At 71.6% G+C, this 110,229-nt stretch carries 108 protein-coding genes, 1 tRNA gene and 1 pseudogene (1 of these 110 only partly in view); 47 read left to right on the top strand and 63 right to left on the bottom strand.

The window, feature by feature from the left end; genetic code table 11:
- The 8 genes from ACZ6CL_RS11845 to ACZ6CL_RS11810 form a co-directional block, all read right to left on the bottom strand.
- A protein-coding gene (locus ACZ6CL_RS11845) for a pyroglutamyl-peptidase I (RefSeq protein ID WP_468934428.1) crosses the window boundary here: on the bottom strand, positions 1 to 778 show its 5' portion. The gene continues 467 nt to the left of window position 1, outside the view; the window shows 778 of its 1,245 coding nt (coding positions 1-778); the start codon lies at positions 776 to 778; its stop codon lies off the left edge, out of view.
- Positions 779 to 859: 81 nt separating this feature from the next.
- Positions 860 to 2,077, bottom strand: coding sequence for an aldose epimerase family protein (locus ACZ6CL_RS11840; RefSeq protein WP_468934426.1), 1,218 nt, complete (start codon positions 2,075 to 2,077; stop codon positions 860 to 862).
- A 30-nt stretch (positions 2,078 to 2,107) separates the two neighbouring features.
- The gene (gene mmsB / locus ACZ6CL_RS11835) at positions 2,108 to 3,340 is read right to left on the bottom strand and encodes a multiple monosaccharide ABC transporter permease (protein ID WP_468934424.1); all 1,233 of its coding nucleotides are present in this window, start codon (positions 3,338 to 3,340) and stop codon (positions 2,108 to 2,110) included.
- Positions 3,337 to 4,899, bottom strand: coding sequence for a multiple monosaccharide ABC transporter ATP-binding protein (mmsA, locus tag ACZ6CL_RS11830; RefSeq protein ID WP_468934421.1), 1,563 nt, complete (start codon positions 4,897 to 4,899; stop codon positions 3,337 to 3,339). The genes mmsB and mmsA overlap by 4 nt, the downstream gene beginning before the upstream one ends.
- Positions 4,900 to 4,913: 14 nt before the next feature.
- Positions 4,914 to 6,023, bottom strand: coding sequence for a multiple monosaccharide ABC transporter substrate-binding protein (chvE, locus tag ACZ6CL_RS11825; protein ID WP_468934418.1), 1,110 nt, complete (start codon positions 6,021 to 6,023; stop codon positions 4,914 to 4,916).
- A gap of 32 nt (positions 6,024 to 6,055) precedes the next feature.
- Complete coding sequence (locus tag ACZ6CL_RS11820; protein ID WP_468934416.1) at positions 6,056 to 7,078, bottom strand: hypothetical protein; 1,023 nt, start codon at positions 7,076 to 7,078, stop codon at positions 6,056 to 6,058.
- Between the two features lie 102 nt (positions 7,079 to 7,180).
- Positions 7,181 to 8,197, bottom strand: coding sequence for a zinc-dependent alcohol dehydrogenase (locus tag ACZ6CL_RS11815; protein WP_468935219.1), 1,017 nt, complete (start codon positions 8,195 to 8,197; stop codon positions 7,181 to 7,183).
- Between the two features lie 14 nt (positions 8,198 to 8,211).
- The gene (locus ACZ6CL_RS11810) at positions 8,212 to 9,375 is read right to left on the bottom strand and encodes a mandelate racemase/muconate lactonizing enzyme family protein (protein ID WP_450872236.1); all 1,164 of its coding nucleotides are present in this window, start codon (positions 9,373 to 9,375) and stop codon (positions 8,212 to 8,214) included.
- Between the two features lie 277 nt (positions 9,376 to 9,652).
- Here ACZ6CL_RS11810 and ACZ6CL_RS11805 point away from each other — a divergent pair, with 277 nt between their 5' ends.
- The 5 genes from ACZ6CL_RS11805 to ACZ6CL_RS11785 all read left to right on the top strand — a co-directional run bounded on the left by ACZ6CL_RS11805 (position 9,653) and on the right by ACZ6CL_RS11785 (position 16,011).
- The gene (locus tag ACZ6CL_RS11805; RefSeq protein WP_468934412.1) at positions 9,653 to 9,958 is read left to right on the top strand and encodes a hypothetical protein; all 306 of its coding nucleotides are present in this window, start codon (positions 9,653 to 9,655) and stop codon (positions 9,956 to 9,958) included.
- 609 nt (positions 9,959 to 10,567) lie between these two features.
- Positions 10,568 to 11,317: a DUF5819 family protein gene (locus tag ACZ6CL_RS11800; RefSeq protein WP_468934410.1), complete on the top strand. Its 750-nt coding sequence runs from the start codon at positions 10,568 to 10,570 to the stop codon at positions 11,315 to 11,317.
- 1 nt (position 11,318) lies between these two features.
- Complete coding sequence (locus ACZ6CL_RS11795; protein ID WP_468934407.1) at positions 11,319 to 12,503, top strand: HTTM domain-containing protein; 1,185 nt, start codon at positions 11,319 to 11,321, stop codon at positions 12,501 to 12,503.
- Positions 12,504 to 12,621: 118 nt separating this feature from the next.
- On the top strand, positions 12,622 to 13,161 hold the full coding sequence (locus tag ACZ6CL_RS11790) for a DUF6299 family protein (protein WP_468934404.1): 540 nt from the start codon (positions 12,622 to 12,624) through the stop codon (positions 13,159 to 13,161).
- A 99-nt stretch (positions 13,162 to 13,260) separates the two neighbouring features.
- A complete protein-coding gene (locus tag ACZ6CL_RS11785; protein WP_468934401.1) occupies positions 13,261 to 16,011 on the top strand; it encodes a type 1 periplasmic-binding domain-containing protein in 2,751 nt (916 codons plus the stop codon).
- Between the two features lie 4 nt (positions 16,012 to 16,015).
- Here ACZ6CL_RS11785 and ACZ6CL_RS11780 read toward each other — a convergent pair whose 3' ends face one another.
- Positions 16,016 to 16,624, bottom strand: coding sequence for a TetR/AcrR family transcriptional regulator (locus ACZ6CL_RS11780; RefSeq protein ID WP_468934400.1), 609 nt, complete (start codon positions 16,622 to 16,624; stop codon positions 16,016 to 16,018).
- Positions 16,625 to 16,699: 75 nt separating this feature from the next.
- Here ACZ6CL_RS11780 and ACZ6CL_RS11775 point away from each other — a divergent pair, with 75 nt between their 5' ends.
- Entirely contained in the window at positions 16,700 to 19,246 is a 2,547-nt protein-coding gene (locus ACZ6CL_RS11775) for a glycoside hydrolase family 3 C-terminal domain-containing protein (protein ID WP_468934395.1), read from the top strand.
- 6 nt (positions 19,247 to 19,252) lie between these two features.
- Here ACZ6CL_RS11775 and ACZ6CL_RS11770 read toward each other — a convergent pair whose 3' ends face one another.
- Complete coding sequence (locus ACZ6CL_RS11770) at positions 19,253 to 20,146, bottom strand: SGNH/GDSL hydrolase family protein (RefSeq protein ID WP_468934391.1); 894 nt, start codon at positions 20,144 to 20,146, stop codon at positions 19,253 to 19,255.
- Between the two features lie 325 nt (positions 20,147 to 20,471).
- On the opposite strand from ACZ6CL_RS11770, the gene ACZ6CL_RS11765 reads away from it, so the two are divergent.
- The gene (locus ACZ6CL_RS11765; RefSeq protein WP_385445426.1) at positions 20,472 to 20,966 is read left to right on the top strand and encodes a DUF3145 domain-containing protein; all 495 of its coding nucleotides are present in this window, start codon (positions 20,472 to 20,474) and stop codon (positions 20,964 to 20,966) included.
- A gap of 49 nt (positions 20,967 to 21,015) precedes the next feature.
- The gene (locus tag ACZ6CL_RS11760) at positions 21,016 to 21,912 is read left to right on the top strand and encodes an NAD(P)-dependent oxidoreductase (RefSeq protein ID WP_468934387.1); all 897 of its coding nucleotides are present in this window, start codon (positions 21,016 to 21,018) and stop codon (positions 21,910 to 21,912) included.
- 103 nt (positions 21,913 to 22,015) lie between these two features.
- On the opposite strand, the gene fabF is transcribed toward ACZ6CL_RS11760, so the two are convergent.
- From fabF to ACZ6CL_RS11735, 5 genes are all read right to left on the bottom strand, one after another.
- Entirely contained in the window at positions 22,016 to 23,281 is a 1,266-nt protein-coding gene (gene fabF, locus ACZ6CL_RS11755) for a beta-ketoacyl-ACP synthase II (RefSeq protein ID WP_468934385.1), read from the bottom strand.
- Between the two features lie 70 nt (positions 23,282 to 23,351).
- Positions 23,352 to 23,600, bottom strand: coding sequence for an acyl carrier protein (locus ACZ6CL_RS11750; protein ID WP_009718247.1), 249 nt, complete (start codon positions 23,598 to 23,600; stop codon positions 23,352 to 23,354).
- 83 nt (positions 23,601 to 23,683) lie between these two features.
- Positions 23,684 to 24,694 carry a beta-ketoacyl-ACP synthase 3 gene (locus ACZ6CL_RS11745; RefSeq protein ID WP_468934383.1) on the bottom strand — a complete coding sequence of 337 codons (1,011 nt, stop codon included), beginning with the start codon at positions 24,692 to 24,694 and terminating at the stop codon, positions 23,684 to 23,686.
- A gap of 21 nt (positions 24,695 to 24,715) precedes the next feature.
- Positions 24,716 to 25,675 (bottom strand): ACP S-malonyltransferase, encoded by a 960-nt coding sequence (locus ACZ6CL_RS11740; protein WP_468934381.1) that lies wholly within the window; start codon positions 25,673 to 25,675, stop codon positions 24,716 to 24,718.
- A gap of 89 nt (positions 25,676 to 25,764) precedes the next feature.
- Positions 25,765 to 26,949: a PucR family transcriptional regulator gene (locus tag ACZ6CL_RS11735; protein ID WP_468934378.1), complete on the bottom strand. Its 1,185-nt coding sequence runs from the start codon at positions 26,947 to 26,949 to the stop codon at positions 25,765 to 25,767.
- A gap of 111 nt (positions 26,950 to 27,060) precedes the next feature.
- Here ACZ6CL_RS11735 and ACZ6CL_RS11730 point away from each other — a divergent pair, with 111 nt between their 5' ends.
- Entirely contained in the window at positions 27,061 to 27,726 is a 666-nt protein-coding gene (locus ACZ6CL_RS11730) for a pirin family protein (protein WP_468935216.1), read from the top strand.
- 22 nt (positions 27,727 to 27,748) lie between these two features.
- On the opposite strand, the gene ACZ6CL_RS11725 is transcribed toward ACZ6CL_RS11730, so the two are convergent.
- From ACZ6CL_RS11725 to ACZ6CL_RS11710, 4 genes are all read right to left on the bottom strand, one after another.
- Positions 27,749 to 28,513, bottom strand: coding sequence for an SDR family oxidoreductase (locus ACZ6CL_RS11725; RefSeq protein WP_468935213.1), 765 nt, complete (start codon positions 28,511 to 28,513; stop codon positions 27,749 to 27,751).
- 5 nt (positions 28,514 to 28,518) lie between these two features.
- Positions 28,519 to 29,541, bottom strand: a complete 1,023-nt coding sequence (locus ACZ6CL_RS11720) for a zinc-dependent alcohol dehydrogenase (RefSeq protein WP_468934376.1) — start codon at positions 29,539 to 29,541, stop codon at positions 28,519 to 28,521.
- Between the two features lie 104 nt (positions 29,542 to 29,645).
- Entirely contained in the window at positions 29,646 to 30,962 is a 1,317-nt protein-coding gene (locus ACZ6CL_RS11715; RefSeq protein ID WP_468934373.1) for an L-fuconate dehydratase, read from the bottom strand.
- Between the two features lie 53 nt (positions 30,963 to 31,015).
- Positions 31,016 to 32,347: an MFS transporter gene (locus tag ACZ6CL_RS11710; RefSeq protein ID WP_468934370.1), complete on the bottom strand. Its 1,332-nt coding sequence runs from the start codon at positions 32,345 to 32,347 to the stop codon at positions 31,016 to 31,018.
- Between the two features lie 191 nt (positions 32,348 to 32,538).
- On the opposite strand from ACZ6CL_RS11710, the gene ACZ6CL_RS11705 reads away from it, so the two are divergent.
- Positions 32,539 to 33,288, top strand: coding sequence for a GntR family transcriptional regulator (locus ACZ6CL_RS11705; protein ID WP_468934367.1), 750 nt, complete (start codon positions 32,539 to 32,541; stop codon positions 33,286 to 33,288).
- Between the two features lie 34 nt (positions 33,289 to 33,322).
- On the opposite strand, the gene ACZ6CL_RS11700 is transcribed toward ACZ6CL_RS11705, so the two are convergent.
- Positions 33,323 to 34,135, bottom strand: a complete 813-nt coding sequence (locus ACZ6CL_RS11700; protein WP_468934364.1) for a serine hydrolase domain-containing protein — start codon at positions 34,133 to 34,135, stop codon at positions 33,323 to 33,325.
- A 127-nt stretch (positions 34,136 to 34,262) separates the two neighbouring features.
- On the opposite strand from ACZ6CL_RS11700, the gene ACZ6CL_RS11695 reads away from it, so the two are divergent.
- Positions 34,263 to 34,754 (top strand): MerR family transcriptional regulator, encoded by a 492-nt coding sequence (locus tag ACZ6CL_RS11695; protein ID WP_468934361.1) that lies wholly within the window; start codon positions 34,263 to 34,265, stop codon positions 34,752 to 34,754.
- 48 nt (positions 34,755 to 34,802) lie between these two features.
- On the opposite strand, the gene ACZ6CL_RS11690 is transcribed toward ACZ6CL_RS11695, so the two are convergent.
- The 8 genes from ACZ6CL_RS11690 to ACZ6CL_RS11655 all read right to left on the bottom strand — a co-directional run bounded on the left by ACZ6CL_RS11690 (position 34,803) and on the right by ACZ6CL_RS11655 (position 43,438).
- Positions 34,803 to 35,996 carry an alpha/beta hydrolase gene (locus tag ACZ6CL_RS11690; protein WP_468934359.1) on the bottom strand — a complete coding sequence of 398 codons (1,194 nt, stop codon included), beginning with the start codon at positions 35,994 to 35,996 and terminating at the stop codon, positions 34,803 to 34,805.
- A 157-nt stretch (positions 35,997 to 36,153) separates the two neighbouring features.
- Positions 36,154 to 36,774, bottom strand: coding sequence for a hypothetical protein (locus ACZ6CL_RS11685; RefSeq protein WP_468934357.1), 621 nt, complete (start codon positions 36,772 to 36,774; stop codon positions 36,154 to 36,156).
- Between the two features lie 43 nt (positions 36,775 to 36,817).
- Positions 36,818 to 38,038 (bottom strand): SUKH-4 family immunity protein, encoded by a 1,221-nt coding sequence (locus ACZ6CL_RS11680; RefSeq protein ID WP_468934354.1) that lies wholly within the window; start codon positions 38,036 to 38,038, stop codon positions 36,818 to 36,820.
- Positions 38,039 to 38,103: 65 nt separating this feature from the next.
- Entirely contained in the window at positions 38,104 to 38,784 is a 681-nt protein-coding gene (locus ACZ6CL_RS11675) for a response regulator (RefSeq protein ID WP_468934352.1), read from the bottom strand.
- Positions 38,781 to 40,127: a sensor histidine kinase gene (locus tag ACZ6CL_RS11670; RefSeq protein WP_468934351.1), complete on the bottom strand. Its 1,347-nt coding sequence runs from the start codon at positions 40,125 to 40,127 to the stop codon at positions 38,781 to 38,783. The genes ACZ6CL_RS11675 and ACZ6CL_RS11670 overlap by 4 nt, the downstream gene beginning before the upstream one ends.
- Before the next feature lie 103 nt (positions 40,128 to 40,230).
- On the bottom strand, positions 40,231 to 41,307 hold the full coding sequence (locus ACZ6CL_RS11665) for a DUF4429 domain-containing protein (RefSeq protein ID WP_468934348.1): 1,077 nt from the start codon (positions 41,305 to 41,307) through the stop codon (positions 40,231 to 40,233).
- A gap of 141 nt (positions 41,308 to 41,448) precedes the next feature.
- Positions 41,449 to 42,654, bottom strand: coding sequence for an alpha/beta hydrolase (locus ACZ6CL_RS11660; RefSeq protein WP_468934345.1), 1,206 nt, complete (start codon positions 42,652 to 42,654; stop codon positions 41,449 to 41,451).
- Positions 42,655 to 42,778: 124 nt separating this feature from the next.
- Positions 42,779 to 43,438 (bottom strand): TetR family transcriptional regulator, encoded by a 660-nt coding sequence (locus ACZ6CL_RS11655; RefSeq protein ID WP_468934343.1) that lies wholly within the window; start codon positions 43,436 to 43,438, stop codon positions 42,779 to 42,781.
- A 117-nt stretch (positions 43,439 to 43,555) separates the two neighbouring features.
- Here ACZ6CL_RS11655 and ACZ6CL_RS11650 point away from each other — a divergent pair, with 117 nt between their 5' ends.
- Positions 43,556 to 45,157, top strand: coding sequence for an MFS transporter (locus ACZ6CL_RS11650; RefSeq protein WP_468934340.1), 1,602 nt, complete (start codon positions 43,556 to 43,558; stop codon positions 45,155 to 45,157).
- A gap of 125 nt (positions 45,158 to 45,282) precedes the next feature.
- Complete coding sequence (locus tag ACZ6CL_RS11645; RefSeq protein ID WP_468934338.1) at positions 45,283 to 45,648, top strand: peptidase inhibitor family I36 protein; 366 nt, start codon at positions 45,283 to 45,285, stop codon at positions 45,646 to 45,648.
- A gap of 627 nt (positions 45,649 to 46,275) precedes the next feature.
- Here the strand turns inward: ACZ6CL_RS11645 and aceE are convergent.
- Positions 46,276 to 49,005: a pyruvate dehydrogenase (acetyl-transferring), homodimeric type gene (gene aceE / locus ACZ6CL_RS11640; protein WP_468934336.1), complete on the bottom strand. Its 2,730-nt coding sequence runs from the start codon at positions 49,003 to 49,005 to the stop codon at positions 46,276 to 46,278.
- A 493-nt stretch (positions 49,006 to 49,498) separates the two neighbouring features.
- Between aceE and ACZ6CL_RS11635 the strand changes: the two genes are divergently transcribed.
- The 6 genes from ACZ6CL_RS11635 (at position 49,499) to ACZ6CL_RS11610 (ending at position 54,051) form a co-directional block, all read left to right on the top strand.
- Positions 49,499 to 49,939: a DUF3052 domain-containing protein gene (locus ACZ6CL_RS11635; protein WP_468934334.1), complete on the top strand. Its 441-nt coding sequence runs from the start codon at positions 49,499 to 49,501 to the stop codon at positions 49,937 to 49,939.
- Positions 49,940 to 50,047: 108 nt separating this feature from the next.
- Positions 50,048 to 50,506 carry a peroxiredoxin gene (locus ACZ6CL_RS11630; protein ID WP_468934331.1) on the top strand — a complete coding sequence of 153 codons (459 nt, stop codon included), beginning with the start codon at positions 50,048 to 50,050 and terminating at the stop codon, positions 50,504 to 50,506.
- A gap of 145 nt (positions 50,507 to 50,651) precedes the next feature.
- Positions 50,652 to 51,227, top strand: a complete 576-nt coding sequence (locus ACZ6CL_RS11625; RefSeq protein ID WP_468934328.1) for a TerD family protein — start codon at positions 50,652 to 50,654, stop codon at positions 51,225 to 51,227.
- Positions 51,228 to 51,385: 158 nt separating this feature from the next.
- Positions 51,386 to 51,961, top strand: coding sequence for a TerD family protein (locus tag ACZ6CL_RS11620; protein WP_468934326.1), 576 nt, complete (start codon positions 51,386 to 51,388; stop codon positions 51,959 to 51,961).
- Positions 51,962 to 52,012: 51 nt separating this feature from the next.
- On the top strand, positions 52,013 to 53,179 hold the full coding sequence (locus tag ACZ6CL_RS11615; RefSeq protein ID WP_468934323.1) for a DUF475 domain-containing protein: 1,167 nt from the start codon (positions 52,013 to 52,015) through the stop codon (positions 53,177 to 53,179).
- Positions 53,180 to 53,325: 146 nt separating this feature from the next.
- Positions 53,326 to 54,051, top strand: coding sequence for a TerD family protein (locus tag ACZ6CL_RS11610; RefSeq protein WP_468934321.1), 726 nt, complete (start codon positions 53,326 to 53,328; stop codon positions 54,049 to 54,051).
- Between the two features lie 24 nt (positions 54,052 to 54,075).
- On the opposite strand, the gene ACZ6CL_RS11605 is transcribed toward ACZ6CL_RS11610, so the two are convergent.
- The gene (locus ACZ6CL_RS11605) at positions 54,076 to 55,128 is read right to left on the bottom strand and encodes a TerD family protein (RefSeq protein WP_468934318.1); all 1,053 of its coding nucleotides are present in this window, start codon (positions 55,126 to 55,128) and stop codon (positions 54,076 to 54,078) included.
- 222 nt (positions 55,129 to 55,350) lie between these two features.
- On the opposite strand from ACZ6CL_RS11605, the gene ACZ6CL_RS11600 reads away from it, so the two are divergent.
- Genes ACZ6CL_RS11600 through ACZ6CL_RS11590 form a run of 3 tightly spaced genes read left to right on the top strand, consistent with a single transcriptional unit; the run spans position 55,351 to position 60,312 of the window.
- Positions 55,351 to 56,538: an HpcH/HpaI aldolase/citrate lyase family protein gene (locus tag ACZ6CL_RS11600; RefSeq protein ID WP_468934316.1), complete on the top strand. Its 1,188-nt coding sequence runs from the start codon at positions 55,351 to 55,353 to the stop codon at positions 56,536 to 56,538.
- Entirely contained in the window at positions 56,535 to 59,417 is a 2,883-nt protein-coding gene (locus tag ACZ6CL_RS11595; protein ID WP_468934314.1) for a phosphoribosyltransferase domain-containing protein, read from the top strand. The genes ACZ6CL_RS11600 and ACZ6CL_RS11595 overlap by 4 nt, the downstream gene beginning before the upstream one ends.
- Before the next feature lie 34 nt (positions 59,418 to 59,451).
- Positions 59,452 to 60,312, top strand: a complete 861-nt coding sequence (locus ACZ6CL_RS11590; RefSeq protein WP_468934311.1) for an HAD family hydrolase — start codon at positions 59,452 to 59,454, stop codon at positions 60,310 to 60,312.
- Here ACZ6CL_RS11590 and ACZ6CL_RS11585 read toward each other — a convergent pair.
- Positions 60,281 to 60,913 carry a DedA family protein gene (locus ACZ6CL_RS11585; RefSeq protein ID WP_468934310.1) on the bottom strand — a complete coding sequence of 211 codons (633 nt, stop codon included), beginning with the start codon at positions 60,911 to 60,913 and terminating at the stop codon, positions 60,281 to 60,283. The two genes, ACZ6CL_RS11590 and ACZ6CL_RS11585, sit on opposite strands and share 32 nt — an antisense overlap.
- A 134-nt stretch (positions 60,914 to 61,047) precedes the next feature.
- Between ACZ6CL_RS11585 and ACZ6CL_RS11580 the strand changes: the two genes are divergently transcribed.
- The 3 genes from ACZ6CL_RS11580 to ACZ6CL_RS11570 are packed head-to-tail and all read left to right on the top strand — an operon-like array spanning position 61,048 to position 63,560.
- Complete coding sequence (locus ACZ6CL_RS11580) at positions 61,048 to 62,295, top strand: sensor histidine kinase (RefSeq protein WP_468934307.1); 1,248 nt, start codon at positions 61,048 to 61,050, stop codon at positions 62,293 to 62,295.
- A complete protein-coding gene (locus tag ACZ6CL_RS11575) occupies positions 62,199 to 62,858 on the top strand; it encodes a response regulator (protein WP_468934304.1) in 660 nt (219 codons plus the stop codon). Before ACZ6CL_RS11580 ends, ACZ6CL_RS11575 begins: the two co-directional genes overlap by 97 nt.
- 42 nt (positions 62,859 to 62,900) lie before the next feature.
- Positions 62,901 to 63,560 (top strand): O-methyltransferase, encoded by a 660-nt coding sequence (locus ACZ6CL_RS11570; RefSeq protein ID WP_468934301.1) that lies wholly within the window; start codon positions 62,901 to 62,903, stop codon positions 63,558 to 63,560.
- Between the two features lie 246 nt (positions 63,561 to 63,806).
- On the opposite strand, the pseudogene ACZ6CL_RS11565 reads toward ACZ6CL_RS11570, so the two are convergent.
- The 3 genes and pseudogenes from ACZ6CL_RS11565 to ACZ6CL_RS11555 form a co-directional block, all read right to left on the bottom strand.
- Positions 63,807 to 64,374, bottom strand: a pseudogene (locus tag ACZ6CL_RS11565) (DUF4383 domain-containing protein); the annotation flags it as partial.
- Between the two features lie 88 nt (positions 64,375 to 64,462).
- The gene (locus ACZ6CL_RS11560; RefSeq protein WP_468934299.1) at positions 64,463 to 64,684 is read right to left on the bottom strand and encodes an FmdB family zinc ribbon protein; all 222 of its coding nucleotides are present in this window, start codon (positions 64,682 to 64,684) and stop codon (positions 64,463 to 64,465) included.
- A 53-nt stretch (positions 64,685 to 64,737) separates the two neighbouring features.
- Complete coding sequence (locus ACZ6CL_RS11555; protein ID WP_468934297.1) at positions 64,738 to 65,994, bottom strand: hypothetical protein; 1,257 nt, start codon at positions 65,992 to 65,994, stop codon at positions 64,738 to 64,740.
- Between the two features lie 190 nt (positions 65,995 to 66,184).
- Here ACZ6CL_RS11555 and ACZ6CL_RS11550 point away from each other — a divergent pair.
- From ACZ6CL_RS11550 to ACZ6CL_RS11535, 4 genes are all read left to right on the top strand, one after another.
- A tRNA-Val gene (locus tag ACZ6CL_RS11550) sits at positions 66,185 to 66,256 on the top strand.
- Between the two features lie 240 nt (positions 66,257 to 66,496).
- Positions 66,497 to 66,985, top strand: coding sequence for a hypothetical protein (locus tag ACZ6CL_RS11545; protein ID WP_468934294.1), 489 nt, complete (start codon positions 66,497 to 66,499; stop codon positions 66,983 to 66,985).
- Positions 66,986 to 67,008: 23 nt separating this feature from the next.
- Complete coding sequence (locus ACZ6CL_RS11540; protein ID WP_468934291.1) at positions 67,009 to 67,134, top strand: hypothetical protein; 126 nt, start codon at positions 67,009 to 67,011, stop codon at positions 67,132 to 67,134.
- Positions 67,135 to 67,236: 102 nt separating this feature from the next.
- A complete protein-coding gene (locus tag ACZ6CL_RS11535; RefSeq protein ID WP_468934288.1) occupies positions 67,237 to 67,470 on the top strand; it encodes a cold-shock protein in 234 nt (77 codons plus the stop codon).
- A gap of 36 nt (positions 67,471 to 67,506) precedes the next feature.
- On the opposite strand, the gene ACZ6CL_RS11530 is transcribed toward ACZ6CL_RS11535, so the two are convergent.
- Entirely contained in the window at positions 67,507 to 67,827 is a 321-nt protein-coding gene (locus ACZ6CL_RS11530) for an SdpI family protein (RefSeq protein WP_468934286.1), read from the bottom strand.
- Between the two features lie 118 nt (positions 67,828 to 67,945).
- Positions 67,946 to 68,665: an MBL fold metallo-hydrolase gene (locus ACZ6CL_RS11525; RefSeq protein WP_468934284.1), complete on the bottom strand. Its 720-nt coding sequence runs from the start codon at positions 68,663 to 68,665 to the stop codon at positions 67,946 to 67,948.
- Between the two features lie 118 nt (positions 68,666 to 68,783).
- Here ACZ6CL_RS11525 and ACZ6CL_RS11520 point away from each other — a divergent pair, with 118 nt between their 5' ends.
- Positions 68,784 to 69,149, top strand: coding sequence for an MmcQ/YjbR family DNA-binding protein (locus ACZ6CL_RS11520; RefSeq protein WP_468934281.1), 366 nt, complete (start codon positions 68,784 to 68,786; stop codon positions 69,147 to 69,149).
- Between the two features lie 6 nt (positions 69,150 to 69,155).
- Here ACZ6CL_RS11520 and ACZ6CL_RS11515 read toward each other — a convergent pair whose 3' ends face one another.
- A complete protein-coding gene (locus ACZ6CL_RS11515) occupies positions 69,156 to 69,629 on the bottom strand; it encodes a hypothetical protein (protein ID WP_468934279.1) in 474 nt (157 codons plus the stop codon).
- A 130-nt stretch (positions 69,630 to 69,759) separates the two neighbouring features.
- On the opposite strand from ACZ6CL_RS11515, the gene ACZ6CL_RS11510 reads away from it, so the two are divergent.
- From ACZ6CL_RS11510 to ACZ6CL_RS11500, 3 genes are all read left to right on the top strand, one after another.
- On the top strand, positions 69,760 to 70,689 hold the full coding sequence (locus ACZ6CL_RS11510; protein WP_468934276.1) for an aminoglycoside phosphotransferase: 930 nt from the start codon (positions 69,760 to 69,762) through the stop codon (positions 70,687 to 70,689).
- Between the two features lie 210 nt (positions 70,690 to 70,899).
- Complete coding sequence (locus tag ACZ6CL_RS11505) at positions 70,900 to 71,412, top strand: DinB family protein (protein WP_468935210.1); 513 nt, start codon at positions 70,900 to 70,902, stop codon at positions 71,410 to 71,412.
- Between the two features lie 38 nt (positions 71,413 to 71,450).
- Entirely contained in the window at positions 71,451 to 71,789 is a 339-nt protein-coding gene (locus ACZ6CL_RS11500; protein ID WP_468934273.1) for a hypothetical protein, read from the top strand.
- Here ACZ6CL_RS11500 and ACZ6CL_RS11495 read toward each other — a convergent pair.
- Positions 71,756 to 72,346, bottom strand: a complete 591-nt coding sequence (locus ACZ6CL_RS11495) for a histidine phosphatase family protein (protein WP_468934270.1) — start codon at positions 72,344 to 72,346, stop codon at positions 71,756 to 71,758. The two genes, ACZ6CL_RS11500 and ACZ6CL_RS11495, sit on opposite strands and share 34 nt — an antisense overlap.
- Before the next feature lie 51 nt (positions 72,347 to 72,397).
- A complete protein-coding gene (locus ACZ6CL_RS11490) occupies positions 72,398 to 73,402 on the bottom strand; it encodes an MASE1 domain-containing protein (protein WP_468934267.1) in 1,005 nt (334 codons plus the stop codon).
- Positions 73,403 to 73,620: 218 nt separating this feature from the next.
- On the opposite strand from ACZ6CL_RS11490, the gene ACZ6CL_RS11485 reads away from it, so the two are divergent.
- Entirely contained in the window at positions 73,621 to 74,403 is a 783-nt protein-coding gene (locus ACZ6CL_RS11485; protein ID WP_468934265.1) for an alpha/beta fold hydrolase, read from the top strand.
- Here ACZ6CL_RS11485 and ACZ6CL_RS11480 read toward each other — a convergent pair.
- The 6 genes from ACZ6CL_RS11480 to ACZ6CL_RS11455 all read right to left on the bottom strand — a co-directional run bounded on the left by ACZ6CL_RS11480 (position 74,384) and on the right by ACZ6CL_RS11455 (position 81,239).
- Positions 74,384 to 75,064, bottom strand: coding sequence for a lytic transglycosylase domain-containing protein (locus ACZ6CL_RS11480; RefSeq protein WP_468934263.1), 681 nt, complete (start codon positions 75,062 to 75,064; stop codon positions 74,384 to 74,386). The genes ACZ6CL_RS11485 and ACZ6CL_RS11480 overlap by 20 nt on opposite strands.
- A gap of 128 nt (positions 75,065 to 75,192) precedes the next feature.
- Positions 75,193 to 75,864, bottom strand: a complete 672-nt coding sequence (locus ACZ6CL_RS11475) for a DedA family protein (RefSeq protein ID WP_468934260.1) — start codon at positions 75,862 to 75,864, stop codon at positions 75,193 to 75,195.
- A gap of 212 nt (positions 75,865 to 76,076) precedes the next feature.
- Positions 76,077 to 76,556, bottom strand: coding sequence for a DoxX family protein (locus ACZ6CL_RS11470; RefSeq protein WP_468934258.1), 480 nt, complete (start codon positions 76,554 to 76,556; stop codon positions 76,077 to 76,079).
- A 142-nt stretch (positions 76,557 to 76,698) separates the two neighbouring features.
- Positions 76,699 to 78,675 carry an FAD/NAD(P)-binding protein gene (locus ACZ6CL_RS11465; RefSeq protein WP_468934255.1) on the bottom strand — a complete coding sequence of 659 codons (1,977 nt, stop codon included), beginning with the start codon at positions 78,673 to 78,675 and terminating at the stop codon, positions 76,699 to 76,701.
- A gap of 88 nt (positions 78,676 to 78,763) precedes the next feature.
- Positions 78,764 to 80,488, bottom strand: a complete 1,725-nt coding sequence (locus ACZ6CL_RS11460) for an alkaline phosphatase D family protein (protein ID WP_468934252.1) — start codon at positions 80,486 to 80,488, stop codon at positions 78,764 to 78,766.
- A gap of 91 nt (positions 80,489 to 80,579) precedes the next feature.
- Positions 80,580 to 81,239 carry an HNH endonuclease family protein gene (locus ACZ6CL_RS11455; protein ID WP_468934250.1) on the bottom strand — a complete coding sequence of 220 codons (660 nt, stop codon included), beginning with the start codon at positions 81,237 to 81,239 and terminating at the stop codon, positions 80,580 to 80,582.
- Between the two features lie 495 nt (positions 81,240 to 81,734).
- Here ACZ6CL_RS11455 and ACZ6CL_RS11450 point away from each other — a divergent pair, with 495 nt between their 5' ends.
- Positions 81,735 to 82,316 carry a TMEM165/GDT1 family protein gene (locus tag ACZ6CL_RS11450; RefSeq protein ID WP_468934247.1) on the top strand — a complete coding sequence of 194 codons (582 nt, stop codon included), beginning with the start codon at positions 81,735 to 81,737 and terminating at the stop codon, positions 82,314 to 82,316.
- Positions 82,317 to 82,377: 61 nt separating this feature from the next.
- Here the strand turns inward: ACZ6CL_RS11450 and ACZ6CL_RS11445 are convergent, their stop codons facing one another.
- Together ACZ6CL_RS11445 and ACZ6CL_RS11440 are read right to left on the bottom strand one after the other, a co-directional pair.
- The gene (locus ACZ6CL_RS11445) at positions 82,378 to 83,031 is read right to left on the bottom strand and encodes an HAD-IA family hydrolase (protein WP_468934244.1); all 654 of its coding nucleotides are present in this window, start codon (positions 83,029 to 83,031) and stop codon (positions 82,378 to 82,380) included.
- Positions 83,032 to 83,205: 174 nt separating this feature from the next.
- Positions 83,206 to 84,615: a peptidoglycan-binding domain-containing protein gene (locus ACZ6CL_RS11440; RefSeq protein WP_468934241.1), complete on the bottom strand. Its 1,410-nt coding sequence runs from the start codon at positions 84,613 to 84,615 to the stop codon at positions 83,206 to 83,208.
- A gap of 186 nt (positions 84,616 to 84,801) precedes the next feature.
- On the opposite strand from ACZ6CL_RS11440, the gene ACZ6CL_RS11435 reads away from it, so the two are divergent.
- Positions 84,802 to 86,853 carry a DHA2 family efflux MFS transporter permease subunit gene (locus ACZ6CL_RS11435; RefSeq protein ID WP_468934238.1) on the top strand — a complete coding sequence of 684 codons (2,052 nt, stop codon included), beginning with the start codon at positions 84,802 to 84,804 and terminating at the stop codon, positions 86,851 to 86,853.
- 15 nt (positions 86,854 to 86,868) lie between these two features.
- Here ACZ6CL_RS11435 and ACZ6CL_RS11430 read toward each other — a convergent pair whose 3' ends face one another.
- Positions 86,869 to 87,405 carry a GNAT family N-acetyltransferase gene (locus ACZ6CL_RS11430; protein ID WP_468934236.1) on the bottom strand — a complete coding sequence of 179 codons (537 nt, stop codon included), beginning with the start codon at positions 87,403 to 87,405 and terminating at the stop codon, positions 86,869 to 86,871.
- A gap of 132 nt (positions 87,406 to 87,537) precedes the next feature.
- Here ACZ6CL_RS11430 and ACZ6CL_RS11425 point away from each other — a divergent pair, with 132 nt between their 5' ends.
- From ACZ6CL_RS11425 to ACZ6CL_RS11410, 4 genes are all read left to right on the top strand, one after another.
- On the top strand, positions 87,538 to 88,200 hold the full coding sequence (locus ACZ6CL_RS11425) for a hypothetical protein (protein ID WP_468934233.1): 663 nt from the start codon (positions 87,538 to 87,540) through the stop codon (positions 88,198 to 88,200).
- On the top strand, positions 88,197 to 88,832 hold the full coding sequence (locus ACZ6CL_RS11420) for a hypothetical protein (RefSeq protein WP_468934230.1): 636 nt from the start codon (positions 88,197 to 88,199) through the stop codon (positions 88,830 to 88,832). The genes ACZ6CL_RS11425 and ACZ6CL_RS11420 overlap by 4 nt, the downstream gene beginning before the upstream one ends.
- A gap of 172 nt (positions 88,833 to 89,004) precedes the next feature.
- On the top strand, positions 89,005 to 89,544 hold the full coding sequence (locus ACZ6CL_RS11415) for a GNAT family N-acetyltransferase (RefSeq protein WP_468934227.1): 540 nt from the start codon (positions 89,005 to 89,007) through the stop codon (positions 89,542 to 89,544).
- Positions 89,545 to 89,665: 121 nt separating this feature from the next.
- A complete protein-coding gene (locus ACZ6CL_RS11410) occupies positions 89,666 to 89,995 on the top strand; it encodes an LppU/SCO3897 family protein (RefSeq protein WP_468934224.1) in 330 nt (109 codons plus the stop codon).
- Positions 89,996 to 90,024: 29 nt separating this feature from the next.
- Here the strand turns inward: ACZ6CL_RS11410 and ACZ6CL_RS11405 are convergent, their stop codons facing one another.
- From ACZ6CL_RS11405 to ACZ6CL_RS11395, 3 genes are all read right to left on the bottom strand, one after another.
- Positions 90,025 to 90,738 (bottom strand): DUF1775 domain-containing protein, encoded by a 714-nt coding sequence (locus ACZ6CL_RS11405; RefSeq protein WP_468934221.1) that lies wholly within the window; start codon positions 90,736 to 90,738, stop codon positions 90,025 to 90,027.
- Positions 90,739 to 90,814: 76 nt separating this feature from the next.
- Positions 90,815 to 91,423: a sigma-70 family RNA polymerase sigma factor gene (locus tag ACZ6CL_RS11400; RefSeq protein WP_468934220.1), complete on the bottom strand. Its 609-nt coding sequence runs from the start codon at positions 91,421 to 91,423 to the stop codon at positions 90,815 to 90,817.
- Positions 91,424 to 91,482: 59 nt separating this feature from the next.
- The gene (locus ACZ6CL_RS11395) at positions 91,483 to 92,139 is read right to left on the bottom strand and encodes a hypothetical protein (protein ID WP_468934217.1); all 657 of its coding nucleotides are present in this window, start codon (positions 92,137 to 92,139) and stop codon (positions 91,483 to 91,485) included.
- A 167-nt stretch (positions 92,140 to 92,306) separates the two neighbouring features.
- Here ACZ6CL_RS11395 and ACZ6CL_RS11390 point away from each other — a divergent pair, with 167 nt between their 5' ends.
- A complete protein-coding gene (locus tag ACZ6CL_RS11390) occupies positions 92,307 to 93,737 on the top strand; it encodes a PepSY-associated TM helix domain-containing protein (RefSeq protein ID WP_468934214.1) in 1,431 nt (476 codons plus the stop codon).
- Between the two features lie 19 nt (positions 93,738 to 93,756).
- Here ACZ6CL_RS11390 and ACZ6CL_RS11385 read toward each other — a convergent pair whose 3' ends face one another.
- From ACZ6CL_RS11385 to ACZ6CL_RS11375, 3 genes are read right to left on the bottom strand one after another with little or no spacing between them, the layout of a single operon-like run.
- Positions 93,757 to 94,170 (bottom strand): hypothetical protein, encoded by a 414-nt coding sequence (locus tag ACZ6CL_RS11385; protein WP_468934211.1) that lies wholly within the window; start codon positions 94,168 to 94,170, stop codon positions 93,757 to 93,759.
- A 34-nt stretch (positions 94,171 to 94,204) separates the two neighbouring features.
- Positions 94,205 to 94,744, bottom strand: coding sequence for a hypothetical protein (locus tag ACZ6CL_RS11380; RefSeq protein WP_468934208.1), 540 nt, complete (start codon positions 94,742 to 94,744; stop codon positions 94,205 to 94,207).
- Entirely contained in the window at positions 94,741 to 95,526 is a 786-nt protein-coding gene (locus ACZ6CL_RS11375) for a TIGR04255 family protein (RefSeq protein ID WP_468935208.1), read from the bottom strand. Before ACZ6CL_RS11375 ends, ACZ6CL_RS11380 begins: the two co-directional genes overlap by 4 nt.
- A 342-nt stretch (positions 95,527 to 95,868) precedes the next feature.
- On the opposite strand from ACZ6CL_RS11375, the gene ACZ6CL_RS11370 reads away from it, so the two are divergent.
- Positions 95,869 to 97,176 (top strand): ammonium transporter, encoded by a 1,308-nt coding sequence (locus tag ACZ6CL_RS11370; RefSeq protein WP_468934206.1) that lies wholly within the window; start codon positions 95,869 to 95,871, stop codon positions 97,174 to 97,176.
- Positions 97,173 to 97,511, top strand: coding sequence for a P-II family nitrogen regulator (locus ACZ6CL_RS11365; protein WP_468934203.1), 339 nt, complete (start codon positions 97,173 to 97,175; stop codon positions 97,509 to 97,511). The genes ACZ6CL_RS11370 and ACZ6CL_RS11365 overlap by 4 nt, the downstream gene beginning before the upstream one ends.
- Before the next feature lie 34 nt (positions 97,512 to 97,545).
- Here ACZ6CL_RS11365 and ACZ6CL_RS11360 read toward each other — a convergent pair whose 3' ends face one another.
- The 8 genes from ACZ6CL_RS11360 to ACZ6CL_RS11325 all read right to left on the bottom strand — a co-directional run bounded on the left by ACZ6CL_RS11360 (position 97,546) and on the right by ACZ6CL_RS11325 (position 103,569).
- A complete protein-coding gene (locus ACZ6CL_RS11360) occupies positions 97,546 to 98,739 on the bottom strand; it encodes an NAD(P)/FAD-dependent oxidoreductase (protein WP_468934200.1) in 1,194 nt (397 codons plus the stop codon).
- Positions 98,736 to 98,936 (bottom strand): ferredoxin, encoded by a 201-nt coding sequence (locus ACZ6CL_RS11355; protein ID WP_468934197.1) that lies wholly within the window; start codon positions 98,934 to 98,936, stop codon positions 98,736 to 98,738. The genes ACZ6CL_RS11360 and ACZ6CL_RS11355 overlap by 4 nt, the downstream gene beginning before the upstream one ends.
- Positions 98,937 to 98,959: 23 nt before the next feature.
- Positions 98,960 to 100,234 (bottom strand): cytochrome P450, encoded by a 1,275-nt coding sequence (locus ACZ6CL_RS11350; protein ID WP_468934194.1) that lies wholly within the window; start codon positions 100,232 to 100,234, stop codon positions 98,960 to 98,962.
- Positions 100,235 to 100,334: 100 nt separating this feature from the next.
- Positions 100,335 to 101,060: a sensor histidine kinase gene (locus tag ACZ6CL_RS11345; protein ID WP_468934192.1), complete on the bottom strand. Its 726-nt coding sequence runs from the start codon at positions 101,058 to 101,060 to the stop codon at positions 100,335 to 100,337.
- Positions 101,061 to 101,068: 8 nt separating this feature from the next.
- Positions 101,069 to 101,809, bottom strand: a complete 741-nt coding sequence (locus ACZ6CL_RS11340; RefSeq protein WP_468934190.1) for a response regulator transcription factor — start codon at positions 101,807 to 101,809, stop codon at positions 101,069 to 101,071.
- Positions 101,810 to 101,906: 97 nt separating this feature from the next.
- Entirely contained in the window at positions 101,907 to 102,644 is a 738-nt protein-coding gene (locus tag ACZ6CL_RS11335; protein WP_468934188.1) for an NIPSNAP family protein, read from the bottom strand.
- 38 nt (positions 102,645 to 102,682) lie between these two features.
- On the bottom strand, positions 102,683 to 103,129 hold the full coding sequence (locus ACZ6CL_RS11330) for an Rrf2 family transcriptional regulator (RefSeq protein ID WP_468934186.1): 447 nt from the start codon (positions 103,127 to 103,129) through the stop codon (positions 102,683 to 102,685).
- A gap of 113 nt (positions 103,130 to 103,242) precedes the next feature.
- Entirely contained in the window at positions 103,243 to 103,569 is a 327-nt protein-coding gene (locus tag ACZ6CL_RS11325; protein WP_468934184.1) for an antibiotic biosynthesis monooxygenase family protein, read from the bottom strand.
- A gap of 342 nt (positions 103,570 to 103,911) precedes the next feature.
- Here ACZ6CL_RS11325 and ACZ6CL_RS11320 point away from each other — a divergent pair, with 342 nt between their 5' ends.
- Entirely contained in the window at positions 103,912 to 105,975 is a 2,064-nt protein-coding gene (locus ACZ6CL_RS11320) for a bifunctional glycosyltransferase 87/phosphatase PAP2 family protein (protein ID WP_468935205.1), read from the top strand.
- Positions 105,976 to 106,061: 86 nt separating this feature from the next.
- The gene (locus ACZ6CL_RS11315; protein WP_468934181.1) at positions 106,062 to 106,733 is read left to right on the top strand and encodes a superoxide dismutase family protein; all 672 of its coding nucleotides are present in this window, start codon (positions 106,062 to 106,064) and stop codon (positions 106,731 to 106,733) included.
- A gap of 16 nt (positions 106,734 to 106,749) precedes the next feature.
- Here ACZ6CL_RS11315 and ACZ6CL_RS11310 read toward each other — a convergent pair whose 3' ends face one another.
- Positions 106,750 to 107,982, bottom strand: coding sequence for a cytochrome P450 (locus tag ACZ6CL_RS11310; protein ID WP_468934179.1), 1,233 nt, complete (start codon positions 107,980 to 107,982; stop codon positions 106,750 to 106,752).
- A gap of 238 nt (positions 107,983 to 108,220) precedes the next feature.
- On the opposite strand from ACZ6CL_RS11310, the gene ACZ6CL_RS11305 reads away from it, so the two are divergent.
- Entirely contained in the window at positions 108,221 to 109,390 is a 1,170-nt protein-coding gene (locus ACZ6CL_RS11305; protein ID WP_468934177.1) for a steroid 3-ketoacyl-CoA thiolase, read from the top strand.
- Between the two features lie 113 nt (positions 109,391 to 109,503).
- A complete protein-coding gene (locus ACZ6CL_RS11300; RefSeq protein WP_468934174.1) occupies positions 109,504 to 110,085 on the top strand; it encodes a hypothetical protein in 582 nt (193 codons plus the stop codon).
- Positions 110,086 to 110,229 lie beyond the last annotated feature (144 nt).

Below are 110,229 nucleotides of genomic sequence, written 5' to 3'. Positions count from 1 at the left end.
GATAGCCCCCGCGCCACGCGCCGTTGGTGCGCTCGACGTCGAAGCGGCCCACCCGGCCCTGGCTCACGGTCATGAAGGCGTCGGCCTGGCGCGGACCGGGGCGGAAGACGGGGAGGAGGGTGCGCTCGACCGTGCCGTCCGCGAAGTCCGCCCAGCGGACGGGGAAGACGGCGGTCTCGACGCGCGCCGGGCCCTCGGGCGTACGGAGCGTCACCCCGTCCAGCGCGAGCGCCGCCGCGCCGGACGGGTTGGACCGGCGTATGTCGGCGTCCAGCTGGAACGGGTCGAAGCCGGTGACGACGACGCGCTTGATGTGCTTGCCGGGCGGGAGGTCGAGAGAGTCCTGCCCGCGGGAGTTCCGCTCCAGGGCGGTCAGGAGGGTCGCCCGGCGGGCCTCGCCCAGCGGGAAGTCCGGCTTCCACTCGCCCAGCGCCCGCGTCATCCCCAGCCGGGCCCAGTACAGCGGCCGGTCGTCGTCGCGGCTCAGGTCACCGCCCGCGGGCCCCCGCCCCTGCACCCGGTCCACCGCGCGCTGCCACAGCCGCCCGCCGTCCCGGCGCACGACGCGCTCGGCTTCGGCCACGGACCGTACGCGCGCCAGATCCCGCGCGAAGCCCGGCGCCACGTCGTCGAAGCCGCTGCGGCGCAGGATCTCCTGGGCGGCGGCCTGGTCGAGCCGCTGTTCCTCCACGGTGGGCGTCCGTTCCTGGGCGGTCGCCGGGGTGGTGAGGGCCAGGGGGAGGGCGGCGAGGGCGAGCAGGGTACGGAGCGGTCTCATACGGGGGCCTCTCGGGAGGGGCGGGGAAACGACGAACCTCCCGCCCGCGCGAACGCGGAGCGGGAGGGGGAGTGCCGGGACTCAGCGGGTCGAGAAGGAGTGCACCGTCGTGGAGCGGTAGGTGGCGCCGGGGCGCAGCACCGTGGAGGGGAAGGACGGCTGGTTGGGGGAGTCCGGGAAGTGCTGGGTCTCCAGGCAGAAGCCGTCGCCCTGGCGGTAGACCTGGCCGGACGTACCGGCGAAGGTGCCGGTCAGGAAGTTACCCGTGTAGAACTGCACGCCCGGCTCGGTCGTCGCGATCTTCATCACCCGGCCCGACTCCGGCTCGGTCACCGTCACGATGTGCTCGGGACGGCGCGTCAGGCCCTTGTCGAGCGCGAAGTTGTGGTCGATCCCCTGCCCGTACAGCACCTGCTGGTGCGCGTCTCGGATGTCCCGGCCGATCTCCTTGGCGCGGCGGAAGTCGAACGGGGTCCCGGCGACCTTGGCCAGTTCGCCGGTCGGGATGAGGGTCTTGTCGACCGGGGTGTAGCGGGAGGCCGCGATCTGGAGGCGGTGGTCGTAGATGGACCCCGAGCCCTCCCCGGCCAGGTTGTAGTAGGTGTGGTTGGTGAGGTTGACGACGGTGGCCTTGTCCGTGGTGGCCTCGTAGTCGACGCGGAAGTCGCCCGCCGCGGTCAGGGTGTAGTCGACGCGCACGGTGAGCGTGCCCGGGTAGCCCATCTCGCCGTCGGGGCTGACCCGGCGTAGGGTGAGGCCGACGTCGGCACCCTTCCGGAACGGCTCGACGGACCAGACGCGCTTGTCGAAGCCCTTGTCACCGCCGTGGAGGCTGTTGGGGCCGTCGTTGACGGGCAGCTGGTACGCCTTCCCGTCGAGGGTGAACGTACCGCGGGCGATGCGGTTGCCGTAGCGGCCGATGAGGGCGCCGAAGTACGGGCTGCTGGCGACGTACGCGTCCAGGTCGGAGAAGCCCAGCGAGACGTTGGCCCGGCGGCCGTGCCGGTCGGGGATCTCCAGGGACTGGACGACACCGCCGTACGACAGCACGGAGAGCCGGGTGCGGCCGTTCTCGATCGTCCAGCGGTCGACCTTCGTGCCGTCGGCCAGCGTGCCGAAGTGTTCCTTCACCGCGTGTCCCTCGCCCTTCCCGGATGCGCCGGTGGCGCCGGACGCGCCGGACGCGGACGCGCCGGTGGCGCTGCCCGTCGCGTACGCGGGGCCCGCGGCCGCCACTCCGGCGGCGGCCGCCGCGGCCGTGATCACCGTGCGTCTGCTCGTGTTTCTTTGGTGCGTCATGTGCGGCTCCACAAAAGGTAGTTGGATGGACTACGAACCGACCCGGCGCTTGTTCCACACGTCGAAGCCGACCGCCGCCAGCAGCACCAGTCCCTTGATCACCTGCTGGTAGTCGGTGCCGATGCCCACCAGCGACATGCCGTTGTTGAGCACACCGAGCACCAGGCCACCGATGATCGCGCCCAGTACCGTGCCGACACCGCCGCTGGCCGACGCGCCGCCGATGAACGCCGCGGCGATGGCCTCCAGTTCGAAGTTGAGGCCCGCGCTGGGAGTGGCCGAGCCGAGCCGGGCGGCGAAGACCATTCCGGCGAGCGCGGACAGCAGGCCCATGTTGACGAAGACCAGGAAGGTGACGCGCTTGTCCCGGACACCCGAGAGCTTGGCCGCCGGCTGGTTGCCGCCGAGCGCGTACACATGCCGCCCGATGACGGTGTTGCGCATCACGAAGCTGAAGATCACGAAGAGCACGGCCAGGATCAGCAGCCCGTACGGCGCGCCGTGCCAGCTGGACAGCGTCATGGTGAACGCCATCACGGCGGCCACGATCGCCGCGCACTTGACGAAGAACAGCCCGAGCGGGACCACCTCCAGCTCGTAGGCCGCGCGCTGCTGCCGACCGCGCCACTCCTGCCAGACGACGGCCGCGCACACGATGAGGCCGAGCACCATCGTGGGGTTGTGGTACTGCGTGTACGGGCCCATCTCCGGGATGAAGCCGGTGCTCAGCTTCTCGAAGCTGTCCGGGAACGGCGACAGGGACTGCCCGTCGAGCAGGATCTGGGTGCCGCCGCGGAAGGCCAGCATTCCGGCGAGGGTGACGATGAAGGACGGAATCCCGATGTACGCGATCCAGAAGCCCTGCCAGGCCCCGGCCAGCGCGCCGATCAGCAGACAGAGGACGACCGCGACGCCCCAGGGCATATCGTTCTTGATCATCATAGCGCCGGCAGCCGCGCCGATGAAGGCGACGAGCGAGCCGACCGACAGGTCGATGTGCCCCGCGATGATCACCATCATCATGCCGATGGCGAGAATGAGGATGTAGCCGTTCTGCTGCACCAGGCTGGTGACGTTCCCCGGACGCAGCAGGATGTTGTCCGACCAGATCTGGAAGATGACGATGATCAGGGCGAGCGCGACCAGCATCCCGTACTGCCGCATATTGGTCCGCATGCCCTGCAGCAGCAGCGTCCCGAGGCTCTTGGAGCCTTCGGCCGGCGGTGGCGCCGGGCTCTCGGTCTTCTGGGTGGCCGTGCTCATCCTTCGTCTCCTCTGTCCCTTGTCATATGGCGCATCAGAACTTCCTGGGTCGCCTCGGCCCGGGGAACCTCCCCGGTCAGCCGTCCGGCCGCCATCGTGTAGATCCGGTCGCACATCCCCAGCAGCTCGCCCAGCTCGGAGGAGATGAAGACGACGGCCTTGCCCTGCGCCGCCAGGTCGTTGATGACCGTGTAGATCTCGTACTTGGCCCCGACGTCGATCCCACGGGTGGGCTCGTCGAGGATGAGCACCTCGGGGCCAGCGAAGATCCACTTACTGAGGACGACCTTCTGCTGGTTGCCGCCGCTGAGCCGGCCGACCCGCTCGAAGACCGTCGGTGCCTTGATGTTCATGGTCTTGCGGAACCGCTCGGCGACCCGCGACTCCTCGTGCTCGTTGACCACGCCGCGGCGGGCCACCTTCGGGAGCGAGGAGAGCGACACGTTGCGGCTGATGGTGTCCCCGAGGTTGAGCCCGTACGTCTTGCGGTCCTCGGTGACGTACGCGATGCCGTGGTCGATGGCCTCCGGCACGGTACGGGTACGGACCTCCTGGCCGTCGCGGAGGACCCGGCCGCCCGCGTAGCGCCCGTACGTCCGCCCGAAGACGCTCATCGCCAGCTCCGTGCGGCCCGCGCCCATCAGCCCGGCGATGCCCACGATCTCGCCGCGCCGGACGTTCAGCGACACCCCGTCCACGACCTTGCGCTGCTGGTCGATGGGGTGGTGCACGGTCCAGTCCTCGATGGCCAGGGCCACCTCGGCGGCATCCTCGCCCTCGTACGGGGTGCGCTCGGGGAACCGGCTGTCGAGGTCGCGGCCGACCATGCCGCGGATGATGCGGTCCTCGGAGACCTCCGGCTCGGACTCCGGGGTCTCCCGGACCGACATCGTCTCGATGGACTGGCCGTCGCGCAGGATGGTGACGGAGTCGGCCACCCGGCGGATCTCGTTCAGCTTGTGCGAGATGATGATCGAGGAGATGCCCTGCGCCTTGAACTCCAGCAGCAGATCGAGGAGTTTGCCGCTGTCCTCGTCGTTGAGCGCCGCGGTCGGCTCGTCCAGGATCAGCAGCTTCACCTCCTTGGCGAGCGCCTTGGCGATCTCCACGAGCTGCTGCTTGCCCACGCCGATGTCGGTGACCCGGGTCTGCGGCGAATCCGTCAGACCGACCCGCTTGAGCAGCGCGTTGGCGTGCTTGAGGGTTTCGTTCCAGCTGATCAGGCCACGGGTGGCGTGTTCATTGCCGAGGAAGATGTTCTCGGCGATGGACAGATACGGGATCAGCGCGAGTTCCTGGTGGATGATGACGATGCCGCGCTGCTCGCTCGCGCGGATGTCCTTGAAGGAGCAGGCCTCGCCGTCGAAGAGGATCTCGCCGTCGTAGGAACCGTGCGGATGGACTCCGCTGACCACCTTCATCAGGGTGGACTTGCCCGCGCCGTTCTCCCCGCACAGGGCGTGGATCTCGCCCTGGCGCACACGGAGGTTGACGTCGGAGAGCGCCTTGACACCGGGGAACGTCTTGGTGATGGAGCGCAGTTCGAGAATGGTGCTCATAGCCCGGACCCGCCCTACTTCAGCTGCGACGCGGTGTAGTAACCCTGGTCGACCAGCACCTGGGTGTTGGACTTGTCGACGCTGACCGGGTTGAGCAGATAGGTCGGCACGACCTTCTCGCCGTTGTCGTACGACTTGGTGTCGTTGATCGGGGGCTTGCCGCCGGTCAGCTCCGCCTTGGCTATCTGCACGGTGGCCTTCGCCAGCTTGCGGAGGTCCTTGTAGATGGTCTGCGTCTGCTGGCCCCGGACGATGGACTTCACGGAGGCCAGCTCCGCGTCCTGCCCGGTCACCACCGGGAACGGCTTGGCCTTCGTCCCGTAGCTGGCGCTCTTGAGCGCCGAGAGGATGCCGATGGACATGCCGTCGTACGGCGAGAGCACGGCGTCGACGTCGTCGTTGCCGTACGCCTTGTTGAGCAGGTCCTCCATGCGGTCCTGGGCGGCGCTTCCGCTCCACTTCTCGGTGTAGAGCTGGTTGAGACTGGTCTGCTTGGAGCGGACGACCAGCTCGCCCTTGTCCATGTACGGCTTGAGCACGCTCATGGCGCCCTTGTAGAAGTACCCGGTGTTGTTGTCGTCCGACGACCCGGCGAACAGCTCTATGTTGAACGGGCCCTTGCGGCCCTTGGCCAGCCCCAGCTTGTCGACGATGTACTGGCCCTGGAGCCTGCCGACCTTCTCGTTGTCGAAGGTCGCGTAGTAGTCGACGTTCTTCGTGCCCAGGAGCAGCCGGTCGTAGGAGATCACCGGAATGTTGGCCTCATGGGCCTGCTTCAGGACGTCGTTGAGCGCCCCGCCGTTGATCGGCGCGATCACCAGCAGCCGGTGGCCCTTGGTGATCATGTTTTCGAGCTGGGCCACCTGGGTGCGGACGTCGTCCTCGCCGAACTGAAGGTCCGTCTTGTAGCCCGCCGCCTTGAACTGCTTGGCCACGTTGCGGCCGTCGGTGATCCACCGCTCGGAGGACTTGGTCGGCATCGCGATGCCGATCGTCCCTCCCTTTTCCTTGCTCTTGTACCGACTGCCACCGACCGCCTCCTGGCCACAGGCCGTGGCGGTCAGCGAGAGCGCGAGGAGGCCGGCGGCTATCGCCGCGGCTCGTGCGCCTCTTACCGTACGCATGGTGATGGGGTCCTTCCCTGGGGCGTCATTGCTCAGGACTTCTGGGGTGCCGTGCCGGCGTCCGCGGTGGTGATCTCCGCGTCGGTGACGGGGAACCGCCGCAGCGGCCCCGGCAGCCGGGAGCCCAGCGGCGACAGCCCGCCCTCCGCACCCAGCCGGGCGAGCAGATCGAGCACGAGCCGGCCGCGGCGCACCCGCTCGCGCGCGCTGTTCAGCGCCACGTCCCGCAGTTGCGCGCCGTAGGGGTAGATCCCCGGAGACTTGCTGAGCCCGAACTTCAGATAGATGGGGGCGCCGCGGCGGATCAACTCGGCCGCGTCGTAGAGCCGTACGTAACCACCGAGGTCGTCCGGGGCCTCGATGTAGAAGTCCATCGGGGCGCGGGAGATCCGGCGGATCTCGGTGAGGTGTTCCAGCGTCAGATCGGAGGGGATGTTGATCGAGTCGGCGCCCAGCCGCTCGTACACCGCGAACGAGGCCGGATTGACCGGGCCCACCAGCGCGGACAGCTTGAAGGTGGTGTCCGCGGGCAGCTCCCCGCGCTCGCGGAGCTGGTGCAGCAGCCACAGCACGCCCTCGTCGGCGACCAGCAGGCACTTCACCCCGAGCGAGGCGGCCCGCAGGGCGTCCTCCACGCATCCGGCGACCGCGTCGTGGCCGCGGGCCCGCAGACCGCCGCCGCCGGAGTCGGAGCGGGTGGCGCCGCCGATGTCCCAGGTGCCGCGCGGCCCGGTGAACAGGCACAGCTCGGCATTGTGCTCCGCGCAGGACTCCACCATCTCGGTGATCTCGGCGTCGGTGAGCATCCAGACGCCGCTGCCCTGGCTGATCCGGTGGATCGGTACGTCGAGCCGCCCGGCCTCCTTGAACACGGTGGCCAGCGCCTCCGGGCCCTCGACGGACGGGATCTCGGTGCGCCAGGTGCCGCCGTCGGGGAAGGAGTGCGCGGAGGCGTCGGCGGGGTCGGGCTCGGGCGCCGCGTGGCCGAGCGCGGTGAGGGCGGCGTCGGCGGGACGGCGGGGGCCGGAGGGGCGGGCTGAGGCGGCGGTGGTCACGGTGCTCCTTGTATCGCCGTAAGGACTAGGTGAAGCCCTCGTCTTTGAGGACCGTTCAGGTTTTCGGGGAGCGAGGGTGCTCCCCGGGGGATACCGGAAGGGCTACGCGGGCCGCAGCAGGACCTTGCCCACTTTCGGATCACCGCTTCCCACCAGCTCGATGGCGGTGGCGAAGTCACTGAGCGGCAGTTCGTGGGTCACCAGCGGCAGCAGCGTCAGCAGCCCCGCGTCGAAGACCCGCACCGCGTGCGCCCACGCGTCCGGCGCGGCCCCGAACACGGTCTGTACCTCGATCTGCCGTACGACCAGGTCGGTCGGGTCGAGCCCGTCTGCCGTGTCCGCCGCCGGGATCCCGGTGAGCACCAGCCGTCCGCCGCGCCGCAGCAGCGCGGCGGAGGTGCGGGCGGCGGGGGCGGACCCGGCGGTCTCGATGACGATGTCGAAGCCGCCCCGGACGCCGTCGAGGCGGTCGTTCGTGATGAAGGACGTGGCCCCGAACGACAGCGACAGCTGCTCCCGGTCCGGCCGGGTGCCGACCACCAGCAGCTCGGCGGGGGAGACGGCGGCCAGGAACTGCACGGCGATCATGCCGAGCGTCCCGGTGCCCACCACCGCGACCCGCTGGCCGGGCCGCGCGTTCGCCTTGAGCGCGGCGGCGGCGATGCACGCGGCGGGCTCCAGCAGCGCGGCCGCGGTCAGATCGGCGTCGTCGGACAGCGGGTGCAGCAGCCGGGCGGGCAGGGTCAGGGTGGTGGCCATCGCGCCGGGCTGGGTGAAGCCGGTCTCCTCGTACCCCGCCGTGCACAGCGTGGTCTCCCCGGCGTGACAGCGGTCGCACACCTGGCAGTTGCGGAATCCCTCGCCGACGACCTTGCGGCCGGTCAGCGCTTCGGGGACGCCCGCGCCGACCGCCTCGACCGTCCCGGACCACTCATGGCCGGGGGTGACGGGATACCGGACGTACCCCTCGGGCCGGTTGCCCTCGTAGACCTCCCGGTCGCTGCCGCAGATCCCGGCCGCGTGGACCCGCACCCTGGCCTCGCCGGGCCCGGGCTCCGCCACGGTGCGGGTGTCCAACCGGTGGCTGCCGGGCCGTTCGAGGACGAGCGCCTCTTCCATGCGGCTCACGGCGCTCATTCGCCACGTCCCCCGGAGGGATCCCGCTTTTCCCAGCCCTCGGCCCACAGGTCGAACCGGGCCTGCTGCTGCGGGAATTCGGCTGCCGCGTCGGTGTCCAGCTCGACGCCGAGGCCCGGCTCGTGCGACAGCTCGAAGTAGCCGTCCACCACCTGCGGCGCGCCCTTGACTACCTTCTTGATCTCGGCGTCGGCGAAGTCGTTGAAGTGCTCCAGGATCTTGAAGTTCGGGGTGCACCCGGCGACCTGGAGCGACGCGGCGGTCAGCACCGAGCCGCCGACGTTGTGCGGCGCGATCAGCACGTAGTGGGTCTCGGCGGTCGCGGCCAGCTTGCGGGTCTCGCCGATGCCGCCGAGGTGGCCGACGTCCGGCTGGATGATGTCGACGGCCTGCGACTCGAACAGCTCGCGGAACTCGATCCGGTCGTGGATGCGCTCACCCGTCGCGATCGGCAGGTTCGTCTTCTCCGCGACCTTCGCCAGCGCCTTCAGGTTCTCCGGCGGCACCGGCTCCTCCAGCCACGACGGACGGAACCGCTCCAGCTCGCCAGCGATCCGCACGGCGGTCGACGGGCTGAACCGCCCGTGCATCTCGACCAGCAGCTCCGCGTTCGGCCCGATCGCGTCCCGCACGGCCTCGACCAGCGAGATCGAGTGCAGCGTCTCGGCGTGGTCCAGCTCGAAGTGGCCGGTGCCGAACGGGTCCAGCTTCAGCGCCTGGTAGCCGCGCTCGACCACGGTGGTGGCCGCCTTGTGGAACGCCTCGGGGGTGCGCTCGACCGTGTACCAGCCGTTCGCGTACGCCTTGACCTTGTCGGTCACCTTGCCGCCGAGCAGCTGCCAGACCGGCACACCGAGCGCCTTGCCCTTGATGTCCCAGCAGGCCATCTCGACGCAGGCGATCCCGGACATCACGATCTCGCCCGCGCGGCCGTAGTCGCCGTACTTCATCCGGCGGACCAGGTCCTCCACCGCGAACGGGTCCGACCCGGCGATGTGGTTCTTCTCGGCCTCGTGGAGATAGCCGAGGAGCGCATCGGTGCGGCCGAGCATGCGGGTCTCGCCGACGCCGGTGATGCCCTCATCGGTGTGGACCTGCACATAGGTGAGATTGCGCCAGGGGGTGCCGACGACATGCGTGCTGATTCCGGTGATGCGCAAGGCTATGACCCTTCGCGATGTTCGATATTTCGTCACACGTTCGAAATCTTGGCGTGACGGTAATCACCGGGTGTCAGAGGTGTCAATGGCCCTGCGTCGAATGGTTATCGAAACGACGGCCGGACGGCGTCAACAGCGCGGACGGCGCCGGTCACCCCCAGACCTCCCCATCTCGGGCCATTCGGTGGACGCGGTCGTGTCGGTGCGGCGGCCGCGTTCCGCCGCCCGGCAGGCTGCGCCGCTGACGGTGAAGGATTCCTTCGAGCGAGGCGGTCAGATGAAGAGAGTACTGCGAACGGTCGTGATGGGCGCGTGCGTTGCCGCAGCCGTGGCCTTCGGAGGCATTCACCAGGACGGGGCCGACGGCGCCGAGCATGCGACCCGGGCTCAGCCGGGCCCGCCGCTGGCCGACCTGTTCCGCGCCGGGTTCGGGGGCGGATCGAGGCAGAACAACGACTGCGACTCCGCGTTCGCGGCGTTCGGATCCGCCACGGTCGGCAGCGGCGGCAGCGGCGGCGCGCCCGCGATGCCCTTCGACAGGGGCGCCGGGGCGGGCCAGCAGTGCCGCAACTCCCGCGGATAGCGGCATCAGCGCCCGGTGCGTACGCGCGTAGGGCCTCGGGCCATTTGGCGGACGCGGTCGTGTCGGTGCGACGGCCGCGTTCCGCCGAGCGGCAGGCTGCGCCGCTACGGCGAAGGATTCTTCGAGAGAGGCGGTCAGATGAAGAGAGTGCTGCGAACGGTCGTCCTGAGCGCGTGCGTTGCCGCTGCCATCGCTTTCGGCGGCACCCACCAGGAAGGCGGCGCCCACTCCACCCGGGCGCAGCAGGGCCCGGACCTCGGCGAGCTGTTCCGCGCCACCATCCGGGGCGGCTCGACCCAGGACAGCGACTGCGATAGCCGATTCGGCGGCCTGGCGACCGGGGGCACCAGTGGCAGTAGCGGAGCGAGTAGCAGCGGCAGCAGCGGGAGTAGCGGCAGTCCTGGGAGTAGCGGGAGCAGCGGGAGCAGTGGCAGTAGCGGGAGTAGCGGCAGCCCTGGGAGTAGTGGCAGCAGCGGTGTCGGCGGCATGTCCCTCGTCGCGTTCAGCAGCGCGGCCTCTCCCTCGCTCGCGCGTGGCGGTGTCGGGTCGAACTGCCTCAACATCCGCGGATAGCGCCATCAGCATCCGGGCGTGGTGAGCAGGAGCATCATGGAACAGTCCACCAAGGCCATTGTCGGGCTCCCCGGGGGCGACGACGCCGGGCGGCATGGGACCGCCAGGGTGTGTGCGCCCCGGGCGCCCGTGCTGGAGGGGCAGGGCGGGGCCGGGCAGGCCCGGCCCGGCCCCGCACTCGCCCTGCTGTCGGTGACCGCCCTCGTGCTGCTCGGCGCGGCGCTCTGGCATCTGGCCCTGGTGTTCCTGAGTATCGCGCCGCCGAGTCCGGTGCAGCGGACGTACGCAAGCGTCATCGATGGGCACGTCTATCCCGAATTCGGCCAGGACTGGAAGCTGTTCGCGCCCCAGCCGCTCCAGGCGAACGTCCGCGTCGAGGCCCGGGTGCGGACCACGGAGGGTTCCGGGCCGCGCCGTACGGGACGGTGGACGAGCCTCACGGCCCAGGACGTCGCGGCCATCCGGCACAGCCCGCTGCCGAGCCACGCGGATCAGAACCTGCTCCGCCGCGCCTGGGACTTCTACCGGGACACCCACAACCGGCGGGAGGCGCCGACCGACGCGCGGGGCGTGCTCTCCACCGAATACCTGAAGCGGATCGCCCTGCTCCGCCTCACGCACGGCGCGCCCGGCCCGCACGGCGAACGAATCACCGCAGTGCAACTGCGCAGCCAGGCCGTTCCCGTATCGCCCCCGCACTGGAGCGGCCGCGCGCCCGTGCGGAACACCTCCCACCGCACCCTGCCCTGGTGGCCGGTGACGGACGACGACCACAGGGGACTGTGACGTGAACCGACTGGCCCTACTGGACCGTCTGTCCCGGCTGATCACCTTCGCCGCCCGCACCCATGCCACGTACCAGGCCGCCCTGTTCCGCATCGGACTCGGCGGGATCGCCGCCGCCTTCCTGCTCCGGGAATGGCCGCACCGGCGGCTGCTGTGGGGCGACCGCAGCCCCTGGTCGGCGGAGATGGCGGCCCAGGTCATCGAGGAGGACCACCGGTTCAGCGTGCTGCTGTGGTCCGGCGGCCACTGGTGGTTCGAACTCGTCTACCACGGCGCGATCGTGGCGTCCGTCCTGCTGATGCTGGGCTGGCGCACCCGGGCGACCTCCGTGGTGTTCCTGGTGGCCGTGCTCTCGATCGAGAGCCGGAACATCTATCTGGGCGACGCCGGGGACAACGCGATGCGGGTGATGGCGCTGTACCTGGCGTTCACCCGCTGTGGAGCGGTCTGGTCGCTCGACGCGCGCCGCCGGGCCCGGGCCCAGCGGCAGCGGAAGCCGGTGTACGACCGGGCCGGGCCGGCGATGTGGCAGGCGCTCGGGGTGCTGCTCCTGTGGGTGTCCGACGGCTTCCCGCACACCGCGTGGGCGGCGGTCCTGTGGGCGTTCTGGGCGGCCCACGGCGTGGGGTACGCGGCGCACCGGTGGTCCTGGGGGCACCAGGCGCGCGAACTGCTCGACGCGGTCACGGCGATGCTGCACAACTGCGCGATGCTGGTGATCGCGGTCCAGGTCTGCTTCATCTACGGGACGGCGGGCTGGTACAAGGTCCAGGGCGCTCTGTGGCAGGAGGGCAGCGGGCTGTACTACGCCCTCCACCTCGACTACTTCATGCCGTGGCCCGCCCTCGGCGAGCTGATCGCCCACAGCATGCTCGCGGTCTATCTGCTGAGCTACGGGACGGTCATCACGCAGGTGGCGTTCCCCTTCCTGCTCGGCTACCGGCGGCTCAAGAACGGCCTGCTGGCGGCGATGATGCTGGAGCATCTGGCGATCGCCGCCGTCCTGGGCATCCCCTTCCTGTCCGCCATGATGATCGTCTCGGACGCGGTCTTCCTGCCCACCTCCTTCCTCCTCCCGCTGGGCGCGCACTGCGCCCGCTGGACCCGGCGGCTGACCGGGGCGGCGGTCAACCCGGCGTCGCGGGAGCACCCACCCAGCCGTATCGGACACGCCGCACGGGGGTGAGGTTCCCGCAGGCCGCGGGGCGGGCCCGATAGCTGTACGGGGACTTCGTCCCCCACCGGGATTCCGCAGAGGGATTCCGCGACAGGGATTCCGCCCCGCTCACGGAGGTACGCACCCCATGCGCAACCGTCGCCGCTTCCTCGGTGCCGTCACCGGTTTGATCATCGCCGCGCCCGTCACCCCCGCCGCCCACGCGGCCCCGGCCCCCGCCCCCTCGCCCGCCCCGGCCCCCGCCGGGCCGTCCGCCGGGGCCGGGCTGCCCGGTATGCCGCAGATGGGGCGGCAGAGCCTGCCGCTGCCGTGGGGCGACAACGTCACCGTGAGCCGCGTCGGATACGTGAGCAGCAGCGGCACCGTCGCCCTGTCGGGGACGTACCGCTGTCTGCGGGACGGCGCGGTCATCCCGCGCGCCGACATCCTCGTCACGCTCACCCAGGGCCAGGTGCGGTACGGGCTCGGGGGCGGCGCGGCGCTCTGCGACGGCCTGACGCACTCCTGGTCGGTGCAGGAAGCTCCGGGGGTGAACTTCGTACCGGGCCCGGCGCTCGTGGAGAGCAGCCTGCTGAGGTTCGAGGTGGGCCACCAGCAGCTCGTACCGCTTCCGCGGACCGCGGCGGTGGGGGAGCGTGCGATCACGCTGGAGGCGCGCGAGATGTGAGACCTGCCCCCGCCGCCGCGCTTGAGCCCGTCCCCCACGGGGGATATCCCTTGTTTCCACCGCCTTTGTGAGGGCGGGTAGGAGAGGGGGACGGGGACGATGGCGACGGGGGATCCACAGGACCGCATCCCGGCGTATCCGGGTGTCGAGCGCTTCGTCGAGGCGTTCGACAAGCTGGTCATCCAGCTGCGGCGCAGCCGCAGCAGGGTGCCGGTGGTGCTGCTGACGGAGGAGGGTGCCGGGCGGGCCGGGCGGAGGATCGTGGGAGGGCTGCGGTCGCGGCTGCGCGGCCGCAGCCAGGTGCTGGCACCCCACGCGTACCTCCCGGCGCTCCCGCCCGGCGCCGATCCGCCGCCGCTGGAGCTGTTCGAGCAGATCGCGCTGCAGCTCGCCGAGTCCATGCCGGTGGACACCGGGCAGCTGCGGCTGCCGGGCTTCCGGCTGCTGCACTCGGTGGTCACGGCCCCGGCCATCGACGGGCCCGTCGAATACCGCCACCGCGATCTGCGCAACCACTGCTACGACGAGCACCGCCGCTGGTCGCGCACGGCCAACACGCTGTGGCGGATCGGCGGCCGGGACCACGCGAGCGGCGGCTCGGTCGTGGAGCTGCTGTGGAACTTCGTGGCCGGGCCGCTCTGCCAGACCCTGCCGCGCTGGCTGTTCGGCGTCCGGTCCAGCCGCCGGATGCTCGGCCGCGGCCGCCACCGCCGCTGGTACGCGGAGTGGGCCCGGCTGCAGCGCGGCACCCCGCCCACCGACTTCTTCCGCTCCGCGCTCGACCACGTCCCCGGCGGCGAGGGCAGCGACCCGGAGCGGCTGGACCGGGTGCTGATGCACGCGCTGCTCGCGGACCTGGACGGGGCGGTGCGCCGCCGCCGCTTCAACCCGTGGCGGATGCGCCGCACCACCCGGTTCGTGCTGCTCTTCGAGGAGGCCGGGGCGCTGGACTCGCGGGTGCAGCGCTTCTTACGCGAACTGCGCTCCGCCGTCGAGGACTTGCGCTGTACGTCGGTGATCGCGATCGCGGCCGGGGTGCGCTCGCTGGCCTCCCGCATCCCGGACATCGAGGCGGCCGACCTGGCCCACGCGGGCGCCGAACTGGAGCTGGTCGAGCGGCAGGGCATGCGCGCGGGTCAGCCCACCGGGATCGTCGTGCCGGTGAGCGAGGGGCCGGAGGACGACGAGCGGGCGTCGTACTGGCTCGGCCGCCGCCCCACCCTGGTCGCGGCCGCCCGCCGCTGGGGCCCGCGCACCGAGATCGCGGGGGTGGCGCTGATCGCGCTGATCACGCTGGGGATGGTGGCGGGCGGCCTCTACCGGCCGTTCTGGGGCGAGGGTGACGACAGCTGTACGGGCCAGACCTTCCTGGGCAAGGACGGCCAGTGCGTCGGGGTGACCACGGGCCAGCAGACGTTCGCCCAGGGCACCAACGAGCGGCAGGTCAGCGAGGTGCTGGCGCAGATAGACCGGCAGAACGGCGCGGTCGACACGGCGACGCGCCGCCGCGAGGAGGGCTCGCCGCGCCATCGCACCGTGGTCTACATCGGCCCGTTCAGCGGCGGCGCGGGCGCGGATGACCCGGTGCGCGGCGGCACCCTGCCCGAGCTGCGCGGGATCGCGCTCGCCCAGGCCCATGTCAACGCCCTGGCGCTGTCGTCGGACGACCGGGTTCCGGTGCGGGTGCTGGTGGCCAACGCGGGCCATCTCTTCGAGGACGCCCCGGCCGTCGCCGACTCCATCGTCCAGCTGGCCCGGCGCGATCCGTCGATCGTCGGCGCCGTCGGCCTCGGCCAGAGCCGCGGCTCCACGTACGCCGCGATCCGCAAGCTGGACGCGGCCGGAATCCCCATGATCGGCACCTCCGGCACGGCCGACTCCCTGCTCTCCCAGGGCCCGCACTACTACCAGCTCGCGCCCGTCGACTCCCGCGCGGCCCGGGTCATGGCGGCCTTCGCGCGGGAGGCGGCGATGGTGACCCGGCCCGGCCGCGCCCCGGTGAAGGCACGCCGGGTGATGATGGTCGCCGATCCGAAGGATCCGTACAGCTCCGGTCTCGCCCGTTCGTTCCGCGCCGCATACCGGTCGGGCCCGGTCGAGACGCTGCTGCTGGGGACGGGCGGAAGCGCCACCGGACCGGCCGGGCGGTCGTACGACACGATGGAGGACTTCGCGGAGCGGGTGTGCCGGGTGGCGGGCGGCGGAGAGCCCACGGGCGTCGTGTGGACGGCCCGCGGCAGCCAGTTCGTGACCTTCCTGTCCGAGTACAGCAGGATGGCCGACGACTGCCCGACCGTCAGCGTGCTCGGCGGCGACGATGTCACCAACGCGCTGCTGCTGGGCCAGAATCCATGGGCGATCTTCCAGGGGCTGAACCTGTACTACGTCTCGCACGGCGAGCCCTCCCGGGTCGGCGGCGAGAGCGCCCAGGCGTATCTGCGGGCGTACGACGCGCAGTACGGCCGCGAACGCGGGGTGCTGGCCCGGGCGATGCGGCTCGACGGGCACTCCCCGCTGGCCTGGGACGCGCTGTGCTATCTGTCCCAGGCCATCGACGAGGCCTGGGTGGGCAGCGGGAAGCGGGACGGGCGGCTGGACCGGGCGCTGGTGCAGGCCGTGCTCTACCAGGGCCTGGGCAGCGGCGGATTCAACGGGGCGACCGGCCGGATCGACGCCCACGGGGTGGCCGGCGGCGGGCGGCTGACCGCCGACAAGCTGGTGGCCGTCCTGCACGGCGCGCCCGAGGGCGCGTCGCGGACCGCGCTGCTGTGCGGGGCGGTCACCGCGGCCGACATCCGCGAGAAGTGGGGGCCCGGGGAGCGGTACACCTGCCCGGCCACCGCCGACTGAGCGCCTATCCGGTGGCGTCGTCGTCTCCCGGGGTCAGCAGGGAGACGAAGACGCGGAAGAGGCCGGGCATGTCCACCGCGTCCGGATCGTGCAGCCACTGGAACTGCAGCCCGTCCAGCACCGCGACCAGCAGCGGCGCGGCGCTCTCGGGGGTGAGCCCGCCGGGCAGTCGGTCGCCGAACTCGCCGCGCAGGGTGTCCGCCATGTCGGCGCGCACCCGCTCGTAGCGGTGGGTGAACCAGTCGCGCGCGGGGTGGTCCTCGGTGACGCTCTCGCCCAGCAGTGCGGAGAAGGTCTGCACGATGCCGGGGCGCATCGCGTTGTACTCCACCAGGGAGGCGAGCAGTTCCAGCGGCCAGGTGCCGCCGCCGTCCCGCCGCGCGGCGCCGGTGTCCCACTGGTCGCGCTCCGCCAGCACGGCGATGAGCAGGGCGTCCTTGGTGGGGAAGTAGTGCAGCAGCCCCTGCTGGGTGAGCCCGGCGCGCTCGGCGACCGCGCTCAGGGTGGTGCCCCGGTAGCCGCGCTCGGCGATGACTTCGAGGGCGCGGCGGACGATCTCCGCGCGCCGCTCCTGGCCGCGCCGGGTCGGCGAATCGTCATCCAGCTTGTTCATGGAAGTACCGTAAGGCAGGTTTGATAACGAAACAGTAACGACACCTACCGGATTACAGGGAACCGGGGCCACGATATGGGCGACTCAAGGAGGCCGACCGTGGCAGACGCGATCAGTGCGGGTGTGAGCAGTGCCGTCGAGAAGGCCCTCGGCGCGCTCGATCTGGATACCAAGGCCCGGCTGCTGTCCGGGCAGGACATGTGGTCCCTGCCCGCCGTCCCCGCCATCGGCCTGCGCTCGCTGGTGATGTCGGACGGCCCGATCGGCGTACGAGGCGTGCGCTGGACCGCCGACGACCCCTCCATCGCCCTGCCCAGCCCCACCGCCCTCGCCGCCACCTGGGACCCGGCGCTGGCCCGCCGCGCGGGGCGGCTGCTGGCCCAGGAGGCGCGGCGCAAGGGGGTGCACGTCCTGCTCGCCCCGACCGTGAACCTCCACCGCTCCCCGCTGGGCGGCCGCCACTTCGAGGCGTACAGCGAGGACCCGTATCTCACCGGCGCGATCGGCACCGGCTACGTACGCGGCGTCCAGGACGGCGGGGTGGGCACCACCGTCAAGCACTTCGTGGCCAACGACGCGGAGACCGAGCGCTTCAGCGTCGACAACCAGGTGGGCGCGCGGGCGCTGCGCGAGCTGTATCTCGCGCCCTTCGAAACCATCGTCAAGGACGCCCGCCCCTGGGGCGTCATGGCCGCCTACAACGGGGTCAACGGCGCCACGATGACCGAGCACCGCGCCCTGCAGCGGGGCGTGCTGCGCGGCGAGTGGGGGTTCGACGGCTTCATCGTCTCCGACTGGATGGCCGCCCGTGACACCGCCGGAGGCATGGCGGGCGGGCTCGACGTCGCCATGCCCGGCCCGCGGACCGTCTACGGCGAGGCGCTGGCCGCCGCCGTCCGCGACGGCCGGGTGGCCGAGGCGGACGTCGACGACGCGGTGCGGCGGGTGCTGACCCTGGCCGCCCGGGTCGGCGCGCTGGACGGCGCGGAGCCCGCCGTCGCCCCCGCCGACCGCCCCGGGCCGATCGACGGCGACGCGCTCGCCCGCGAGATCGCCCGGCGCTCCTTCGTGCTGCTGCGCAACGACGCGGGGGTGCTGCCGCTCACCCCGGGCGGCCCCTCCGGCATCCGGCGCCTCGCGCTCATCGGCGCCGCCGCGCGGGACGCCCGGGTGCTCGGCGGCGGCTCGGCGCTGGTCTTCCCCGAGCATGTGGTCTCCCCGCTGGACGGGCTGCGCGCCGCGCTGCCCGCCGATGTCCCGCTCAGCTACGCCGTGGGCGCCGACCCCACCGACGAACTCGCCCCCGCCGGGCAGGGCTTCGCGCTGCGCGCCGTCGTCCGGGCCGCCGACGGACGGGTGCTGGGCGAGTCCCGGCTGCCCAGCGGTCAGGTGCAGTGGCTCGGCGACTTCCCCGACGGCGTCGACTACGACGAACTGCACACCGTCGAGGTCACCGGCACCTTCACCCCGCGCGAGAGCGGAGCGCACTCCTTCGGCACCCGGGGTCTGGGCGGCTTCCGGCTGGTCGTCGGCGATGAGGCGCTCTTCGACGGGCACCAGGCCATGGGGGAGGAGGACGACCCGTTCGAGGCCTTCTTCGGCGCGCCCGTGCCGCGCGGACAGGCCGAGCTGACCGCGGGCGTCCCGGTCGAGGTCAGCCTCACCAGCACGGTCGTCAAGTCGGACGAGGCGAACTGGCCGGCCGTCTGCTTCAGCCTGGTGCACCGCGCCCCGGAGCGCGATCCCGGGGAGCTGATCGAGGAGGCCGTCGCCGCGGCCGCCGCCGCCGACACGGCCGTGGTCGTGGTCGCCACGACGGAGAGCGTCGAGAGCGAGGGCTTCGACCGTACGGACCTGCGGCTGCCGGGCCGCCAGGACGAGCTGGTGCGCCGCGTCGCCGCCACCGGCACCCCGACCGTCGTGGTCGTCAACACGGGCTCACCCGTGGAGATGCCGTGGCGTGAGGAGGTCGCCGCGGTCCTCCTCGGCTGGTTCCCGGGCCAGGAGGCGGGCGCCGCCCTCGCGGACGTCCTCCTCGGCGCCGAGGAGCCGGGCGGCCGCCTCCCGACGACCTGGCCGGAGCGGCTGGCGGACGCGCCGGTGCGCCAGGTGACGCCCAGCGATGGTCAACTCAGCTACGACGAGGGCGTCTTCATCGGCTACCGAGCGTGGGAGCGGCAGGAGGGGGCCGCTCCGGCGTACTGGTTCGGGCACGGCCTCGGGTACACCGACTGGGCGTACGAGGCGGTGGACTTCACTCCCGCGGGCGACCCCGGGGCTTCCCCGGGCACCCACACGGGCGATCTGGGCACCATCACGGTCCGGGTACGGAACGTGGGCTCCCGGCCGGGCCGGGAAGTCGTCCAGCTCTATCTGGCCCCGCCGCCGGGCGACTCAGCGGCCGCCGGGGAGGACCGTCCCGTCCGGTGTCTGGCGGGCTTCGCTGCCGCGGAGGCCGCTCCGGGGGAGGCGGTGGAGGTGGCGATCCCGGTGCGGCGCCGCGCGGCGGAGATCTGGGACGAGGCGGCGGACGCCTGGCGTCTGATCCCGGGCCCGTACACGGCGGAGGCGGGCCGCAGCGTGGCCGACCTCCGCCTCACGGCACCGGTGACGGTGACCTGAGGGCCGTCAGGGGCTGGTGATGCGGCGGTAGGCCATCGCGGCCAGCCGCTGCTGACCCGCCTTGCTGGGGTGGAACCAGTCCCACTTGCTCAACTCGCGCTCCGTGAAGCGGTACTTGTGCACCGCGTCGTCGTACCGGCACAGCGGGTCCTTCCCGCACACGTCCTTCAGCGCCTGGTTGTAGTCGTCCACCCGCTCGTCCACCTGCTGGCGCCGCTCCGTCGAGGCCGCGTCCATCGCGTCGGAGTCCTTCAGCATCGACGGGCAGATGCCCAGCTTCCAGATCTGCCGCCCCAGCACGTTCTTCCGCCCCTCCGACCACAGCCGCTTCAGATCCGGCACGCTCGCGACGTACACCTGCGTCTTCGGTACCTCGCGGCGCAGCCGGGTGAGGGCCGAGGCGAAGGTGGAGCGGAACTCGTCGGTGGGCGTCATGGCGGTGACCGAGTTCCGGCAGGCGTCGTTGGCGCCGATCATCACGGTCACCAGCTGCGGCTTGCGCGCGGCGGCCGCCTCCAGCTGACCGGGCAGATCGGCCATGACCGCGCCGGTCTTGGCGTAGTTCCAGCTGCGCGCGCCCGAGCGCAGCCGCTGGGCGAGGCTGTTCACATCGGTGCCGGTGGACCAGGAGACCCGGGGGCAGTCGGCGAGCACCGAGCAGGCGTCGAAGCCCCGGGTGACGGAGTCGCCCAGGGAGGCGATGGAGCTGGGGCGGGTGTTCCACGCCGGGCCCTCGGCGGCACGGCTCTTGCCGCCCCGGCTCGGCCCGTTCCGGGAGGGGTCGTCGGAGCTGCCGAAACAGCCCGCCGTGCTCAGGACGGCGGCCGTCGTGAGCAGGACGGCACCGGTACGCATCGACGCGGTGATCCGCTGCTTCCGGCGTGGTGCGCTGACCCGCATGCTGTTCCCCCTCCGACGGTTGGGTGATACCTATCCGGGACCGACGGTACGTCACTCTTGTGGCCGCCCCGCGCGGTACGTTTTTCTTGTGGCAGTTGAGCGCCAGTCCAGCGCATGAAAGCGCGTTGCGATACCGTCACATTACGCTGCGTCACATCCTGTCCCTTTTCTAGAGAATTCTGCCCGATAAATTTCACCGCAGGTAACCTCGGGACTGGTGCGAGGGTGATCATTAGGGCAGAATGACATGTGCTGTCCCGGGCGTGACCGGTACGGGCACGAGGCCGCTGGGGAAGGCGTACCTCGAACCGCACAGGAGGCCCCGGTGACGACACGTGGAGTTCTGTATGTGCACTCCGCTCCGCGCGCGCTGTGCCCGCACGTCGAATGGGCCATCGCGGGCGTACTCGGTGTGCGCGTCACCCTCGACTGGATCAAACAGCCCGCCGCCAACGGCGCCTGGCGCGCCGAGTTCTCCTGGCAGGGCGAGGTCGGTACGGCCTCGAAGCTGGCCTCCGCGCTGCGCGGCTGGCATCTGCTGCGCTTCGAGGTGACCGCCGAGCCCTGCGCCACCGCCGAGGGCGAGCGCTACAGCTCCACCCCCGAACTGGGCATCTTCCACGCCGTCACCGGTATGCACGGCGACATCCTGATCCCCGAGGACCGGCTGCGTGCCGCGCTGGCCCGCTCCGCCCGGGGCGAGGGCGATCTGCACGCGGAGATCGCCAAGTTGCTCGGCAAGCCGTGGGATGACGAGCTGGAGCCGTTCCGCTACGCGGGTGAGGGCGCCCCGGTCCGCTGGCTGCACCAGGTCGTCTGACCCCTGAGGTCTTGGCCTTGAGCGCGCTCGAACGCCTAGCGTGAACGAGATGACCGAACAACTCCCCGCCGCAGCCTCCGTCGCGCTCCTCGGCACCGGAATCATGGGCTCCGGGATGGCCCGCAACCTCGCCCGCGCCGGGCTCGACGTCCGCGCGTGGAACCGCACCCGCGCCAAGGCCGAACCCCTCACCGCCGACGGCGTACGCGTCACCGACACCCCGGCGCAGGCCGTGGACGGCGCCGATGTCGTCCTGACGATCCTGCACGACGGCCCGGCCGCCCTGGAGACGATGCGCCAGGCCGCCCCGGCGCTGCGCCCCGGCACGGTGTGGGCCCAGGCCACCACCGCGGGCCTCGACGGGCTCGACACGCTCGCCGCGTTCGCCCGCGAGCAGGACCTCGTCCTCCTCGACTCACCCGTCCTGGGCACCAGGCAGCCCGCCGAGAACGGTCAGCTGCTGGTCCTCGCCGCAGGACCGTCCGCCGCCCGCACCGCCGTGGCGCCGGTCTTCGACGCGATCGGCAGCCGTACGGTGTGGGTCGGCGAGGCCGGGGAGGAGGGCGCGGCCACCCGGCTCAAGCTCGTGCTCAACAGCTGGGTGCTCACCGTCACCCACGGCACGGCCGAGGTGCTCGCCCTCGCCAAGGGGCTCGGTGTGGACCCGCAGGGCTTCTTCGACGCCATCGCGGGCGGACCGCTGGACAACGGCTATCTGCACGCCAAGGCGGGCCAGTTGCTGAGCGGCGACCTCGAACCCAGCTTCGCGGCCAGGACCGCCGAGAAGGACGCCCGGCTGATCGTCGAGGCGGGACAGCGGTCCGGGGTGCGGCTGGACGTGGCGGCCGCGGGCGCGGAGCGGTTCCGGCGCGCCGTCGAGCAGGGCCACGGCGACGAGGACATGATCGCCTCGTACTTCGCCAGCTTCGGCGGCGACGAGGGCTGACACGCTCCGACACGTCATCTGGCACGTCGTCCGGAACATCTGAAGGGCGCGCTCCCGGCCGGAGCCGGGAGCGCGCCCTTCAGCGTGTGTCGCCTCAGACGGTTCAGACCGTACGGAAGGCCAGCACCACGTTGTGGCCGCCGAAGCCGAACGAGTCGTTCAGCGCCACGACCGGGCCAGCGCCCGGCAGCGCCCGCGGCTCGCCGCGCACGACGTCCGCGTCCGCCTCCGGGTCCAGCTCGTCGATGTTGATCGTCGGCGGGGCGATCCGGTGGTACAGCGCGAGCACGCTGGCCACCGTCTCCACACCGCCGGTGCCGCCCAGCAGATGCCCCGTCATGGACTTGGTGGCGGAGATCGCCATGTGGTCCACATCGTCGCCGAAGACCTTGCGCAGCGCCTTGATCTCGGCCACGTCGCCCTGCGGCGTCGAGGTCGCGTGCGCGTTGATGTGCGCGATCTCGGCGGGCTTCAGGTCGGTGTTCTCCAGCAGGTTCTGCAGCGCGTGCGCGATGCCGTTGCCGGACGGCTCCGGCTGGGTGATGTGGTGGGAGTCGGCCGAGATGCCCTGGCCGACGGCCTCCGCGTACACCCGGGCGCCGCGCGCGGCGGCGTGCTCCGCCGACTCCAGGACGATGACGCCCGAGCCCTCGCCCATCACGAAGCCGTTGCGGTTGACGTCGAAGGGACGCGAGGCACCCTGCGGATCGTCGTTGTTCTTCGACATCGCCATCATGTTGCCGAAGGCGACGATGGGCAGCGGGTGGATGGACGCCTCGGTGCCGCCCGCGACGACCACATCGGCGCGGCCGCTGCGGATCATCTCGATGGCGTAGCCGATGGCCTCCGCGCCGGAGGCGCACGCGCTGACCGGGGTGTGGACACCGGCCCGGGCGCCGACCTCCAGGCCGACGTTGGCCGCCGGACCGTTGGGCATCAGCATCGGCACGGTGTGCGGGGAGACCTTGCGGACCCCCTTCTCGCGCAGCACGTCGTACTGGTCGAGCAGGGTCGTCACGCCGCCGATACCGGAGGCCACGACCGCGCCCAGCCGGTCCGGGTCGACCGACGGGTCCTCGCCGGCCTTGCCGGTGAAGCCCGCGTCGGCCCACGCCTCACGGGCGGCGATCAGCGCGAACTGCGCCGAGCGGTCGAGTTTGCGCGCCTGCGGTCGTGGCAGGACGGTGGCCGGGTCCACCGCGATGCTCGCGGCGATCCGGACCGGCAGCTCGGCTGCCCAGTCCTGCTCCAGGTGGCTGATGCCGGAACGACCGGCGATCAGTGCTTCCCAGGTCGATGAGGCGTCGCCACCCAGCGGCGTCGTGGCACCAACACCGGTGACGACCACGGTGCGATTGGTCGAGTTCACAGGAATTCTTCACTCCTACGTAGGAGGTGCTGGACCTCTGCCACCGCTCGGGTGGCGACAGGCGATCGGCTCAGCCCTGGTGCTTCAGGATGTAGTCGACGGCGTCGCCGACGGTCTTCAGGTTCTTGACGTCGTCGTCCGGGATCTTCACGTCGAAGCGCTCTTCGGCGGCGACGACGACCTCGACCATGGACAGCGAGTCGACGTCCAGGTCGTCGGTGAAGGACTTGTCCAGCGCGACGTCCTCGGCCGGGATACCGGCGATCTCGTTGACGATCTCGGCGAGACCTTCGAGGATCTGCTCCTGCGTGGCGGCCATTGCGGCGCTCCTTCTTCGGTGTGTTGCGGTTGGGTGCGCAGCGCCCGACTCGTCCGGGGCTGCGTGGTTCTGGGCTAGAGAGCCTATGGGAGGGTAACGACCGTCGCTGCGTAGACGAGACCCGCCCCGAAGCCGATGACGAGCGCGGTGTCGCCGCTCTTCGCCTGCCCCGTCGCCAACAGCCGCTCCATGGCGAGCGGAATGGAGGCGGCGGAGGTGTTGCCGGTGGTCTCCACATCACGGGCGACCGTGACGTGCTCCGGCAGCTTGAGGGTTTTGACCATCGAGTCGATGATCCGCATGTTGGCCTGGTGGGGGATGAACGCGTCCAGGTCGTCCGCGCTGACCCCCGCCTCGTCCAGGGCCTGCTGGGCGACCTTCGCCATCTCGAACACCGCCCAGCGGAAGACCGCCTGGCCCTCCTGGCGCAGCGCCGGGAAGCGCACCTCGTCGGTGGGGCGGTCGCGGTAGACGTCCCAGGGCAGCGTCTGGGCGATGGTGTCGGACTTGTCACCCTCCGAGCCCCAGACGGTCGGGCCGATCGCGGGCTCCTTGGACGGGCCGACGACCACGGCGCCCGCGCCGTCGCCGAACAGGAAGGCCGTCGCCCGGTCCTCCAGGTCTGTCAGGTCCGAGAGCCGCTCGACGCCGATGACCAGCACGTACTCCGCCGTGCCATCGGTGACCATGCCCTTGGCGAGGGTGAGCCCGTAGCCGAAGCCCGCGCAGCCCGCGGAGATGTCGAACGCGGCGGGCTTGCCGGTGCCCAGCAGATGGGCGATCTCGGTGGCGACCGCCGGGGTCTGCTTGAAGTGCGAGACGGTCGAGACGACCACGCCGCCGATCTGCTCGGGCGTCAGCCCGGCGTCGGCGATGGCCTTCCCGCCCGCCTCGACGGACATCTGGGCGACCGACTCGTCCGGACCGGCCCAGTGGCGGGTCGCGATGCCGGAGCGGGTACGGATCCACTCGTCCGAGGAGTCGATGTGCTTGAGGATCTCCTCGTTCGGCACCACCCGGGTGGGGCGGTAGCCACCGACGCCGAGAATGCGCGCGTACTGGGCGCCCTTGCTGGGCCTGATCTTCGCGGTCATGCTCTCGGAACTCCTATTCGGCTATACGGCCGGGGTGTCGGCGGCGGGTACGGCGTGCTCGGCGATCAGCGCGCGCGCCGCCTCGAGATCGTCCGGAGTCTTGAGCGCCAGCGTCGCCACGCCCGGCAGGGCCCGCTTGGCGATACCGGTGAGCGTCCCGCCCGGAGCGACCTCGATCATCGCGGTGACGCCCAGCTTCTGGAACGTCTCCATGCACAGGTCCCAGCGGACCGGGTTGGACACCTGGGCGACCATGCGCTGGATCACCTCGGCGCCGGACGCCACGACCGCACCGTCCCGGTTGGAGACGTACGCGGTGCCCGGGTCGGCGATCGGCACGCCCGCGACCAGGTTCTCCAGCGTGGCCACCGCCGGGGCCATGTGGTCGGTGTGGAACGCGCCGGCCACCTTCAGGGGTACGACGCGGCGCACACCCTCCGGCTTGTCCTCGGCCAGCGCCGCCAGCTGCTCGGCGGTGCCCGCGGCGACGATCTGCCCGGCCCCGTTGACGTTGGCCGGGGTGAGCCCGAGCTTGTCGAGGTGCGCGACGACGGTCTCCTGTTCACCGCCCAGTATGGCGGCCATGCCGGTCTCGGCGCGGCCCGCTGCCTCGGCCATGGCCAGACCGCGGCGGCGCACCAGGACCATGGCCGCCTCGTCGGTCAGCACACCGGTGGCCGCGGCGGCGGTGATCTCGCCCACGCTGTGGCCCGCGGCGGCGCCGACCACGTCCTGGACGCGGTGCGGGCCGTCGGCGAACAGCGCCTGGGCGGAGACGAGTCCGGCGGCCACCAGCAGCGGCTGGGCCACCGCGGTGTCGCGGATCGCCTCCTCATCGGCCTCGGTCCCGTAGTGGACCAGGTCAAGGCCGGAGACGGCCGACCACCAGCCCAGACGTTCGGTGACGCCGGGGAGGTCGAGCCAGGGAGTCAGGAAGCCGGGCTTTTGGGCGCCCTGGCCGGGAGCGACGAGTACGAGCACTCTCACACTCTCTCTTGTGGGTGGTCCCGCCCGCCCGTGGGGACAAGGACGAAGAACGGTCAAGGGAATTGTTGGAGTCCCACAAAGGACTAGGGAATGTTGTCCCCATTGGCAAGTCGGCCGAGGATCAGGGCTATCCGGAGGGTGAAGGCCGACCGGACGTCACTGGGTGACCATCCGGTGACGTCGGTCACACGTCGTAGCCGGTAGCGCACGGTGTTGGGGTGAACAAAAAGCATCCGGGCGGCGCCTTCCAGGCTGCTCGCCTGCTCCAGGTACACACTCAGCGTTTCCAGGAGAGCGGAACCGGCTTCCTCCAGCGGTCTGTAGATCTCCTCCACCAACTGGGCACGGGCGGCCGGGTCCCCGGCCATCGCGCGCTCCGGAAGCAGATCGTCCGCCAGAACCGGACGCGGGGCGTCCGGCCAGGCCGTGCACGCCTTCAGCCCGGCCGCGGCGCACGCCGCCGAGCGGGTGGCGGCCAGCAGGTCCGACACCACGGGACCGGCCACCACCGGGCCGCTGGCGAACGGCCCGATCAGCGCCTTCGCCGCCTGCAGCGGGTTGTCCGAGCCGCCCGCCACCACCACCAGCCGGTTGCCGAGCACCCCGGTGAGCACCTGCAGCTTGGCGTGGCGGGAGGCCCGCCGGATCGCCTCCACGGTCAGCTCGCTGTCCCCGTCGGGCGCCGTGCCCAGCACCACGCAGACGTGCTCGGGCGAGTTCCAGCCGAGCGCCGCGGCGCGGGACAGCGCGCCCTCGTCGGCCTCGCCGGACAGCACCGCGTTCACCACCAGCGACTCCAGCCGGGCGTCCCAGGCGCCGCGCGCCTCGGCCGCCTGCGCGTACACCTGGGCGGTGGCGAAGGCGATCTCCCGCGCGTACACCAGCAGCGCCTCGCGCAGCACCGCCTCGTCGCCGGGAGCCGCCACCTCGTCGATGGCCGACTCCATGACCTCGATGGTCGTACGGACCATCTCCACCGTCTGCCGCAGCGTGATCGCCCGGGTCAGCTCGCGCGGCGCCGTACCGAACACATCGGTGCTGATCGCCTGCGGCGCCTCCGGGTGCCGGAACCACTCCGTGAAGGCCGCGATGCCCGCCTGCGCCACCAGCCCGATCCACGAGCGGTTCTCCGGTGGCATCGCCCTGTACCACGGCAGCTGCTCGTCCATGCGCGTGATGGCGGCGGCGGCGAGCTTTCCGGACGACTTCTCCAGACGTCGCAGGGTGGCACTGTGCGGATGCGGGGTATTCGCGGCGGGTTCAGGCACGAGGACAAGACTGCCTTATCGGATGACGAACGCTGGGGGCGGGAGGCTACGCGCAGGTAGGGACGGGGCGGGGACGGACCGGACCGGGGGCGCACTACCGTGGACCGGATGATGTGGGTACAGCGGTCCGGTGCACGGTATCGGGGCGGGGACGGAGCGGGCGTCGAGACGCGCCACGCCTTTTCCTTCTCTGGACACTATGACCCGGACAACGTGCGGTTCGGGCTCCTCGTCGCCTGCAACGAGGAGCGTCTCGCCCCCGGCGCGGGCTTCGCCGAACACCCCCACCGCGATCTGGAGATCGTGACCTGGGTCGTCGAGGGCGAACTCACCCACGAGGACTCCACCGGCCACCGCACCGTGATCCGCCCCGGCGACGTCCAGCGGCTCAGCGCGGGTGGCGGTGTGCGCCACTCCGAGCGCAACGAGTCCGGGGCGCCGCTCACCTTCGTCCAGATGTGGCTGGCCTCGGGCGCGGCCGGCGCCGAGCCCGAGTACGAGGTCGTCCGCGGCATCGCCGACGGCACCCCGTACGCCCTGGCCCGCGCCGAGGCGGTGCTCCACGTGCGCCGCCTCGCCGACGGCGAACGCACCGCGCTCCCGGACGCGCCATGGGTGTACGCCCACGTGGTGCGCGGTGAGGTGCGCGTGGGTGACGAGACGCTCGCGCCGGGCGACGCGGCCCGCGCCACGGACGCGGAGGGCCTGGAGGCGCGGGCGGTCGGCGCGGCGGAGCTGCTGGTGTGGGAGATGCGCGCGGAGCCGGTGTACGGCTAGCTTCACCGGCTCCGAACGCGGGTCAGCGGCCCAGCCAGCCCCCGTCGACCGGCAGCACGGTGCCCGAGACGTAGTCCGACGCGGCACTGGCGAGGAACACCGTCGCCCCGGCGATGTCCTCGGGCCGCCCCCACCGACCGGCCGGGATCCGCTCCAGGATCGCGCGGGACCGCTCACTGTCGTCGCGGAGCGCCTGGGTGTTGTCGGTGGCGATGTAGCCCGGGGCGATGGCGTTGACGCCGATCCCCCGCGCCGCCCATTCGTTGGCCAGCGCCTTGGTCAGCCCGGCCACGCCGGACTTCGCCGCCGCGTAGCCGGGGACGGTGATGCCGCCCTGGAAGCTCAGCAGGGACGCCGTGAAAATGACCTTCCCCCGGACGCCCTTCGCCATCATGGCCCGCCCCACCTCGCGCGTCAGCACGAACTGGGCGCTCAGGTCGACCTCGATGACGTGGTCCCACAGCTCGTCCGGGTGGTCGGCGGCCGGGGCCCGCCGGATCGTCCCCGCGTTGTTCACCAGGATGTCCACGGGCCGCTCCAAGGCGGCGAGTTCCGCGCCGAGCGCGCGTACCGCCGTACGGTCGGCGAAGTCGACCCGGCGTGCGGTGAACGTCCGCCCGTGGGAACGGACGGCCGCCTCCACCGCGCTGCCCTCGGGTTCGAGCGTGGCGCTCACCCCGATGACGTCCGCCCCCGCCGCGGCAAGGGCCTCCGCCATCGCCTTGCCGATGCCGCGCTTGGCACCGGTGACCACGGCGAGCTTGCCGGTCAGGTCGAAGGGGTTCACCGCCATCACGCCCCCTCCTGGCAGTCGACGAGGACCTTCATGGCCTTGCCCGCGGACAGCTGCTCGAACGCGTCCGCCACGCGCGTCAGGGGCACTGTGCCGGTGATGAGCCGGTCGGCCGGTACGACGCCGTCGGCCAGCATCGTCACGGCCGTCTCGAAGTCCTGCCGCTCGTAGACGCGCGCGCCCAGCACGGTCAGCTCGCGCCAGAAGATCTGTTTCAGGTCCACCGGACGCGGCTGGGGGTGGATCGCGACGATGACCAGGCGGCCGCGCACCCGCGCCAGCGCGGTGGCGCCCAGCACGGCGGGCGCGGCCCCGGAGACCTCGAACACGACGTCCGCGCCCGCCCCCGCGGTCCACTCCGCGACCCGGGCGGGAAGGTCGTCGGTGCCGGGGTCGAGCACGTCGAACCCGAGACCGGCGACCATGGCCCGGCGCTCGGCGTCCACCTCCGCCACGACCACCTCGGCCCCGGCGTGCCGCGCCGCGACCGCGATCAGGACGCCGATGGGGCCGCCCCCGACGACCACGGCTTTCTCGCCCGGCCGGAGGTCCGCCCGCCGCACGTCGTGCACCGACACGGCCACGGGCTCCACGAGCGCCGCCCGGTCGAGGGGGAGGGAGGCGGGCAGCCGGACCAGCACCTCCTGGGGGACGTTCCACCGGCTCTGCAGCGACCCCGGCGAGTCGATGCCGATGAAGTCCAGGTTCTGGCAGATGTGCTGGTGGCCGGCGGCACAGGCCGGGCACGCGCCGCACCAGGCGAGCGGCATGACGGTGACCGGGTCGCCGACCGCCCAGCCCGTCACGCCCTCGCCGACGGCGGCGATCCGCCCGGACATCTCGTGGCCGATCACGGCCGGGAGGGTGACCCGGGCGTCCATGGCGCCGTGCAGGAGGTGCAGGTCCGTGCCGCAGATCCCGGTGTAGGCCACGTCCAGCTGGACCTGGCCCGCCGGGGGCGGGGCCACCGGGACCTCGGCGACGGTGATGGTGTGATTGCCGACGTACCGTGCTGCGTGCATCCGTTACGAGCCCTTCGGTTGAGTCGTGTTCGCGCCGTGTTCGCGCCGTGTTCGCGCCGTGTTCGCGCCGTGTTCGCGTCGCGTCGTGGCGATGGCCGTGCGCGTCAGGTGAGGGGGGTGTGGGGGCGTCCGGCCCAGTACGAGCCTTCGGGGAAGGCGTACTCGGCCAGCGAGGCGTCGTACATGCGGGCGCTGTAGCCGGGCTCCCGGGGCAGGACGTACGCGCCGTCGCGGACGACGCAGGGGTCGGTGAAGTGCTCGTGGAGGTGGTCGACGAACTCCGTGACACGGCCGTCGAGGCTCCCCGAGACGGCCACGAAGTCGAACACCGAAAGGTGCTGGACGAGTTCGCACAGTCCCACTCCACCCGCGTGCGGGCACACCGGAACGCCGAACTTCGCCGCCATGAACAGCACGGCCAGCACCTCGTTGACACTGCCGAGGCGGCAAGCGTCCAGCTGGCAGTAGTCGATCGCCTCGGCCTGGAAGAGCTGCTTGAACAGCACCCGGTTCATGCCGTGCTCCCCGGTGGCCACCCCGATCGGCGCCACCGCCTCGCGCACCCGGGCGTGCCCGAGGATGTCGTCGGGGCTGGTGGGCTCCTCGATCCACAGCGGCTTGAACTCGGCGAGCGCGCCGACCCAGTCGATGGCCTCCGGGACGTCCCAGACCTGGTTGGCGTCGATCATCAGATGGGCGTTGTCGCCGATGACCTCGCGTGCGATGGCACACCGCCGCATGTCGTCTTCCAGATTTCCGCCGACCTTCAGCTTCACGTGGCGGTATCCCGCGTCGACGGCCTCCTGGCACAGCGTCCGCAGTTTGTCGTCGGAGTAGCCGAGCCATCCGGCGGAGGTGGTGTACGAGGGGTATCCCGTCCTCTCCAACTGCGCGATGCGCTCCTCGCGCGTACCGGCCTTGCGGGTGAGGAGGCCGATCGCCTCCTCGCGGGGCAGGACGTCGGACAGGTAGCGCATGTCGGCGGCGTCGACGAGCGCCTCGGGTGTCATCGTCGCCAGCAGCTTCCACAGCGGAAGCCCGGCCCGGCGGGCGGCGAGGTCCCAGACCGCGTTCATGACCGCCGCGAGGGCGAGGTGGACGACGCCCTTCTCGGGGCCGAGCCACCGCAGCTGTGAATCGGACTGCAGCTCGCGGTAGATGCCGCCGAGGTCGGAGGTGATGTCCTCGACGCCGCGCCCGAGAAGCGGACGGGCGCGCTGCTCGGCGGCGGCCACGCACAGGTCGTTGCCCCGGCCGATGGTGAACGTGAACCCGTAGCCCTTGAGTTCCGGGTCGTCGGTGTGCAGGACGACGTACGTCGCCGAGTAGTCGCCGTCCTTGTTCATCGCGTCGGATCCGTCGGCCGTCACCGAGGTGGGGAAGCGGACGTCGAGGACGTCCACGCTGGTGATCGTGGTCATCGTGCTCCCTGATCAGGTGGAGGGTGGGTAATTGATTGCGCGGATTACGGGGATTACGGGGCCTTCACCCGCAAGGGCTGGACCCTGCCGAGCAGGACGAGGTAGTTGAGGGCCCCGAGCAGCGCCAGACACCCGATCACCATGAGCGGGGCGACGAAGGAGCCGGTGTGGTCCACCAGCACCCCGACGAGGATGGGGGTCAGGATCCCGGCGAAGTTGGAGGCGAAGTTCTGGATGCCGCCGAGCATCCCCACGTGCCGGGAGCTGGGCGCGATGTCGGCCGGGAGGGACCAGATGCCGGTGCCCGCGATCGTCAGGCTGGAGTACGCGACGGACAGCAGCGCCAGGGCCATCCACGCCTCGGGTACGACGGCGGCGACCATGATGACCGACCCGCCGACCAGGCCCCCGACGATCGTCACCTTGCGGACCCGGTTGACGGTGTGGCCGCGCCGGACCGCCCGGTCGGCGGCGAGACCGCCGAGCCAGCCGAACACGACGGCGCAGATGCCCGGTACGGCGCCGAAGAAGCCCAGCTCCAACAGGTCGAAGTCCCGCTCGGTGACCAGATAGCTGGGGAAGAAGGTGATGAAGAAATAGATCACGCTGTTCAGGCAGAAGAAGCCGAACATCATGCTGAGCACGGCGCGGTACCGGAACAGTGACCGCCACGACAGGGCGGCCGCCGCCTCGTCGTCGTTCGCCGCCGCGCGGGCACCGCCGGACTCGATGTAGTCCGCCTCCGCCTCCGTGCAGGACGGGTGGTCCCGTGGAGCGCGGTACACCTTCCACCACACCAGGGCCCAGAGCAGACCGAGACAGCCGATCACGATGAACACCGTGTGCCACGAGGTGACGGCCACGATCAGCGTCACGATCGGCAGCGCGATCACGGCGCCGACGCGCGAGCCGGAGTCCCAGACGCTGGTGGCGAACGCCCGCTCCCGTACCGGGAACCACGTGGCGACGACCTTCGCGGCCGTGCTCGGCGCGGGGCTCTCCCCGACGCCCAGCAGGAACCGGACCGTGATGAGGCTCCAGAAGCCCCTGGCCAGCGCGGTCGCCATGGTGAAGACCGACCAGCAGATGGCCGCGATCGTGAAGGAGCGCCGGGGGCCGACCTTGTCGACGTACCAGCCCGCCGCGAGCTGGAAGAAGTCGTAGGCCCAGAAGAACGCGGCGAAGACGAAGCCCTGCTGGGTGCTGGACATGTGGAAGTCCTCGCCCATGAACGGCAGCGCGACGCTCAGGCTGGAGCGGTCGAGGTAGTTGATCGTCAGTCCGGCGAACGCGAGCCAGATGATGAGCCAGCGCGTGCGGCCGACGGCTCTGGGCGGGGTCGCGGCCGCCGACCGGGCGGCGGGTTGGACGCGAGGGGAAGTCATAGGACCGGCCTCCGACATCGACGCTGATGTATATAGGGTCCGACGGATCTCTATAGACTTAGGGTCGATGCTATACGGAGTCAAGGGTTCCGTTGGGTCGAGATGCGTGCGGTGACCGGCTCCGACGGGGGTGCGACGCAGGGTTACGATCACGAAGCAGACGTTTCCCCGCCCTGACTGACGAGGTGTGCGTGCCACCGAAGACACCGGCCAAGCCGTCGACGACCGAGGTGTACGCCCGGCTGCGCTCCTTGATCATCGGGGGCGAGATCCCGCCCGACACCAAGATCAATATCGTGGCTCTCGCGCGTGACCTGGGCGTCTCGCAGACGCCGGTGCGCGAGGCCCTCCAGCGTCTGGAGGGCGACAACCTGATCACTTACCAGCCGGGGCGCGGCTACAGCACGACGCCGCTGCTGGACCTGCCCGGTCTGCGCGCGCTGTTCGAGTTCCGCCTGCTGGTCGAGCCGTGGGCGGCGCGGGCGGCGGCGGTGGACCGGCTGACCAACCCGGGAGCCGCGCTCGGCCGGCGGCTGGACGACTTCGAGGGCGTGCTGGCCGGGCGGGAGAAGAAGGATTCCGATCCGGACGTCAGGGACGTCCGTCAGGAGCTGGTGGCGCACGACGCCGCGTTCCACGCGGCCGTCATCACGGCGTCGGGCAACTCAGTGGTGGAGCAGGCGTACGAGCAGACCCACTGCCATCTGCACACCTTCCGCCTCTATCCCGAGGAGATCGACACGGCCAACACCGTGGTCGAGCACCGGCGGATCAGCGCGGCGATCAGCCGGTGCGAGCCGGATGCGGCCGAGGAGGCCATGGCCGATCACATCAGAAGCTCGTTCGAGAGGTTCGCGAGGGCCTTCGGCGACCCACGGGCGCCCCATGCGGCGACTCCTCCGGCGCCGCCCCAGGTGCCGCCGCGGCGCTTCCTGGCCTGAACCGCGGAGGGGGCGGAAGGGCGGAACGGCGCTGCTACCGCAGCTCGGCCAGCACCGCGTCGGTCAGTGGGGGCCAGGCCTCGATCGCCCAGGGGCCGAACGCCCGGTCCGTCAGGGCGACGCACGCCGCCCCGGCCTCCGGGTCCACCCACAGGAACGTCCCGGACTGGCCGAAATGTCCGAAGGTGCGGGGGGAGGACGAAGCTCCCGTCCAGTGGGGTGACTTCCCGTCGCGTATCTCGAAGCCGAGGCCCCAGTCGTTCGGCTTCTGGTGCCCGTACCCCGGCAGCACCCCGGTCAGCCCCGGGTGCACCACGGCCGTCGCCTCCGCCACCGTCCCGGCCGCCAGCAGCCGCGGCGCCTGCAGCTCGGCGGCGAAGCGTACGAGGTCCTCGACGGTCGAGACGGCGTCCTTGGCGGGCGAGCCGGCCAGCTCGGTCGCGGTCATGCCCAGCGGTTCCAGGACCGCCTGGCGCAGATACTCACCGAAGGGGATGTCCGTGGCCTTGGCGATGTGATCGCCGAGGACCTCGAACCCGGCGTTGGAGTACAGCCGCCGGTCGCCGGGCGCGGCGACCGTCCGGTGCTCGTCGAACGCGAGCCCGGAGGTGTGGGCGAGCAGATGGCGCACCGTGGCGCCCTCGGGCCCGGCCGCCTCGTCCAGCTCGACCGCGCCCTCCTCGACCGCGACCAGCGCCGCGTACGCGGCGAGCGGCTTGGTCACCGAGGCCAGCGGGAATCTGTGGCCGACCGGGCCATAGGATCCGGCCACGGTGCCGTCCGCGCGTACGACGGCCGCAGCCGCCGTCGGGACCGGCCAGTTCTCGATCATCCGCAGGCTCTCCATGGGGACCGAGCCTATCGTCGACCAAGATTCCACCAAATCTGCGCTTGCTTGGAGTGCACTCCAGGTCCATAGCGTTGAGGTGGTCGAGGGGCTTTGCGCATCGACGACGGCGAGAGGGTGCAACGGCATGACCGTGATGGAGCAGGAGCAGCAGGAGCGGGAGCAGGACCTGGAGCGGGCTCCCGCGTTGGCGAGGCCGCGGGCGTGCGTGGGCCGCCGCCCGCATCCCCGGCCTACCGGCCAGGACCGGTACACGATCAGCGAGGTCGCCGAGCACACCGGGCTCACGGCGCACACCCTGCGCTGGTACGAGCGGATCGGGCTGATGCCGCACGTGGACCGCACCAACACCGGCCAGCGCCGCTTCACCAACCGCGACCTGGACTGGCTCGACCTCGTCACCAAGCTGCGGCTGACCGGAATGCCGGTGGCGGACATGGTCCGCTACGCCGAGCTGGTACGGGCGGGCGCGCACACCTACGCCGAACGCGAGGACCTGCTGACCGCGCACCGCGCGAACGTCCGGGAACGGATCGCCGAGCTGGAGTGCACGCTCGACGTCCTCGACTTCAAGATCAACATCTACGCCTCCGGCCGGGGGCTGCCGGAGGGAACGTAGCCCGGTAGCGGTCAGCAGGCGTCGGCGGCCCGCACCGCGTACGCGACGTCATACGAGGTCATGAAGGCAGTCCTCCTCCCGTCCGTCGGCGTCACCGCACCGCACCGCACCGAAGTCCCCGAGGACGATCCGCGCGAAGTTGCGCAACGAGTCCGTGCCCGGCGCGAAGTAGCCGGTGTGGCCGTCGGCCTGGTCGGCGGACACGACGCGGGCGCCGAAGGCGGAGGCGGTGGGGTCCTCGCCGTGGCCCAGCCCCATGAAGTCGTAACCGGTCACCCGCCGTATCCAGTCGGAGCCGTCCCGCGCGGCCCACACCCGCGCCTCCGTGCCCAGCTCCTCGGCGTCGTCCACGCCCATGCCGGGGCTGCCGAACACCACCAGGTCGGAGACCCGGGTACGGTCCATCGCGGACGCGGCCGAGCCGCACACGACCGAACCGTAGCTGTGGCAGAACACGGCGGGCGGCGCGTCGGCGGTCCCCGCCGTCGTCACCGACAGCCCCGCCAGGAAGCGGTCCAGCCGCGGCGCCCCCGCCTTCGCCAGCCGGTCGGTCGCCGCGTCCGGCCCGAGCCCGACCGGCGTGGTGTACCCCACCCACGCCACCACGGCGGTACGGGTCCCCGGCGCGTCCTGGGCCAGCCGTGCCCGCAGCGACGTCGCCATCCCGGCGGGGGTGCCGTACCGGTCGTGCGTACGGTCGAAGTTGGCCAGGTCGATGTCCGACCCCGGTACGACGACCGCCGTCCGCCGCGCCGTCGCCAGGTCCCCGTACACCTCGGCGACCTGTCCGCGCCCGCGCGGATCGAAGGCCAGGATCTGCCGCCCGGGCGCGAGCAGCGCGTCGTACCGCTCGGCCAGCGGGCTGTCCGGATCCGCCCGCCGCTCCGCGTCCCGCGCGGCCCGGATGGCCCGCGCGTTGGCCGCGTAACGCAAGCCGGGCGGCGCCCCGTCGAGGTTGCCCACGACCTCGGGGTGCCGGATGACCAGCGCCTGCCGCTGGGCGTGGCCGAGCCCGTCGAAGAACCGGGCGATACGGGCGGGCGACACGCTGCCCGGGTCCGGCAGCTCGCGCCCGCCCCACGAGTGATCGGCGAGCCACCGCTCGGTCCCCGGCGGCGGCCCCGTGATGGCCTGTTCCTCGTGCGCCACGGTCCACCCGGCCGTTCCCGCCATGACGGTGATGGTGAGCGCTGCCGTGATCAGGCGTCGGGCGTAGTGCCTGGGGCGTGACGTCTGGGACATGGCCGTGGTTTCCCTCTTCCGGTGGGTGGCGGAGGGAAAGGTAGGGAGCGGACATGTGGCGGGGCGTCAACCCCCGGTGCCACGTCGGATGTCATACCGGGGTAGGGGGTGCCCGAGGTGCCGCAGCGGCCCCGCGACAGTCCCGCGGGCTCGTCCCTCAGAACCAGATGCGGGACGTCAGCAGCCCCATCCCGGCCCCGGCCGCGTCCCGCAACACCTGCGGCGGCCCGTCGAGCAGCTCTTCGGCGTCCTGGTCGTCCAGCCAGTCTTCGATCCGGGCCAGCACCTGGGAGCGCTCCGCCCCGGTCATGGCGAACGCCTCGTTGACCGTGGGCAGCAGACGGCGTACCTCGGCGGACGTGAGCACCGCGTCGCCCGCCCAGCCCGGCAGCGCCGCCGCGCGGGCGGGGCCGAGGCCGTGGAAGAGGGCCGCCACCGGGTTGTCCTTGCGGGCGGCCGTGATGCAGCCACCGACGTCGATGTCGAAGTGCTCCCACCACTCCATCACGCGCAGCTCACAGGTCGAGTCGAGGGCATTGAAGGCGGAATCGTTGACCATGTCGAACAGGTGCTGAGCCTCCTCCGTGCGGAAGCCGTCGGACCCCCACAACGGCACCGCGCCACCACCCCGCGCGGCATCCCGCTCCCAGCGCTCCCAGGCCGCCACCGAGGACGGGCGGGCCGCCGTGGCCTCGATGACCGGCCCCGCCCGGCGCACCAGCTCCGCGATGTCCTCCGCGCCGAGCGCGCCCACTGCCCAGAAACTGGACTGTCCCATGATCGGTCCCCCAGACCTCGATGACGACTTCGTGCCCGTACCCCTAGAGGACGCCGCCCGCCTCGTCGTGGAAGACCTCCGGCCAGTAGCGGTAGTCGTCGGGGTCTGCCGGGGGGACGCAGGCGACCGGGTCGACCGAGGCGAGTACGGACACCATGGTGGCGGCGAGTTGATGGTAGAAATCGCCGAACTTGCCGGTCAGGTCGTGCGCTTCCTCGAGCTTCTCCTCGCGGCTGTGCATCCATATCGTGAACGCCAGGGTCGAGATGTCGGCGTTCACCGGAATGACGGTGTCGGCGTCGTACTCCATGTAGTGGACCTCGCCGGTGCGGCCGTCGAGGACGACGTCGAAGTCGTGTATCAGGCCGCCGAGGACGAGCAGGTGGTCGGAGTCGGCGGGGAGCCGCTCCGTGCCGTCGTACAGGTGCTGGAGGCGGGGGTCGTTCTGGCTGCGCTCGCGGTCCACGGTCAGGGTGTCCAGCAGGGTGTCCGGTTCCTCCAGCAGGAACATCCCGCCCTGCTTCGGCAGTCCGACCTCGGCCAGGAACCGGCGGGTCGGGGCGTGTCGCAAGGCGGCGGGCAGGTCCGCGGGGGCGAGCCGGACGGTGGAGCCGAACTCCTCCTCCAGCAGCTCCTTCGGCAGATCGAGCCGCAGGCCCCGGCCGGGTCCGGCGATCAGGGGCATCGGGCGGAACAGCGCGGCGATGTGCCAGAAGGCGGGGACCGGGTGCTCCCACTCCGCCGGGGCGCCCGCGGTTCCCCAGCCGTCGTCGCCCCAGTCCTGGTCGGTGACGACGGTCATCAGGCGTGCCGTCGCCTCCTCGACCGCCTCGGCGCCCGTGCGCTCCGCCAGGTCGGCGAACCGGCCCTGACGCGAGGTGAGTTCGTCCACCGCGGAGAGGATGCCGACGAGGGCCTCCAGGGACGGAGCGAGGGGAATCACCTCGGCGAAGCGCGCACGGGACATATGCAGGGTGAAGACCCGGCCCGTGGTGCCGTCGAGGACGACGTCGTGCGCGTCCTCATCGCTGAGCACGTGACCGACGGCCACCAGGCGCGCGACGTACGGATCGAGGTCGGCGGGGTCGTCGCCCTCTTCGACCAGATGAGGCACCGTCACCGCGGTCCCGTCCGCGAGCCGTGGGAAGCACACCAGCTCATGGGAGCCGGGCACTCCGGCGGTGGTCAGCCATCGTCGTGTCGGCTCATGGGCGATGGCCGAGGGGAGCGCGTGCTCCGGAACGGTGATGTGCCTGCTCATCATGGTGACCCCCGTCTGCCATGGGTGATGTTCCGATGAGGTCACCCTAGGCGGGACCACCGACAGGGCTACTGGCCGCCCGGGGTCACCAGACCCGACTCGTAGGCGAAGATCACCGCTTGGGCGCGGTCGCGCAGGCCGAGTTTGGCGAGGACTCGGCCTATGTGGGTCTTGACCGTCTGTTCGGCGAGGATCAGGGACTCCGCTATCTCCTGGTTGGACAGACCCCGGGCGATCAGTTCCAGGACCTCCGTCTCCCGTGGGGTGAGGCCGCTGCGGCGTAGCACGAAGCTGTTGCGGCGGGGGGCCGGGCGCTGGCGGGCGAATTCGGCTATCAGGCGGCGGGTGACGGAGGGGGCGAGGAGGGCTTCGCCCGCGGCGACGACGCGGACCGCCGAGATCAGGTCGGCCGGTGGGGCGTCCTTGAGGAGGAAGCCGCTGGCGCCGGCGCGCAGGGCCTCGTAGACGTAGTCGTCCACGTCGAAGGTGGTGAGCATGAGCACCTTCGGTCGGTGGGTGACGCCGCGGGGCGGTTCGAGGAGCTGGCGGGCGGCCTCCAGGCCGTCCATCTCGGGCATGCGGACGTCCATCAGGACGACGTCCGGGTGGGTGTGGCGGCTGACGTCCACCCCCTGACGGCCGTCCGGGGCCTCGCCGACCACGTCGATATCGCTCTGCGCGGCGAGCAGCGCGGCGAAGCCCGCGCGGACCATGGCCTGGTCGTCGACGATGATCACGCGGATGGTCATGAGTCCGTATCTTCCAGGTCGACGAGGGGGAGCCGGGCCGCCACGCGGAAGCCGCCGTCCGGCAGGGGGCCGGTGTCGAGCATGCCGTCGACGAGGCGGACGCGCTCGACCATCCCCACCAGACCGTGGCCGGTGCCGCTGGTCTCCAGGGGTTTGGCCGGCCCCCCGGCCGGGGGGCCGTTGACGATGAGCAGGGTCAGCCCGGAGCCGCCCTCGGCCGCCGAGACCGAGACGCGCGTGGCGGCGCCCGGGGCGTGCCGTACGACGTTGGCCAGGGCCTCCTGCACGATCCGGTACGCGGACAGGTCCACGGCCTGCGGCAGCGGGCCGAGCCCCGCCACGTCCTCGGCGATGGACAGCTCGGTCGGTATCCCGGCCCGCACCGTCGCCTCGACCAGCTGCGGAACCTGCCGCAGCCCCGGCTGCGGGGTGCGCTCGCCGCGCGTCTCCTCGCTGCGCAGCACGCCCAGCAGCCGCCGCATCTCGGCGAGGGACTCGCGGGCGGTGGCGGCGATGGTGCCGAACTCCTGCTCCGCCTCGGGCGGCAGCCCGCCGATCCGATAGGGCGCGCTGTCCGCCTGCACCGTGATCACCGACATGTGGTGGGCGACCACGTCATGCAGCTCGCGGGCGATCCGGGCGCGCTCCTCCAGCAGCGTGCGGTGCGCCCGCTCGGCCTCACTGATGGTCTCCTGCTCGGCCAGCCGCCGCTGGACGTCGCCGCGCTCCCGCAGCGCGCCGCCGACCAGCAGCACCACACCGCTGAGCACGAACAGCAGCACATTGCTGCCGTCGCTCTCGCTCGGCCACACCATCCCGAGCACGAGCCCGGCGCCGCCGGTGACCAGCCACACCGCCACCAGGGCGGGGCGCGGTTCGCGCAGCGCGAGGGCGAGGAGGAGGAAGAGGTAGCCGATGATGGCGGGCGGCTGCCAGGGCCAGATCGGGGGCGGGTGGTCGGAGGTGCCCAGCACCACCAGGGCGGTCGTCACATCGGCGAGGAAGACGATCCACCACGCCTGGAGCGGGCGGGTGACCGCCAGCAGCAGCGGCGTGGCTTGGGCGACCCCGAGCAGGGTGGCGAAAGCGCTGCTCACCCCGTAGGTATCGGCCAGAAAGCGGGCGCTGACCGGGACCAGGACGGCGACGAGGATCAGCGCGACGGCATACGGCACCCTCCGCCGCCAGCGCCGGGTGGACCCCGCGAGCAGCGGGGTCGCCGGATAGCTGGGGGTCACCAGGGCCCGGGCGAGGGCGCTGGCCTGCCGCCGGGCGGCCGCGGGCAGGCTCTCGTGCGCCGTGGACGCGGAGGCGGCGGTGGAGAGGGTCGAGGGTGAGGACATGGTCGCCTCAGCGTAGAGTCGGCGCCTCTCGCGCACGTCATACCTGAGAGCCCACTTGGCGCTCATACCTGGGTAGGGGTGGCCTCCTCGCCCATAGCTCCGCCTACAGCTCCGCCAGCAGCTCCGCCTTCTTCGCGCTGAACTCCTCGTCCGTCAGCAGCCCCGCCGTGTGCAGCTCGCCGAGATGGCGGATGCGGTCGGCGATGTCGGCCGGGTCGCGCCGCGACGGGGCCGTGGTGCGGGCCGGTGTGGGGGCGCCCTCGGCCCCGGGCGCGGGGGCGGACGCCCGTACGGCCTCCAGGACGGCGGCGGCGAACGGCAGGGACTCGTGGACGAGCCCGTAGCCCATCCCGAACACCACGGCGGCCGGATCGTGGTCGGGGCGGCCCGCAGGCTGGTCCTCGGCGCCGCGCGGCACCAGCCGCAGATGGCCGTAGCCGCCGCCCTTGGGAGCCGAGCCCCGGGAGCCGGAGCCCTTGGAAGCGGAACTCCTGGAACCGGATCCCTTGGCGCCGGAGGCCCTGGCTCCGGCGGTCTTCGCGGCCGCCGCGCCCTGCGCGTCCGGCCCCGGCTCCTCCGCGCCCTCCGCCGGTGCCGCGCCCGAGGCCTTCGCGGCCGCGCCGCCCGAGCCCCGGTTCTCCGGCGAGCGCCACTCCACCCCGGCGAGCTCGTCGATCCGGAACCGCTGGTCCCCGGCCTTCCACTTCGTCGAGGACGCGCCGGTCCAGAACCAGCGGAACGACACCGCCTTGCCGTCGAAGGAGGCCTTGCCGTCGTACGCCTTGAAGGACAGCGGCGGCGGGGGCGCCGACACCAGGTGGGACTCGACGGCGGTGCCCGCGCCGGGGCCGAGCGCGCCGCGAAGCTCCTCGGCGTAGTACTCGGCGAGGGACGCGCGCTCGGCGGGCAGCACCAGGCGGTACGGGTCGTACCCCTCCCTGAGCTGCCCGTCGGCGACGTCCATCAGCGGATCGGCCCCGGGTCTGGGCACCGCGCGCAGCACCACCGTTCCGCGTTTACCGGGAGTGAGATCGACCGCGGACAGCGCTTCGTAGGGAATGTGCCGTTCGCCGAGCGCCTGCAGCAGCTTCGGCGTGCGGATCCCCCGTTCGAAGCGGATGAGCACGGAGTCGGTGTCGAACTCCCAGACGGTCTGAAAACCGGCCAGCACATCACCCATGCGGCTCATCGTATGCGGCGGTGGCCCGCCCGTCCCCCCTTGAGCGCTACGCGCGTCAAACGTCTAGTCGAATGCCAGTACGCGCCCCAGCACGTGCCGCCCGCGTGTCCACCGCCCGCCGTGCGCGCCCTCATCCGCGGGTCAGCTCAGCCCGGCGGTGCACGCGGTACCGTCCCCGCAGCTCACGTTCTTGATCCGGCCGATCCCGACCCGGGCGAAGTTCTCCAGGCTGGTGGTACCGGGGTCGAAGTACCCGGCGTGTCCCTGGGCCCCGGCGGCGGACAGGACGCGGGCCCCGAAGCCGGAGGAGAGCGGATCGGCGCCGTGGCCGAGGCCGCCGACCTCCAGGTGCGGGATGTCCTGGATCCAGTCGCCGGAGTCCCTCATCGCCCACACCCGGCGGCCGGAGCCCAGGTCCGAGGCGCGGTCGGCGCGCATGCCGGGGCTCCCGGCCACCGCGATGTCGGTGACCCTGGACGGCAGGTCGCGGGCGGCGACCCCGCACACCACCGAGCCGTAGCTGTGGCACATCAGCGAGACGCGGGCCGCCTCGGGCAGCCCGCCCACCAGCGCCCGCAGCCGCAGCGCGCCCTGTGCGGCGAGCTTGCCGGTGGCCGCGTCCATGCCGATACCGGCCGGTGAGGTGTAGTCGGCCCAGGCGATCACGGCCGTCTTGGTGTCCGGGGCCTGGGCGCGCTCGTTGTGGTAGAGCGCGCGGGCCATCCCGACGGTGGCGGTGTACGGGCGGTCGGACTTCTGGAAGGTCAGGATGTTGGTGTCCACGCCGGGTACGACGACCGACACCCGGCGCGCGTGGGCGAGATCGCCGAAGACCTCGGCGGCCCGGCCGGGGCCCGAGGGGTCGAACGACAGAATCTGCCGCTTCCCGCCCAGCAGGTCCTCGTACCGGTGCATCCGCCGCCCGGCGTCATGGCGCCCGAGCGGCGTCAGATCGCCGCTGTGCATCCGGCGCCGCTCGATGTCCCGGGCCTGGGTCAGCGCGATCCGGTTGGCGCGATAGCGCAGCTGGGCCGGGGCGCCGTTGAGGTTGCCGACGACCAGCGGATAGCGGTGGACGAGACGGTCGCGCTGGGCCTTGGTGAGCGAATCCAGCCAGCGGCCGAGGAAGCGCGGCGACGCGTACGGGTCGGGCAGGGCGTGACCGCCGAGGCTGCCGTGGCGCCAGGCGCCGACCGACGCGGAGAGCGGGTCCGAGGCTCCTCTGTGGCTCCGTATGGCCGTCCAGCCGGTGGTGGCGAGCAGGACGAACACCACCGCCAGCGCGAGCAGGGCGCGCCATGCGGTGGAACCGGGGGAGGGAGAACCGAGCTCCGAGAAGGAAGTCACCGCGGGACACCCTAGGAGAAGCGCGCCCACAGGCGCCAAACGCAGTGACCTACATCACGTTTGAGGGCATAGATGTGACGGAAACTTATGTCGGATTTGATGCCTTTGGTGGCTCTTGTCAGTTTTACTGTCCGGTGCGCCAGTTCCTGGCGAGGGCCGGACCCACATGGTCCAGGTGAAACGCGGTGATATCCCGCAGGGTGTCCGTGGAGTCGTCGTCGCCCTCCCCCCACAGCTTCCCCGCGATCTGGATCACACCGCCGAACATCGCGGTCAGCAGCCGCGGCCGGGGGTCGACGGAAACGTCGAGGCCCTCGCGGCGGGCGATCTCCGAGGCGATCCGCTCCTCCAACTCCGCGGTGCGGCGCAGATGGACGGCGAGCAGCGCGGGCGTCGACTCGATCACCCGGTACATCCGCATGTGGAGTTCGGCCGGAACCAGCTCCTCGAGGGTGTCCCCGATGCTGCCCCACGCGTCGAGAACCGCGTTGCGCAGGGCGGCCAGCGGGGCCTCGTGGGCGGGGCGCGCGCACAGCGCCGCGAAGAAGTGCGACTCCGCCGAGTCCTGGCTGGCGAAGGCCACTTGCTCCTTGTTGGCGAAGTAGCGGAAGAACGTGCGCTGCGAGACGTCCACCGACTCCGCGATCTCGTCCACCGTCGTGTGGTCGTACCCCTGGCAGGTGAACAGAACCAGCGCCGAGCGCACCAGTGCGCCGCGGGTCCGCTGCTTCTTGCGTTCGCGCAGTCCGGTCGGTGGCGGTGCCACCGCCTCGTCCGCTGTCACCTCTCGTGCTCGCTTTCTGTCGCGTTTCGGCAGGCCACCTTACCTGTGGCCAACACGACAGAGACCAGCTGATGAATCAGTTTGTCAATTGTCAGACGCTGACATTAGCCTCCGAGCATGACGTCTGAGACCACCGTCGCCGATAAGGCGCCGGAACCTCCTATACCGGATCCCCCGAAGGGGTTGCGAGGGCATCCCTGGCTGACGCTCCTCACCGTCGCGATCGGTGTGACGATGGTCGCCCTCGACGGCACGATCGTCGCCATCGCCAACCCGGCCATCCAGAAGGACCTCGGCGCCTCGCTCGCCGACGTCCAGTGGATCACCAACGGCTATCTGCTGGCGCTCGCGGTCGCACTGATCACCGCGGGCAAGCTGGGTGACCGATTCGGCCATCGGCAGACCTTCCTCATCGGCGTCGTGGGCTTCGCCGCCTCCTCCGCCGCGATCGGCTTCTCGAGCGATGTGGCGCTGGTCGTCGGCTTCCGGGTGCTGCAGGGCCTGTGCGGCGCGCTGCTGATGCCCGCGGCGCTCGGCCTGCTGCGGGCCACCTTCCCCACCGAGAAACTCAACATGGCGATCGGTATCTGGGGCGCCGTCATCGGCGCCTCCACCGCCGCCGGACCCATCGTCGGCGGGCTGCTCGTCGAGCACGTCAACTGGCAGTCCGTGTTCTTCATCAACCTGCCCGTGGGCATCCTCGCCCTCGTCCTCGGCCTGATCATCCTGGTGGACCACCGGGCCGAGAACGCCCCGAGGTCCTTCGACATCCCCGGCATCGTGCTGCTGTCCGGCGCCATGTTCTGCCTGATCTGGGCCCTCATCAAGGCCTCTGACTGGCAGTGGGGAAGCGCCAAGACGCTGATGTTCCTCGGCGCCGCGGCCGCCCTCTTCGTCGTGTTCGTGCTCTGGGAGAACAAGACCCGCGAGCCGCTGCTGCCGATGTCCATCTTCCGCTCGGTGCCGCTGACCGCCGGGACCGTGCTGATGGTGCTCATGGCCTTCGGCTTCATGGGCGGGCTGTTCTTCGTCACCTTCTACCTGCAGAACGTGCACGGCATGTCCCCGGTCAACAGCGGTCTGCACCTGCTGCCGCTGACCGCCACGATGATCATCTCCTCGCCGATCGCCGGAGCGCTGATCACCAAGTTCGGGCCGCGGGGGCCGCTGGTGGCGTCCATGACGCTGACCGCCGTCGCCATGTTCGGGCTCTCCTGGCTGGAGGTCGGCACCGGCACGCTGGAGATGTCCGTGTGGTTCGCCCTCCTCGGCTTCGGCCTCGGCCCCGTGATGGTCGGCGCCACCGAGGTCATCGTCGGCAACGCGCCGATCGAGCACGCCGGTGTCGCGGGCGGCCTCCAGCAGGCCGCCATGCAGGTCGGCGGCAGCCTCGGTACGGCCGTCCTCGGCGCGGTCATGGCGGGCAAGGTGGACGACACCCTGCCGGACAAGTGGGCCAAGGCCGGACTGCCGCCGCTGCGCGGGGACCAGGCGTCCCAGGCGGGCGACGCGGTCTCGGTCGGCATGCCGCCGGTGCCCCCGAAGGCTCCGGCGGAGATCGTCGGGAAGATCACGAGCGTCACGCATGACACGTTCGTGTCGGGGATGGGCCTTGCCTTCACCGTCGCCGCCGTCGTCTCGGCGGTCGCGGCGCTGGTCGCGGTGTTCACCAAGCGCGGAGAGAACGCGGAAGCGGGTGGCGGGGGCGTCCACATCTGACCTCGCGACCGCGCCTCAGGGGTAAGCCCCCTATTCGGGTGGACCTTGATCGACCCCGTGGTGGGAACGGGAGCCGGCCGACAGGCTGGCTCCCGTTTCGTATGTCCACACGGGGAGTGATCCACATGCGCAAGACCATCCTGGCCACGGCGGCCCTCGCCCTGGCCTGTGCCCTGGCCCCCACGTCCGTCTCCGCGGCTCCCGGGCCACGGCTCGGAAGCTGCGCCACGGGGCAGCTGTGCCTCTGGCACAAGGCGGCCTTCACGGGGGCGCGCCAGGTCCACGAGCTGGCCGACACCGACATCGAGAGCTGCGTCCCGCTGCCACGCGGCGCCTCGGCCGCGTCCCTGGCCAATCGCACGGGGCGGCCCGTGACGGCGTACCAGAGCGCGGAGTGCGCCGAGACGGGCGAATACCGCACCTACCCGACCGGCTCCTGGGCCCCCGAAACGGCCTACCAGGTACGGGCCTTCAAGATCTGGGAGCGCTGATCCGGCGGGGGTGGGGCCGGGGGCCGCTCTTCCCCACCCCGCCCCTTCCCGATACCGGGGCCAGCCCCTGGACCCCGCCGGTACGGCGAGGCGGAGGCGCGGGGAAGCGGGCCCGCGCCCCGGGGTGGGGCCGGGTGGGGCGGACCTGTGTGTTGGGGCCAGGAGACCTGGGTGTCTGGGTCGGGCCGGGCCGGGCTGGGGGTGCGGGCCCGCGCCCCGGGGTGGGGCCGGGTGGCGGGCCTGGGTGTTGGGCCGGGGCCCGGGTGTCTGTCTCGGGCCGGGGCTGGGCGGAGCGGGTGGTGCTGGTCCGCGCCTCGGCTGTGCCGGGGCAGGGCGCCCCCGGGCCTCGCTCGTCGGGGCGATTGTCGCTTCCGGGCATCGCCCGGACCGGCGGGCCTGTGTGTCCCCTCGGCGGGGACGGGGATGGGCGCGCGCCCACCCAGGCGGCACGCCGGATCGCGGGGTCCCACCCCGGCTGTGCCGGGCGGCGGGCCTGCGCGCGGCTGGCGGGGGCCTTGCCACCGGCCCGCCACCGGCCTCCAAGGTGCCGCGAAAGGGCGAAAGCGCCGGGCGGGGCTGGAGGTGTCCAGCCCGCCCGGCGCTCCGGTTATCGCCGTCGCGTGACGGTTACGCGTCGCCGCCCGCGGGGCCGGGGTCGGCTGCCGCTACGTCCAGGAGCTGGTAGCGGTCGATGGCCTGCTTCAGGAGCGAGCGGTCGATCTTGCCGTCCTTCGCCAGCTCCGTCAGCACGCCCAGCACGATCGACTCGGCGTCGATGTGGAAGAAGCGCCGTGCCGCGCCGCGCGTGTCGGCGAAGCCGAAGCCGTCGGCGCCGAGCGACTGGTACGTCCCCGGCACCCAGCGGGCGATCTGGTCCGGGACGGCGCGCATCCAGTCGGAGACGGCGACCTTCGGGCCCTCGGCGTCGCTGAGCTTGCGGGTGACGAAGGGGACGCGCTGCTCCTCTTCCGGGTGGAGCAGGTTGTGCTCCTCGGTCTCCACCGCGTCGCGGCGCAGCTCGTTCCAGGAGGTGGCGGACCAGACGTCGGCGCGGACGTCCCAGTCCTCGGCCAGCATCCGCTGGGCCTCCAGGGCCCACGGGACCGCGACGCCGGAGGCGAGGATCTGGGCCGGGTGGGTGCCCGACTCGCCCTGCTTGAAGCGGTACAGACCCTTGAGGATGCCCTCGCGGTCGACGTTCTCGGGCTCGGCCGGGTGGCGGATCGGCTCGTTGTAGACGGTGAGGTAGTAGAAGATGTCCTCACTGTTCTCGCCGTACATCCGGCGCAGGCCGTCCTGCACGATGTGGGCGATCTCGAAGCCGAACGCCGGGTCGTACGCGACGACGGCCGGGTTGGTCGAGGCCAGCAGCTGGGAGTGGCCGTCCGCGTGCTGGAGGCCCTCACCGGTCAGGGTCGTACGGCCGGCGGTGGCGCCCAGCACGAAACCGCGCGCGAGCTGGTCGGCCATCTGCCAGAACTGGTCGCCCGTGCGCTGGAAGCCGAACATCGAGTAGAAGACGTAGACCGGGATCAGCGGCTCGCCGTGCGTGGCGTACGCCGAACCGGCCGCGATCAGCGAGGCCGTACAGCCCGCCTCGGAGATGCCGTCGTGCAGCATCTGCCCGGTCGGCGACTCCTTGTAGGCGAGCAGCAGCTCACGGTCGACCGACTCGTACTGCTGGCCCAGCGGGTTGTAGATCTTGGCCGACGGGAAGAGCGAGTCCATGCCGAAGGTGCGGTACTCGTCGGGGGCGATCGGCACGAAGCGCTTGCCGATCTCCTTGTCCCGCATGAGGTCCTTCAGCAGCCGCACGAACGCCATGGTGGTGGCGATCTGCTGCTGGCCGGAGCCCTTCCTGACCGCCGCGTAGGCCTTGTCGCCGGGGAGCTGCAGCGGCTTCGCGCGCACGACGCGGGTCGGCGCGTAGCCGCCCAGCGCCTTGCGGCGGTCGTGCATGTACTGGATCTCCTCGGACTCCGGGCCCGGGTGGTAGTACGGCGGAACGCCGGACTCCAGCTCCTTGTCCGGGATCGGCAGGTGCAGCCGGTCGCGGAAGCCCTTGAGGTCGTCGACCGTCAGCTTCTTCATCTGGTGGGTCGCGTTGCGGCCCTCGAAGTTCGGGCCGAGCGTCCAGCCCTTGACGGTCTGGGCGAGGATCACGGTCGGCTGGCCCTTGTGGGCCTTGGCCGCCGCGTACGCCGCGTAGATCTTCTTGTGGTCGTGACCGCCGCGGCCCAGGTGCAGGATCTGGTCATCGGTCATGTTCTCGACCATCGTGCGCAGCCGGTGGTCGTCACCGAAGAAGTGCTCGCGGATGTACGCGCCGGTCTCGGTGGCGTACGTCTGGAACTGACCGTCGGGCGTCGTGTTGAGCCGGTTGACCAGCACACCGTCCCGGTCTTGGGCGAGCAGCGGGTCCCAGGAGCGGTCCCACACCAGCTTGATCACGTTCCAGCCGGCGCCGCGGAACTGCGACTCCAGCTCCTGCATGATCTTGCCGTTGCCGCGCACCGGGCCGTCGAGCCGCTGGAGGTTGCAGTTGACGACGAAGGTCAGGTTGTCCAGGCCCTCGCGCGCGGCCAGGGAGAGCTGACCGAGCGACTCGGGCTCGTCCATCTCGCCGTCGCCGAGGAACGCCCAGACGTGGGAGTTGGAGGTGTCGGCGATGCCGCGCGCCTCCATGTAGCGGTTCATCCGCGCCTGGAAGATCGCGCCGAGCGGGCCGAGACCCATCGATACGGTCGGGAACTCCCAGAAGTCCGGCATCGACCGCGGGTGGGGATAGCTGGACAGCGCGTGACCGAGCTTGGACTTCTCCTGGCGGAATCCGTCCAGGTGGTCCTCGGACAGCCGGTCGAGCAGGAAGGCGCGGGCGTAGATGCCGGGGGAGGCGTGACCCTGGAAGAAGATCTGGTCGCCGCTGTCCTGGTCCTTGCCGCGGAAGAAGTGGTTGAAGCCCACGTCGTACAGCGAGGCGGACGAGGCGAAGGTGGCGATGTGGCCGCCGACGCCGATGCCCGGGCGCTGGGCACGGGAGACCATCACCGCCGCGTTCCAGCGGGTCGCGTTGAGGACCTTTCGCTCGATCTCCTCGTTGCCGGGGAAGAACGGCTCGTCCTTGGTGGCGATGGTGTTGACGTAGTCGGTGCTGCGCATCTCGGGCACGGCCACCCGCTTCTCGCGGGCGCGCTCGATCAGGCGAAGCATCAGGTAGCGGGCACGTTCCCGGCCTCGCTCATCGACGGCTGCGTCGAGCGAGTCGAGCCATTCCTGGGTCTCCTCGGGATCGAAGTCCGGGACCTGGCTGGGAAGGCCGCCAATGATGATCGGGTTGCGATCGGATCCGGAAGCCACGCTATTCCTTCGCTTTTCGGTCGTGCTGTGCACGCACATGGATTCGTGCTCTGCTGTCGCGCCGGTCTCCATCGTGTACCTCGGGTACGGGATACGTCACCTCTACCGAGTGGTAACCAATACCTGGTGAGATGGGCGCTCACTGGGCCGGAACGGTACCGGTCGGCGTGCGGTCGGCGTCGCGACGGCCAAATCGCAACCTTACGCCCACGTCCGGGGGCACCTGCGTACGGCCGTTCGGCTCCGGGCGGCGTAGGGTGTCGATACACACACGTAAGCTGGGCATAACGGGGTAATCCGGGCAGCCGCGTGCCGTTCCGTGCCGTTCCTCCCTGATGGGAGTTGCGGCGACACGTCAACGTTTGGGCGGGATCGCTGGCCGGGTACTTGCGCGATCCGCCCGGCCCGTGTGGACTACGCCCCAATGCTTCGCGTACGCGCGCGGGGCGCTGCCAGACTCGAAGAGTGAACGAAAGATGACAGGAGGCAATCCGTGAGCGCGACCGCGGACCACGCGGAGGAGCGGACCAACCCTGCCGTGAGGCTGGGTTTCCAGCCCGAGCAGGTGGTCCAGGAGATCGGCTACGACGACGATGTCGACCAGGAGCTCCGCGAGTCCATCGAGGAGATCACCGGCCAGGAGCTCGTCGACGAGGAGTACGACGATGTGGCCGATGCCGTTGTGCTGTGGTTCCGGGAGGACGACGGCGATCTGACGGACGCGCTGGTGGACGCCATCCAGATGATCGACGACGGCGCACCGGTCTGGCTGCTGACGCCCAAGACCGGCCGTGACGGCTATGTCGAGCCGAGTGACATCAACGAGGCCGCGACCACCGCGGGCCTGTCCCAGACGAAGAGCTTCAACGCGGGCAAGGACTGGACCGGCAGTCGCCTGGTCACTCCGAAGGCCGCCCGTTCGGGCAAGCGCTGAGGCCGAAGGACCTACACAACCGAGCCCCCCGCCGTTCCCTTTCGGTGGGGGGCTCGGCGCGTAGGGTGGGCGTGATCAGTCGATTTTTGATGCGAAGGGATGGCTCTCATGGCCATAGAGGTCGGTACGAAGGCTCCGGACTTCGAGCTGAAGAATCAGCACGGCGAGTCGGTCCGGCTCTCCGACTTCCGCGGCGAGAAGAACGTCGTTCTGCTCTTCTACCCGTTCGCCTTCACCGGTGTGTGCACCGGCGAGCTGTGCGCGCTCCGCGACGAGCTGCCGACGTTCGTCAATGATGACGTGCAGCTGCTCGCGGTCTCCAATGACTCGCCGTTCAGCCTGCGCGTCTTCGCCGAGCAGGAGGGTCTTGAGTACCCGCTGCTGTCGGACTTCTGGCCGCACGGTGAGGCCAGCCGCGCCTACGGCGTCTTCGACGAGGACAAGGGCTGCGCGGTGCGCGGCACCTTCGTGATCGACAAGGAGGGCGTGGTCCGCTGGACGGTCGTCAACGGCCTGCCGGACGCCCGGGACCTGAACGACTACGCCAAGGCTCTCGAAAGCCTGTAAGCGGGCAGCCCGTACCGGGCAGTCTGTACCGCGCGGCCCGCACCGGGCGGGAACCGCTCACCGGGATCGATGCGTTGAGCCTGGTGGGAAACCTTATGGAGAGAGGGGCACGCCGTGCTCCTGACGAACCTTATTGGGAGGACTCGTGGGAGTCAGCCTCAGCAAGGGCGGCAACGTCTCGCTGACCAAGGAAGCCCCTAACCTGACCGCGGTCGTCGTCGGTCTGGGCTGGGACGCCCGCACCACCACGGGCACTGACTTCGACCTCGACGCCAGTGCCCTGCTGACCAACGCCGAGGGCAAGGTCGCCAACGACCAGAACTTCGTGTTCTTCAACAACCTCAAGAGCCCCGACGGCTCCGTCGAGCACACCGGTGACAACATCACCGGTGAGGGCGAGGGCGATGACGAGCAGATCAAGGTGAACCTGGCCGGTGTCCCGGCCGAGGTCACCAAGATCGTCTTCCCGGTGTCGATCTACGACGCCGAGACGCGCCAGCAGAGCTTCGGCCAGGTGCGCAACGCGTTCATCCGCGTGGTGAACCAGGCCGACGGCAATGAGCTGGCCCGCTACGACCTCTCCGAGGACGCCTCCACCGAGACCGCCATGGTCTTCGGTGAGCTGTACCGGAACGGGGCGGAGTGGAAGTTCCGCGCCATCGGTCAGGGGTACGCCTCGGGGCTGCGCGGCATCGCGCAGGACTTCGGCGTCAACGTCTGAACCGGCTCTGGCGCCCGGCCGCAGGCCTTACGTCGTAAGCCGCCGGCCGGGCGCGCCGGGCCGCCACGTCCGGCGCCGCACCCCTGCGTCACAGCGGCGGGAGTGCGGCGCCGGATGCGCGTCGCACCACGCAATACCCCCGGGGAGGGACCAGGATCATGGGCGTCACGCTCGCCAAGGGAGGCAATGTCTCCCTTTCCAAGGCCGCGCCGAATCTCACCCAGGTGCTCGTGGGCCTGGGCTGGGATGCGCGCTCCACCACCGGAGCACCGTTCGACCTCGACGCCAGCGCGCTGCTGTGCGAGTCGGGGCGGGTGCTCGGCGATGAGTACTTCATCTTCTACAACAACCTCAAGAGCCCCGAGGGCTCCGTGGAGCACACCGGCGACAACCTCACCGGGGAGGGCGACGGCGACGACGAGTCGCTGCTGATCGACCTCAGCAAGGTCCCGGAGCGTGTCGACAAAATCGTCTTCCCGGTCTCGATCCATGACGCCGACGCCAGGCGCCAGACGTTCGGGCAGGTCAGCAACGCGTTCATCCGGGTGGTGAACCAGGCCGACGGCAATGAGCTGGCCCGCTACGACCTCTCCGAGGACGCCTCCGGCGAAACCGCGATGATCTTCGGCGAGGTCTACCGGTACAGCGGCGAGTGGAAGTTCCGGGCCGTGGGGCAGGGGTACGCGTCAGGGCTCCGGGGTATCGCTCTAGACTTCGGGGTCAACGTTTCGTAAAGCCGCGTACTAGGCGCGGGGGAGACCGTACGAAGAAGGATTGGGTTGCCAGTGCTCCTCAAAACCTTTGGTTGGTCGTTCGCCGTCACGGCGGGCGGTCTGGCCTTGGCCGGCGTCCTCTGGGGGTGGAAGGGGCTCGCGATCGTCGGGATCCTCTCGATCCTGGAGATCTCGCTCTCATTCGACAACGCGGTCATCAACGCGGGCATCCTGCGCAAGATGAACGCCTTCTGGCAGAAGATCTTCCTGACCATCGGCATTCTCATCGCCGTCTTCGGCATGCGTCTGGTCTTCCCGGTGGTCATCGTCGCGATCACGGCGAAGCTGGGGCCGATCGAGGCCGTCAACCTCGCGATCAACGACAAGGAAAAGTACGAACACCTGGTGACGGCCGCTCACCCGTCGATCGCGGCCTTCGGCGGGATGTTCCTGCTGATGATCTTCCTCGACTTCATCTTCGAGGACCGTGACATCCGCTGGCTGAGCTGGCTGGAGAAGCCGCTGTCCAAGCTCGGCAAGCTGGACACCTTCTCGGTCGTCGTGTCCCTGGCCGTGCTGCTGATCACCGCCACCACCCTCGCCACCGACGTGGCGCACGGCGGCGGTGACAAGAGCGCGACCGTACTGCTGGCCGGGGTCGCCGGTCTGATGACGTACTTGATCGTCGGCGGGGTCTCCGAGTTCTTCGAGAACAAGCTCGAAGAGGACGAAGACGACGAGGACGAGGACGGCGCGGACGGCAAGGACGCCGCCGCCGAGAAGAAGCCCGCCGGTGAGCGCGGCAGCAGCGGCGCCACGGTGGTCGGCCTGGCGGGCAAGGCCGCGTTCTTCATGTTCCTCTACCTCGAGGTCATCGACGCCTCGTTCTCCTTCGACGGCGTGATCGGCGCCTTCGCGATCACCAACGACATCTTCGAGATGGCGCTGGGTCTGGGCATCGGCGCGATGTACATCCGTTCGCTGACGGTCTACCTGGTCCGCCAGGGCACCCTGGACGACTACGTTTACCTGGAGCACGGCGCGCACTACGCCATCGGCGCGCTGGCCGCCATCCTGCTGGTCACCATCAAGTTCGAGATCAACGAGGTCATCACGGGCGGGGTGGGCATCGCCCTCATCGCCGCCTCGTACTGGTCCTCGGTCGTCCGCAACCGCCGGGAGGGACACGGCGGCGGAGCCGGATCAGAGGAGAAAACGGAAGTCACGTCCGGAGTCTGAGCAGTCCGACCGCCGGAGTGTGACGCACCGGCGTTTGAGGAACGCTCTCAGCGGGGCGGCCGAGGTCTTTGGACCTCCCGGCCGCCCCGCTGCTCATGGAGCGGTGGAGAAGGCAGTGGGAGCCACGAAGGGTGGGGGTGCGCACGATGGCGTTCTGGAGCAACTGGGGGCGGTCCGCGTGGCGCGAGTTCGAGAGCGGCGACGCGACCGGAGCGGTCGAGCTGACCAAGCGGAATTCGAGCATCTCGCTGACCAAACAGGGCGCCGCCAGCGGCAACCTGCGGATCAACCTGTCCTGGCAGATGCGGACCTCGGACTTCAACAGCAAGGGGCCCAGCCTGCTGCGCCATCCGCTGCAGATGTTCAAGCCGCAGGTGGTGCAGGCCCAGGGGCCCGCCATGGTCAACGTCGACCTGGACCTGGCCGTCATGTACGAGCTGAAGAGCGGCGCCAAGGGCGTGGTCCAGCCACTCGGCGACTTCTTCGGCAACCTCAACGAGGCGCCGTACGTCAAGCTCAGCGGGGATGACCGGTTCGGCTCCGGCATGGGCGAGACGATCTACATCAACCTGGACCACAAGGACGACATCAAGCGTCTGCTCGTCTTCGTCTACATCTACGACGGCACCCCCGCCTTCGACCGTACGCACGGCATGGTCACGCTCTTCCCCAGCAACGGCCCGCGAGTGGAGATCGCGCTCGACGAGCGGGCCCCGCAGGCCCGCTCCTGCGCCGTGGTCATGCTGGAGAACGTCAAGGGCGAGATCATCGTCCGCCGCGAGGTGAAGTACGTGTACGGCTTCCAGGCCGAGCTGGACCGGCTCTACGGGTGGGGCCTCCAGTGGGGCCGCGGCTACAAGTCGAAGGTGTAGCCGCTGCCGCCACCGGCTGTCGCGCTAGCGGTTCTGGAACTGAGGTCCCTGCGGCGGCAGGGTGAAGTTGGGGTCCGGGAACGGCATCGGCAGCGGCGGCGGGGGCGGCGGATCGGTCCGCTGCACCTGCTGCGGATAGCCGTACGCGGGCGGCTGCGGGTATCCGTACGACGGCTGCTGCGGGTAGCCGTACGCGGGCTGGGCCGGGGGCGGGGCGGGCTGCTGCGGGTAGGCCGCCGCCGGGGGGTGCGGAGGCGCCTGTGGCGGTACGGGAGGCTGCGGCGGCAGGTAGTAGTCGCTGTCGCCCGCCGCGCCGCCCGTGGTGGCGCCCTGCGCGGCGGAGAACGGCTGGGTCGCCTGCGGGTCCCAGGGGTCGGGCTGCGGCAGGGGGCGCGGGTGCGGCAGGGCGGCCGTCTCGGCCTGGCTGGGGGTCGGGCCCGGGTCCGGCGGGGACAGCGGCTCGGCCAGGCCGCCCTCCGGCTCCTCGGCGCCCTGGCCGGTGCCCCGGTCGCGCACCGCGTCCGGGCCCTCGCCGTCGTCCACCGAGATGCCGTACTCCGTGGCCAGCCCGACCAGTCCGGTCTCGTAGCCCTGCCCCAGCGCGCGGAACTTCCAGCTGTCCCCGCGCCGGTACAGCTCGCCGCAGATCAGCGCGGCCTCCTTGCCGGTCTCCGGCAGCACCGCGAAGATCGCCAGCGGCTCCTCGGCGGCCGACGGCGACGCGTCGTACAGCAGCAGGCTCAGATCCCGGACCTGCCCGAAGGTGCCGCCGTCCGCGGATGCCGCCAGCACCACCCGGTGGACCTCCGGCTCCAGCGCGGTCAGCTCGGCCTCGATGGTGTCCGTCAGTCCCTCGGGCGCCTGCTTCTTGGGCAGGTGCCGGACCAGGCCCGAGGGATGCCGTGGCTGGTTGTAGAAGACGAAGTCCTCGTCCGAGCGCACGCGGTCGTCCCCGTTCAGCAGCAGGGCCGAGGCGTCGACGTCCGGCACGTCCGTGCCGGGGGTCCAGCGCAGCACCGCGCGTATGGCCGTGGCCTCGAGCGGGATGTTCGATCCCTTCAGCATCGCGTGCGTCATGGCCGTAATCCTGCCCTCCCGCCCGGTGCCCAGACAACGCAGGGGGCCGGGAAGTGCTGGTGGGATGCGGCAGGACGGGCATGCCGGATACCGGAGCGACGCATAGGAGTTACGCGATTTTCACGGTCTTGGGGAACTTTTGACCAGGGCTCGGACGTACGATAATCGGCCACCCGAGGGTCGCGTGGGCCCGGGTGGGGAACTGGTAGTGCGGGGAGAAACATGCGGCATTTTGGACATCTGCCGGACGAGGTGCGGACGCGTCTCTTCCATCAGCAGCCCATCGAGTTCTCGGTCGACTCACCGGCCCGAACTCTCGCCGTCGCCCTCGGCGCCACCCTCTACAGTCCCGCCACCCGGCCCGCCCTCGCCGAAGACATCCTCAAACAGGCAGGTCAGGGCGTTGTCTCCATGGTGCTGTGCCTGGAGGACTCGATCCATGACGCCGAGGTGCCGGGCGCCGAGGAGAACCTCGTGCGGCAGTTCGCCGTCCTCGCCGAGCGCGGCGCGGCCACCGATCTGCCGCTGCTCTTCATCCGGGTACGCACGCCTGAGCAGATCGTCGACCTCGTCCGGCGGCTCGGACCGGCCGTGCGGCTGCTGTCCGGATTCGTACTGCCCAAGTTCACCGAGGAGCGCGGTGTTCCGTTCCTGGAGGCGCTGATATCGGCCGAAAACCGTGAGGTGGCCGAGGTGTTGGGGAGCCGGCGGCTGTACGCGATGCCGGTCCTGGAGTCGCCCGAGCTGATGCACCGCGAGACCCGCACCGACACCCTCGCCGGGATCGGCCGGGTCGTCGACAAATACCGGGAGCGGGTGCTGGCGCTGCGGCTCGGGGTGACCGACCTGTGCTCCGCGTACGCGCTGCGCCGGGCGCCCGACATGACCGCGTACGACCTCCAGCTCGTCGCCTCCGTCATCGGCGACGTGGTGAACATGCTGGGCCGGGCCGACGGCACCGGATTCATCGTCACCGGCCCGGTGTGGGAGTACTTCAAGCAGCACGAGCGCATGTTCAAACCGCAGCTCCGGCTCAGCCCCTTCTCCGGGCGCGCCGAATCGCTGCGCGCCGCGCTCATCGAGCACGACATGGACGGACTGCTGCGCGAAATCGAACTCGACCGGGCCAACGGGCTGCAGGGCAAGACCTGCATCCACCCCACCCACGTCGCCCCGGTGCACGCCCTGTCCGTCGTCAGCCACGAGGAGTTCAGCGACGCGGTGGACATCCTCGAACCCGAGCGCTGCGGGGGCGGTGTGCTGCGCTCCTCGTACACCAACAAAATGAACGAGGTGAAACCGCACCGGGCCTGGGCCGAACGGACCCTGCAGCGCGCCGAGGTCTTCGGCGTCGCCCGGGAGGACGTGAGCTTCGTGGAACTGCTGGCCGCCGGCCTGCGGACCGCATGAGAGGAATTGAGGCAGACAGCGTGGTGTGGTCGGGACAGTGGGTCGCGGACCGGCTCGGCGTACGGCTCGACGGCGACGGGCAGTTGCCCGGGCTGCTCGGGCTGGCGCTGCGGCGCAACCCCAAGCGGGCGCATCTGCTCGTGTCGAACGTGCTCGGCAAACACGTGCCCCAGCGGCCCGCCACCGTCCACGGCGCGGGCGTGGCGCTCGGGCAGGAGGTGCGCGCCCTGCTGGGCGACGAGGCGGCGGCCCGCGCCGTCGTCCTCGGCTACGCCGAGACGGCCACCGGCCTCGGCCACAGCGTCGCGGACGGCCTGGCCCTCGCCCCGTATCTGCACTCGACCCGCCGCCCGGTCACGGGCGTGCCCACGGTGGGCGGCTTCGAGGAGGAGCACAGCCACGCCACGTCCCATCTGCTGCTTCCGGAGGACCCCCGGCTGCTGGCCACGGACGGCCCGCTGGTCCTGGTGGACGACGAGTTCTCCACCGGCCGCACCGTCCTCAACACCATCGCGGCCCTCCACCGCCGCTTCCCCCGCGACTGCTACGTGGTGGTCGCCCTGGTCGACATGCGCTCCCCCGAGGACCGCGCCCACCTGGACGCCTTCGCGTCCGACCTGGGCGCCCGCGTGGACCTCGTCTCCGCCGCGACCGGCACGGTCCGCCTCCCGGCCGACGTCCTGGAACGCGGCCGCGCCCTGGTGGCGGCCCACGGCACGGCCGCACCGGGCCCGGGCGCGCCCGCCGCGCCCCCGGCCGCCGGGGACGGGTCCGCAGCCCCCGCCGACGAGCCCGGGCCGCCCGGATCGGTGGGGGCGCGCCGGTCGGGCGACACCCCGGGGGCCGTACGGGTCGAGCTGGGCTGGCCGGAGGGCCTGCCGGACGGCGGCCGCCACGGCTTCACCCCCGCCCACCGCACCCGCCTGGAGGCCGCGCTTCCGGCCATGGCGGCGCGTATCGCCGAGGCGCTGACCGCCGCCGCTGACGCCACCGGTCTGCCGGATCGGGCGGGCGCGGCCTCGGCATCGCCGCCCGCCGGGGCGCCCGGACCGGACGTGGCCGACACAGGGCCGGGCTCACCCGCCCCCGCCGTGCCGCCCGCTGAGCGCTCGGCCCCCGCGCCCGCCGGGGCGCCCGGGTGGGGCGGTGGCGCCCCGGCCGACCGCTCGGCGCCTGCCGTGCCGCCCGCCGACCGCTCGGCGCCCGCCGGGTCGGTGCCCGCACCGGCCCAGGCGGTGGACGCCGCCGGTGCCTCCGGGCTGCCGGGCCGGGAACCCCGCGCCGCCGAGCCGCGCAGCGTCCTCGTGCTCGGCTTCGAGGAGTTGATGTACGCGCCGCTGCGGATCGCCGGGGCACTGGAGGGGGTGCTCGGCGGGGGCGAGGTGCGGTATTCGACTACCACACGGTCGCCCGTGCTCGCCGTGGACGACCCCGGTTACGCGATCCGTACCGCGCTCACCTTCCCCGCCCATGACACCCCCGCCGATGGGCCCGGGCAGCGCTACGCCTACAACGTGGCGCCCGGCGCCGACCCCGCGCGCCGCTTCGACGCGGTCGTCGCCGTCGTCGACTCGGCCGCCGACACCCCCGCGCTGCACGCCCCCGACGGGCTGCTCGCGCGGCTGGCCGCGCACACCGACCGGCTGCTGCTGGCCGTCGTCCCCTCGTACGTACCACCTCCCCCCGCTCCCACCCCCGCTCCCGTCCCCGAACGACAGGCCCCCTTCATGCACCAACCGCCGCCCGAGCCCCTGCGCGGTCCCGCGTTCTCGTCCTACGCCGCCGACGACGTCGGCTGGCTGCTCCAGGACTTCTCCCACGTCACCCTCGAAGCCCCCACCGAGGAGCGCGAGGAGGCGATCCAGAGCGGCGGGGCGCACTACGCCGAGTCGCTGCCCGTCGAGTACCAGCCCAGCGAGGACTACCAGGAGCTGTTCCGCGCCGCGCTCGACACCTCCGCCGCCCGCATCGCCCGCGCGGTCGGCACCGTCACCGAGACCGTGCTCGCCGAGCGCTCCCCGCGCCCCGTCCTCGTCTCGCTCGCCCGGGCAGGCACCCCCGTCGGCGTGCTGATGCGCCGCTGGGCGCGCCACGCCCACGGGCTCGACCTGCCGCACTACGCGATCTCCATCGTGCGCGGGCGCGGCATCGACACCGCCGCGCTGCGCTGGCTGGCCGACCACCACGACCCGGCCGACGTCGTCTTCGTCGACGGCTGGACGGGCAAGGGCGCGATCACCCGCGAGCTGTCGGACGCCCTCGCCCCGTACCCCGGCTTCGACCCGCGGATCGCCGTCCTCGCCGACCCTGGCCGCTGCGTCGACACCTACGGCACCCGTGACGACTTCCTCGTCCCCTCCGCGTGCCTCAACTCGACCGTATCCGGGCTGATATCGCGCACCGTGCTCCGCGCCGACCTCGTCGGGCCGGACGACTTCCACGGCGCGAAGTTCTACCGCGAGCTGGCCGGTGTGGACCTCTCCGGCGACTTCCTCGACGCCATCACGGCCCGCTTCGCGGAGGTCGCCGACGACGTGGCGGCCGACGCGAAGGAGCTGGCCGCCGCCGACCGCACCCCGACCTGGGAGGGGTGGCGGGCCGTCGAGCGGATCAGCGAGGAGTACGGCATCCACGACGTCAACCTCGTCAAGCCGGGCGTCGGCGAGACGACGCGCGTGCTGCTGCGCCGCGTCCCGTGGAAGATCCTCGCCAAGCGGGGCGCGGGCGCGGACCTGGACCACGTACGGCTGCTCGCGGAGCAGCGCGGTGTGCCGGTCGAAGAGACGGACGGCCTGCCGTACACCTGCGTGGGGCTGATCCACCCGCGCTACACACGAGGCGCCACGGGCGCGGACGGCAAGGCGGTGGCGTCGAGATGAACGCACTGATGACCTACGCGGCGGAGGCGGCCCGATGACGGTTCTGGTGGCAAGTGATCTCGACCGCACGCTGATCTACTCGGCGGCGGCGCTCGGGCTGGACATGCCCGACGCCCAGGCGCCCCGGCTGCTGTGCGTCGAGGTGTACGAGGGCAAGCCGCTGTCGTACATGACGGAGACCGCGGCCGGGCTGGTCGCGGAGCTGGCCCGTACCGCCGTCTTCGTACCGACGACCACCCGCACCCCCGAGCAGTACCGGCGGGTCCATCTCCCCGGCCCCGCCCCCCGCTTCGCGATCTGCGCGAACGGCGGCCATCTGCTGGTCGACGGCGAGTCCGACCCCGAGTGGCACGCGAGCGTGCGCGGCGCCCTGGCCGACGCGTGCGCCCCCCTGGACGAGGTCCGCGCCCACCTGACCGCCACCGCCGACCCGTCCTGGCTGCTCAAGGAGCGGGTCGCGGAGGACCTGTTCGCGTACCTGGTCGTGGAGCGGAAGCTGCTGCCCGACGAATACGTCAAGGAGCTGGCCGTGTGGGCGGAGCCGCGCGGCTGGACCGTCTCGCTCCAGGGCCGCAAGATCTACGCCGTACCGAAGCCGCTCACCAAGAGCGCGGCCGTCGCCGAGGTCAAGCGCCGCACGGGTGCGGACCAGGTGCTCACCGCGGGCGACTCGTTCCTCGACGCCGACCTGCTGGAGACCGCCGACCACGCCTGGCGCCCCGGCCACGGCGAACTGGCCACCGCGGGCTGGACGGCACCGCGGGTCACGGCGGTCGAGGAGCAGGGCGTCGCGGCGGGCGAGGCGATCGCCGGCGCCCTGTCCGAACACGCCTCCCTGCACCGGGCGAAGGCCCGCCGCGAGGTCATCCGCGCCGTCTCCCGCGGCCGGGCCTGACGAGCGTTGCGAACCGGGTGGCGGCGAAGCCGAGCGCCGCGAGCGCGGCGGCGCCCAGCACGGCCTTGGAGTACACCGAGACGTAGTCCGTCACCCGGTGCCAGTTGTCGCCTAGCGCGTAACCGGCCAGCACGAAGGCCGCGTTCCAGATCAGACTGCCGAGGGTGGTGAGGGCGAGGAAGACCGGGACCGGCATCCGCTCGATGCCCGCCGGTACCGAGATCATGCTGCGGAAGATCGGGATCATGCGGCCGAAGAAGACCGCCTTGGTGCCGTGCCGCTGGAACCACCGCTCGGTCCGGTCGACGTCGGCGGCCTTCACCAGCGGCAGCCGCGCGGCGATCGCGCGGGTCCGGTCCCGGCCGAGCAGCGCGCCCACCCCGTACAGGGCGAGCGCGCCGACGACCGAACCCGCCGTGGTCCACAGCAGCGCGGCGTACAGGTTCATCCGCCCCTGACCCGCCGCGAACCCGGCGAGCGGCAGGATCACCTCGCTGGGCAGCGGCGGGAACAGGTTCTCCAGGGCGATGGCGGCGCCCGCGCCCGGCGCCCCGAGGGCGTCCATGAGGCCGGTGGCCCAGTCGGTGATGCGATCAGTCATGCCACGGAACGCTAGGAATCGGCGCCCCGCCGGACCATGAGGCGGCCCGCCCGGTCGTACGGGCCCGCACCGCACCCACAACCTGCGGAAATCCTCAGTGTGCGGGTGGGTGGCGGCGGCTAGCGTTGCGGTCCATGGGGACGGGTCGGTCGGTGGGGAAGTGGTTACGGCACGGGCTGCGACGGGTGGCCGGGCTCCTGCTCGGCGCGGGCACCGCCCTCGCCGAACTGCTGTACACCGCGGCCGCGGGGCTGACCCTGCTGTGCCTGACCACCCGGCCGCGCGCCCGCGCCCGCGTGCTGCGCCCGCTGACGGCAGGAGCCCGGAGGCTCACCGAGGCGGAACGCCGCAGGCTGGCCCGCTTCCTCGATGCCGAGATCACCCCCGAGTACGGCGGCGAGCAGGCGCTGCGCTACCTCGCCATGCGCTGGGCGCTGGGCCTGCTCGGCGGTGTGGTGCCGGTGCTGGCCGCTATCGGCGCCGCGTACGGCTCGCTCCTGCTGTGGGGTGTGCCGGTGCTCGGCGGCGACCGGTGGGGCGACCTCGTCCTGTCCGGGGTCAGCGGCGTCGTTCTGTTCATCCTCGCGGCGCAGGGCATCGTGGCGGTCGCGGCCTGGGAGGGGCAGCTCGCCCGGCAGCTGCTCGGCCCCAGCCCGCAGGATGCCCTGCACCACCGCATCGAGGAGCTGGCCGCCAGCCGCGCCGGGGTCGTGGACGCCGTGGACGAGGAGCGGCGGCGCATCGAACGCGATCTGCACGACGGGGTGCAGCAGCGGCTCGTCGCGCTCGGCATGCTGCTGGGCCGGGCGCGCCGCAGCCAGGACGCGGAGCGGGCACACGCCCTGCTCGTCCAGGCCCACGAGGAGAGCCGTCAGGCCCTCAGCGACCTGCGCGAGGTGGCGTGGCGCGTCTACCCGGCCGCGCTGGACGAGGCCGGGCTGCGGGTGGCGCTGGAGGGGGTGGCCGAGCGGTCGGCGATCCCGGTCCGGCTGGAGTACGAGCCGGCCGCGGAACCGGGTACGACGGTCCGTACGGTCGCGTACTTCGTCGTCTCCGAGGCCGTCACGAACGCGGTCAAGCACTCGGGCGCGTCCCGTATCGACGTCGCGCTGACCCATGAGGCCGCGGACACCCTCCTCGTACGGATCACCGACAACGGCACCGGAGGTGCCGACCCGGCGGGCGGCGGTCTGCTCGGGCTGGCGCGCCGGGCCGCCGCGCTCGACGGCCGGCTCCGGGTGGTCAGCCCGCCCGGCGGCCCCACCACCATCACCGCGGAGCTGCCATGCCTGCCCCCTTGCGCGTCATCCTGGCCGACGACTCGACCCTGCTGCGCGAGGGCCTGGTGCGGCTGCTCGCCGACGAGGGCCACGAGGTGGTGACCGCGGTCGGCGACGGCACCGCGCTGATCGAGGCCGTGGACCGGGCCCCGGACGTGGACGCCGTCGTCGTGGACGTCCGCATGCCGCCCACCCACACCGACGAGGGGCTGCGGGCGGCCCTGGAGATCCGGCGGCGGCATCCGGCGGTCGGGGTGCTCGTCCTGTCCCAGTACGTCGAGAAGCGGTACGCGACCGAGCTGCTGAGCGGCCCGGGCGAGGGCGTCGGCTATCTCCTCAAGGACCGGGTCGTCCAGGTCGACGAGTTCCTCGACGCCCTGGACCGGGTCGCCGCGGGCCGCGCCGCGTTCGACCCCGAGGTCGTCCGCCGGCTGCTCTCCCGCAGCACCCACACCGACCCGCTCGCCCGGCTCACCCCGCGCGAGCGCGACGTACTCGACGCGATGGCCGAGGGCCACGCCAACGCCACGATCGCCGAGCGGCTGCACGTGTCGCGCAGCGCCGTCGAGAAGCACATCAACGCGATCTTCGACAAGCTCGAACTCCCCGGCAGCTCGGGATACTCGCGCCGCGTTCTGGCGGTACTGCGCTACCTGGGAAGCTGAAAATAAGGAGCGGACTGGACCCGGATTGAGAGAGGCTGAACCATGGCCGAGACCAAGAGCACCCCGATCACCAGCGAGTTGTACGCCTACATGCTGGCCCACAACCCGCCGCTCGACCCGGTACAGCGCGAACTCGCCGACGTGACGCACGCACGGCTGCCGGAGTACGCCGGGATGCTGTCCGCCGAGGAGCAGGGGCCGCTGCTGGCGTTCCTGGTCCGGCTGACCGGCGCCCGGCACATCGTCGAGGTCGGCACCTTCACCGGCTTCTCCGCGCTGTCGATGGCGCGGGCCCTGCCCGCCGACGGCACGCTGGTCGCCCTCGACGTATCGGAGGAGTGGACCGCGTACGGGCGCGAGGCGTGGGCCAAGGCGGGGGTCGCCGACCGTATCGACCTGCGGATCGCGCCCGCGCTGGACTCCCTGCGCGCGATGCCCGCCGAGCCGCACATCGACCTCGTCTACCTCGACGCGGACAAGGGCAACTACATCCCGTACTGGGAGGAGCTGGTACCGCGGCTGAACCCGGGCGGGCTGATCGTCGCGGACAACGTCTTCTACCACGGGGACGTCATCGACCCGGCGGCCACCGGCGGCGGCGCCGCCATCAAGGAGTTCAACGACCATGTGGCGGCCGATGACCGCATGGAGGCGGTCATGCTCACGATTGCCGACGGTCTGACCCTGGCTCGCCGCCGCTGACCTGCCGCCCGCGGCGATGGCGGCGGGGGAGACGCGGCCAGTGGCGCTCGGGGGAGTGGGCTTCCGCGTCCTCCGGCGCCCGGTCCAGCTTCCCCCACTTCCCGGGCGGCTGCCCGCCTTCCTCCGCCCTGCGGTCGACGGCCTCCTCGCCGCCCACGTGGTCCACCATGCTCCGCTGGCCCGGCTGCTCCGGCCGGTCCGGCGCCACTCCGCCCTCCCCGGCCCGCCGCCGGGCGGCCACGATCTCGCGCGCCCGGGCCTCGCGCTGGGCCTGCTCGGGGTGGCGGGCGATCCAGTACGGGTTGTCATGCGGCAGCTTGCTGCTGACCCTCCCGTACATCCCGAACCACATCAGCATCAGGCCCACCACAAAGCTGAACAGCACGTTCTGCAGCCGGAAGGCCAGGAAGTTGAAGCTGGTCTCCAACAGCGCGAGATTGACGAATCCGCTCAGCAGGAAGAGCACCCCGAGCACCATATTGAGCGTCGAGGCGAAATTGCCGCCGATGACCATGCCGACGAAGAGCAGCGCCCCGATGGCGATGGACAGCACGCTCAGCGCGCCGTTGGTGTTCAGCTCGGCGACGGTGGCGCCGCCGGTGTCGAAGAACCCGATGTTGTCGGTCAGCCCGAGGATCCCGAAGGCGACCAGGACCAGCCCCATCAGCCCCGCACCGAGGCGGTAGACCCGGCTCAGCCGGTGGTCGACCGGCAGGTGCTCGTCCAGCTTGGTGTGCCCGCCGATCCGCTCCGGAAAATGCCGGGCGGTGCCCGCGGGGTGCGGACCGATGGGGGAGGGGCGGCCAGTAGCCATGTCGGCCTCCTAACCGGCGAGGCCGTACCCGCGGTGGGTACGCGGGGGTACGTACCGAATTACGCACCCCCTGACGTACCTCCCAGGATCAGCCGCAGCACCCGCCCCCGCAACATCCGCCCCCACCACCGGCGGGCGCGGCCGGTGCGGAGGAGGAGGCGGAGCCGCCGGTGACGGCGACGGTCGACAGCAGCTTCACCGTGTCCTCATGCCCTTCGGGGCAGGACGCGGGCGCCGAGGACTCGGCCATGGGCCGGTTCAGCTCGAAGGTGTTCCCGCAGGCGCGGCAGCGGTATTCGTAGCGAGGCATGTCAGGAGCATAACCACCCCGAACACCCCCAGAACCCCGTTCCCGGGACCGGCTCAGCCCGCTGCCCCGCCGCCCAGCTCGTCGCGGATCTCCCGTACCACCCGGGCGACCGACTGCCGGACCGCCTCCGTCTCCGTGAGGAAGTGCCACCAGTCCGGGTGCCGCCCCTCCAGCCCCGCGACCGCCCGCTCCAGCCGCGCCACCGCGTCGTCCAGCGGGCGGGCGTGGCGGGGGTCGGGGGTGCTGCGCCCGGCCATGGCCAGCCGCTGTGCGTCGCGGATCGCGAAACGGGTGCGCTCGATCTCCTTGTCCTGGTTGAACGACACCTCATCCAGCCGCCGCAGCCGGTCCCCGGCCGCCGATACCGCCTCGTCCGTGGTGTTCAGCAGCGCCCGAACCGTGCTGAGCAGCGCCGTGGCGTCCGGCCAGCGCTGCTCCTGGCGCGCCGCCCGCGCCTCGCCGAGCTTCGCCTCGGCCTGTTCCACATCGCGCGCCGCCTGCCCGGGCACGGACTGCAGATCCTGCCAGCAGGCCGCGCTGTAGCGGCGGCGCAGCTCGCTGAGCACCGGTTCCACCCCGGCGGCCCGGGTGGTGATCGCCTGGGCGCGGGTACGCAGCGACACCAGCCGCCGGTCTATCTCGGCCGCCCGCTCCGGCAGCCGCTCCGCCTCCCCGCGGACGGCCTCCGCCCGGCGCAGCACGTCGTCCGCGCGCCGGATGGTCTCCTGCACGCCGTGCTGCCCGGCGCCCTGGTTCAGCTTGGTCAGCTCGGGCGACAGCGCCGCCAGCCGCGCGGCCAGATCGTCCGCCCGCAGCCCGGAGCCGCGTACCTCGTCCAGCGCGTTCGTGGCCGCCAGCAGCGCCTGCCGCGCCCGCTCCACCGCGGGCGCCAGCCGCGCGAGCTGCGTCTCGGCCTGCTGGAGCAGCGCCCCCAGCCCCTGCTCGAACCGGTCCAGGTCCGCCTTGGTCCGCCGCAGCTCGTCCCGCGCCCGGGTCAGCTCCGCCCGCGCCCGCCCGGCCGCCGCCGCGTCCAGCCCGTCGCGGTCCAGGTCATGCGCGTCCACGGCGGTGATGTAGTCGTGGCTGACCTGGTCGATCCGCTGCCCGAGCGCCGCGAAGTCGGCGGCGGCCCGGCGGGCGGCGGGGGAGTCGTCCACCGCCGTGATCGTCTCGATCGAGATCCGCAGATCCCGCTGCGCGGTGTCCAGCTCGTAGAACGCGGCCGCCGCGGCATCCTTCGCCGCCTGAGCCTCCGCCCGCTGGCTCTCCCCGCGTCCCCCGAACCACCGCCGCGCAGGTGTCGCCGCCACTTACCTCTCCCAATGGATCGCCCGGCCCGGATGTCATTCTCCCACCCACCAGGGACGAACACAGAGGTCGGTACGGTTCGCGTCCCGGGCTTTCTTCCCGCCGCCTTCTCGCCGTCTTCGCGCCGCGAACGGGCGCCCCCACCGGATTGCGGCGCCACCCCGCGAACAGGGTAGGCTGGCAGCTCCCCCAGGGCGCATAGCTCAGCGGTAGAGCGCTGCCCTTACAAGGCAGATGTCGGCGGTTCGAATCCGTCTGCGCCCACAGTGACTGACCGCAGGTGAGAGCCTGTTTCGGCCCCTTGGCCCGCGAGGCTTGGGGGCCGCTTCGCGCCCGGATGTCACATGGAGTCCACATTCCCGCCCACCGCCGCGGCTGCCTCGGCAGGCCCAGCGGAATACAGTTCCACGTATGACTTCGATCAGTCCTGAGAACCCGCTGACCTCAGCAGACGCTCAGGGGTTGCTCGCCATGCTCTCTCCTCGAGTCGAGATCAAGCGAGGTATGAGCGAGCGGGAGCTCGACCAGGTCGAGGAACGCTGGGGGTTTCGCTTCGCTCCGGAGCACCGGACGTTGCTGGGTGCGGGACTGCCGACGGGTGGCCGTGGCTGGCCCGATTGGCGGGACGGCGACGCGGAGGACCTGGCGGGGCGGCTGGCCCGGCCGGTCGAGGGTGTGCTGTTCGACGTGGAGCACAACGGCTTCTGGCATCCGGAGTGGGATCCGCGGCCGACGGGCGCCCAAGACGCCTTGGAGGTGGCTCGCACCTGCTCGGCCAAGGTCCCGGTGATGGTGCCGATCTACTCTCACCGCTATCTGCTGGCCGACCCGGACCGCACGGGCACGCCGGTGTTGTCGATGTATCAGACGGACATCATCTACTACGGCACCGACCTGGTCGACTACTTCCACCACGAGTTCGGTCGCCCGGTGCCGACACCGGAAGACCACCAGTACGCCACGATCCCGTTCTGGTCCTACTTCCTGGACTGATCAGCCCCACGCACATCAGCGAGTTGGTCGGCACCGACGAGTGGCACGCCGTCGAGGGGCGGCCGTACGTCGTCTACGAGTACGCGGCCAAGCTGGACGGGCGGATCGCCGTCGGTTCCGGCACCCCCGTGGCGCGTCATCGTCGATAGCCTCGAGGGTGGCCCGACCCTCGCCGCATCGTTCGTGTCGGCCGGGCTGGTCGCCCGCCCGAAGCGCTGACCGAACAGGGCGTCCGCCGTAAGGTTTCCAACATGGTGACGGCGGCTGTGCGCGAGTGGCACGAGGAGGAGGGCTGGGGCGTGCTCGACTGCGTCGAGACCCCCGGTGGCTGCTGGGGCCACTTCTCCAGCATCGAGATGGCAGGGTTCCGCGTACTGTCACCAGGGCAGCGGGTCGAGCTCGAATGGGAAGCGCCCGGATTTCAGCAAGACGGGTACGAGTATCGCGCGGTGCGTATCGTTCCTGGGTCTGGTCACGGCAGTTGAGCAGCCGCACCAACGAAACAGGTCGGCGAACGGGAACTATCCGTCTGAACTATCGACTGCGCGTGCGGCCGAATTCGCCTTGACCGCTGCTGCGGTGAGGAGTGTGAGAACCACTGCCATTCCAGCCAACGGGACGACGATGACAGCCGGGTTTTCGGTATCGCTCAGCGTCAGCACCAGGCTGAGTGCCGATGAGATCGCGCCCACGGCGTAGGCGGTCAGGAAAGTCGCCGTCAGCATCGGGGCCGCTGAGACATGTCCTGCCTGCCAAGCATGGTCCGAAGACATGGTTGCCTGGGTCCGGATGCCTATCAAAGAGTTGCGCTGGATGTTTCCATTCGCAACTTGATTCTTCACATAATGAATTATCGCGCCCAGTGTGATCAATGCTGCACCGAACATTAATCCCGCCCGTAGCGTTTGCAGGCTTTGCGGTGCTGTAACCGTAACATGATCATGCGTAAGCGTCTGAAGGTCATCCCGGAAACCCTTGTTCCGGGGGTCTTTTCGTGCTGCACGCGTCATGTGGTTGCGGCGGATGCCCCCCCCGCAGGGCAGCCGCGGCGTCGTGGAGGATCGGGTCGCCGTGGCCGAAAGCGGCCGTTTCGGTGTCGAGCCGGGCCAGCCGGCGCAGGGACTCGACGGCCCGGGCGCGGTCGGTGTTGAAGACGCCCAGCGCGGTCCGGCCGACGTTGGCGACCGCGTCGCCGGTGCACAGCACCCTCGGGCCGGGCAGGTGGAGTGCGATCGAGCCGTCCGTGTGGCCGGGCACCGCGATCACCACCGCCCCGCCGCCGAACGCCAGCACGTCGCCGTCCTCGACCTCTCGATCCACCGGGCACGGCGGAGCGGGCGGCAGCGGCGGAAGGCCAGCCTTGACCGGCACCTCGAAGGGCTCCAGCACCGGGGGTGCCCCGGCCGCCTCGCCCCGGATCACGGGAGCCTCCAGCCGGTGCGCGACCACCTCCGCGCCGTGCCGCTCGGCCAGTTCGGCTGCCGAGCCGGTGTGGTCCTCGTGCCAGTGCGTCAGTACGATCCGCCGCAACGCCCCGTCCAGCGCTGCTTCGATGTCCGCCGCACGGTCGGCCGTCCCGGTGTCGATGAGGGGCAGCTCATCGCCGTCCCGCCACAGGTAGGCGGCTCCCACGGGAAAGCGGAGCATGCGCAGGCTCGGTAATACCTCGATGATCTCCATACTTGCGCAGCCTGCGCGATCGTCCTCACCGCTGTCCGGCCGTTCGGTGGCAGAGTCCGTCGCTGGCCTGGTAAAGCTGTGGTGCCAACCCCACCAGCCGAGATCGAGGAGACTTGAAGTGACCCCCGAGCAGCTGCGGTCCTTTTGCGTCTCCTTCAATGCGGCCGTGGAGGAGTTCCCCTTCCCCCGCGTCCCGGACATCTCGGTGTTCAAGGTGTGCGGCAAGATGTTCGCGCTGACGACCCTGGACGCGCGTCCCCTCACGGTGAACCTGAAGTGTGATCCGGAGGCCGCGATCCGGCTGCGCGGTGACCACCCGGGGCTGATCAAACCGGGGTGGCATATGAACAAGCGCCACTGGAACACGGTCACGGTGGACGGTGACCTTCCGGACCAGCTGGTCCAGGAGCTGATCGAGGACTCCTACGATCTGGTCGTCGCGGGGCTGACGCGGGCGGAGCGGTTGCGGCTCGATCGGCCCTGAGCTGCGTCAGGGCGCGGCCGACAGGTGAAAGCGTGCGACGCGTACCCGGTCCGCCGCCGCCAGCGCCTCCTCGTGCGTCGGGTGGCGGTCGCGCGGGAAGCCGACGAACGGGTCCCGGATCGACCCGGGGCCGTCGCGCCGGACGAATTCCTCCAGCAGGCCCGCCACCTGCTCCCGGTCCTCGACGGCCGTGGCCTCGGCCCGTACCTCCCGGCCGCGCAGCCGCAGGCGTACGGTGCGGCGGCTGCGGAAGTTGGTCATCCAGCCGGTCCGCGCGCCGAATGCCCACACCTCGTCGGGGGCCCATCGGTGGTAGGCCACCGGGATCGCGTAGGTGCGCCCGGTCTTGGCGCCCGCATAGGTGAGCAGCATGAGCCGACGGCTCACCAGCGGGTGCAGCCGGGACCTGAGCAGGGGGCGGACGACGCGGTTCGCGGCGTTGAACAAGCGCTCCGGCGGGTGCCAGCGCGTGCGAGCCATAAGATCCGGACCCCTCCGTCGGCATCGTCTGCCCGGCCAACCTAGGGCGGATCCGAAGGCGCTGACAACGTCTCAGTTGAACGGCAAAGCGCGGTGACGGCGGACCGCGTGGTTTCTAGGGTGGGGTCTTGTGCTGTCCCGTCCTTCCTTCATCAGCGATGACACCGTCGCGCGTGCGGTCGCCGCGCACTGGCTCCCCGAGGCCGCCGAGGTGGGCTATCTGCCCTGGGGGTTCGGCGCCCACCACTGGCGGGTGGCCGGGGGCGGGACGGCGCTGTTCGTCACGTTGGACCAGCTGGCGCCCCGGCATACCGCGGAGTCGCTGGAGGCCGCGTACGCGGGGGCCGCGGCGCTGGGTGCCGTCGGGCTGGACGTAGTGTGCGCGCCGTTGCCCGCCCGGTCCGGGCGGTTCACCGTGGACGTCGGGGCCGGGGTGCTCAGCGTGACGCCGTGGCTGGAGGGGCGGTCCCCGACCGAGGCGGAGGCGGGGGAGCCGGACCACGTCCGGGATGTCCTCGCCGCGCTGGACGCGCTGCACGGCGCCGCGCCGCCGGACGGCCTGCGGCGGTGGGGTCCGCGCGTCGGGCCCGGGTTCGCCGATGAGCTACGGGCGCGTACCGCCCGGCCCTGGGCGTCCGGCCCGCTGGCGGAGGAGGCCCGGACCGCGCTCGCCGACCGGGACGAGGCGATCACGCGCTGGACGGGCCGGTACCTCGAACTGGCGGCCCTCGCCCGCGCGCACCAGGACTCCTGGGTGCCGACCCACGGCGAGCCGCACAACGACAACCAGGTCGTGGACGCCCACGGGCTGAGGCTCGTCGACTGGGAGTCGCTGGCCCTCGCGCCGCGCGAGCGGGACTACGCCGACCTGCTCGCGGCGAGCGCGGGCGCGGGCGACCGCCTGCGTGCCGACCCCGCGATGGTCGAGCTGTTCGCGCTCGACTGGCGGCTGTCCGAGATCGACGAGTACGCCCGCTGGTTCGCCGCGCCGCACACCGGTACCGACGACGACCACACCGCGCTGGAGGGGCTGCACGAAGAACTGTGGACAGCCCTGTGACCCGTTGGGGGCGGGTTATCCACAGGTTCCGGCGGTTGTCGGTGGTGGGCCGTACCGTGATTCCTGTCCTTATTCACGCTGCTGGGCTGCGCGTGACTCGGATGCGGAAGGCCGGGCCCTACAGCACGGGTCCGGCCTTCATCCGGCAGCCATTCGGGCTGGCGGAAACTCCGGTGCGGAGTGCGAGGGGGAGGAGTAGCGTCGGTGGGCATGATTCCTGCCCGGGTACGGCCCGCGTACGGGGCCGATGAGCGGACGCAGTTGATCGGCTGGCTGGACATGCAGCGGTCGATCGTCCACTGGAAGTGTGAGGGGCTGTCCCCCGAGGATGCCCATCGGGCGGTGCTGCCCGCCTCGCCGCTGATGACGATGGCCGGTGTGGTGTCGCACATGCGGTGGGTCGAGCACCTCTGGTTCGAGGTCGTCCTGAGGGGTGGGCCCGCGGAGGGGCCGCAGTTCGACGAGGGGGTCGAGGATGCGGATATGCGGGTCGAGGGCATTCCGCTGGACCGGCTGCTCTCCGAGTACGAGCAGCAGTGCGCGGTGTCGGACGCGATCATCGCGGACCACGCGCTGGACGACGTAGGTCGGCACCCGACCCTTCCCGCCGCCGCTGCCTCGCTGCGGTGGATCATGTTCCACATGATCGAGGAGACCGCCCGGCACGCCGGTCATATGGATGCGATGCGGGAGCTGATCGACGGTGGGCGGGGGTACTACTGAGCGGCGGCGCGGAGGACGACTTCGTCCTCCGGATCGGGGTGTACGCGACCGAAGGCGACCTCGCGCGAGTCGTCGACGGGTTCCGTCGGCTGCTGGACGAGGGCTCGGAGGCGTACGAGCTGACGGTGGTCGCGGATCGCGGTGAGCTGTACGACGAGCTGCCGCATCAGTGGCGGTGCCAGTATCCGGGTGCCGATCCGGGGGAGCGGTGGGTGCGGGAGATCCGGGTCGGGCTGGCGCGCACCAGCCGTTCGCGCGTGGATGAGGTGCGGGAGGCGCTGACCCGCGTCATCTGCCCGGATCCCGAGCACGCCTCGCCCTGCCCCGTTCCCTGGGCGGCTGGTTACACCGCGGGCAGGTGGGATGTGTCGTTGTAGAAGAGCAAGGAGGCGGGGAAGCCCGGGCGGTAGCGGATCACGGTCAGGGCCGCGTTGTCGTGGTTCAGGCCCATCCAGCGCCAGGGCGGTGCGTCGAGCGCGGCGCGGACGAGCCAGCCGATCAGGAAGGCGTGGGTGACGACCAGTTCGTGGCGGTCCTCGGAGCCGGGCACCGGGCCCGTGAAGCGCTCCAGGGCCTCCTGGGCCAGCCGTGGGCCGTGGGCGCGTTCGTCCGCCGGGACGCGGTGGACGAAGTCGAGCAGCAAGTCGGCGGCGTCCGGCGGTAGTTCGCCGCGCTCCGGCGTATGCGGGACGTAGTCCCCGGCAGGCTCGCACGCATGCGCGGGCACGCCGTTGAGCTGGGCGGCGATCAGGTGCGCCGTCTGGGTGGCGCGGGGGAGCGGGCCGTAGTGGAGGGCGGTCAGCGGGGCGTTCCGGAGCCGCTTGCCGAGCAGGACGGCCTGGCGGCGGCCGTCGTCCGTCAGCGCGTGCTCGTCCGGGGTCGCCTCGCCGTGCCGGGTCAGATAGAGGTGGCGGGTGGCCTGCGTGGCGGTCATGGTCCGTCCCCTCGGGCAGCGTATGAGCGTACGGACTGCTAGATGCCGTACCTACCGGCCCGGTTCCCGCTCACCAGGGGTCAGCCGCACCACGGCGTCCGCGAGTTGGACGCACACCTGCTCGATCTGCCGCCGCGTGTGGTCGCGCTCGGCGATGATCGCCGCGAGGAGCAGGGCGGTCAGGGTGGTGGAGCCGTTGAAGGCCTGGAGGGTGACCATCCGGGCCAGCAGCGAGTGACCCGCGAAGGGACCGACCCCCTCGGCCGTGGCCTGGATCGCCAGGACGGTGACGATGAGCGAGCAGGGCGCGGCGCCGGGGAGCTGGAAGCGGAGCGCGGCCCAGATGAGGAAGGGGAAGACGAGGAAGAGCAGGCTGGCGGCCGAGCGGGTGGCCACCAGCATGACGGCCGCCGTGCCCAGGAGCAGCGCGGCCGCCTCCAGCCAGCGGTACGGGGAGACGCCGCGCGGAAGCCGGGCCCGGCGGGCGGCCAGCAGCAGGGGCGTGACCACCAGGACGCCCATCGCGTCCCCGGTCCACCACACCGACCAGGTGGGCCGGAAGGCGCTCGCCGGGAGGGCGTCCGCGAGGACGAGGACGGCGGTGCCCAGCGTGGAGCTGATCAGCATTCCGGCCAGGGCGCCGAGGAAGACCAGGGCGAGCGCGTCCCGCAGCCGGTTCAGCTCCGTACGGAAGCCCGCGCGCCGCAGCAGCAGATACGCGCACAGCGGGGCCAGGGTGTTGCCCGCGACGATCGCGAGGACGGGGAGGGGCGCGGGGCCGATGGGGGCGTTGACCGCGAGGGCGCCGAGGGTGATCCCGGGCCAGCTGCGCGGGCCCAGCAGGAGCAGACAGGCCAGGGCGATCCCGGTCGGCGGCCACAGCGGGGTGACCTGACCGCGTACCAGCTCCTGCAACAGACCCAGCTGGGCGCCCCCGTAGTAGAAGGCGGCCACGGCGAGGGCCGGGGCCGCGGTGCGAAGGGCGGTGCCGCGCAGGGGCGTGCGGGGCGTCCTGCCGCCGCCTTCGTCCTCGCCCTCGCGCACCACAGCGGCCATGACACTACGGACCGCCCGGCGGGTACGGCCGGACACGCGGACCGGCGCGGGCGGCCCGCCGTACGGGTGAGCCGTCAGGGTGGGCCGTATGGGTGACCCGTACGGGTGAGGCCCAGCGCATATGCGCACCGGGCTTGCCCACTTCCGCGCGAGAGGCCACCGTTGTCCACCAGCGGGCGCGCGCCGCGTGCCCGCATTCGACTGGGACCGGAGGTGCCATGGGACCGCTCGTTCCACCCCTTGTTCCACCGTACGAGACCGTCGGCGAAGGCCCGCACCACGTCATGGCGGTGCACGGCTGGTTCTCGGACCGCGCCGCCTACGCCGCGATGCTGCCGCACATCGACCGGCGCGCCTTCACCTACGTACTGCCCGATCTGCGCGGCTATGGGGAGGCCCGCGACATCCCCGGCGCCTACACCACCAGCGAGGCGGGCCGGGATCTGCTCGCGCTGGCCGACCATTTGGAGTGGGAGCGGTTCTCGCTGCTCGGGCACTCCATGGGCGGCGCCGTCGTCCAGCGCGTGCTGGCGGCGGCCCCGCACCGCGTCCGGCGGCTGGTCGGGGTGGCCCCCGTACCGGCGAGCGGGGTGCCGATGGAGGGTGAGCAGTGGGAGCTGTTCGCGTCGGCCGCCGACCGGCCCGAGTCCCGGCGCGCGATCATCGACCTCACCACCGGCGGGCGCCATCCGGACGCCTGGCTCGATCTGATGGTGCGGCATTCGCTGGAGCACAGCGACGCCAAGGCGTTCCGGGCGTGGCTGGACTCCTGGGCGCTGGAGGACTTCCACGAGGACGTGGACGGCGCCGAGCTGCCGGTGCGGGTGGTGGTCGGCGCCCATGATCCGGCGCTCACCGCCGAGGTGATGCGCCAGACCTGGCTGCGCTGGTACGCCAACGCCGACCTGGTCGAGCTGGCGTCGGCGGGGCATTACCCCGCCGACGAGACGCCGCTGGAACTCGTCCGGGCCGTGGAGGACTTCATAGCCGCTGGCGGTTAGCCCGTGGGGAGAGCGCGGAGAGCGGGGACGGAGGCCGCGGGGAGGGCGAGGCGGAGGCGGACGGAGAGGCAGTGCGGGCGCGATCGCGCTTCGCCTCGCTCCGCTGGTAGATCGTCTCGCTCTTCCGGTACTTGGGCAGCAGGGTGTTGATGATCTTGTCGACGTAGCCGCGGGTCTCGTGGATGGTCGGGACGCCGCGCGCCCTGAGCACCGCGCCGGGTCCCGCGTTGTACGCGGCCAGGGCGAGCCGGGTCCGGTTGCCGGGCAGCTCCTCGACCACGCCGTACAGATGGCACATGTAGCGCGCCTGCGAGGGGATCGCGTCCCGGGGCTCCCAGACGTCGGCCTTGCCGTCGCCGTTGCCGTCCCGCCCCCACTCCTTCCAGGTGTCCGGGGCGAACTGCGAGATGCCCTGGGCGTGTCCGGAGTCCGCGTCCGGCCGCCAATTGCTCTCCGCGTGGATCTGCGCGGCCAGCAGCGGCACGCTCAGCGGGGCGCAGACCTTCGCCGCCCGCTCCACGATCGGACGCCGGGCGTCCGGGATGACGGGCAGCTTGGGCTCGGAGGGCGTCATGATCTGCCGTACGACGAGGATGGCGGCGATGACCAGCGCGAGGCCGGCGACGAACGCCGCGAACATCCCGGCGGCACGGCTCAGCACGCGAGGGCCGGGAGGACGAAGTGACGCATGGGACGCATGAGTCGCATGGGGAGGACCGTAACGGCAATTCCCGGGTGATCCGTAATCGGCCGCAGGGGTGGCCCCTACGGCCTACGGACCTACCCGGCCTAGGGAGCCGGGACCGTGGCCACCGGGGCCGCGAGCTGCCCGGCCTCGTCCTCGGCCGGACGCTTCATCACATACGCCGCGCCCGCGCCCGCGGCGAACAGCGCGAGGACCGACACCGCCGTGCCCAGCCAGCTGGCGCCGAGCCACTGGCCGCCGACGTAACCGAGCGCCACGCTGTAGGCGGCCCAGGCCAGACCGGCCACCACCGACCAGGGCAGGAATTCCGTCACCCGACGGTGTGCCGCGCCCGCGCTCAGGCTGACGACCGACCGTCCGGCGGGGGCGAAACGCGCTATGACGACGAGCGGTCCGCCGCCCCGCACCAGCGCGGTGCCCAACTTCTCCTGGGCCGAGGTGAGTCGGCGGGAGCGGGCGATGGCCCGGTCGAGCCGGTCGCTCCCGCGCCAGGCCAGCCGGTAGGCGACCATGTCGCCGAGGACGGACGCGGTCGCCGCGCACAGCAGCAGGGCGAACATCTCGGGGAAGTCGGCCGCGTCCGCCTGGCGCACCACGCCGACCGGGTCGACGGTGGTTCCGGCGGCGGCTGTGGCGGCCGTGATGACGAGGAAGCCGCTCGGCAGGACGGGCAGGAAGACATCGAGCAGGACCGAGAGCGCGATGACTGCGTAGATCCATGGGGTGTTGGTCAGCGACCCCAAATGTTCCAACAACGTTCTTCTCCCGATCCCGTTCCCCCGCCGCCGCGTCCTCGTCCGCGGGGAGCGGGCGGGAGCGGCCTGTACAGCCATACAGCGTACGCCTGTGGCGGCCGAGGATACCGGTAAGGGGTGACGATGTTGTTCGAATCACGCCATGCGGGGCACGTTGCCCCGCATGGCGCGATTCACCGCAAGTTCACGGTCGTGTTACGGCGACCCGTCGGTCAGACCGCGCTCGGCTGTCGCCGCGGTTCGGGCGCCGCCGAGGACGTACGCGACGCGCCGAAGATCCGGTCCAGTGCCCAGGGGCCCGGGCCGGTGAAGACGAGGAGCAGGAACGCCCAGCAGAACATGGCCGAGGCCTCGCCGCCGTTCTGGAGCGGCCACAGCTTCTCCGGCTGGTGCTCGTGGAAGTACGCGTAGGCCATCGAGCCCGAGGAGATGAACGCGGCGACGCGGGTGCCGAGGCCGAGCATCACCAGGGCGCCGCCGACGAGCTGGATCACCGCGGCGTACCAGCCGGGCCAGGTGCCCGCCTCGAGGGTCTTGCCGGTGCCCATCGCGCCGCCCATCCAGCCGAGCAGCGAGGAGGCGCCGTGACAGAAGAAGAGCAGGCCGACGACGATCCGGAAGAGGGAGAGGGCATACGGTCTGCCGCTATCCAGCAGGCCGTCGAGTGATCGGGGGGAAGTGTCGGGAGACATGAGGGAGTTGCTCCTTGTTCCTGGGGACGGAGAAACAGCGGAACCGACAGGTTAGGTTCCCCTCATCTTTTGTTGCAAGTTCAAGAACCTGCCAATATGAGGGCCCTGGAAGGGCCTTCGGGATCGTGCCGGCGGCTGCTCCTCAGAGCCCAACGGCGCACATCGGCGCGGTTTTCCACTGCGGTTCGGGTGGTGTGACGAGGCGTAGCGCGGCCCGCGCCACCGCGTCCGTGTCGCACAGGGTGACCGAATTCACGCCGGGGCGCGCCCCCGCCGCCGTCACCCAGTGGACGCCTTCGGTCGGCACGCCGATCGCGAACCTGCGCGGATGCGGCCGTCCCCGGGCGTCCACGATCCGGAAGGGGGCCGGGGTGACGTCCAGTCCGCCCGTCTCGTAGCCCTCCACCCGGTGGGGACGGCACTGCCCGGAGTGGAGCAGTTCGTTCAGCAGCGGGTCGGCGGTGCGGCGCAGATCCGGTTCCGGAAGCCGCGCCTCGATCAGGGTCCGGGCGATCACCGGAGGGCCGGGGACGAGGGTCGAGCGGGCGACGAAGCCGGATTGACCTGACGGCCCATCAGGTGTTTTGGACGTGACGTCCAGACCCGGACCGAGGATCTCCAGCACCCCCGCCTCGATCAGCGCGGCCATCTCCTCGATGCGGCGGCGCGGCGGGCCGATCGACAGGAACGCGTTCAGCGGGGTGTACCAGCGGTCGAGATGGGTCTGCCGCGAGGACCCGGTGAGCCCGCCGTGGTCGACGATCTGCCGCACCTCGTTGCGGAGATCGCGCAGGACGTCGAGCGCGGCTTTGACCGGACCGGCCACATTTCCGAGCCGCGCGTGGGTCGCGTCCGCGCGCGCGTAGGCCAGCAGCCACCGCCGGAAGGCGTCACGCGTGGTGAACTTTTGTTCGCGGTGGGGCTGGGAGATCGTTTCCCAGCACCAGCGCCCGGTTGCCGGGATACCGAACGCCAGCAGGACGTCGGCCTCTTCGGGGGAGCCGTGGGAAGTGGCCAAAAAGTGACGCCGGAAGTGTGGTGGGGTGCCCGGGGCTTGGCGGGCCAGCAGGGCTTCGTAGTAGACGGTTTCGGCCTCCTTCGCCACCAGCGGCCACACCTCCGTGAGGAAGTCCGGCGGATCGCCGGATTCCGCCCGCTTGCGGAAGCCGCCGAGGACGTCCGGGGTCAGCAGCAGCGGGGTGTGGCGGCCGTGCGCGCCCTTCGCGTTGTCGCCGCGCGCGTGGTACGGAATGCCGCGGCGCGAGCCCGCGAACAGCCGTGGTTCGCGGCCCGAGCGGTGGTAGACCAGCCCGTTGGCGGCGGCCGTCTCCGGTGCGCGGGTGAACGAACCGCCGCGGCCCTCGGTGAGCAGCGCCATGTGGTCGAAGAAGTTGAGGCCGAGGCCGCGGAGCAGCACCGGCTCACCGGGCGCGATGAGCGACAAGTCGACATCGGCGGGGTTGGCGGGCGGGTAGTAGCGCAGCCCGTACCGGGCCGCGTGGGCACCGAGCCGCCGCTCCGTCTCGTCAGGGGTGCGGGGCAGATGACCCTGGGCCAGAACGACGGCGCGCAGTCCACCGAGGCGCGTGCCGTCGTCGAGGGCCAGGCTCTGGGTGCCGTCCGCCGCCTCCCGCAGGCCGATGGCGCGGGCCGGGTGGGGGCGGACGGTGACGGTGTCCGGGGCGGTGCGGACGACCTCGGCGAACACCCACTCCAGGTAGCGGCCGTAGAGGGCGCGGCTCGGATAGTCGTCGGGGCTGAGGGAAGGGGCGGGTGCGTCGTCCCCCGTGGTGGCCCATTCGTACAGGCTGGGCCCGGTCCGTATCGGGCCGTCGCACTCGACGCTCTCGTCGGTGAACAGGGTCACCTGCGAGGCGACGGTGTTCATCAGCAACTCGCCCGGCTGTGCCGTCCGCCACACCCGTCCCGCGCCCGGCGGGGACGGGTCCACGAGGTGCACGGTCAGCCGGGTCCCGGGCGTCAGCTCCGGCGCGGAGGCGCAGAGGCGCTCCAGCACGCTGGTGCCGCGGGGACCGGCCCCGACGATGGCTATGGCGTGGGGGTCTCCGGCCAAGGTGTTTCTCCCGGGGCAGATGTGACGCAGAATTTCGCCCATCATGCCGTTCGCTCCCCGGGTTTCCACCCGCGGGCCGGAACGTCCCCCTCCGTTGTGTCCTGTATCACTCCGGCGGCGCCCGCGCGGGCTCTTAGGGCCAGGACGTCCGCAGCGGGGTGGTCAGGCGCGGTTCGGGGGCATCGGCCGTCTGGACGGCCTGGTCCAGGCGCAGCCGCGCGCTTCTGCCCTGGAGCGTCAGGGTCATCAGCTGGTTGCCGAACCAGGGGCCGCCGGTCTTGCGCCAGCTCAGCCGCGGCTTCGGGACGCGGCCGTGGCGGGTGAAGAAGCGGCCCAGGGCGCGGCCCGCCCGGCTCCAGCCGAAGCGGAAGCCGACGCGGATCGAGGCGTGGATGCTGTTGTGCACCGGGGAGCAGGTCAGCTGGCGGACCTCGCTGACCGGGCGGCGCGGCCAGCGGGACCAGTCCGGTTCGGCGATGTACGCGTGGTGCACATCGCCCGACAGCACGCTGATCGTCGCCGGTGCGTCCGGCCCCTCACCGACCTCGGCGATCAGATCGGTCAGGGCGTCGAAGGACTCGGGGAAGGCGGCCCAGTGCTCCAAGTCGCCGCGCTGCCGCAGGTCCTCGCCGATCCGCGCCCAGCGCGCCCCGCGCCGCCCGCCGCACACCGAGGCGTTCCACGCCTCCACGTCGTGGACGAAGTGCGGCAGCAGCCAGGGCAGCGAGGTGCCGATGAGGAGGTGGTCGTACGACCCGGCCCCGTCCAGGGCCTGCTGCCGCACCCAGGCCAGCTCCTTGTCCTCCACCATCGCCCGCGCGCCCTCGCCCAGCACCCGCGCGCCGCGCGTGTCGACCATCAGCAGCCGCACCGGGCCGAAGTCGCGGCGGTAGCTCCACCGGGTGTACGAGGGGTCGGCGTCGGCCCGGGAGGCGAAGGCCCGCAGCGCCTCCGTGCCGTCCTCCGTGTCCCGCACCGCCGCGAACAGGCCGTCGGCGGCGAGTTCGGCCGGAGAGAGGTTGCCCAGGTGCTGGTGCACCCAGTACGACATCAGGCCGCTCAGGATGCGCTCGCGCCACCACGGGGTGGTGCGCATCCGGTTCAGCCACGCCTCGCTGGTGTTCCAGTCATCTATCACGTCGTGGTCGTCGAAGATCATGCAACTGGGCACGGTGGACAGCAGCCACCGCACCTCGGGGTCGAGCCAGGACTCGTAGTACAGCCGCGTGTATTCCTCGTAGTCCGCGACCTGGTCGCCCGGCGGCTCCGACAGATCGCGGCGGGCGGCGATCCAGCGGCGGGTCTCGGCGGACGTCTCGTCCGCGTACACCTGGTCGCCCAGCAGGACGAGCACATCCGGGCGCGGGGCGTCGGGCGAGGTGGCGAGGGTGTGCGCGAGGGTGTCCAGCGCGTCGGGGCCCACCGGGTCGTGCGAGGCGTCGGACGGCGGCGCGGCCCACCGGCAGGAGCCGAAGGCGACGCGGACGGGCTCGCTCGGGACGCCGGACGCGGCGGCGGACGTGGCGGACGCATCGGGCGTGCGGCCGCCGGATCCGGTGGCGGACACCTCGGGCGTACGGATCGTGGAATCCGGGAAGCGGGAGTCCGGCAGCGGCCACACCTGCTCGCCGTCCAGCAGCACCCGGTACGCCGTCTCACCGCCCGGCCGCAGCCCGGTGACCGGGATCAGCGCGTAGTGATGCCCGGCGATCTGCCAGGTGCGGGCCGTGCCGCCCGCGCCGTCGGCGCAGCGCACCTCGGCCTCGCAGGGCCGGTCGGCCTCCACCCAGACGGTCGCGTCCGTCCCCGTCTCCCAGTCCACGTGCCGCAGCAGTGGTCCCAGGCGCAGCCCGGCCATCCGGCCCTCCTCCGTCGCTCCGCGTTCCGTACGCGTCGTACGGTACGGAACGACGGAGGCGGCGTCGCGGTTCCGCTGGGTGGTCAGCTGATCAGCAGCTGTTCAGGATGCCGCTCAGCGCGGACTTCTCCGCCGAGTCGACGCTGAGCTTGTAGGTGGACTTCACCGAGACCCACATGCGCGCGTACATGCAGTGGTACGAGGACAGCGGCGGCAGCCACTTGGCAGGGTCCTTGTCGCCCTTGGCCTGGTTGACGTTGTCCGTCACGGCTATCAGCTGCGAGTGGGTCAGGTCGTTGGCGAGGGCCTGGCGCTGGGCGGTGGTCCAGCTGCTGGCGCCGGACTTCCAGGCCTCGGAGAGCGGGATGACGTGGTCGATGTCCACGTCGGAGGCGGCGGTCCAGGACTCGCCGTCGTACGCGGACTTCCAGGTGCCGCTGGTGGCGGCGCAGCTGGAGTCGGTCTGGACGTTCGTACCGTCGCGCTTGAGGACTACCTCGCGGGTGTTGCAGGCGCCGCTCTGGGTGATCCAGTGCGGGAACTTGTCCCGGCTGTAACCGTCGGACGACCCCTCGGCCTTGACCGTCAGCGCGGCCAGCTGGGTGCGGGCCGTGGCGGCGCTCGGCGGAGTGGGCGGGGCCGCCTGGGCGGAGGGTCCGCTGAGTACCAGCGTGCCCAGCAGTCCGGCGAACCCGCCGAAGACGGCGGCGCGACGCGCGTAGACGCGTCGGCGGTCATGCATGTGCGACATGCGAACTCCCTAGGAGTGGGGGGTCGTTGGCCACGGCAACGCGGCCATCGTGGTGGCGCCAGGTGTCGGTGGGGCGGGCGCCAGGTAACAGAGTGGCGACGCGGTCATGTCAACGCAAGGGGCTTCCGCAAGTGGAGGGGTGGCGGTTGCGCTCCGGCGCCGCCGTCGCCCGCCGCGGCGGGGCCGTGTGCCACCGTTCCGCCCCCGCCCCGCCCCCTCGGTCGTACCTGGTGGCGGACCCGCGGGCGGCCGCGCCGGAGGCGTCCCGTAGGCTGGTCGGCAGCAGAAGGGGAGTAGCTCCTCGCCGGACCGTCGACATACTGCCCGCCCCCTTGAGGTGTGGGCCGGCGCCCGGAGCGTACGAGGCCACCGCCGCATCGGGCGGGTCGCGTACGCCAGCGAGACCTTCGGCCGCAGTGTCCGACGCTGCCGTGCCGAAGCGACCCCTCTCCCTGGGCCCCTCGGTGCGGCCCGACCCTATGAGGTATCCAGCCCGTGTTCAGCTTCACCGTCGCCGCCGTGGTCTTCGGCGTCGTCTTCCTCGCCGAGCTGCCCGACAAGACCGCCCTGGCCGGGCTGATGCTCGGCACCCGCTACCGCGCCTCGTACGTCTTCGCGGGCGTCGCCGCCGCCTTCGCCGTCCACGTCGGGATCGCCATCGCGGCGGGCAGCGTGCTCGGGCTGCTGCCGCACCGGCTGCTCCAGACGATCGTCGGCCTGCTCTTCCTCGGCGGCGCGGCGATGCTGCTGCTGAAGAAGGACGAGGACGAGGAGGAGATCAGCAAGCCCGCCGACCAGTCGTTCTGGAAGGTCGCCGGGGCGGGCTTCACGCTGATCCTGGTCGCCGAGTTCGGCGATCTCACCCAGATCATGACCGCCAACCTCGCCGCCCGCTACGAGGATCCGGTGTCGGTCGGCGTGGGCGCGGTGCTGGCCCTGTGGTCGGTCGCGGCGCTGGGCATCCTGGGAGGCCGCACCCTGATGAAGTACGTACCGCTGCGGCTGATCACGAAGATCGCGGCGCTGGTGATGCTGGCGCTGGGCGGCTTCAGCCTGTACGAGGCCGTGGCGGCTTAGGCGGCGCGCGAAGGCTGAGCGGTGTGAGCGGCCCGGTCCCGTGCGCGGGCGCGGGCCGCGCTCAGTCCGCGATGTGCAGCCGCAGGCCGTCGTCGCCGGGCAGCGCCTCGACCCGCAGCCGCGCCAGGTCCCGTACGTGGGCGTCCGGTGCGTGGGCCGCGGCCCGCGGGCCGACGCCGACCACGCGCATCCCGGCCGCCCGGCCCGCCGCGATGCCGACCTCCGAGTCCTCGAAGACCACGCAGTCCCGCGGCGCGAAGCCCAGTTCGGCGGCGCCCTTCAGGAAGCCCTCCGGGTCCGGCTTGCTCGCTCCGACCCGCTCCGCCGTCACCAGGACGGTGGGCAGCGGCAGTCCGGCCGCGCCCATCCTGGCCCGGGCCAGGCCGTCGTCGGCCGAGGTGACGAGGGCGTGCGGCAGACCGGCGAGCGAGGCCATGAAGGCGGGTGCGCCGGAGATCGGTACGACGCCGTCGAGGTCGGTGGTCTCCCGTTCGAGCATCCACCGGTTGTCGGCCAGGTTCTGTTCCACGGGCCGGTCCGGCAGCAGCGCCGCCATGGTGGCGTGCGCCTGGCGGCCGTGGACCACCTGGAGCACCTCCGCCGGGTCCAGTCCCTGTTCGGTGGCCCAGATCCGCCAGTAGCGCTCGACCACGGCGTCCGAGTTCACCAGCGTGCCGTCCATGTCGAGCAGCAGGGCGCGGGCGGTGAGCGGCATGGGGACTCCAGGGGCGCAGGAGACGGGCAGGCCGAAAGAACACAAGTGGCTCCGCCCGCCGGTCAGGGAAAACGGGCGGAACCACTTTGTTCCTCCACGATACAAAGCAGCCCGCCCGTACGCCAGGGGCCGGGGGTGTCTTTCGACACCCGCCCCTCTCCGTCCCCTCTCCGTCTACGGTTCGTCGGTCCGGGATTCGAGGTCGAGGCGGGTGTTCTCGCCGTAGACGCCCTCCGGGTCATCCTCGATGTCGTACCGGTCCTGGTACGCCGCGACCGCGTCCTTCAGCCCGTCGTCGTACTTACCGTCCGCGATGCCGATGTACATCAGCAGCTGGGTCAGCCGCTTCTGCAGCTCGGTGACCTCGGCCCCGCTGTCACCCTCGCTGAGCACCGGCGGGCCCGAGGGCTCGGGGGTCTTCGGGGGCTCACTGGTCGGCGGCTTGGTCGGCTGCTTCGTCTTCTCCGGCGTGCTGGGCGTGCTGGGCGTGCCGGGGTCGTCCGGCGTCGACGGGGTGGTCGGGCGACTGGTCGTGGGCGGCGCCGCGGGCGTGCGCGGCGCCGGGGGTGCCACCCGGTCCTGGCTCCGGCTCGTGCTCGGCGGCTTCGCGGGGGACGGCGTGGCGCTGGGCTTCTTCTTCTTGGCCGGCGGGGAGCTGTGGGGCGGGGTGGCGCCCTCGTCCTCCGCCGGCGGCAGGTCCGGGGCGCTGGTCTGCGTATCGGCGAGCGCGCCGTCGCCGCGCTTGTTGCTGTCCCTGTTCCCGCCGAGCAGGCCGGTGGTGAAGGCCAGCGTTCCGGCCACGACCACCGCGGCGGCCCCCGCGACCGCCGTGGCGACGGGCTTGCGGCGGTTCTTGCGGTGACGTCCGCCGTCGTCGGCGCTGCTGAGGGTCTCGTCGTGGGGCCGATCGGTCCCGCCGCCGTGCCCCTCTCCCTTGACGGCGGCTGCCTCGACGGCTCCCGGTGCGTCGCTGTCGCGGCGGCCCGCCGCGGTGATGCGGTCGATCACCCGGGTGCGGTCGACGGGCCCTCCGGGGGTGACGCGGTCGACCGGGGTGATGGGCGCGATGCGGTCGATCACCTGGGTCTCGTCGGCGGCGTTCCCCTCCGCGCCGTGCCGCGCCACGGACAGCGGTCCGGGCTGCGGCCCCGGCCGCGGCCCCGACTGGGGCCCGGGCTCCTGGCCGTGCGGCGGTCCGGGTTCCGCTGTGGCGGCTTCCGTTGTGGCGGTTTCCGCCGGGGCGGCTTCCGCTTCGCCCTTCGCCTTGCGGAAGAACTTCCCGACGTCGCGCGGACGGGGCCCGCCCGAGCGGTCGCCGGAGAGCCTCAGGTACGGACGGACGGCGCGCGGCTGGCCGTCGGCCTGCGAGGCGCGGTGCGCCCGTCCGCCGTTCGTCCGTCCGCGGTGCGCCCGTCCGCCGGTCGCCCGGGCGTCGGTCGTCTGGTCGTCGGTGGTCTGCGCACTGATGTCGCCGGTCACGGGCCCGGTCGCCGGGCCCGCCGCGGTGGCGCGTGCGGCGCACGCACAGCTGGCTCGGCCCGCGCGGATCGGCGCGTAGCAGTGCGGGCAGGAATCTGCCGTCACGTAATTTCCCTCCCTGTATTTCGCTGCGATTATGCGCATCTGATCGGCTTCCGCGCATGCGTTCGTCGTCAGGGGAGGTGCGGGTCACGTCACGGACGAACCGGCCCGGCCGACCGTAACAGGGCATAAAGGGCGCGTTGGGGTGAGGATGGGAGGGCGAGCAGCCGAGGAGTCCGAGGAGTCGTCATGGCGCAGGACGCCGGTCGCCCGACTCCGGTCCCGGACCCCGTGGTGCCGGGCCCCGAGGAGGGCGGGCCGAAGCGCACGGTCCTGGTGGCCATCGGCGCGCTGCTGCTCGGCATGTTGCTCGCGGCGCTCGACCAGACCATCGTCTCCACCGCGCTGCCGACCATCGTCAGCGACCTCGGCGGTCTCGACCATCTGTCCTGGGTGGTGACCGCGTATCTGCTCGCCTCCACCGCCGCCACCCCGCTGTGGGGCAAGCTCGGCGACCAGTACGGGCGCAAGAAGCTCTTCCAGGCCGCGATCGTCATCTTCCTGGCCGGGTCCGCGCTGTGCGGGCTCGCCCAGGACATGGGGCAGCTGATCGCCTTCCGCGGGCTCCAGGGGCTGGGCGGCGGCGGGCTGATCGTGCTGTCGATGGCCATCGTCGGCGACATCGTCCCGCCCCGTGAACGCGGCCGCTACCAGGGCCTCTTCGGTGCCGTCTTCAGCTGCACCAGTGTGCTGGGGCCCCTGCTCGGCGGGCTCTTCGTCGACCAGCTCAGCTGGCGCTGGGTGTTCTACATCAACATCCCCGTCGGCGTCGTCGCGCTCCTCGTCATCGCCTCCGTCCTGCACATCCCGGTCGGCCGCACCCGCCACACCATCGACTACCTCGGCACCGCCCTCATCGCCGGGGTGGCCGCCACCCTGGTGCTGATGGCCTCGCTCGGCGGCGTCAGCTTCGGCTGGGGGTCCTGGCAGATCCTCGGGCTCGGGGCGCTCGGCGCCGTCCTGCTGGTCGCGTTCGTGCACGTGGAGCGGCGGGCCGCCGAACCGGTGCTGCCGCTGAAGCTCTTCCACAGCCGCACCTTCACCCTCTGCGCGGTGATCGGCTTCGTCGTCGGCTTCGCGATGTTCGGCAGCATGATCTATCTGCCGACCTTCCTCCAGGTCGTCCAGGGCGTCTCGCCGACCCTCTCCGGTGTCCACATGCTGCCGATGGTCCTCGGCATGCTGCTGTGCTCCACCGTCTCCGGCGAACTGGTCAGCCGCACCGGCCGCTACAAGGTCTTCCCGATCCTGGGCACCGCCGTCACCGGCATCGGGCTGCTGCTCCTGCACCAGCTGCGCGAGACCAGCGGGGTCGTCGAGACCAGCGCCTACTTCTTCGTCTTCGGCTGTGGACTCGGACTGGTCATCCAGGTGCTGGTGCTGATCGTGCAGAACTCGGTGAGCTACCAGGACCTGGGCGTCGCCACCTCCGGCGCCACCTTCTTCCGCTCCATCGGCGCGTCCTTCGGCGTGTCCGTCTTCGGCTCGATCTTCGCGGGCAACCTCACCCCCAAGATCGCCGACGCGCTCGCCGGGCGGCCGCTGCCACCGGGCATCACCCCCGCCGGGCTCGCCGCCGACCCCCGCGCCCTCCCACGGCTGCCACCGGCGGACCGGACCGGGGTGGTGCACGCGTACGCCCTCTCCATCACCGATGTCTTCCTGTACGCGGTCCCGGTCGTGCTGCTCGCCTTCGTCCTCGCCTGGTTCCTGCGGGAGGAGCCGCTGAGGGCGAGCGTCACCGCGCCGGAGGGCGGCGAGATACTGGCCAGCAACCCCGTCGAACGCTCCTCGTACGACGAATGCGCGCGAGCCCTGTCGCTGCTGGGCAGCCGCGAGGGCCGCCGCAGGATCTACGTCGACATCACCGCGCGGGCCGGGCTCGATCTGCTCCCGGCCGCCAGCTGGATGCTGCTGCGCATCCGCCACTACGGCTCGGTCGAACCCGCCGTCCTGGCCGAGCGCACGCCCGTACCGCTGCGGGCCATCACCGGCGCGGCGCGCCAGATCGAGGAACGCGGGCTGGGCGCGCGCTACGGGCTCGACCTGACCCTGACCCCCAGGGGCCGGGAGGTCGCGGACCGGCTCTTCCGCGCGCGCGAGGCGTCGCTGGCCGAGCTGCTGGGCGACTGGTGGTCACCGGACCGGCCGACGGATCTGGTCGAGCTGGTGGACGAGCTGTCGCGGGAGATGTGCGGCTGCGACGCGGAGCGGCCCTGGCGCCGGGAGCCGCCGGGGTGAGTCGTACGGCGTCGTTCAGATGAGGTCCTTGGCCATCCACACTTCGGCGTACGGCCCCTCGCTGAACGCCGGTACGTCCCGGTACCCGTGGCGTGCGTACAGCGCCCGCGCCTCAACCAGGTCGCGCCGGGTGTCCAGCACGATCCGTACGACGCCCAGGCGCCCCGCGGCGCTCTCGACGGCCGCGAGCAGCGCGGCGCCCCCGCCGAGTCCGCGCTTGCCGGGGCGCAGGAACACCCGCTTCAGCTCCCCGGTGCGGCGCTCTGGGGAGCCCCGCCGCCGCAGCCCCGCGCACCCGGCCACCTCGCCGTCGTGACGCGCCACCAGCAGCACACCGTCCGGCGGGGTCAGGTCGTCGCTGGGCATCTCCCGCAGCGCCCGCTCGACCTCCTCGGACGTCGCGTCGCGTCCCTCGTGGAGCCGGTAGTAGCGGTCGGCCACATCGGTCATGTACTCGCGCAGCAGCGTGGCCGCGACCGGGTCGGTGACGGGCCGTGCGGCGACGGTCCAGGGCGGGCTGACGGCGTTCGGCGCCTCGGGCGTACGGAGCATGAGCGGCATCCTGGCATCCGCCGGTCGCCGAGCGCATCGCGATGTGACGCAGTTTGAGTGCGGGGGAGCGGGCAACCCGGCGTCGTAGAGCCCCCGAACAGGGGGGCACCTGCGGGAAGGCAGAAGCAGACCATGTCAACTGGCGCGATCATCATCGTGGTTGCCGCTGCGGTCGTCCTGGCGACCGTGCTCGCCGCGGGCATCGTACGTGCGCGTGGGAGCGGCAGGAAGAATGCTCTGCGACGCCACTTCGGGCCCGAGTACGACCTGAACGTCGCCGAGCACGCGGGCGACACCAAGGCGGCGGAGCGCGAACTCGACGACCGGCTGCGACGGTACCGCGATCTCAAGACCGAACCCCTCCCCGGCGAGCTGCGCGAGCGCTACCTGGCCGAATGGGTGGGCACCCAGGAGCAGTTCATCGAATCCCCGGAGCACGCGGTGGCCGGGGCCGACCAGCTGCTCGCCCGTCTCGCGCGGGACCGCGGCTATCCGTCGGACCGGTACGAGGAGCAGGTGGCGGCCCTGTCCGTGCACCACGCGGACTGTGTGCAGGGCTACCGACAGCTCCACGTCGCGGCCGCCCGCGCCCGTGAGGGCCGGGCCGACACCGAGGAGCTGCGCGAGGCCGTGGTGCACGCCCGGCCGTTCTTCGAGGAGCTGGTGAAGCCGCCCCATCACGCGTCCGACGGGCACGAGGGGCACGGCGGGATGCTGGGGAAGGCCGGGAGGACCGGTCGAACCCGAACCCGGAAGTCCCACGGCTGGCACATCGGGAAGGCGGGTGCGCGATGACGGACAACGTCCCGGAGCGGAACCCGGACCCGGAAATCCATCGCGGCCCGGATGGCCGTCGCGGCCCGGCGGCGAACCGTGGCCCGGACGTCCCCAGCGGCGTGGAGGCCGACCTCGGTCCGGCGGCGGACCGTGGCCCGGCGGCGGACCGTGGCCCGGCGGCGGACCGTGGTCCGGCGGCGAGCCGTGGCCCGGCGGCGGACCGCGGGCCGGAGTGGAGCCAGCAGGGCCTGGAGGCGGACCACGGCCCCGAGCACAACAACGGCCACCGCCGCCACGGCCTGGAGAAGCACGAAGTACCGCCCCTCGGTGGGGCGATGGGCGGTACGGAGACGACGGGCACCCCGGACGGCCCCAGCTTCCCCGTCCTGCCGACGAGCGAGCACGACAAGCTGAACCAGCGCCTGCGGTACGCGGTCAGCGGCTTCGTCGACGCTCCGCGCGGCTCGGTGGAAGAGGCGGACGCTCTCCTCGAAGAGATCTCGGCCCGGCTGGTCGACCTCCTCGCCGAACGCCGCCACACCCTCCGCGCCGCCTGGCACGAAGGCGCCGCGGGCAACGCGGAGACGGAGGAGCTGCGCCTGGCCATGCGCGGCTACCGCAACGTTCTGGAGCGGCTGCTCACCATCTGAGCCCTCCGCCTCCGCCCCCCCGGCCGCCGCCCGGACATCGCTCCGGGTGGCGGCCCTCTTTGTGCCCTCTCCGGGGTCCTTCCCACCCGCGCGCGGCTGAGTTGGGATGATGCGGCGGTCAGTCGCGTCGTCGCGCCGGACGCGCCGCCGGTTCCGGGAGAGGAAGCCCGCCATGCCCCCGATAGACCTCCTGTCCTCCGAGACGTTCCCGGACAGCGTCAAGGGCCTCGCCGAGGTGCTGGCCGACGCCGTCGACGACGGCGCCTCGATGGGGTTCCTGACCCCCTTCGGCCACGAGGACGCCGCCGCGTGGTGGCACGCCCAGGCCCCGGCGGTGGCCGACGGCAGCCTGCGCGTCTGGGTCTGCCGCGACCCGGAGGGCGCGGGCGGCATCGTCGGCACCGTCAGCCTGGCCCTGGCCCGCAAGCCCAACGCACGGCACCGCGCCGAGGTCATCAAGCTGGCCGTCCACCGCGCCGCGCGCGGCCGGGGCCTGGCCCGGGCGCTGCTGGACACCGCTGAGGCGGCCGCCCGCGCCTCCGGCGTCACCCTCTTGATGCTGGACACCGTCACCGGCAGCCGGGCCGAAGGCGTCTACCTCGCCGACGGCTGGACCCGCTACGGCGTCGTCCCCGACTACGCCGCGGACCCCGGCGGCTCCCTGGAGGACTGCAGCTTCTTCTACAAGCAGCTCACGGGCCCTGATTGCTAAGGTCAGCACCCCGCGCCCATGCGTGGTCCATGCACCTGCCACGCCACCCAGAGGTTCTTCACCCGTGCCCGAGCTTTCGCACTTGTCCTATCTCCCCCAGACGGAAGCGGATGAGCGCCGCATGAAGCGCAACCGCTGGGTGTTCCTGGCGATGCTCCTCGCTCTGGTGGGCGCGCTGGTGTTGCAGTTCTTCGGTCCGTCCCTCTCGGACACCGAGGCCAGCACCTTGAAGGCGGGCGATTGCTTCACGAAGAGCGGGCCCAAGGACGACCAGAACGTGGAGAAGCGCGACTGCGGCGACGCGGACGCCGGGTACCGGGTGGTGAAGGTGGACAAGGGCGCGATGGTGGACACCTTCGCCTGTCAGGACGCACCCAGTGCGACGGGCTCCCTCACCCAGACCGGCGGCGACGCCGAGCCGTTCGTCCTCTGCTTCAAGAAGAACGCGTAGCCCCCGAGTCGCCCCGGGGGCTGTCCCGGTCAGGCCGAGCGGCGCTGTTTGAACACCCACAGGCCCGCGCCCGCGACGATCAGGACGCCGATGCTGATGCCGATCGCGGTCGCGGCGCCCGAGTTGCTGTCCTTCTCCTCGTCCGCCTTCTCCTCCTTCTTGTCGCTCTCGCCGGACGCCTTGTTCGATGTCTGGTCGGACGTCTTGTCGGCGTCCTTCGACGGAGGGGCCGAGGACGCCGACGGCTTGGCTCCGGCGGCCGCCGCCTTCAGTTCGAGGACCGGCGCGGGCTCCTCCGGTTCCGGGCCGTCGCCGGGCAGTTCGATCCACCGCGAGACCTTGCCGTCGCTGTAGGTCTCGATGGTCTTGAACGCCAGCGACTTCGCGTCGGGCAGCTGCCGCACCTTGATCTTGTGTACGGCGTTCGTCCCCACGGCCAGCTTCGGCCCGCTGAGGGTGTAGCCGTCCTTCGTGGGCTTCATCTTCCAGTCCTTGGGCGCCTCGTCCAGCGTGACGTCGCCTGGCGCGATGCCCTCGGGCAGCACCACGCGCACGTCGGTGAAGCCGCCGGACTCCGACTCGGCCTCGCCGGTGAAGGTGAGGACGACGTCCTTGGCCAGCGCCTGCGGGTTGGAGGCCGTGACCTCGGCGTGGGCGGACGCGGGGCCCGCGAAGGCGATCGTCGCGGCGATCGCGGCGACGCTCACGGCCCCGAGACGGCGCATCGTACGGACAGTTGACATCGGACAGACTCCTCACAACAGATGACAGACAGTGAAATCTGTCAGCGACTAGCTGTTATCGGTCAGCTGCTATCGGTCAGCCGCAGGACGGTACGGGGATACCCCGCTCCGCCGTCGTGGGCTCTTCCGCCGCCCGCAGCAGCGCGGTCATGTGCTCGCGGGCGCGGGACACCCGGGACCGTACGGTTCCCACCGGGCAGCCCGTGGCCGAGGCGGCGTCGGCGTAGGGGAGCCCGAGGAGCTGGGTGAGGATGAACGCCTCGCGGCGCGGGGCGTCCAGCGTCGCCAGCAGTTCGAGCAGCGCCACGCCCTCCTCGAAGCCGGGCAGCCCGACCGGCTGCGTCCGTTCGGCGACGGCCCGCCAGTCGGTCGTGTCGGCGATACGGGGGCGGGCGGCCGCGGCGCGGTAGCGGTCGGCGACCGCGCGACGGGCGATCGACAGCAGCCAGGTGCGGGCGCAGGAGCGCCCGGCGAACCGGGACAGCCCGGCCAGCGCCCGCAGATACGTTTCCTGGGTCAGGTCGTCGGCACCGTGCACATCGCCGCACAGATGGACGACGAAGCGCCAGACGTCGAGATGGGTGGCGCGGATGAAGTGCTCGATGGCGTCCGCGTCGCCGTCGCGGGCGGCCAGCGCCCATGCGGTGATCTGCTGGTCGCGATCCTGTACGAGGGCAGGGGTCATCGCCTGATGTCCTCCGGAAGTCACGGGCTTTCCGCCCGTCACCGGTCGGGACAGGCGGGTCAGATGGGCACCGGACTCGCTGGGGGACCTCTGCGGGCGACCACGTAGTGGAGGAGCGCCGCGCGCAGCGCCCGCCCGGCCCCCGGCCGCGCCGGACGGCGGCGGGTGGGCAGCGGCAGGGCGTCCGCGCCCAGCAGGCGCAGGATCAGGCGCAGCGGTACGTAGACGGCGGCCGCGAGCGTACGGCCCAGCCGGAACGCGGCGGCCTCGCCGCGCCACAGCCACAGCCCGCACACCAGCGCGGCCAGGGCGTGGGCCAGCATCATCCCGGGGGTGATGCCGTCCGCGGCCGACGCCATATGCGCGTCGGCCATCCCGGCCATGCCCTCCATGCCGCTCATGCTCCCGGCCCCGCCGTGCGCGCCATGCGCGCCATGCGCCATGGACGCCGTCGGGAGCGACGAGGACTGCGAGAAGTGGAACAGCAGGTGCAGCACGAGCTGCGCCCCCACCGTCGCCCCGGTCACGATCGCGCCCCCGCGCTGGCGCCCGGCCAGCCACCACGCCGCGGAAGCGGTGACGAGGAACGCCGCGCCCAGCATCTGCCACGACACGGCCCCGCCGGACATCACCGCATGGCCCAGGGCCGCCATCACCACGCACACCACCGCGAAGATCGCGGCACGTGTCGTGCGGAGAGCTGGGCCGGGTGTCATGCCCGTCATCGTGCCAGTCACCTCGGGCGATGGTGCGAACTCGTCCCAAGTTGATAAAACGAGCGCGCGTGTGGCGCACGTCACAAAACGCGTCGGAACTCAACCCCCCTCCGCTCCGACTACTGGACGAGCACGCCTCGCACCACCCCCGAACCAGGAGGGCCGCCATGTCCACCGACGAACACGTCGCCCCGGCCGCCGATGCCGCCGACGACGTGGCCGACCGGGAGACCCCTGCCCGCCCGGCCTGGTCCGTGCTGCGCCCCCTGGTGCTGCGGCTGCACTTCTACGCCGGTGTCCTCGTGGCCCCGTTCCTGCTGATCGCGGCCACCACGGGATTGCTGTACGCGGGCTCCTACCAGGCCGAGAAGATCATGTACGGCCATGAGCTGCGCGTCCCGGCGGGTGACACCAAACTGCCCCTCTCCCGCCAGATCGACGCCGCCCGCAAGGCCCATCCGGAGGGCACGGTCAGCGCGGTGCGCCCGTCGCCGGACGACACCGGCACCACTCGGGTGCTGCTGTCCGGCGTGGAAGGGGTCGCCGAGGGCCACACCCGGGCCGTCTTCGTCGACCCGTACACCGCGAAGGTGCGCGGCGCGCTGGAGCAGTACGGCAGCACCGGCGCCCTGCCGCTGCGCACCTGGATCGACGAGTTCCACCGCGATCTGCACCTCGGCCAGAGCGGCCGCCTCTACAGCGAACTCGCCGCCAGCTGGCTGTGGGTGATCACCGGTGGCGGGCTGCTGCTCTGGTTCGCCCGCCGACGCCGTAACAAGCGCGCCGCCGCCGGGACCGCCGCTCCCGCCACCGGCCGCCGCCGCACCCTCGCCCTGCACAGCAGGGTCGGCGTCTGGGTGGCGGTGGGGCTGTTCTTCCTGTCCGCCACCGGGCTCACCTGGTCCACGTACGCCGGGGCGAACGTCACCGACCTGCGCGCCGCGGTCGGCCAGACCACCCCGGCCGTGGCCTCCGGCCTCACCGGCGAACACGCCGGTCACGGCGCCATGCCGGGGATGGACATGGGCGGTTCGGACGGCGGGCACAAGGCCACCGACGTGGGCTACGACACCGTGCTGAAGGCCGCCCGGGCGAAGGGCCTCGGCGACCCGGTGGAGATCGTGCCGCCCTCGGGCCCGAGCGCCGCGTACACGGTCAGTCAGATCCAGCGCAGCTGGCCGGAGAAGCAGGACGCGGTCGCCGTGGCCCCGGCCACCGGCGAGGTCACCGACACCGTGCGGTTCGCCGACTATCCAATGCTGGCCAAGCTGAGCCGGTGGGGCATCGACCTCCACACCGGAGTCCTCTTCGGCATCGTCAACCAGCTCGCCCTGGCGGCACTCGCCCTCTCCCTGATCCTGCTCATCGTGTGGGGCTACCGCATGTGGTGGCAGCGCGGCCGCACCGGCGCCTTCGGCCGCCCCCTGCCGCGCGGTGCCTGGCGCCAAGTCCCGGGGTACGTACTGGCCCCGCTGGCCGTGGGAGCCGCCGTGGTGGGCTACTACCTGCCGCTGCTGGGCATCCCCTTGGCCGCGTTCCTGGCCGTGGACATCCTGGCGGGCCGGATCGCCACCCGGCGGGCGGCCCAGGGCACCTGAACGCGGCAGCCGTCCGCCGTCATTCGGCCGGGAAGCATAAGCGGGACTCCTCGGCCAGCGCCTCGGAGATCTCGCGTCGGCGCGGCTTGTCCGGCCGGGGCACCTCGCACTGGATCAGGGCGTGCGCCATCCCGATGGGCGGGTCCTCGGGGTCGGGCGCGTCAATGATCTTCGCCTTGCAGGGGCGGGTGGCCCGGGCCGGGAAGCCGTAGACCATCTGCCCCGGCTTCTTGATCATGGCTTCGGGGCCCAGTCCGTACTCGGTGAGAAGGGAACTCCGATGGACGGAGATTCCGTCGGGGTCCCATCGGAACGCCGTATGGGTGGGCACCCGTCTCCCGGTTTCCAGGTCGGGCACCAGGAAGCCCGGTGCCTCCGGTATCCGCCGGTAAATCAACTCGCTGTCGGAGTTCTTTTCGTCACGTGCGCTCAAAGAGCACCCCCCTCAACACCCTCTCAGCGCCGCTTTAAGAGAAAAGCCTCTTCCAGTTCGGATTGACCGACCAGACGCGCGTCGAGAGCGCCGAGAGGAAGCGGCGGATGTTCTCGTATCCGATGCCCTCGGCTCCCAGGTCCCCGTTGGCCTTCAGGTCGCCGGCCGCGTCGATGTAGCGCACGAACGGGGGCTCGTCGGGGGAGAACTCAAGCTCCAGCCGCTCCTTGCCCGCCCGCCACTCGAAGAGGATGGCGCCCTCTTCCCCGGGGGTGATGAAGGGGAAGACCGTGCGGTAGTCGGAGATCCGGTCCAGCGTGCGGTAGGCCGCGTGGGTGACGGCCTGGGAGGGTGCGCTGCCTCCGGCGTCGTCCCAGTCGTGGGGCAGCGTTCTCAACTCGTGCAGCTTGCCGCTGACGTAGGTCTGTAATTCGAGCTTGGTCTGCTTCTCCAGCGCGCGGGATTCCGCGCCGCCCCGGTCCCCGCGCCGGATCAGCCACACCCCCGCATCGCGTGGTTCGTCCTTGCGGACGGGTGAGAACTGCCCGGTGGGGCACGCCTCAGACGCAATCATTCCATTTCCCCCCATTGCTGCCGCATTTGCGCGCTCGTCGCCTCCAGGAACGCGCCGCTCACCACCTCATGTGCCGCGTCCATGCGCAGGGCGAAGTCGTCCCCCAGGTCGACTTGCGACTCCGCGTCGATGATCAGGGACGAGCCTTCGCGGAACTCGCCCGCCGACGGCTCGGTCACCGCCGAATCCACCCCGATCAGAACGGAGACCCGGTCGTCGCGCTCGGACTGCTGGTATTGCACCCGGAAGCCGCAGTAGTCGGGCACCCGGAACGGGAAGGCCGATTCGAACGACCAGCCGGTCAGGACCCCGGCCATGGCCTGGTGCGCGGAAATGTCCGGGAGCCTGTTGAGGTACTGGGCGTCGGCCCGCTTCACCTCGGGCAGGGTGCCGCAGATGTTCTGCGAGAGCTTCGAGAAGTGGTCGAACTTCCCCAGCAGTTCCGCCTTGAGGGAGTCGTAGCCGGGATAGGGCTGCTCCTCCCCGGTGGACTTCCAGATCAGGATGAAGCGGTCCTGCTGAAACTTGATCTTCCGGTCGCCGAGTTCCGTGGACAGTGAGCAGAGCCCCATCGGCCAGGGCAGACCGGAGCGCATGAACTCCACGTCATCCTGATGGGCGGGCTGCCATGGGGTCAGCGGGGTGGACTCCCGCAGGTTGGGATACTCACTGCGCCAGTCGACCCGCAGCGAGGCCAGGTCGAGCGACTGCAGCCGCGACAACGGCTGGAACATCAGCCCTAACGTGACCTCATGCACCGGCGGCCGTCTGAACCGCAGCATCCCTGCCATGTCACCACCCCCTCACTGAGAGTACCCATGTGGCGTGCGCCACGAACAGAGAATGGCTCAAGTTGCCCGCCGGGCGATGCGGGATGAGCGGAAAAGTACCCCGATGCCCGGGTCGTGCTGCCCGGAAGGGTGAAAACGTCATGCTTTTGACGCGCAGGGGCTCCGTGTTCGCTATGCGGTGCGCGGTGAGCGTGTGGAAACGCCGGCGCAACGCGAAACATGGGGGAAACACGCCCGTGCGCGAGTGGTAACGACCGGACGTGACCCTTCCTTGGGCGGCCATCGAGCACCCACCGATGCGACCCCTGCCGACCAAGAAGGTGACTTATCGACATGCCGACCGGATTCGACGCCGGCGACACCGCCTGGCTGCTGGCCAGCACCGCGCTCGTGCTGCTCATGACGCCCGGGCTCGCCCTGTTCTACGGCGGCATGGTGCGGGCCAAGAGCGCGCTGAACATGCTGATGATGAGCTTCGTCTCCATCGCCGTCGTCACCGTGATCTGGCTGCTCGTCGGCTACAGCCTCGCCTTCGGCAAGGACCTGGGCGGCGCCGGGCTGCTCGGCGGGCTGGAGTACGCGGGGATGCGCGGGATCGGCCCGACCAACCTGACCGGCTCGGTGCCGACGCTGCTCCACGCCGCCTTTCAGCTCACCTTCGCGATCATCACGGCCGCGCTGATCAGCGGGGCGATCGCGGACCGGGCCCGGTTCGGGGCGTGGGTGGCGTTCGTCGCGGTGTGGACGCTGCTCGTATACGTTCCGGTGGCGCACTGGGTGTTCGGACCGGGCGGCTGGATCCTGGAGAAGCTGGGGGCGCTGGACTTCGCGGGCGGCACCGTCGTGGAGGTCAACTGCGGCGCTTCCGGGCTGGCGCTGGCGCTGCTGCTCGGGCCGCGGATCGGCTTCAAGAAGGAGGCCATGCGGCCGCACAACCTGCCGCTGGTGCTGCTCGGCGCCGGGCTGCTGTGGTTCGGGTGGTTCGGGTTCAACGCCGGGTCGGCGATGGGGGCCAACGGCCTGGCGGCCGCCGCGTTCCTCAACACCCAGGCGGCGGGCTGCACCGGGCTGCTGGGCTGGCTCGTGGTCGAGAAGGTCCGCGACGGCCACGCCACCACCCTCGGCGCCGCGTCCGGCGCGGTCGCCGGACTGGTCGCGATCACTCCGTCGTGCGGTTCCGTGGGCGTCGCCGGGGCGCTGCTGATCGGGCTCGCGGCCGGAGTGCTCTGCTCGTACGCGGTGAGCTGGAAGTTCCGCTTCGGCTACGACGATTCGCTCGACGTCGTCGGCGTCCACCTGGTGGCCGGGGTCGTCGGCACCGTGCTGATCGGCGTGTTCGCCACCTCCGCGATGACCGGCGGCCCGGCCGGGCTGTTGTCCGGGGGCGGCGCGGGACAGATCGGCAAGCAGACCGTGGCGGTGCTGGCGGTGGGCGCGTACGCGTTCGTCATGACCTACGGCATCGGGAAGCTCATCGACCGGTTCATGGGCTTCCGGGCGGCCGAGGAGGACGAGCGCTCCGGGCTCGACCTCGCCGTTCATGCCGAGAGCGCCTATGATCACGGGGTTCTGGGCCACGGCGTGCCGCAGAACGCCGCCCATCGCCCGCCGCATCACCCCGACAGGACCCTGACCCCATGAAGCTGATCACGGCGATCGTCAAGCCGTTCAAGCTGGACGACGTGAAGACGGCGCTGCTGGAGATCGGTGTGCAGGGCCTCACCGTCACCGAGGCCAGCGGCTTCGGCAGGCAGCGCGGCCACACCGAGGTCTACCGTGGCGCCGAGTACCGCATCGACTTCGTGCCCAAGGCGCGCATCGAGGTGGTCGTGGAGGACGCCGAGGCCGAGGCCGTCATGGACGCCATCGTGAACGCCGCGCGCACCGGGCGGATCGGCGACGGCAAGGTGTGGGCCGTCCCGGTGGACGACTTCGTCCGCGTCCGCACGGGGGAGCGGGGGCCGGACGCGGTCTGAGCCGCACCCGCCCCCGCCCGGTCCGCGCGGGTCGTCACGCCGCTCGCGCCGACCGCACCGTGTCCGCCCACCGCGCCCCGGCGGCGATCGACTGCCGCCAGGCGCGCAGCACCCGGGGCGATATGCCCACGGCCAGCACCCCGGTCAGCCGGTCCCCGTGGCGGTACGCGGCGAGGAACGCGCCCTCGTCCCCCTCGTCCAGGCCCCCTTCCACCACGGCCACCTCCTCATGGCCGCGCGGATGGCCGTACGCCTGGACGCGCAGACCGTACTGGTCCGACCAGAAGTACGGCACCGGCTGATACGGCCGCCGTGCCTCCGGCGCCGGGGCGAGCAGGTTGCGGGCCGCCGCCATGCCCTGCTCGGTGGCGTTCGTACGGTGCTCGATCCGCATCGCCGTACCGAACAGCGGGTTGTGCCAGCACGCGACGTCCCCCGCGCCGTACACGCCGGGGGCGGCGGCACTGAACTCGTCGCACTCCAGGCCGTTGCCCACCGTGAGGCCGCTGCCCTCCAGCCACTCGGTGTTGGGCACGGAGCCGACGGCGACCAGCACCTCGTCCGCCGCGACCCGTTCGCCGTCCGCCAGCCGCACCCCGCCGCCGGTCACCTCTGCCACGGTGACCCCGGTGCGCAGGTCCACGCCGTGGTCGAGGTGCGCCCGCGACAGCACCCGGCCGACGTCCTCGCCGACCACGGGCGCCAGCGGCACCGGCGCCGGTTCCAGCAGGGTGACGCGCGCGCCCAGCCCGCGCGCGACGGCGGCCGCCTCGGCGCCCAGGAACCCGGCGCCGACCACCACCAGCCGCACCCCCTCCGCCAGCCGGTCCCGCAGCGCCAGCGCGTCGTCCAGGGTGCGCAGCACATGCGCGGCGCCGTCGCCGGAGAGTCCGCGCGGCCGTACGCCGGTGGCGATGACCAGTCCGTCGTACGGCACCTCCGACCCATCGGCGAGGGCGACCGTACGCCCGGCCACATCGAGCCCGGTCGCGGCGACGCCGAGCCGGAGGTCGAGCCCGAGCGCGTCCAGCTCGTCCCGCCCGCGCAGCGGCAGCCGTCCGGCGTCCCACCGCCCGTCGAGGAGCTGCTTGGACAGCGGCGGCCGGTCGTACGGGGGGTGCTGTTCGTCGCCGACGAGGGTGACGGCGCCGTCGTACCCCTCCCGGCGCAGCGTCTCCGCCGCGGCGAGTCCGGCGGCGGAGGCGCCGACCACGACGACGCGTTTCACTCCTCCTCCACCAGCCGGATCGCCGCCGCCGGGCAGATCACCGCGGACTCCCGTACGTCGGCGTGGAGTTCGGCGGCGGGATGGTCGTCCAGCAGCACGACGATTCCGTCCTCCTCACGCTGGTCGAACACGTCGGGCGCGATCATCACGCACTGACCGGACGCGACACACTTCGGAACATCGACTTCCACGCGCATGGTGACTCCCTTGTCTCTCACGATTACCAGGCCACGGGCAGCTCGTAGACGCCGTACACCAGGCCGTCGTGCTTGAACGGCAGCTCGTCGACGCCGGTCGCCAGCCGCAGGGTGGGGATGCGGCGGTAGAGCGTGCTGTAGACGACCTGCAGCTCCACCCGGGCCAGCGGCTGGCCCAGGCACTGGTGGACGCCGAAACCGAAGGCCATGTGGCGGCGGGCGTCGCGGCCGATGTCCAGCCGGTCGGGATCGGGGAAGACCTCCGCGTCCCGGTTGCCGGTGCCGGTGTAGACGATGATGCCGTCCCCGGCGCGGATGGTCTGGCCGCCGATCTCGATGTCCTCCAGCGCGACCCGGCTGCGCCCGTTGTGCACGATGGTCAGGTAGCGCAGCAGCTCCTCGACGGCCCCCGCGACCACCTTCGGGTCGTCGGTCTCCCGCAGGGTGGCGAGCTGGTCGGGGTGCTCCAGCAGGGCGACGGTGCCCAGGGCGATCATGTTGGCGGTGGTCTCATGGCCGGCGATCAGCAGCAGTACGCCCATGGAGGCGGCCTCGCGGCGGGTCAGCTCACCGTTCCTGACCCGGGTGGCCAGCTCGGAGAGCATGTCGTCGGCAGGTTCGGCGAGTTTGGCCCCGACCAGGTTGTCCAGATAGTCGGTCAGCGCGTTGTTGGCGGCGACCACGTCGTCCGCCGACGAGTGGCGGTTGATCATGAGTGAGCTGTTCCGCTGGAAGAACTCGTGGTCCTCGTACGGCACCCCGAGGAGGGCGCAGATCACCAGGGACGGCAGCGGCAGCGCGAGCGAGCGCACCAGATCGGCCGGGGTGGGCCCGGTCAGCATCGCGTCGATCAGGTCGTCGGTGATCTGCTGGATGGCGGGCCGCATCGCCTCGACCCGCTTGATGGCGAACGGGGCGGTCACCATGCGGCGGATCCGCGCGTGCTCGGGGTCGTCCATGGAGATGAAGGAACGCCGCCGGGCGGCGTTCTCGCGGAAGCCGGCGCTCGGGTGCGGAAAGCCGGGCAGTGTGGCCCGGGAGCTGGCGCGCGGGTCGGCGAGCAGGGCGCGGGCGTCGGCGTACCCGGTCACCAGCCACGGGGTGTTGCCGTCCCACATCCGCACCTTCGCGACCGGCCGTTCGGCGTGCATCGCCTGCGCGGTCGGCGGCGGGTCGAAGGGGCATCGGGCGGCCCGGGGCATGGGGTAGTCCGGAATCTGCTCTTCCGGCTGGGCCGTGGGGCCGGCCGTGGTCTGGGCCGTGGAGTCGGCCGTGGTCTCTGCCAGCGTCTCGGTCATGACTCTCCTCGGGTGGGGGATTCCGACAGGAGCGGAGCGTGAACCTGTGTGCACCGGGGACGTGATGACCAGCGAACCCCTCCGACCTGACGCCGCCCGGTCAGTTGCCTGACGAATCGCTGACAGTGGGCAGGGCCACCGTGACCGTCGTACCGCGGTCCGGCGCGCTGCTCACGGTCACCTCGCCGCCGTGCCGTTCGACCACCCGCCGCACGATGGTGAGCCCGAGCCCGCCGCCCGGCCCGGCCCCCGGCTCGCCGTGGCCGTCCTCGGCGCTCGGCGTGGTCAGCCGGGCGACCGCCCGCGGGTCCATGCCCGGTCCCCGGTCGCCGACCGACAGTTCGACCCACGGCTCCCCGCCGGGCCCGCTCACCGGACCGCGCACCGCCACGGTCACCGGGGTCCCGGCGGGGGTGTGCTGCAGGGCGTTGCCCAGCAGATTGCGGACGGCGTGCCGCAGCATCCGGTGGTCGGCGACGAGGGTCGTCCGGCCGGAGTTCTCGCGGGTGATGGGGCGTTCGGGGTCGAGCAGTCCCAGGTCCGCCACCGCCTCGTCGGCCACGTCCCGCAGATCCACCGGCGCCAGGCGCGGCGGCCGCTCCCACGAGGCGTCCGAACGGGGGAACACCCGCTGGGTCGCCTCGTACATGTGGTCCGCCTCGTCCTGGATGCGCCGCAGGGCGCGCACCATCAGCGCGGGGTCGTCGCTGAGCCCCTGGAGGGGGAGTTCGGCCCAGCCGCGGATGGTCGTCAGCGAGGTGCGCAGCTCGTGCAGCAGCACCTCGACCAGCCGCTGCCGCTCGTCCCCGTAGAGATCGTCGTTCATATCGCCGTTCATACGGTGGTGAGCCTGCCGAGCCAGTAGCCGAAGCCACGGCGGGTGTGGATCAGAGCGGGCTCCTCCTCGTCGACCTTGTGCCGCAGACGGGAGATCAGCTTCTCGATGGCGTTGTCCCCGTAGCTCTTGTGGTCCTTGAACCACAGGTGTTCGCCGATCTGCTCCTTGGACAGCACCCGTCCGGCGTTGGCCAGCAGATAGCGCAGCAGCCGGTATTCGGCGGGCGTGAGGTCCAGCGCGCGGCGGCCCCGCAGGGCCTGGCGGGTCGTATCGTCCAGCACCAGGTCCGCGTACCTCGGCGGCGCCTCCTCCTCCGGCGCCCTCCGCCGCCGCCCGCGCAGCAGCACCTGCACCCTGGCCAGCACCTCGGCGATCCGGAACGGCTTGGTGACGTAGTCGCCTCCGCCGATGCCGAGCCCCGTGACCAGGGAGTCCAGCGAATCGCGGGCGGTGAGGAAGAGGACGGGCGGATGGTCCTCGTCGGCGGCCACCAGTCTGCGGCACACGGTGAACCCGTCCAGATCGGGCAGCATCACATCCAGGATCACCAGATCCGGCCGCTCGCGCCCCACCCGGTCCAGCGCCTCACCTCCGGTGGCCGCCGTGCCGACCTGATAACCGGCCAGCTCCAGGGTGGTCGAGAGCAGTTCGGCGATCCTGGCCTCGTCGTCCACGACCAGAATGCGCTGCCCGTCCCCGCGGGCGGGCACCGGCTTCTCGCTGACACTCCCGTACACGAGAAGACCCTAGATGAACCGCCCGTTCCGCGGCACCGGGGCCCTGACCGCGACCGATGACTTCAGGACAGGGCCGGGGACCGCGAAGCGACGGAACTCACCGCAGCAGTGACCTCTCCGTGGGCGCCAGCCGCAGCTGCTGTGGGGGCCTGGCCCACCGTTCCGAAAGGGCCGGCAGCACGTCCTCGCGCCAGCGCTCCGACTGCCGCAGGCGGCGCAGGTGGTCGTCGGCGTGGCCTTCGTCGGGAAAGCGCGCGAACCATACGAAGACTTCCTCGCCCAGCCGCACCGGCAGCGCCGGGAAGGTGTTCGGGGCGTGCTCCGACCGCAGGTACGCCAGTGGCTCGCCGCCGGTCTCGGCCAGGACCGGGCGCACCCGCTGCTCGAAGAACTCGGTGAACGCGGTATCGAACGGGCCGTGGCCGTACCAGATCGTGGCGAGGACCAGCGGCGGTGGCGATGCCGTCGGCTCGCCGGGGGCCCGCCGGGCGCCAACCGGCGCCGGGAACGCGCCGTGTGCCGAGGCCGGTCGCAGCAGCAGTACGTCGTCGGAGTCGGCCATCGTCGCGTTCGCCTCGTCGCGGTGTGCCCGCCAGACGGGCCCGCCGTAGAAGCTCTCCAGCGCCGTGGCGCGGCGCGGCATGTCGGCGAAGCCGCGGAGCCAGACGAACCGGTCGGGGTCGTCCAGGTCGCGGAACTGCCCCAGCACGCTCGCGCCCACTGCCTCCTGGGGCTCGACGAACTCCCGGTCGAACAGATCGATCAGTACGTCTCGCTGTCCTGGGTGCAGTGTGTACTGCCGCAGTTCGACGATCGGACACCGCAGGGGTTCCACCGGCCTCGCTCCTCGTTCAGTTGTGGGAACAGTCCTTCTTACGGCAAGCGGTCCGGCTGGTTCGCCAGCGTCTCGCGCAGTACATCGGCGATCGACGTGTCCGCCAGCTCCCGCCGGATGACCTGCCCGACCCGGCCGTAGACCGCGTCCAGGGCGGGCCGGATGCCCCGCCCGACCGGGCACTCCAGATTGGGCTCGGTGTGGTGCAGTCCGAAGGGCGGCTGCGCGCCGACGGCGTCGTACACCTCGAGCAGGGTGATCGCCTCCGGCTCACGGGCCAGGCTCCAGCCCGCACCGGCTCCGTGGCGGACCTCCACCAGACCGGCGCGCCGCAGGTCACCGAGGCTGCGCCGGATGATCACGGCGTTGGTGTTGACGCTGGCCGCGACCTGCTCCGACGTCAGAACCTCCCGGCCCCGGCGCCGCGCCAGGGCCAGCCAGGCGAGCGCGTGCGTCGCGATCGTCAATCGGCTGTTCGCCGCCATCACTTCCTCCTTGGTGTAACAGTTTCTGTTACAGCGCACTGCGCGGTCAAGTGCTGTGCCCCGCACCGGAACGATCCGGATACGGGGCACAGGGCCACGGCGGGCGGTACGGCCTATTCGCCCTTGGGGGCGGCCTGCTGGACGACCTCGAAGGACCACAGGGTGGAGCCGGACGCGGCGGGCTTCTGCTGCGGAGCGTCCTCGCCGCCGCGCTGGTGGGCCGCCTTCATGGGGCCCTCCATCCAGGCCTGGAAGTCCTCCTCGCTGCGCCAGCGGGTGTAGACGAGGTACTGGTCGGTGCCCTCGACCGGGCGCAGCAGCTCGAACCATTCGAAGCCGTCGGAGTTCTCCACGGACCCGGCGCGGGAGGCGAAGCGCTTCTCCAGCACCTCGCGCTGCTCTTCGGGAACGGTCAGCACGTTGATCTTGACGATGCTCATGGGCCCATCCTGCCACTCGGCGGTGCGGCCACGGCCGCCGCGATTCGCGGGGTGCCCCGCGGCCCTGGTGAAATGGGCCGGGACCGTACGGATCCCTCCGTACAGACGCACTTCCGCCAAAGCCTGGCAGCTTTCGGACAACCGGGGTCGACAGTCAGGTGACGAGGGGGTGTGGCGCGTCTGAGTATTGGGCTCAGTAGGGTCTCGAACATTCCGAACAGGTGAAGAGGGCGAGTGGGGGAGCGGCAGGGCGTGGCGAACGGAGAGCGAAGCGGACTGCGGAACGCCCCGGGCACGGGAGCGGGTTCCGGTGCCCTCGGGGCGCGGACGTCACGGACGATGATGGTGCTCGGTGCCCTCTGGCTGCTGGCCGGTTTACTCGCCGTCCGGCAGGCGGCGGCGGTGCTGCGGCTGCCACCGGACGAGCGACTGACCGACCTGGAGACCTGGATCGGCGAGCAGGGCGTCCTTCATGTGAGGGGTTCGCTGTACGACGGGGACGCGTTCACCGGCACCCCGTTCTCCGGGCTGGTGCTCAAGCCACTGACCCGGGCCGCCGAGCAGAGCCTGGGCGTCGCCTGGACGTTCGGCACCCTGCTGCTCGTCGTCGTCCTCGGGCTGGTCGCCGCGCGCGCCCTGCCGGGGCCGGTCTCGCGCCGCACCGCGCTGCTGGCCGCGCCGCTGGCGATCTGCCTGCTGACGCTGTCCCTTCCGGTCCGCAACACCTTCACCCTCGGCCAGACCAGCATCATCCCGGTGCTGCTCGTGGTGCTCACCGTGCTGCCCCGCACCTCCGGACGGCAGGCGGGTGTCCTCATCGGCGTGGCCGCCGCGCTGCAGCCCGCGCTGCTGCTGTTCGGCGTCGTGCTGTGGCTCCTCGGGCGGCGGCGCTCGGCCGCGCTCGCGGGCGCGACGTTCGCCGCGTGCACCGTGCTGGCGTGGGCCGCCATGCCGCGCGACTCCCTGACGTACTGGGTCCACCACCTCGGCGGCGCCGGGCTCGGCGAGCCCGCCGACAGCCTGGCCAACCAGTCGCTGCACGGGCTGCTGCTGCGCATCGGTCTGGAAGGGCCGGTCGAACTGGCGCTGCTCGCCGTCCTGGCGGTCGCGGTCGCGGTCGTCGGACTGCGGCGCGCGGTGCGGTACGCGCGGGACGGGCAGCTGCTGCTGGCCGCGGCGATCACCGGCTGTGTGGCGCTGGCGGTCTCGCCCACCTCCTGGCAGTACCAGCAGCTGTGGATCCTGCTCGCGGTCGTCGGCCGGGTGGGGCGCCGGGCCGCCGACCGGCTGGTGTGGCCGGTGCTGGTGGTGCTGGTGATGACGCTGAGCCGGACCGCGCTGCTGCCCGACATCAAGATCGCCGGGCATATCGGCTACAACGCCCCGCTGCTGGCCGCGCTCGCCGCGGCCTGCCTGGTGCCGTTCGTCTCCCGGACCTCCCCGCGGTGGGACCGCCCGGAGCCGACGCCGGTCCAGGAGCCGGGCAAGGGCCGTTTCGCCTGGGTGCCGCTGCTGCGCTTCGTACGGCGGCCGCTGTCCCGGCCGAACCTGCTCCTGGAGCTGATGTTCATCCGCGTCGGCTACTTCGCCTACTCGTGGATCCGCGCCCACGCGCCCGACGAGCGCGGCATCGCCGAGGGCCACGGCCACCAGGTGCTGGCCATCGAGCGCTTCCTGCACATCGACATCGAGCACTGGTTCAACCTCCTGGTCGCGGACACCCCGTGGCTGAAGGACGGCATGAACTGGTACTACAGCACCTTCCACTTCCTCATCCCGCTGTCCCTGCTGGGCTGGCTCTATCTGCGCCGCCCCGCGACCTACCGCTGGGCCCGCACCCCGCTCGCGTTCGCGACGATGCTCGCGCTGGTCGGCTTCTGGCTCTACCCGCTGGCCCCGCCGAGGCTGATGGGCCTCGGGTACGTCGATACGGCGCACGGCCCGCAGGACCTGAACAACCCGGACTTCGGCGCGCTCACCAAGCTCTCCAACCAGTACGCGGCCATGCCGTCGCTGCACGTGGGCTGGTCGCTGTGGTGCGGGGTGGTCATCGCGCTGGTGGCGCCGTACCTGTGGATGAAGATCCTCGGCATGCTGTACCCGCTGCTCACCGTCGCGGTGATCGTCGGCACGGCGAACCACTACGTGCTGGACGCGGTCGGCGGCGCGGCCGTCGTCGCGGCCGGATTCGGCTTGCAGTACGTGCTGCTCGGCGTCGGCAGGAAGCCCGCCGAGGAGGCGAACGGCTCGGTCACCGAGATGCTGACGGCGGGCGCCCGCGGCGCACGGGAGCGCGCCCGGGCGCTGGTACGGAGGCCGCGCGCCGGTGAGCCGGAGGAGACGTCGCAGGTGGCGGAGGTCCCCCATCCGAAGGAGGCCGCGGAAGCGGCCGATGCCTCACGTTGAAGGGTCCGGTGCACCGGTCTAGCGTTGAGGAAAGCGGTATAAACGCCAGGAAGTCTCGGGGGTCCCGACCAAGGAGGGATCTGAGGATGTCCCTGGTAACGGCGGCCGCCGCAGCGCTGGCCGTATCGATGACCGTCATCTCACCCGCGGCCGCCGCGCCGAGCGCCACGGCCGATCCTTCGCCTTCGCCGAATCCCACGGCGTTCGTTCTGGAGCGGTTCCGGCCCGCCTCGCAGGCCCAGGGCAGCCGTGGCGCGGTGACGTACGACAGCGCGCTCGTGCCCACGACCGCCGTGGTGCTCGTGGCGGAGTTGCGGCTCCCGGGGAAGTGGCACGGCGGGACGCGGGACCATGAGATGCGAGAGCAGGGGGAGCACGGGAAGCACGGGATGCCGCCGCGCGGCACGTTCGTCTTCCTGGCCCTGCGCGGGGTCGAACCGGACCACCACTTCGGGATACACGTGCACACCAGGCCGTGCGGCACCAAGCCCGATTCGTCCGGCCCGCACTACCAGAACGTGAAGGATCCGGAGCAGCCCTCCACGAACCCCACCTACGCCAACGCGCGCAATGAGATGTGGCTCGACGCCACCACCAACAGCCGTGGCGACGCCCGCGCCAAGTCCCTGGTGAAGTGGCACTTCAGGGCCGGTGAGGCGCGCTCGGTGGTGATCCACGAGCATGACACCGCCACGAAGGCGGGCCGGGCGGGCATGGCCGGGGACCGGGTGGCCTGCGTCAACGTGCCGTTCAAGTAGGGATGGTGGGCAAGGACTACGCGTAGGACACCCGCAGCTCCTTGATCCCGTTCAGCCACGCCGACCGCAGCCGCCGGGGCGCGCCGGTGAGGCGGATGCCGGGGAGGGTGTCCGCGATCGCGTTGAAGATCAGCCGGATCTCCAGTTCGGCGAGGCTCTTGCCGAGGCAGAAGTGCGGTCCGCCGCCGCCGAAGCCGAGGTGGGGGTTGGGGTCGCGGGTGATGTCGAAGACCTCGGGGCGGTCGAAGACCTCGGGGTCGTTGTTGGCGGAGGAGTAGAACACACCGACCCGCTGGCCCGCCCGGATCGTCTGGCCGCCGAGCGTGGTGTCCTGGGTGGCGGTGCGCTGGAAGGACATCACGGGGGTGGCCCACCGGACGATCTCGTCGGCGGCGGTGGCCGGGCGCTCGCGCTTGAACAGCTCCCACTGCTCGGGGTGGGTGAGGAAGGCGTGCATGCCGTGGCTGATGGCGTTGCGGGTGGTCTCGTTGCCCGCGACGGCCAGCAGCAGGACGAAGAAGCCGAACTCGTCCGAGCCCAGGTTGCCCTGGTCCTCGGCGGCGACCAGCGCGCTGACGATGTCCTTGGCGGGGCACTGCTTGCGGTCGGAGGCCAGGTTCATGGCGTACGAGATCAGCTCCATGGCCGACTCGGCGCCGATCTCCTCGGTGATGGCCAGCTCCGGGTCGTCGTACGCGACCATCTTGTTGGACCAGTCGAAGATCTTGGTCCGGTCCTGCTGGGGGATGCCGATCAGCTCGGCGATGGCCTGGAGGGGGAGTTCGCAGGCGATGTCGGTGACGAAGTCGCCGGTGCCGTTCTCCTTGGCACCGGCCACGATGCGGGTCGCGCGGTCGTGGAGGGCGTCCTCCAGGGAGCGGATGGCGCGCGGGGTGAAGCCGCGCTGGACGATCTGGCGGACCCGGGTGTGCTCGGGCGGGTCCATGTTGAGCATGATCAGCTTCTGGACCTCGATCTGGTCGCGCTGGATGCGCTCGTTGAAGCGGATGATCGCGGTGTTGCGGTGCGAGGAGAAGATCTCGGGCCGGGTCGAGACCTCCTTGACGTCGGCGTGCCGGGTGACGGCCCAGTAGCCGTCGTCGTCGTACCCGGCGATGCCGTGGCGTTGGGGGATCCATGACACGGGGGCCGTCTGCCGCAGCTGGGCGAACTCGGGGAGTGGCACCCGGTGCTCATGGAGGTCGGGGTCGGTGAAGTCAAAGCCTTCGGGGAGCGCTGGACAGGACATCGGCCACTCCAGATCTGACGGCCTATCAGAAAGTGTCCAGAAGGTAGTAACGGGTTCTATAACTAGCAAGGGCCATGGCGGGCCTTCTTGGGGGCGGATGCTCCAACTCGCCCTGTGCACAACCCTTGCGCCGTCAGGTCGGGCCTCAGCAGACTGAGCGAAGAACTAGAACGCGTACTAGTTCTGGCGCGGGCGCTGCCGGGAGCCCCCGCGGACGCGATGGAGAAGAGGACGAGTCATGGCCGCGGAACCCGTCATCGTCGAAGCCGTACGCACCCCCATCGGGAAGCGCGGAGGCGCGCTCGCCAATCTCCACCCCGCGTATCTCCTCGGGGAAACCTATCGCGAACTCCTCGCCCGCACCGGCATCCAGCCCGACTGCGTCGAACAAATTGTCGGCGGCACGGTCACCCACGCGGGAGAGCAGTCCATGAACCCCGCGCGCACCGCCTGGCTGGCCATGGGCCTCCCGTACGAGACGGCCGCGACGACCGTGGACTGCCAGTGCGGATCCTCGCAGCAGGCCAACCACATGGTGGCCACGATGGTCGCCACCGGCGTCATCGACGTCGGCATCGGCTGCGGCGTCGAGGCCATGTCGCGGGTGCCGCTCGGCAGCGGCTCCAAGCACGGGCCGGGCAAGCCGTTCCCCGACGAGTGGAACGTCGACCTCCCCAACCAGTTCGAGGCCGCCGAGCGGATCGCCCGGCGGCGCGGGCTCACCCGGGAGGGCGTCGACACGCTCGGCCTCCTCTCCCAGGAGCGCGCGGCCCGGGCCTGGGCCGAGGAGCGCTTCAAGCGCGAGACCTTCGCGGTGCAGGTGCCCACCACCGAGGAGGAGCAGGCGGCCGGAGAGGGCATGTGGCGGGCCGTCGACCGGGACGAGGGGCTGCGCGACACCAGCATGGAGGCGCTGGGCGGGCTCAAGCCCGTCATGCCGACGGCCGTGCACACGGCGGGCAACTCCTCCCAGATCTCGGACGGCGCGTGCGCGGTGCTGTGGGCGTCCAAGCGGATGGCCCGCGCGCTGAAGCTGCGGCCCCGCGCCCGGATCCTGGCCCAGGCCCTGGTCGGCGCCGATCCGCACTACCACCTGGACGGTCCGGTCGACGCGACGCGGGCCGTGCTGGGGAAGGCCGGGATGACGCTCAAGGACATCGACGTGATCGAGATCAACGAGGCGTTCGCGTCGGTCGTGCTGTCCTGGGCGCAGGTCTTCGAACAGGATCTGGAGAAGGTGAACGTCAACGGCGGCGCCATCGCGCTCGGCCATCCGGTGGGGGCGACGGGGGCCCGGCTGATCACCACGGCGCTGCATGAACTGGAGCGGGCGGACAAGGAGTTCGCGCTGATCACGATGTGCGCGGGCGGGGCGCTGGCGACGGGGACGATCATTCAGCGGCTGTAGCGCTGAGTGCTTCATCTCTTCAAGCGACATTCGACCGGTGGGCGACATGATGCCGCACGTCATGTGGCCGGAGTCGAAAGGGAAGTGACGCTATGTCAGCTCGCGCTCGCCGAATGCTCGCCGGTACATTCCTGGGGCTGGGAGCCCTGATCATGACCCAGGCCGCGATCGCCCCGGCCGCCGGGGCCGCGCCGGTCCCCGTGACGACCCTCGCCTGCGATGGTGACACCTACAAGTGCACGGCCGGGCTGCGGTTCGGTGACGGCCGGTGGTTCGCGGACTGGGGCGTGAACGTGTTCCACCAGAGCCCGGCCCGGCAGGCGGCGTCCGTGAAGTCGGCGTCCGTGAAGTCGGCGTCCGCGAAGTCCGCGTCCGCGAAGTCGGCGTCCGCGAAGTCGGCGTCCGCGAAGTCGGTGAAGGCGCCGGTCCCGGTGACGACCCTCAACTGTGACGGTGACACCTACAAGTGCACGGCCGGGCTGCGCTTCGGTGACGGCCGATGGGTCGCGCAGTGGGACGCGCGGATCTTCCACCAGGCGGCGGCACGGTCGGCCACGTCGGCGAAGGCGGTGCGGGCGCCGGTCCCGGTCACGGCCCTGAACTGTGACGGTGACACCGGCCAGTGCACCGCCAACCTCCAGTTCGGTGACGGCAGGTGGGTCGCCCAGTGGGGGGCCAGGATCTTCCACCAGTAAGACAACCCGAGCGAGGGGCGGGGCCGGGGGGGCGCAGGAAAACCCGGGGCCAACCCCGCGTGCGTCCCGGGTGTCCTTTCCTCCCGGGGGGTTCGACACCCCCCGTGTCTTGAAAGCCGCCCCCCCCGTTTCCCTCCCCAACGC

It is taken from the genome of Streptomyces sp. NPDC041200 (genome assembly GCF_055591805.1).
Note: the sequence above shows the minus strand (reverse complement) of the source record. Positions and strands in the feature narration are given on the sequence as shown.

What these genes read in the sequence shown, in the direction of transcription:
- ACZ6CL_RS11700 (WP_468934364.1), bottom strand. Translation starts at nt 34,135, where the DNA reads ATGGAGAGCCTGCGGATGATCGAGAACTGGCCGGTCCCGACGGCGGCT.
- ACZ6CL_RS11785 (WP_468934401.1), top strand. Translation starts at nt 13,261, where the DNA reads ATGGCGACGGGGGATCCACAGGACCGCATCCCGGCGTATCCGGGTGTC.
- ACZ6CL_RS11470 (WP_468934258.1), bottom strand. Translation starts at nt 76,556, where the DNA reads ATGTCTCCCGACACTTCCCCCCGATCACTCGACGGCCTGCTGGATAGC.
- ACZ6CL_RS11610 (WP_468934321.1), top strand. Translation starts at nt 53,326, where the DNA reads ATGGCGTTCTGGAGCAACTGGGGGCGGTCCGCGTGGCGCGAGTTCGAG.
- ACZ6CL_RS11490 (WP_468934267.1), bottom strand. Translation starts at nt 73,402, where the DNA reads ATGGCCGCTGTGGTGCGCGAGGGCGAGGACGAAGGCGGCGGCAGGACG.
- ACZ6CL_RS11400 (WP_468934220.1), bottom strand. Translation starts at nt 91,423, where the DNA reads ATGACCCCTGCCCTCGTACAGGATCGCGACCAGCAGATCACCGCATGG.
- ACZ6CL_RS11715 (WP_468934373.1), bottom strand. Translation starts at nt 30,962, where the DNA reads ATGACCACGATCACCAGCGTGGACGTCCTCGACGTCCGCTTCCCCACC.
- ACZ6CL_RS11395 (WP_468934217.1), bottom strand. Translation starts at nt 92,139, where the DNA reads ATGACACCCGGCCCAGCTCTCCGCACGACACGTGCCGCGATCTTCGCG.
- ACZ6CL_RS11780 (WP_468934400.1), bottom strand. Translation starts at nt 16,624, where the DNA reads ATGAACAAGCTGGATGACGATTCGCCGACCCGGCGCGGCCAGGAGCGG.
- ACZ6CL_RS11595 (WP_468934314.1), top strand. Translation starts at nt 56,535, where the DNA reads ATGAGAGGAATTGAGGCAGACAGCGTGGTGTGGTCGGGACAGTGGGTC.
- ACZ6CL_RS11465 (WP_468934255.1), bottom strand. Translation starts at nt 78,675, where the DNA reads ATGATGGGCGAAATTCTGCGTCACATCTGCCCCGGGAGAAACACCTTG.
- ACZ6CL_RS11425 (WP_468934233.1), top strand. Translation starts at nt 87,538, where the DNA reads ATGTCAACTGGCGCGATCATCATCGTGGTTGCCGCTGCGGTCGTCCTG.
- ACZ6CL_RS11590 (WP_468934311.1), top strand. Translation starts at nt 59,452, where the DNA reads ATGACGGTTCTGGTGGCAAGTGATCTCGACCGCACGCTGATCTACTCG.
- ACZ6CL_RS11650 (WP_468934340.1), top strand. Translation starts at nt 43,556, where the DNA reads ATGACGTCTGAGACCACCGTCGCCGATAAGGCGCCGGAACCTCCTATA.
- ACZ6CL_RS11710 (WP_468934370.1), bottom strand. Translation starts at nt 32,347, where the DNA reads ATGACTTCCCCTCGCGTCCAACCCGCCGCCCGGTCGGCGGCCGCGACC.
- ACZ6CL_RS11685 (WP_468934357.1), bottom strand. Translation starts at nt 36,774, where the DNA reads ATGGGACAGTCCAGTTTCTGGGCAGTGGGCGCGCTCGGCGCGGAGGAC.
- ACZ6CL_RS11370 (WP_468934206.1), top strand. Translation starts at nt 95,869, where the DNA reads ATGCCGACCGGATTCGACGCCGGCGACACCGCCTGGCTGCTGGCCAGC.
- ACZ6CL_RS11760 (WP_468934387.1), top strand. Translation starts at nt 21,016, where the DNA reads ATGACCGAACAACTCCCCGCCGCAGCCTCCGTCGCGCTCCTCGGCACC.
- ACZ6CL_RS11495 (WP_468934270.1), bottom strand. Translation starts at nt 72,346, where the DNA reads ATGACCGCCACGCAGGCCACCCGCCACCTCTATCTGACCCGGCACGGC.
- ACZ6CL_RS11580 (WP_468934307.1), top strand. Translation starts at nt 61,048, where the DNA reads ATGGGGACGGGTCGGTCGGTGGGGAAGTGGTTACGGCACGGGCTGCGA.
- ACZ6CL_RS11455 (WP_468934250.1), bottom strand. Translation starts at nt 81,239, where the DNA reads ATGTCGCACATGCATGACCGCCGACGCGTCTACGCGCGTCGCGCCGCC.
- ACZ6CL_RS11775 (WP_468934395.1), top strand. Translation starts at nt 16,700, where the DNA reads ATGGGCGACTCAAGGAGGCCGACCGTGGCAGACGCGATCAGTGCGGGT.
- ACZ6CL_RS11365 (WP_468934203.1), top strand. Translation starts at nt 97,173, where the DNA reads ATGAAGCTGATCACGGCGATCGTCAAGCCGTTCAAGCTGGACGACGTG.
- ACZ6CL_RS11750 (WP_009718247.1), bottom strand. Translation starts at nt 23,600, where the DNA reads ATGGCCGCCACGCAGGAGCAGATCCTCGAAGGTCTCGCCGAGATCGTC.
- ACZ6CL_RS11600 (WP_468934316.1), top strand. Translation starts at nt 55,351, where the DNA reads ATGCGGCATTTTGGACATCTGCCGGACGAGGTGCGGACGCGTCTCTTC.
- ACZ6CL_RS11525 (WP_468934284.1), bottom strand. Translation starts at nt 68,665, where the DNA reads ATGGAGATCATCGAGGTATTACCGAGCCTGCGCATGCTCCGCTTTCCC.
- ACZ6CL_RS11630 (WP_468934331.1), top strand. Translation starts at nt 50,048, where the DNA reads ATGGCCATAGAGGTCGGTACGAAGGCTCCGGACTTCGAGCTGAAGAAT.
- ACZ6CL_RS11585 (WP_468934310.1), bottom strand. Translation starts at nt 60,913, where the DNA reads ATGACTGATCGCATCACCGACTGGGCCACCGGCCTCATGGACGCCCTC.
- ACZ6CL_RS11605 (WP_468934318.1), bottom strand. Translation starts at nt 55,128, where the DNA reads ATGACGCACGCGATGCTGAAGGGATCGAACATCCCGCTCGAGGCCACG.
- ACZ6CL_RS11330 (WP_468934186.1), bottom strand. Translation starts at nt 103,129, where the DNA reads ATGGCGGCGAACAGCCGATTGACGATCGCGACGCACGCGCTCGCCTGG.
- ACZ6CL_RS11515 (WP_468934279.1), bottom strand. Translation starts at nt 69,629, where the DNA reads ATGGCTCGCACGCGCTGGCACCCGCCGGAGCGCTTGTTCAACGCCGCG.
- ACZ6CL_RS11720 (WP_468934376.1), bottom strand. Translation starts at nt 29,541, where the DNA reads ATGCACGCAGCACGGTACGTCGGCAATCACACCATCACCGTCGCCGAG.
- ACZ6CL_RS11405 (WP_468934221.1), bottom strand. Translation starts at nt 90,738, where the DNA reads ATGTCAACTGTCCGTACGATGCGCCGTCTCGGGGCCGTGAGCGTCGCC.
- ACZ6CL_RS11380 (WP_468934208.1), bottom strand. Translation starts at nt 94,744, where the DNA reads ATGATTGCGTCTGAGGCGTGCCCCACCGGGCAGTTCTCACCCGTCCGC.
- ACZ6CL_RS11670 (WP_468934351.1), bottom strand. Translation starts at nt 40,127, where the DNA reads ATGTCCTCACCCTCGACCCTCTCCACCGCCGCCTCCGCGTCCACGGCG.
- ACZ6CL_RS11390 (WP_468934214.1), top strand. Translation starts at nt 92,307, where the DNA reads ATGTCCACCGACGAACACGTCGCCCCGGCCGCCGATGCCGCCGACGAC.
- ACZ6CL_RS11410 (WP_468934224.1), top strand. Translation starts at nt 89,666, where the DNA reads ATGAAGCGCAACCGCTGGGTGTTCCTGGCGATGCTCCTCGCTCTGGTG.
- mmsB (WP_468934424.1), bottom strand. Translation starts at nt 3,340, where the DNA reads ATGAGCACGGCCACCCAGAAGACCGAGAGCCCGGCGCCACCGCCGGCC.
- ACZ6CL_RS11535 (WP_468934288.1), top strand. Translation starts at nt 67,237, where the DNA reads ATGGTGACGGCGGCTGTGCGCGAGTGGCACGAGGAGGAGGGCTGGGGC.
- ACZ6CL_RS11695 (WP_468934361.1), top strand. Translation starts at nt 34,263, where the DNA reads ATGACCGTGATGGAGCAGGAGCAGCAGGAGCGGGAGCAGGACCTGGAG.
- ACZ6CL_RS11545 (WP_468934294.1), top strand. Translation starts at nt 66,497, where the DNA reads ATGAGCGAGCGGGAGCTCGACCAGGTCGAGGAACGCTGGGGGTTTCGC.
- ACZ6CL_RS11665 (WP_468934348.1), bottom strand. Translation starts at nt 41,307, where the DNA reads ATGGGTGATGTGCTGGCCGGTTTTCAGACCGTCTGGGAGTTCGACACC.
- ACZ6CL_RS11305 (WP_468934177.1), top strand. Translation starts at nt 108,221, where the DNA reads ATGGCCGCGGAACCCGTCATCGTCGAAGCCGTACGCACCCCCATCGGG.
- ACZ6CL_RS11350 (WP_468934194.1), bottom strand. Translation starts at nt 100,234, where the DNA reads ATGACCGAGACGCTGGCAGAGACCACGGCCGACTCCACGGCCCAGACC.
- ACZ6CL_RS11645 (WP_468934338.1), top strand. Translation starts at nt 45,283, where the DNA reads ATGCGCAAGACCATCCTGGCCACGGCGGCCCTCGCCCTGGCCTGTGCC.
- ACZ6CL_RS11800 (WP_468934410.1), top strand. Translation starts at nt 10,568, where the DNA reads ATGGAACAGTCCACCAAGGCCATTGTCGGGCTCCCCGGGGGCGACGAC.
- ACZ6CL_RS11345 (WP_468934192.1), bottom strand. Translation starts at nt 101,060, where the DNA reads ATGAACGACGATCTCTACGGGGACGAGCGGCAGCGGCTGGTCGAGGTG.
- ACZ6CL_RS11770 (WP_468934391.1), bottom strand. Translation starts at nt 20,146, where the DNA reads ATGCGGGTCAGCGCACCACGCCGGAAGCAGCGGATCACCGCGTCGATG.
- ACZ6CL_RS11690 (WP_468934359.1), bottom strand. Translation starts at nt 35,996, where the DNA reads ATGTCCCAGACGTCACGCCCCAGGCACTACGCCCGACGCCTGATCACG.
- ACZ6CL_RS11460 (WP_468934252.1), bottom strand. Translation starts at nt 80,488, where the DNA reads ATGGCCGGGCTGCGCCTGGGACCACTGCTGCGGCACGTGGACTGGGAG.
- ACZ6CL_RS11415 (WP_468934227.1), top strand. Translation starts at nt 89,005, where the DNA reads ATGCCCCCGATAGACCTCCTGTCCTCCGAGACGTTCCCGGACAGCGTC.
- ACZ6CL_RS11680 (WP_468934354.1), bottom strand. Translation starts at nt 38,038, where the DNA reads ATGATGAGCAGGCACATCACCGTTCCGGAGCACGCGCTCCCCTCGGCC.
- ACZ6CL_RS11445 (WP_468934244.1), bottom strand. Translation starts at nt 83,031, where the DNA reads ATGCCGCTCACCGCCCGCGCCCTGCTGCTCGACATGGACGGCACGCTG.
- ACZ6CL_RS11325 (WP_468934184.1), bottom strand. Translation starts at nt 103,569, where the DNA reads ATGAGCATCGTCAAGATCAACGTGCTGACCGTTCCCGAAGAGCAGCGC.
- ACZ6CL_RS11320 (WP_468935205.1), top strand. Translation starts at nt 103,912, where the DNA reads ATGGTGCTCGGTGCCCTCTGGCTGCTGGCCGGTTTACTCGCCGTCCGG.
- ACZ6CL_RS11730 (WP_468935216.1), top strand. Translation starts at nt 27,061, where the DNA reads ATGTGGGTACAGCGGTCCGGTGCACGGTATCGGGGCGGGGACGGAGCG.
- ACZ6CL_RS11805 (WP_468934412.1), top strand. Translation starts at nt 9,653, where the DNA reads ATGAAGAGAGTACTGCGAACGGTCGTGATGGGCGCGTGCGTTGCCGCA.
- ACZ6CL_RS11355 (WP_468934197.1), bottom strand. Translation starts at nt 98,936, where the DNA reads ATGCGCGTGGAAGTCGATGTTCCGAAGTGTGTCGCGTCCGGTCAGTGC.
- ACZ6CL_RS11840 (WP_468934426.1), bottom strand. Translation starts at nt 2,077, where the DNA reads ATGACGCACCAAAGAAACACGAGCAGACGCACGGTGATCACGGCCGCG.
- ACZ6CL_RS11675 (WP_468934352.1), bottom strand. Translation starts at nt 38,784, where the DNA reads ATGACCATCCGCGTGATCATCGTCGACGACCAGGCCATGGTCCGCGCG.
- ACZ6CL_RS11485 (WP_468934265.1), top strand. Translation starts at nt 73,621, where the DNA reads ATGGGACCGCTCGTTCCACCCCTTGTTCCACCGTACGAGACCGTCGGC.
- ACZ6CL_RS11570 (WP_468934301.1), top strand. Translation starts at nt 62,901, where the DNA reads ATGGCCGAGACCAAGAGCACCCCGATCACCAGCGAGTTGTACGCCTAC.
- ACZ6CL_RS11315 (WP_468934181.1), top strand. Translation starts at nt 106,062, where the DNA reads ATGTCCCTGGTAACGGCGGCCGCCGCAGCGCTGGCCGTATCGATGACC.
- ACZ6CL_RS11420 (WP_468934230.1), top strand. Translation starts at nt 88,197, where the DNA reads ATGACGGACAACGTCCCGGAGCGGAACCCGGACCCGGAAATCCATCGC.
- ACZ6CL_RS11815 (WP_468935219.1), bottom strand. Translation starts at nt 8,197, where the DNA reads ATGGAAGAGGCGCTCGTCCTCGAACGGCCCGGCAGCCACCGGTTGGAC.
- ACZ6CL_RS11505 (WP_468935210.1), top strand. Translation starts at nt 70,900, where the DNA reads ATGATTCCTGCCCGGGTACGGCCCGCGTACGGGGCCGATGAGCGGACG.
- ACZ6CL_RS11300 (WP_468934174.1), top strand. Translation starts at nt 109,504, where the DNA reads ATGCTCGCCGGTACATTCCTGGGGCTGGGAGCCCTGATCATGACCCAG.
- chvE (WP_468934418.1), bottom strand. Translation starts at nt 6,023, where the DNA reads ATGCGTACGGTAAGAGGCGCACGAGCCGCGGCGATAGCCGCCGGCCTC.
- ACZ6CL_RS11435 (WP_468934238.1), top strand. Translation starts at nt 84,802, where the DNA reads ATGGCGCAGGACGCCGGTCGCCCGACTCCGGTCCCGGACCCCGTGGTG.
- ACZ6CL_RS11375 (WP_468935208.1), bottom strand. Translation starts at nt 95,526, where the DNA reads ATGCTGCGGTTCAGACGGCCGCCGGTGCATGAGGTCACGTTAGGGCTG.
- ACZ6CL_RS11430 (WP_468934236.1), bottom strand. Translation starts at nt 87,405, where the DNA reads ATGCTCCGTACGCCCGAGGCGCCGAACGCCGTCAGCCCGCCCTGGACC.
- mmsA (WP_468934421.1), bottom strand. Translation starts at nt 4,899, where the DNA reads ATGAGCACCATTCTCGAACTGCGCTCCATCACCAAGACGTTCCCCGGT.
- ACZ6CL_RS11620 (WP_468934326.1), top strand. Translation starts at nt 51,386, where the DNA reads ATGGGCGTCACGCTCGCCAAGGGAGGCAATGTCTCCCTTTCCAAGGCC.
- ACZ6CL_RS11560 (WP_468934299.1), bottom strand. Translation starts at nt 64,684, where the DNA reads ATGCCTCGCTACGAATACCGCTGCCGCGCCTGCGGGAACACCTTCGAG.
- ACZ6CL_RS11790 (WP_468934404.1), top strand. Translation starts at nt 12,622, where the DNA reads ATGCGCAACCGTCGCCGCTTCCTCGGTGCCGTCACCGGTTTGATCATC.
- ACZ6CL_RS11745 (WP_468934383.1), bottom strand. Translation starts at nt 24,694, where the DNA reads ATGACCGCGAAGATCAGGCCCAGCAAGGGCGCCCAGTACGCGCGCATT.
- ACZ6CL_RS11310 (WP_468934179.1), bottom strand. Translation starts at nt 107,982, where the DNA reads ATGTCCTGTCCAGCGCTCCCCGAAGGCTTTGACTTCACCGACCCCGAC.
- ACZ6CL_RS11575 (WP_468934304.1), top strand. Translation starts at nt 62,199, where the DNA reads ATGCCTGCCCCCTTGCGCGTCATCCTGGCCGACGACTCGACCCTGCTG.